Origin of the sequence: Sphingomonas sp. NY01 (genome assembly GCF_038809135.1) — a bacterium.
GTDB lineage: Bacteria > Pseudomonadota > Alphaproteobacteria > Sphingomonadales > Sphingomonadaceae > Sphingomonas > Sphingomonas carotinifaciens.
The window spans coordinates 1,791,914-1,903,886 of sequence record NZ_CP101722.1 but is presented as its reverse complement, the minus strand read 5'-3'; the positions used below and the strand labels follow the sequence as shown (position 1 = coordinate 1,903,886).

At 65.9% G+C, this 111,973-nt stretch carries 112 protein-coding genes and 1 tRNA gene (1 of these 113 only partly in view); 55 read left to right on the top strand and 58 right to left on the bottom strand.

Going from position 1 to position 111,973, the window contains the following annotated elements:
- Positions 1-104: 104 nt before the first annotated feature.
- From NPJ82_RS09325 to NPJ82_RS09300, 6 genes are all read right to left on the bottom strand, one after another.
- The gene (locus tag NPJ82_RS09325) at positions 105-548 is read right to left on the bottom strand and encodes a hypothetical protein (protein ID WP_342657146.1); all 444 of its coding nucleotides are present in this window, start codon (positions 546-548) and stop codon (positions 105-107) included.
- Positions 545-1,081 carry a glycosyl hydrolase 108 family protein gene (locus NPJ82_RS09320; RefSeq protein ID WP_342657145.1) on the bottom strand — a complete coding sequence of 179 codons (537 nt, stop codon included), beginning with the start codon at positions 1,079-1,081 and terminating at the stop codon, positions 545-547. Before NPJ82_RS09320 ends, NPJ82_RS09325 begins: the two co-directional genes overlap by 4 nt.
- An 830-nt stretch (positions 1,082-1,911) precedes the next feature.
- A complete protein-coding gene (locus tag NPJ82_RS09315; protein WP_342657144.1) occupies positions 1,912-2,304 on the bottom strand; it encodes a hypothetical protein in 393 nt (130 codons plus the stop codon).
- A gap of 17 nt (positions 2,305-2,321) precedes the next feature.
- Positions 2,322-2,858: a hypothetical protein gene (locus NPJ82_RS09310; RefSeq protein WP_342657143.1), complete on the bottom strand. Its 537-nt coding sequence runs from the start codon at positions 2,856-2,858 to the stop codon at positions 2,322-2,324.
- A 155-nt stretch (positions 2,859-3,013) separates the two neighbouring features.
- Complete coding sequence (locus tag NPJ82_RS09305; RefSeq protein WP_342657142.1) at positions 3,014-4,369, bottom strand: tail fiber domain-containing protein; 1,356 nt, start codon at positions 4,367-4,369, stop codon at positions 3,014-3,016.
- Positions 4,370-4,382: 13 nt separating this feature from the next.
- Positions 4,383-7,778 carry a hypothetical protein gene (locus NPJ82_RS09300; protein ID WP_342657141.1) on the bottom strand — a complete coding sequence of 1,132 codons (3,396 nt, stop codon included), beginning with the start codon at positions 7,776-7,778 and terminating at the stop codon, positions 4,383-4,385.
- Positions 7,779-8,491: 713 nt separating this feature from the next.
- On the opposite strand from NPJ82_RS09300, the gene NPJ82_RS09295 reads away from it, so the two are divergent.
- Positions 8,492-8,803 (top strand): hypothetical protein, encoded by a 312-nt coding sequence (locus NPJ82_RS09295; protein ID WP_342657140.1) that lies wholly within the window; start codon positions 8,492-8,494, stop codon positions 8,801-8,803.
- Between the two features lie 10 nt (positions 8,804-8,813).
- Here the strand turns inward: NPJ82_RS09295 and NPJ82_RS09290 are convergent, their stop codons facing one another.
- The 29 genes from NPJ82_RS09290 to NPJ82_RS09150 all read right to left on the bottom strand — a co-directional run bounded on the left by NPJ82_RS09290 (position 8,814) and on the right by NPJ82_RS09150 (position 27,382).
- Positions 8,814-9,086, bottom strand: coding sequence for a hypothetical protein (locus NPJ82_RS09290; RefSeq protein WP_342657139.1), 273 nt, complete (start codon positions 9,084-9,086; stop codon positions 8,814-8,816).
- A 136-nt stretch (positions 9,087-9,222) separates the two neighbouring features.
- Positions 9,223-9,780, bottom strand: coding sequence for a hypothetical protein (locus tag NPJ82_RS09285; protein WP_342657138.1), 558 nt, complete (start codon positions 9,778-9,780; stop codon positions 9,223-9,225).
- Positions 9,780-10,370 carry a hypothetical protein gene (locus NPJ82_RS09280; RefSeq protein ID WP_342657137.1) on the bottom strand — a complete coding sequence of 197 codons (591 nt, stop codon included), beginning with the start codon at positions 10,368-10,370 and terminating at the stop codon, positions 9,780-9,782. The genes NPJ82_RS09285 and NPJ82_RS09280 overlap by 1 nt, the downstream gene beginning before the upstream one ends.
- A complete protein-coding gene (locus NPJ82_RS09275; RefSeq protein WP_342657136.1) occupies positions 10,315-13,128 on the bottom strand; it encodes a tape measure protein in 2,814 nt (937 codons plus the stop codon). The genes NPJ82_RS09280 and NPJ82_RS09275 overlap by 56 nt, the downstream gene beginning before the upstream one ends.
- 3 nt (positions 13,129-13,131) lie before the next feature.
- On the bottom strand, positions 13,132-13,398 hold the full coding sequence (locus NPJ82_RS09270; RefSeq protein ID WP_342657135.1) for a hypothetical protein: 267 nt from the start codon (positions 13,396-13,398) through the stop codon (positions 13,132-13,134).
- 38 nt (positions 13,399-13,436) lie between these two features.
- The gene (locus NPJ82_RS09265) at positions 13,437-13,760 is read right to left on the bottom strand and encodes a hypothetical protein (RefSeq protein WP_342657134.1); all 324 of its coding nucleotides are present in this window, start codon (positions 13,758-13,760) and stop codon (positions 13,437-13,439) included.
- On the bottom strand, positions 13,760-14,215 hold the full coding sequence (locus NPJ82_RS09260) for a phage tail tube protein (protein ID WP_342657133.1): 456 nt from the start codon (positions 14,213-14,215) through the stop codon (positions 13,760-13,762). Before NPJ82_RS09260 ends, NPJ82_RS09265 begins: the two co-directional genes overlap by 1 nt.
- Before the next feature lie 12 nt (positions 14,216-14,227).
- Entirely contained in the window at positions 14,228-14,611 is a 384-nt protein-coding gene (locus tag NPJ82_RS09255; RefSeq protein WP_342657132.1) for a DUF3168 domain-containing protein, read from the bottom strand.
- 2 nt (positions 14,612-14,613) lie between these two features.
- The gene (locus NPJ82_RS09250; RefSeq protein WP_342657131.1) at positions 14,614-14,799 is read right to left on the bottom strand and encodes a hypothetical protein; all 186 of its coding nucleotides are present in this window, start codon (positions 14,797-14,799) and stop codon (positions 14,614-14,616) included.
- Positions 14,796-15,245 carry a hypothetical protein gene (locus tag NPJ82_RS09245; protein ID WP_342657130.1) on the bottom strand — a complete coding sequence of 150 codons (450 nt, stop codon included), beginning with the start codon at positions 15,243-15,245 and terminating at the stop codon, positions 14,796-14,798. Before NPJ82_RS09245 ends, NPJ82_RS09250 begins: the two co-directional genes overlap by 4 nt.
- Positions 15,242-15,580 (bottom strand): phage head closure protein, encoded by a 339-nt coding sequence (locus NPJ82_RS09240; protein ID WP_342657129.1) that lies wholly within the window; start codon positions 15,578-15,580, stop codon positions 15,242-15,244. The genes NPJ82_RS09245 and NPJ82_RS09240 overlap by 4 nt, the downstream gene beginning before the upstream one ends.
- Complete coding sequence (locus NPJ82_RS09235; RefSeq protein WP_342657128.1) at positions 15,577-16,110, bottom strand: head-tail connector protein; 534 nt, start codon at positions 16,108-16,110, stop codon at positions 15,577-15,579. Before NPJ82_RS09235 ends, NPJ82_RS09240 begins: the two co-directional genes overlap by 4 nt.
- Positions 16,111-16,149: 39 nt before the next feature.
- A complete protein-coding gene (locus tag NPJ82_RS09230) occupies positions 16,150-16,413 on the bottom strand; it encodes a hypothetical protein (RefSeq protein ID WP_342657127.1) in 264 nt (87 codons plus the stop codon).
- 81 nt (positions 16,414-16,494) lie between these two features.
- A complete protein-coding gene (locus tag NPJ82_RS09225) occupies positions 16,495-17,769 on the bottom strand; it encodes a phage major capsid protein (RefSeq protein WP_342657126.1) in 1,275 nt (424 codons plus the stop codon).
- A 10-nt stretch (positions 17,770-17,779) separates the two neighbouring features.
- A complete protein-coding gene (locus NPJ82_RS09220) occupies positions 17,780-18,652 on the bottom strand; it encodes a head maturation protease, ClpP-related (protein ID WP_342657125.1) in 873 nt (290 codons plus the stop codon).
- Positions 18,642-19,937, bottom strand: coding sequence for a phage portal protein (locus NPJ82_RS09215; RefSeq protein WP_342657124.1), 1,296 nt, complete (start codon positions 19,935-19,937; stop codon positions 18,642-18,644). The genes NPJ82_RS09220 and NPJ82_RS09215 overlap by 11 nt, the downstream gene beginning before the upstream one ends.
- Before the next feature lie 9 nt (positions 19,938-19,946).
- Positions 19,947-21,539, bottom strand: a complete 1,593-nt coding sequence (locus NPJ82_RS09210) for a terminase TerL endonuclease subunit (RefSeq protein ID WP_342657123.1) — start codon at positions 21,537-21,539, stop codon at positions 19,947-19,949.
- 106 nt (positions 21,540-21,645) lie between these two features.
- Complete coding sequence (locus tag NPJ82_RS09205; protein WP_342657122.1) at positions 21,646-22,206, bottom strand: hypothetical protein; 561 nt, start codon at positions 22,204-22,206, stop codon at positions 21,646-21,648.
- 119 nt (positions 22,207-22,325) lie between these two features.
- On the bottom strand, positions 22,326-22,535 hold the full coding sequence (locus NPJ82_RS09200) for an HNH endonuclease signature motif containing protein (protein ID WP_342657121.1): 210 nt from the start codon (positions 22,533-22,535) through the stop codon (positions 22,326-22,328).
- Between the two features lie 260 nt (positions 22,536-22,795).
- On the bottom strand, positions 22,796-23,413 hold the full coding sequence (locus tag NPJ82_RS09195; RefSeq protein WP_342657120.1) for a hypothetical protein: 618 nt from the start codon (positions 23,411-23,413) through the stop codon (positions 22,796-22,798).
- A 39-nt stretch (positions 23,414-23,452) separates the two neighbouring features.
- A complete protein-coding gene (locus NPJ82_RS09190; protein WP_342657119.1) occupies positions 23,453-23,629 on the bottom strand; it encodes a hypothetical protein in 177 nt (58 codons plus the stop codon).
- Between the two features lies 1 nt (position 23,630).
- The gene (locus tag NPJ82_RS09185; protein ID WP_342657118.1) at positions 23,631-24,167 is read right to left on the bottom strand and encodes a hypothetical protein; all 537 of its coding nucleotides are present in this window, start codon (positions 24,165-24,167) and stop codon (positions 23,631-23,633) included.
- 601 nt (positions 24,168-24,768) lie between these two features.
- A complete protein-coding gene (locus NPJ82_RS09180; RefSeq protein WP_342657117.1) occupies positions 24,769-25,347 on the bottom strand; it encodes a DUF559 domain-containing protein in 579 nt (192 codons plus the stop codon).
- Positions 25,347-25,550, bottom strand: a complete 204-nt coding sequence (locus NPJ82_RS09175) for a hypothetical protein (RefSeq protein WP_342657116.1) — start codon at positions 25,548-25,550, stop codon at positions 25,347-25,349. Before NPJ82_RS09175 ends, NPJ82_RS09180 begins: the two co-directional genes overlap by 1 nt.
- Positions 25,550-25,675 carry a hypothetical protein gene (locus NPJ82_RS09170; RefSeq protein WP_342657115.1) on the bottom strand — a complete coding sequence of 42 codons (126 nt, stop codon included), beginning with the start codon at positions 25,673-25,675 and terminating at the stop codon, positions 25,550-25,552. The genes NPJ82_RS09175 and NPJ82_RS09170 overlap by 1 nt, the downstream gene beginning before the upstream one ends.
- Positions 25,675-25,935 (bottom strand): DUF2312 domain-containing protein, encoded by a 261-nt coding sequence (locus NPJ82_RS09165; RefSeq protein WP_342657114.1) that lies wholly within the window; start codon positions 25,933-25,935, stop codon positions 25,675-25,677. The genes NPJ82_RS09170 and NPJ82_RS09165 overlap by 1 nt, the downstream gene beginning before the upstream one ends.
- A 2-nt stretch (positions 25,936-25,937) precedes the next feature.
- Positions 25,938-26,399 carry a hypothetical protein gene (locus tag NPJ82_RS09160; RefSeq protein WP_342657113.1) on the bottom strand — a complete coding sequence of 154 codons (462 nt, stop codon included), beginning with the start codon at positions 26,397-26,399 and terminating at the stop codon, positions 25,938-25,940.
- Positions 26,400-26,442: 43 nt separating this feature from the next.
- On the bottom strand, positions 26,443-26,919 hold the full coding sequence (locus tag NPJ82_RS09155; protein WP_342657112.1) for a hypothetical protein: 477 nt from the start codon (positions 26,917-26,919) through the stop codon (positions 26,443-26,445).
- A 250-nt stretch (positions 26,920-27,169) separates the two neighbouring features.
- Positions 27,170-27,382 carry a helix-turn-helix transcriptional regulator gene (locus NPJ82_RS09150; protein ID WP_342657111.1) on the bottom strand — a complete coding sequence of 71 codons (213 nt, stop codon included), beginning with the start codon at positions 27,380-27,382 and terminating at the stop codon, positions 27,170-27,172.
- A 70-nt stretch (positions 27,383-27,452) separates the two neighbouring features.
- On the opposite strand from NPJ82_RS09150, the gene NPJ82_RS09145 reads away from it, so the two are divergent.
- From NPJ82_RS09145 to NPJ82_RS09095, 11 genes are all read left to right on the top strand, one after another.
- Complete coding sequence (locus NPJ82_RS09145; RefSeq protein WP_342657110.1) at positions 27,453-28,214, top strand: LexA family transcriptional regulator; 762 nt, start codon at positions 27,453-27,455, stop codon at positions 28,212-28,214.
- Positions 28,215-28,755: 541 nt separating this feature from the next.
- Positions 28,756-29,526, top strand: coding sequence for a hypothetical protein (locus NPJ82_RS09140; protein ID WP_342657109.1), 771 nt, complete (start codon positions 28,756-28,758; stop codon positions 29,524-29,526).
- A gap of 109 nt (positions 29,527-29,635) precedes the next feature.
- A complete protein-coding gene (locus NPJ82_RS09135) occupies positions 29,636-29,938 on the top strand; it encodes an HIRAN domain-containing protein (protein WP_342657108.1) in 303 nt (100 codons plus the stop codon).
- A gap of 101 nt (positions 29,939-30,039) precedes the next feature.
- Positions 30,040-30,207 (top strand): hypothetical protein, encoded by a 168-nt coding sequence (locus NPJ82_RS09130; protein WP_342657107.1) that lies wholly within the window; start codon positions 30,040-30,042, stop codon positions 30,205-30,207.
- Positions 30,207-30,617: a hypothetical protein gene (locus NPJ82_RS09125; RefSeq protein WP_342657106.1), complete on the top strand. Its 411-nt coding sequence runs from the start codon at positions 30,207-30,209 to the stop codon at positions 30,615-30,617. The genes NPJ82_RS09130 and NPJ82_RS09125 overlap by 1 nt, the downstream gene beginning before the upstream one ends.
- Entirely contained in the window at positions 30,614-31,066 is a 453-nt protein-coding gene (locus tag NPJ82_RS09120; RefSeq protein ID WP_342657105.1) for a hypothetical protein, read from the top strand. The genes NPJ82_RS09125 and NPJ82_RS09120 overlap by 4 nt, the downstream gene beginning before the upstream one ends.
- Positions 31,056-31,454 (top strand): hypothetical protein, encoded by a 399-nt coding sequence (locus NPJ82_RS09115; protein ID WP_342657104.1) that lies wholly within the window; start codon positions 31,056-31,058, stop codon positions 31,452-31,454. The genes NPJ82_RS09120 and NPJ82_RS09115 overlap by 11 nt, the downstream gene beginning before the upstream one ends.
- A 13-nt stretch (positions 31,455-31,467) precedes the next feature.
- Entirely contained in the window at positions 31,468-31,689 is a 222-nt protein-coding gene (locus tag NPJ82_RS09110; RefSeq protein ID WP_342657103.1) for a hypothetical protein, read from the top strand.
- A complete protein-coding gene (locus NPJ82_RS09105; protein WP_342657102.1) occupies positions 31,686-33,401 on the top strand; it encodes a hypothetical protein in 1,716 nt (571 codons plus the stop codon). Before NPJ82_RS09110 ends, NPJ82_RS09105 begins: the two co-directional genes overlap by 4 nt.
- Positions 33,398-33,850, top strand: coding sequence for an XF1762 family protein (locus NPJ82_RS09100; protein ID WP_342657101.1), 453 nt, complete (start codon positions 33,398-33,400; stop codon positions 33,848-33,850). Before NPJ82_RS09105 ends, NPJ82_RS09100 begins: the two co-directional genes overlap by 4 nt.
- Complete coding sequence (locus NPJ82_RS09095; RefSeq protein ID WP_342657100.1) at positions 33,847-34,755, top strand: phosphoadenosine phosphosulfate reductase family protein; 909 nt, start codon at positions 33,847-33,849, stop codon at positions 34,753-34,755. The genes NPJ82_RS09100 and NPJ82_RS09095 overlap by 4 nt, the downstream gene beginning before the upstream one ends.
- Before the next feature lie 23 nt (positions 34,756-34,778).
- Here NPJ82_RS09095 and NPJ82_RS09090 read toward each other — a convergent pair whose 3' ends face one another.
- Positions 34,779-35,018, bottom strand: coding sequence for a hypothetical protein (locus NPJ82_RS09090; protein WP_342657099.1), 240 nt, complete (start codon positions 35,016-35,018; stop codon positions 34,779-34,781).
- A gap of 375 nt (positions 35,019-35,393) precedes the next feature.
- Between NPJ82_RS09090 and NPJ82_RS09085 the strand changes: the two genes are divergently transcribed.
- Complete coding sequence (locus NPJ82_RS09085; RefSeq protein ID WP_342657098.1) at positions 35,394-35,606, top strand: AlpA family phage regulatory protein; 213 nt, start codon at positions 35,394-35,396, stop codon at positions 35,604-35,606.
- Here NPJ82_RS09085 and NPJ82_RS09080 read toward each other — a convergent pair.
- The 4 genes from NPJ82_RS09080 to NPJ82_RS09065 all read right to left on the bottom strand — a co-directional run bounded on the left by NPJ82_RS09080 (position 35,594) and on the right by NPJ82_RS09065 (position 39,090).
- Complete coding sequence (locus NPJ82_RS09080; RefSeq protein ID WP_342657097.1) at positions 35,594-36,898, bottom strand: integrase arm-type DNA-binding domain-containing protein; 1,305 nt, start codon at positions 36,896-36,898, stop codon at positions 35,594-35,596. The two genes, NPJ82_RS09085 and NPJ82_RS09080, sit on opposite strands and share 13 nt — an antisense overlap.
- Positions 36,899-37,054: 156 nt before the next feature.
- A tRNA-Ile gene (locus tag NPJ82_RS09075) sits at positions 37,055-37,130 on the bottom strand.
- 140 nt (positions 37,131-37,270) lie between these two features.
- Positions 37,271-37,537, bottom strand: a complete 267-nt coding sequence (locus NPJ82_RS09070; RefSeq protein WP_112383313.1) for a hypothetical protein — start codon at positions 37,535-37,537, stop codon at positions 37,271-37,273.
- Positions 37,538-37,695: 158 nt separating this feature from the next.
- Positions 37,696-39,090, bottom strand: coding sequence for a M20/M25/M40 family metallo-hydrolase (locus tag NPJ82_RS09065; RefSeq protein ID WP_342657096.1), 1,395 nt, complete (start codon positions 39,088-39,090; stop codon positions 37,696-37,698).
- A gap of 109 nt (positions 39,091-39,199) precedes the next feature.
- Here NPJ82_RS09065 and ettA point away from each other — a divergent pair, with 109 nt between their 5' ends.
- Entirely contained in the window at positions 39,200-40,879 is a 1,680-nt protein-coding gene (gene ettA / locus NPJ82_RS09060; RefSeq protein ID WP_149682873.1) for an energy-dependent translational throttle protein EttA, read from the top strand.
- A gap of 40 nt (positions 40,880-40,919) precedes the next feature.
- On the opposite strand, the gene NPJ82_RS09055 is transcribed toward ettA, so the two are convergent.
- Positions 40,920-41,747 (bottom strand): ThuA domain-containing protein, encoded by an 828-nt coding sequence (locus NPJ82_RS09055; RefSeq protein ID WP_342657095.1) that lies wholly within the window; start codon positions 41,745-41,747, stop codon positions 40,920-40,922.
- Positions 41,748-41,970: 223 nt separating this feature from the next.
- Between NPJ82_RS09055 and NPJ82_RS09050 the strand changes: the two genes are divergently transcribed.
- From NPJ82_RS09050 to NPJ82_RS08995, 12 genes are all read left to right on the top strand, one after another.
- On the top strand, positions 41,971-43,179 hold the full coding sequence (locus tag NPJ82_RS09050; protein WP_342657094.1) for a histidine kinase dimerization/phosphoacceptor domain -containing protein: 1,209 nt from the start codon (positions 41,971-41,973) through the stop codon (positions 43,177-43,179).
- 165 nt (positions 43,180-43,344) lie between these two features.
- A complete protein-coding gene (locus tag NPJ82_RS09045) occupies positions 43,345-43,776 on the top strand; it encodes a curli assembly protein CsgF (RefSeq protein ID WP_235904092.1) in 432 nt (143 codons plus the stop codon).
- Positions 43,777-43,800: 24 nt separating this feature from the next.
- Entirely contained in the window at positions 43,801-44,757 is a 957-nt protein-coding gene (locus tag NPJ82_RS09040) for a CsgG/HfaB family protein (RefSeq protein WP_342657093.1), read from the top strand.
- A 23-nt stretch (positions 44,758-44,780) separates the two neighbouring features.
- The gene (locus tag NPJ82_RS09035; protein WP_342657092.1) at positions 44,781-46,502 is read left to right on the top strand and encodes a hypothetical protein; all 1,722 of its coding nucleotides are present in this window, start codon (positions 44,781-44,783) and stop codon (positions 46,500-46,502) included.
- Positions 46,503-46,516: 14 nt separating this feature from the next.
- On the top strand, positions 46,517-47,062 hold the full coding sequence (locus tag NPJ82_RS09030) for a hypothetical protein (RefSeq protein WP_342657091.1): 546 nt from the start codon (positions 46,517-46,519) through the stop codon (positions 47,060-47,062).
- A 13-nt stretch (positions 47,063-47,075) separates the two neighbouring features.
- Positions 47,076-47,525, top strand: coding sequence for a hypothetical protein (locus NPJ82_RS09025; RefSeq protein ID WP_342657090.1), 450 nt, complete (start codon positions 47,076-47,078; stop codon positions 47,523-47,525).
- Between the two features lie 63 nt (positions 47,526-47,588).
- Complete coding sequence (locus NPJ82_RS09020) at positions 47,589-47,744, top strand: DUF6771 family protein (RefSeq protein WP_162844010.1); 156 nt, start codon at positions 47,589-47,591, stop codon at positions 47,742-47,744.
- Positions 47,745-47,888: 144 nt separating this feature from the next.
- Positions 47,889-48,380, top strand: a complete 492-nt coding sequence (locus tag NPJ82_RS09015; protein WP_342657089.1) for a hypothetical protein — start codon at positions 47,889-47,891, stop codon at positions 48,378-48,380.
- Between the two features lie 3 nt (positions 48,381-48,383).
- The gene (locus tag NPJ82_RS09010) at positions 48,384-49,403 is read left to right on the top strand and encodes an SDR family NAD(P)-dependent oxidoreductase (RefSeq protein WP_342657088.1); all 1,020 of its coding nucleotides are present in this window, start codon (positions 48,384-48,386) and stop codon (positions 49,401-49,403) included.
- A 96-nt stretch (positions 49,404-49,499) separates the two neighbouring features.
- A complete protein-coding gene (locus NPJ82_RS09005; RefSeq protein WP_342657087.1) occupies positions 49,500-50,123 on the top strand; it encodes a hypothetical protein in 624 nt (207 codons plus the stop codon).
- Between the two features lie 164 nt (positions 50,124-50,287).
- Positions 50,288-50,599, top strand: coding sequence for a hypothetical protein (locus tag NPJ82_RS09000; RefSeq protein ID WP_149682879.1), 312 nt, complete (start codon positions 50,288-50,290; stop codon positions 50,597-50,599).
- Between the two features lie 93 nt (positions 50,600-50,692).
- On the top strand, positions 50,693-51,382 hold the full coding sequence (locus NPJ82_RS08995) for a hypothetical protein (protein ID WP_342657086.1): 690 nt from the start codon (positions 50,693-50,695) through the stop codon (positions 51,380-51,382).
- 352 nt (positions 51,383-51,734) lie between these two features.
- On the opposite strand, the gene NPJ82_RS08990 is transcribed toward NPJ82_RS08995, so the two are convergent.
- Positions 51,735-55,277 carry a hydantoinase B/oxoprolinase family protein gene (locus NPJ82_RS08990; protein ID WP_342657085.1) on the bottom strand — a complete coding sequence of 1,181 codons (3,543 nt, stop codon included), beginning with the start codon at positions 55,275-55,277 and terminating at the stop codon, positions 51,735-51,737.
- Between the two features lie 65 nt (positions 55,278-55,342).
- Here NPJ82_RS08990 and NPJ82_RS08985 point away from each other — a divergent pair, with 65 nt between their 5' ends.
- The 4 genes from NPJ82_RS08985 to NPJ82_RS08970 are packed head-to-tail and all read left to right on the top strand — an operon-like array spanning position 55,343 to position 60,202.
- A complete protein-coding gene (locus NPJ82_RS08985; protein ID WP_342657084.1) occupies positions 55,343-56,011 on the top strand; it encodes a DUF969 domain-containing protein in 669 nt (222 codons plus the stop codon).
- On the top strand, positions 56,008-56,964 hold the full coding sequence (locus NPJ82_RS08980; protein WP_342657083.1) for a DUF979 domain-containing protein: 957 nt from the start codon (positions 56,008-56,010) through the stop codon (positions 56,962-56,964). The genes NPJ82_RS08985 and NPJ82_RS08980 overlap by 4 nt, the downstream gene beginning before the upstream one ends.
- Positions 56,961-57,944, top strand: coding sequence for a DUF2891 domain-containing protein (locus tag NPJ82_RS08975; RefSeq protein ID WP_342657082.1), 984 nt, complete (start codon positions 56,961-56,963; stop codon positions 57,942-57,944). The genes NPJ82_RS08980 and NPJ82_RS08975 overlap by 4 nt, the downstream gene beginning before the upstream one ends.
- A 2-nt stretch (positions 57,945-57,946) precedes the next feature.
- Positions 57,947-60,202, top strand: a complete 2,256-nt coding sequence (locus tag NPJ82_RS08970) for a S9 family peptidase (protein ID WP_342657081.1) — start codon at positions 57,947-57,949, stop codon at positions 60,200-60,202.
- Here NPJ82_RS08970 and mntR read toward each other — a convergent pair.
- A complete protein-coding gene (mntR, locus tag NPJ82_RS08965; protein WP_218570834.1) occupies positions 60,166-60,660 on the bottom strand; it encodes a manganese-binding transcriptional regulator MntR in 495 nt (164 codons plus the stop codon). The genes NPJ82_RS08970 and mntR overlap by 37 nt on opposite strands.
- Positions 60,661-60,688: 28 nt before the next feature.
- Here mntR and NPJ82_RS08960 point away from each other — a divergent pair, with 28 nt between their 5' ends.
- Both NPJ82_RS08960 and NPJ82_RS08955 read left to right on the top strand, forming a co-directional pair.
- Positions 60,689-62,782, top strand: a complete 2,094-nt coding sequence (locus tag NPJ82_RS08960; protein WP_342657080.1) for a TonB-dependent receptor — start codon at positions 60,689-60,691, stop codon at positions 62,780-62,782.
- A gap of 7 nt (positions 62,783-62,789) precedes the next feature.
- Entirely contained in the window at positions 62,790-63,248 is a 459-nt protein-coding gene (locus NPJ82_RS08955) for a thioredoxin-like domain-containing protein (protein WP_342657079.1), read from the top strand.
- A gap of 3 nt (positions 63,249-63,251) precedes the next feature.
- Here the strand turns inward: NPJ82_RS08955 and NPJ82_RS08950 are convergent, their stop codons facing one another.
- A complete protein-coding gene (locus NPJ82_RS08950; protein WP_342657078.1) occupies positions 63,252-64,619 on the bottom strand; it encodes a chloride channel protein in 1,368 nt (455 codons plus the stop codon).
- Between the two features lie 131 nt (positions 64,620-64,750).
- Here NPJ82_RS08950 and NPJ82_RS08945 point away from each other — a divergent pair, with 131 nt between their 5' ends.
- Positions 64,751-66,025 (top strand): sorbosone dehydrogenase family protein, encoded by a 1,275-nt coding sequence (locus NPJ82_RS08945; RefSeq protein WP_342657077.1) that lies wholly within the window; start codon positions 64,751-64,753, stop codon positions 66,023-66,025.
- Positions 66,026-66,039: 14 nt separating this feature from the next.
- Positions 66,040-66,900, top strand: coding sequence for a hypothetical protein (locus tag NPJ82_RS08940; protein WP_342657076.1), 861 nt, complete (start codon positions 66,040-66,042; stop codon positions 66,898-66,900).
- On the opposite strand, the gene NPJ82_RS08935 is transcribed toward NPJ82_RS08940, so the two are convergent.
- Genes NPJ82_RS08935 through NPJ82_RS08910 form a run of 6 tightly spaced genes read right to left on the bottom strand, consistent with a single transcriptional unit; the run spans position 66,872 to position 73,757 of the window.
- Positions 66,872-67,786: a glycosyltransferase family 2 protein gene (locus NPJ82_RS08935; RefSeq protein WP_342657075.1), complete on the bottom strand. Its 915-nt coding sequence runs from the start codon at positions 67,784-67,786 to the stop codon at positions 66,872-66,874. The genes NPJ82_RS08940 and NPJ82_RS08935 overlap by 29 nt on opposite strands.
- On the bottom strand, positions 67,783-68,685 hold the full coding sequence (locus NPJ82_RS08930; protein ID WP_342657074.1) for a polysaccharide pyruvyl transferase family protein: 903 nt from the start codon (positions 68,683-68,685) through the stop codon (positions 67,783-67,785). Before NPJ82_RS08930 ends, NPJ82_RS08935 begins: the two co-directional genes overlap by 4 nt.
- Entirely contained in the window at positions 68,682-69,755 is a 1,074-nt protein-coding gene (locus NPJ82_RS08925; RefSeq protein ID WP_342657073.1) for a glycosyltransferase, read from the bottom strand. Before NPJ82_RS08925 ends, NPJ82_RS08930 begins: the two co-directional genes overlap by 4 nt.
- Positions 69,752-70,657: a galactosyltransferase-related protein gene (locus tag NPJ82_RS08920; protein WP_342657072.1), complete on the bottom strand. Its 906-nt coding sequence runs from the start codon at positions 70,655-70,657 to the stop codon at positions 69,752-69,754. The genes NPJ82_RS08925 and NPJ82_RS08920 overlap by 4 nt, the downstream gene beginning before the upstream one ends.
- Positions 70,654-71,805 carry a glycosyltransferase gene (locus NPJ82_RS08915; protein WP_342657071.1) on the bottom strand — a complete coding sequence of 384 codons (1,152 nt, stop codon included), beginning with the start codon at positions 71,803-71,805 and terminating at the stop codon, positions 70,654-70,656. Before NPJ82_RS08915 ends, NPJ82_RS08920 begins: the two co-directional genes overlap by 4 nt.
- Complete coding sequence (locus NPJ82_RS08910; protein WP_342657070.1) at positions 71,802-73,757, bottom strand: HAD-IIB family hydrolase; 1,956 nt, start codon at positions 73,755-73,757, stop codon at positions 71,802-71,804. Before NPJ82_RS08910 ends, NPJ82_RS08915 begins: the two co-directional genes overlap by 4 nt.
- Before the next feature lie 214 nt (positions 73,758-73,971).
- On the opposite strand from NPJ82_RS08910, the gene NPJ82_RS08905 reads away from it, so the two are divergent.
- Positions 73,972-74,772 (top strand): methyltransferase, encoded by an 801-nt coding sequence (locus tag NPJ82_RS08905; RefSeq protein ID WP_342657069.1) that lies wholly within the window; start codon positions 73,972-73,974, stop codon positions 74,770-74,772.
- Positions 74,773-74,818: 46 nt separating this feature from the next.
- Here NPJ82_RS08905 and NPJ82_RS08900 read toward each other — a convergent pair whose 3' ends face one another.
- Entirely contained in the window at positions 74,819-75,808 is a 990-nt protein-coding gene (locus NPJ82_RS08900; RefSeq protein ID WP_211368610.1) for an SDR family oxidoreductase, read from the bottom strand.
- Positions 75,809-75,912: 104 nt separating this feature from the next.
- A complete protein-coding gene (locus tag NPJ82_RS08895) occupies positions 75,913-76,848 on the bottom strand; it encodes a DUF1080 domain-containing protein (RefSeq protein ID WP_342657068.1) in 936 nt (311 codons plus the stop codon).
- Between the two features lie 114 nt (positions 76,849-76,962).
- On the opposite strand from NPJ82_RS08895, the gene NPJ82_RS08890 reads away from it, so the two are divergent.
- The 6 genes from NPJ82_RS08890 (at position 76,963) to NPJ82_RS08865 (ending at position 84,754) form a co-directional block, all read left to right on the top strand.
- Positions 76,963-77,970: an NAD(P)-dependent alcohol dehydrogenase gene (locus NPJ82_RS08890; RefSeq protein WP_342657067.1), complete on the top strand. Its 1,008-nt coding sequence runs from the start codon at positions 76,963-76,965 to the stop codon at positions 77,968-77,970.
- A 291-nt stretch (positions 77,971-78,261) separates the two neighbouring features.
- Positions 78,262-81,465 carry a TonB-dependent receptor gene (locus tag NPJ82_RS08885; RefSeq protein ID WP_342657066.1) on the top strand — a complete coding sequence of 1,068 codons (3,204 nt, stop codon included), beginning with the start codon at positions 78,262-78,264 and terminating at the stop codon, positions 81,463-81,465.
- A 73-nt stretch (positions 81,466-81,538) separates the two neighbouring features.
- Positions 81,539-82,264: a SapC family protein gene (locus NPJ82_RS08880; protein WP_342657065.1), complete on the top strand. Its 726-nt coding sequence runs from the start codon at positions 81,539-81,541 to the stop codon at positions 82,262-82,264.
- A complete protein-coding gene (locus NPJ82_RS08875) occupies positions 82,264-83,283 on the top strand; it encodes a cupin-like domain-containing protein (protein ID WP_342657064.1) in 1,020 nt (339 codons plus the stop codon). Before NPJ82_RS08880 ends, NPJ82_RS08875 begins: the two co-directional genes overlap by 1 nt.
- Positions 83,280-83,723: a tryptophan 7-halogenase gene (locus NPJ82_RS08870; protein WP_342657063.1), complete on the top strand. Its 444-nt coding sequence runs from the start codon at positions 83,280-83,282 to the stop codon at positions 83,721-83,723. The genes NPJ82_RS08875 and NPJ82_RS08870 overlap by 4 nt, the downstream gene beginning before the upstream one ends.
- Positions 83,669-84,754: a tryptophan halogenase family protein gene (locus NPJ82_RS08865; protein WP_342657062.1), complete on the top strand. Its 1,086-nt coding sequence runs from the start codon at positions 83,669-83,671 to the stop codon at positions 84,752-84,754. Before NPJ82_RS08870 ends, NPJ82_RS08865 begins: the two co-directional genes overlap by 55 nt.
- Here NPJ82_RS08865 and NPJ82_RS08860 read toward each other — a convergent pair.
- Positions 84,733-85,737 carry a LacI family DNA-binding transcriptional regulator gene (locus NPJ82_RS08860; RefSeq protein WP_342657061.1) on the bottom strand — a complete coding sequence of 335 codons (1,005 nt, stop codon included), beginning with the start codon at positions 85,735-85,737 and terminating at the stop codon, positions 84,733-84,735. The genes NPJ82_RS08865 and NPJ82_RS08860 overlap by 22 nt on opposite strands.
- A gap of 233 nt (positions 85,738-85,970) precedes the next feature.
- Here NPJ82_RS08860 and NPJ82_RS08855 point away from each other — a divergent pair, with 233 nt between their 5' ends.
- From NPJ82_RS08855 to NPJ82_RS08795, 13 genes are all read left to right on the top strand, one after another.
- Positions 85,971-87,233: an MFS transporter gene (locus tag NPJ82_RS08855; protein ID WP_342657060.1), complete on the top strand. Its 1,263-nt coding sequence runs from the start codon at positions 85,971-85,973 to the stop codon at positions 87,231-87,233.
- Positions 87,230-88,300 carry a sugar phosphate isomerase/epimerase gene (locus NPJ82_RS08850; RefSeq protein ID WP_342657059.1) on the top strand — a complete coding sequence of 357 codons (1,071 nt, stop codon included), beginning with the start codon at positions 87,230-87,232 and terminating at the stop codon, positions 88,298-88,300. The genes NPJ82_RS08855 and NPJ82_RS08850 overlap by 4 nt, the downstream gene beginning before the upstream one ends.
- Positions 88,297-89,445, top strand: a complete 1,149-nt coding sequence (locus NPJ82_RS08845; protein ID WP_342657058.1) for a Gfo/Idh/MocA family oxidoreductase — start codon at positions 88,297-88,299, stop codon at positions 89,443-89,445. Before NPJ82_RS08850 ends, NPJ82_RS08845 begins: the two co-directional genes overlap by 4 nt.
- Positions 89,442-89,822, top strand: a complete 381-nt coding sequence (locus NPJ82_RS08840; protein WP_112383275.1) for a c-type cytochrome — start codon at positions 89,442-89,444, stop codon at positions 89,820-89,822. The genes NPJ82_RS08845 and NPJ82_RS08840 overlap by 4 nt, the downstream gene beginning before the upstream one ends.
- Before the next feature lie 13 nt (positions 89,823-89,835).
- Entirely contained in the window at positions 89,836-90,756 is a 921-nt protein-coding gene (locus NPJ82_RS08835; protein ID WP_342657057.1) for a TIM barrel protein, read from the top strand.
- Positions 90,753-91,580, top strand: coding sequence for a DUF1080 domain-containing protein (locus NPJ82_RS08830; protein WP_342657056.1), 828 nt, complete (start codon positions 90,753-90,755; stop codon positions 91,578-91,580). The genes NPJ82_RS08835 and NPJ82_RS08830 overlap by 4 nt, the downstream gene beginning before the upstream one ends.
- Complete coding sequence (locus NPJ82_RS08825; protein WP_112383272.1) at positions 91,577-92,140, top strand: gluconate 2-dehydrogenase subunit 3 family protein; 564 nt, start codon at positions 91,577-91,579, stop codon at positions 92,138-92,140. The genes NPJ82_RS08830 and NPJ82_RS08825 overlap by 4 nt, the downstream gene beginning before the upstream one ends.
- Positions 92,137-92,973 (top strand): sugar phosphate isomerase/epimerase, encoded by an 837-nt coding sequence (locus NPJ82_RS08820; RefSeq protein ID WP_342657055.1) that lies wholly within the window; start codon positions 92,137-92,139, stop codon positions 92,971-92,973. The genes NPJ82_RS08825 and NPJ82_RS08820 overlap by 4 nt, the downstream gene beginning before the upstream one ends.
- Positions 92,974-92,998: 25 nt before the next feature.
- On the top strand, positions 92,999-94,672 hold the full coding sequence (locus NPJ82_RS08815; protein ID WP_112383270.1) for a GMC family oxidoreductase: 1,674 nt from the start codon (positions 92,999-93,001) through the stop codon (positions 94,670-94,672).
- Positions 94,673-94,778: 106 nt separating this feature from the next.
- Positions 94,779-95,357 (top strand): TerD family protein, encoded by a 579-nt coding sequence (locus NPJ82_RS08810; RefSeq protein ID WP_342657054.1) that lies wholly within the window; start codon positions 94,779-94,781, stop codon positions 95,355-95,357.
- 223 nt (positions 95,358-95,580) lie between these two features.
- The gene (locus tag NPJ82_RS08805) at positions 95,581-97,851 is read left to right on the top strand and encodes a glycoside hydrolase family 127 protein (RefSeq protein ID WP_342657053.1); all 2,271 of its coding nucleotides are present in this window, start codon (positions 95,581-95,583) and stop codon (positions 97,849-97,851) included.
- Positions 97,852-98,019: 168 nt separating this feature from the next.
- Positions 98,020-101,232 (top strand): glycoside hydrolase family 2 TIM barrel-domain containing protein, encoded by a 3,213-nt coding sequence (locus tag NPJ82_RS08800; protein ID WP_342657052.1) that lies wholly within the window; start codon positions 98,020-98,022, stop codon positions 101,230-101,232.
- 29 nt (positions 101,233-101,261) lie between these two features.
- Positions 101,262-102,608, top strand: coding sequence for a family 43 glycosylhydrolase (locus NPJ82_RS08795; protein WP_342657051.1), 1,347 nt, complete (start codon positions 101,262-101,264; stop codon positions 102,606-102,608).
- Positions 102,609-102,611: 3 nt separating this feature from the next.
- Here NPJ82_RS08795 and NPJ82_RS08790 read toward each other — a convergent pair whose 3' ends face one another.
- The gene (locus NPJ82_RS08790; RefSeq protein ID WP_342657050.1) at positions 102,612-103,211 is read right to left on the bottom strand and encodes a TetR/AcrR family transcriptional regulator; all 600 of its coding nucleotides are present in this window, start codon (positions 103,209-103,211) and stop codon (positions 102,612-102,614) included.
- A 97-nt stretch (positions 103,212-103,308) separates the two neighbouring features.
- Here NPJ82_RS08790 and NPJ82_RS08785 point away from each other — a divergent pair, with 97 nt between their 5' ends.
- On the top strand, positions 103,309-106,707 hold the full coding sequence (locus NPJ82_RS08785) for an acyl-[ACP]--phospholipid O-acyltransferase (protein WP_342657049.1): 3,399 nt from the start codon (positions 103,309-103,311) through the stop codon (positions 106,705-106,707).
- A 265-nt stretch (positions 106,708-106,972) separates the two neighbouring features.
- Here the strand turns inward: NPJ82_RS08785 and NPJ82_RS08780 are convergent, their stop codons facing one another.
- The 4 genes in view from NPJ82_RS08780 to NPJ82_RS08765 are tightly spaced (at most 28 nt apart) and all read right to left on the bottom strand, a layout consistent with a single transcriptional unit that may run on beyond the window.
- The gene (locus NPJ82_RS08780; protein WP_342657048.1) at positions 106,973-109,309 is read right to left on the bottom strand and encodes a glycoside hydrolase family 31 protein; all 2,337 of its coding nucleotides are present in this window, start codon (positions 109,307-109,309) and stop codon (positions 106,973-106,975) included.
- 28 nt (positions 109,310-109,337) lie between these two features.
- A complete protein-coding gene (locus NPJ82_RS08775) occupies positions 109,338-110,966 on the bottom strand; it encodes an alpha-L-fucosidase (RefSeq protein ID WP_112383263.1) in 1,629 nt (542 codons plus the stop codon).
- On the bottom strand, positions 110,963-111,760 hold the full coding sequence (locus tag NPJ82_RS08770) for an SGNH/GDSL hydrolase family protein (protein ID WP_342657047.1): 798 nt from the start codon (positions 111,758-111,760) through the stop codon (positions 110,963-110,965). The genes NPJ82_RS08775 and NPJ82_RS08770 overlap by 4 nt, the downstream gene beginning before the upstream one ends.
- Before the next feature lies 1 nt (position 111,761).
- Positions 111,762-111,973 carry the 3' portion of a GDSL-type esterase/lipase family protein gene (locus tag NPJ82_RS08765; RefSeq protein WP_342657046.1) on the bottom strand. The gene runs 589 nt beyond the window's last position, so only the last 212 of its 801 coding nucleotides appear in the window; its start codon lies off the right edge, out of view; it ends in the stop codon at positions 111,762-111,764.

Below are 111,973 nucleotides of genomic sequence, written 5' to 3'. Positions count from 1 at the left end.
GAGGCCAAGCTTCGATCAGCAGCCGGCGTCGCGCCTCGCATTCGGCAAGGGCGATATCCCCAAGCCGGATCGCGCGCTCGGCATCGGCGCTGGTCATGCTGCCGTCACCCTGGATCGTCAGCGTCGCCGGCCGGCAGGGCGTCAGCGCCGCGCGCGGAGGCTCCGGTATCTTCGGAATGGAGGGCCGCGCGATCTTCGGCGATCCCGCGCACGCGGTCAGGGCCAAGGCAGCGAGCCCGGCCAGCATCAGTCTGGGCATAGGTCCTCACGGTGTCGGTGGATCGGATGATGATGGGCTGCCGGCTGGCGAGGCGGTCGGCATAGGTGGCAGTCGCCTGGGTGATGCGGTCGGCGTGCTGGCGCTCGATGTCGGCCCGCTGCCGCTCCGCGCGCTCGATTTCCGCGGTCCATGCGGTGCGCTCGGCCTCCAGCGTGGCGGTGCGGTCCGCCAGCGTTTCGCGGGTGATTAGCAGGGCAGCGGCAAGGCCGATGATCGGGATCGCCCACCAAAAGCGGCGTAGGAGGGCGAGCGCGCCGGCCGCGGTCATGCCTGCCCCAAGCGGTGCGCCAGCCAGCCGAACAGGAACACCCGCTGCGTGGCGCGCGCCTCCACGATCGAGACGTACCGCTCCCCCTGGAGCGCATCAAGAACGTTCACCAATGCATGCTCGCCGGCTACGCCGCGCGCGCGCTTGAAGTCCTCCAGCGCCGCGATCGTCGCCGGACCGACCGCACCGTCCTGCACGAGTGCTGTGCCGAGCAGCGCATTGAGGGCACGCTGCAGGAAGGCGCCGGCCACCTTCGTGCCCATGTTGATGCCGGTGTCGAACATCTCGGCCGCGACCGTCGGGTATAGAGCCGCCACGGCGTCGAGGCGCGGCGCAAGCCAGTAGATGCGGCGGTAGATGTCCGCGGCCGTGGCGCGGGGCAGGACGCGCATGTCGCCCGCATATCCGTTCGCCCGGGCGACTGTCTGCGTGATGCCCCACCGGGTGGGACCGCCGCGGTCGGCTGCGTGGTTCACGTAATCGCCCTCGCGCGCGATCACCTCATCGACCAACTGCGTGACCGATTTAGCCATCCTTCTTCCTTTCCGTTTGGTGATGCAGCAGCTATTCCCCGCGGACACCGCACGCGGTCTTCCCTTGGCTTGGGACGTGGGCAGTGGGGGCGGCTGTTCGTGGGAAGCGGAGAGCCGCCCCATCGTTGATGGCAACGTATGTGAGCGACTGCGATCGGGAGGCGGTACACGCCGCGTGCAGCGCTTCCTCCTTCTTGATCGAAATTAACCTGAGTGGGGGATCGCGCAGGCGCGCAGGGCTACAGACGCACCAGCGTTGCGGGTCCCTTCAAACCTGGCTGGCGTTAGGGGCGGCCTATGTTCCCCATGGCGCCGCCCCGCACTCGTGCGGTTTGCTGCTTGGTTCGGTATCGCACCAAGTCCAGGGATTTCCGAGATTTATCAGACACTAGGCAGCGGGACGTGCATACCCGCTGCTGCCGCCAAGGTGTTCCTTCAAGGCCTGGCGGCGTTGCTGGGGCGGCGCCGTTGCTTATTTAGCGGCGCCGCCTCCGCTGTTTTCATATGATGGCGAGGGAACGTGCCGGATTGATTTACGTTAGTGGATGCGAAGCGATACCCCTTGCTTCTCGACCCTTTCAAACTAGGGCCCGGTGCCATCGTGCGGCGGGCCCTATTTTTGAGCCGGAACCGCCCAGCATGGGCGATATTGACGCGATCGAGCCCGCTTATTTAGCGCTCCGCAACATTTGGCACCTGCAAGGGGGATTTCCGCTGCATGCGGCGGTCACTACTTGTCATTGCGGGCGGCTCGGCCGCTGCTGCTGTGCGCTCTCAAAATCGATACAGTAGCGGGGCGGCTTTCTCCCTTTCTGCCGCCCCCACCTGCATTAGAGCTTGTCGATCTCGCGCAGGGTCGCGGTCATTTCGGGCGGCACGGCCGGCTTGCCGGGCAGTGCCGCGTCAAGCGCGTCGATCGCGCTCTGCCCGCGCCGTTTGAAAAAGCTGATGATGCCCGCGCCGACCGCACCCGCGGTCCCGCCAGTGCCGAGCGCGGCGAACAGGTCGACCTGGTGCTCTGCAATCCAGACAGCCGTGACCAGCATGGCAATGCCGGTGATGATCATGTCCAAAAGCCAGCGCTTCGGCCCGGGTGCGTCGAGGGTGATGAACAGCCGCACCATCAGACACGCGAGCAGCCCGACGATCATGGAGCCAGCCGGAAAGTGGTAGCCGAGAAATGACCAGACGACAGGAACGGTGACGCCGGGCGCTGCGGACATGGCCTGTTCCTTCATCATCAGCGCAGGCCCACCGCAGCAGCTGCCATCAGCAGGCTGACGATCAGGATCGAGACGGGCCGGCGTAGCTGCGGCCAGCGGCTCCACAGGTCGACCGGCAAAGGCACCTTACGTAGCTGAAATTCCACCATCGGCTCCGCCAGGATATGCATCGTCATCCACAGGAATCCGAAGCCGACCGAGATGGGGTCGAGCCAGCGCTTCGCCGTGGCAACGCGCTCGATCGTTGCGGCATCGCCGGATGACCACGACCACAGGCTGACCGCTTCAGCACCACCCCGTGTGGCGACAGCACAGCCGGCCAGCAGGATAATCATGCGATAGATGGACACCGGATCGGTCGGGTGGTCCATCGACCGCGCCGCCCAGATCCTGCGCGCCTGCTTGCCCGCCATCATGATGCCCAGGCACATGGCCGCGGTCATGACGAAGAGATTCCAGGCGAGCAGCCCCGGATTGTCGGCGAGGGAGGGCGGCGCGAGCGCAGCCGTCTGCATTGCTTCGCCGATGTAGTTGCTGGTGGCGGTCGCAGTCATGCGTCACCCTTTCATTGCCGAATTGTCATGAAGCGGTCAGGCGCCTGACAAGGCTGCCTGGATAGAAGGGCCGCGTTCGCTGGCTACGCCGTCCCCCGGCTACAGCGACACTCCCCTCGGCCGGCGCCTTCTCCCGTGGCGCCGGCCATTCCCCCTCAGCCGTGCTGGGCCGTCAAGGCTGCGACAGCCGCTTCCAAGTCGCTGATGCGTCGACGCTGCCACGCCGCCTCGATCGCCTGACATTCGTCATAGCGCAGGCCCCAGCGGTCGCCGGCCTTGCGGGCAGGCTGGGCGTGGGTGACGATCTCGCCTTCTTCGTCGCGCACTTCCTTCACGGCAGGCGTCGCCTCCCATTCGTCGTGGCAGAGCAGGCCGATCTCGCGGGCGTCGAGGCCGCGGGCGGCGAATGCCTCCTGTACCTGTTGGGCAATCAGCCCCAGGTGCCAGCGCGCTTCCTCGCCCTTGGCCTTCACCGCATCGCGGAAGCGGAATCGCTGCCACTGCACGTCGCCCCAGGCATCCAGCCACTCGGCTGGAATGTCGCCGATGTCCTTCTTTTCGCGGGCGTCCGACGTGTTGATGGAGCCGGTGCCGGAGTAGATCACCGACCAGCGGAAGCTGCCCGTTCCGAACTGCTGCGCATTGTCGATGCCCGGTCGGACCGCACCGTCAGTGGCGAACAGGAGGCGAAGGGCACCGCCCGTGACATCGAAGATGTTCAGAGTGCCAACGCCTGATCCGCCGACGTTCTGACCGATGTTCCATTGCCGATCAGGGGTAGCGATTGCGACTTGTGTATCGGTCGCCCCCGCGTTCGAACTCTCAACCCGCAGAGTTGTATTGCCGCTACGGATATGCATCCGGGCTGATGGTGTAATCGTCCCGAAGCCGACATTACCATTTGGCAGGACGCTTACCATCTCACTGCCAAATTGGTTTTCGATCACGCGCCAGCGGTTGGCGCCGTCTGGCACGCCGCTCGACCAGTTCGCGACATTCGTGGAATGCGTCAGATCCGACACGGTCGAACCGCTGACGGCCATCCGCGGGCCAGTCACGAACGCGCCGTTTCCGTCGATTGTCAGTCGGTCGATACCGCCCGCCACAAGCGCCGCGACATTCGCCCCGACCCGACGCCAGCCTGTATCCTGATCGCTGCCGAAGCGGATGCCGGGTGCTGCTGGCGCGCCGTCTGGGAAAAGGCCCTGACCGGCGCTATCGCGCACCGCCGCGAAAGTGTTCAGCAGTTCCGCCGCACCACGCGCCAGATCCCGCGCGAAGCTCTGCGTTGGTAAGACGGCATATCCCTGACCGCCCGCACCGGCGCCCTGATAGGGCATGCCGAGCACGATCTGCGTAGCGGAGACCACCTGGGTGATCTCGTAAGTCCGACCGTCGGGGCCAAGGAATGCCTCGCCTACCGAGGCGTTCGAGACAAAGTCAGTGCCGGCGCCAGTGACGGTGGCAGAGCCATTCGTCACCGACACCGTGCCGGCGCGGTACCAAGCCATAGGGATGCTCCTGTTATTCTTGCGAGATGATGGAGAGGGATTGTGTGACGCTGTCCGCGCCTTGCGCGGTGCCGGTGAAGCTGGCCTGCTGGCGGGCAGTCAGACGCAGCCGGTAGAGGTAGCCGTCCAGCATGGTCCGCGTGTCGGTCCAGGTGATGCTGCCCGACATTGATTCTTCCAGAAAGCCGGGGTCTTCGCCGGTTGCCGGCGCCACGGTCACCACCGGGTTGCCCGTCTGGATCGTCCCGACCTGTGACCAGATGCCGGGGCCAGATTGATATTCGAGCACCAGTGTTGCCGATGGGGCGCCGGACGCCGACCCGCCGCCTCCCGGCGCGATCTGCCGATTGCGTCGGAAGGTATAGGAGGCGACCACCGCCTTGGATTTCCCGTTGCTGGTGAAGGGGCCCAGCGTGAAGGACGCGTCAGCGGCGATCAGCGTCGACGTGCCGCTGTTGACGTAAGGGCCGGCCTTGATGGCAGCAGCGGTGTAGATCAGGCCATCGGTGCCCTTCCACTCTAGGCCGTTGGCGCGGCTGCACGCATCGATCGCCATCGTGGGGCCGTACCAGGACAGCAGATCGCGGTTCTGGCCGAACCCGATGCCCTTCACCTCCATGAACTGGCCGTTGTTCCAGATGATCAGGCCGGTCCCCATGCGAAGGTCGACGTTGATCGCATTGAAGGTGCCGCGGCCCGTGTCGGAGCCGATGATTTCGAAGCCGGTCAAATTGCCATTGGCGTCGATCGTCAGCGCATAGCGCCCCTCGATCTTGCCGAGCCTGTTGACGACCGCGTCGAAGGCCTGCTCGAGCCCGACATCACCGATGCCGGCGATTTCCGCCCGGACCTGCTCGACCAACTTGGCGGTCGCTGCATTCTCATTGGCAGCCGTTTCCCGGACGCGACCGATCGTTGCGAATGCCGCGGGAAGACCGGTGACCGGATCGTTGACCGTCGAACTCAGGGTCTCGATCGACTCCGCGTTGGCCTTGTGCCGATCAGCACTCAGCTTTTCCTCCACCGCCAGCCGTGCGCGGGTGGCGACGAGGCCCGTATCCTTATCTGTCCATGCCGCCTCTGAAGCGCGAACGCGCTCTACCAGCGACTGGATGTTATTGGTCAGCACGCTCTGCACTTCAACAATCGCAGCTTCGGCCTGATTCATCCGCGCCAGCAAAGACTGGCGCGCCGTGGCCGACGCCACCTCGTTGGCGACCAGCGTGGTCGACAGTTCGGTCTGTATCTGGACGATCTGCGCCTGCCGCACCCGACTGGCATCGTCGCCGGCTATGATGGCGCGCAGCAACGCTTCGTCCGCGGTATCCGCGCGGCCGACGACCTGACGGATCGTTGTTCCGTTACGCGCGAGGCCGCCCTTCGCGTCGATCACGGCTTCGCTGACCTCCCCGATCGCGCCGGCCTGCTTGTCGGTGGTCACCGCCAGCGTGCGGATATCACGTGCGGCCACTCCAAGCGCATCCACGATCGCGGTAGTCTCGCGGACCGTCATCGCCCGGACCGCATCGACCTCTGCGACCAGCTCCAGGCGCTCCTTGGCCAGGGTTAGTTCGCCATCCTTGATGCGGGTGTAGATGTCCTGACGGATTTCCGCGGCTTGCACGATCTGCCGGCGATTGGCGCCGTCGCTCGCGAGCAATCCGCGGAGCGCGGCGGTCGCGGCATCGTCAGCCACTAGCCGCGCCTGCCGGATATTGAGCGAGAAGCCGGTCCGGTCGCCCTCCGTATCGAGCTTCTGTTCGATGCTCTGGACCGTCTCGCCCAAGGCATCGAACGTGGTCCGATCGACCTTTTGCGTGATCGCGCCGGTCAGCGTGTCGATCGACTGTTCTGCCGTGGTCACCCGCTTGGTCGTCGCGGTAAGGTCTACGGCGTTCGCCTTACTGGTGATGGTGCCCAGCAGGCCGTCCGCCACGACCTCGACCGACGCCAACCGCCTGATGATAGGCTCAAGCTGGGCGGCCTGCTCCGGGTTCAGCACCGCCAGCGCGATTTGATTGTTGACCCAATCGCTGTCGGCCTTCAGCGCGACCGTACCACGCACGCTGTCGAGCCCGACTTCGACGCGCGAGGTGCGCTCGGCAACCTGGTCGACGGCGTAGATCCGCACGACGCCCGTCGCGGGGGCGACCACGATCCCGGCATCGCGCAGCACGTCGCGGGTACGCGAGGATTCCGCCAGCAGCCGCAGCATCGCCTCGTCCAGCTTGCCAGCATCGCGCTCGGCCTGACGCTGGATCGCCGCCATATCAACCTGGACGCCATCGAGCAGCGCCAACGCATCGTCATGCTCGACCTTCGCCATCTCCAGCGCTGAAACGTCGCTTGCGATCGGCTCGATACGCTTCAGCGTGGCAATCGCTTCCTTTACCGTGCCGTCAGGACCGAAGGGGCTGTCGGGGTCGGCAGAATTGGTGGCGTTGTCGTCGGGGCGCGTGCCGTCCGGATCGCGCACCTGGCTCCAATCGATCAGGTTGGTGGACGACAGGGTAGCGTCGATATCCTCGGTCGAGCGCAGGCCGGGGGTGGGCGGTGCTTCGCCGGTCGCGGCGAGCGCGAACGCGTGCTTCTCCAGCGTCTCCCCGCGCAGGACGAGCGACACGCCCATCGTCTCGGGATTGAGCGACCGGCGCAGCACGACCGCAGGTTGGGCGACGAGCCCCGCCTCGGGAATGTCCACGATCAGCAGATCGCCCGGCCCGTACCGGCGCAGGCGCGGCTTGCAGGGAAGTTCGATCTCGCCCAGTTCGCGCCGGTCCATCAGTTCATAGGCGCATAACTGGCGCGCTTGCGTGGCGTCCTGCACCAAGTCGATCTGGCGCTCTTCGCTCTTTTCCTCGCCGTCCTCGGCCAGATAGCTGGTGATCTGGATTGCGTTGGCAGGAACATATTCCCAGCGGTGCGCCTCGGACCGGTATTTCGGCGTCAGCGTGTTGAGCCGCTGCTCCCATCCCTGCATTGCGCCCACGACGACATCGCCATCGTCCGCCAGATCGTTCGCGGTGATCGTGTCGAGCGCGATGCGCGGTGCCTGCACCTTCACGCCCAGGCGTCCGCAGCGCCACGCCGGCTCGGCTCCGCCAGCGGCGAGGATGCGCTTCAAATTGTCCCACCTGTTACCAGGCTCGAAGATGCGCCCGCCTACGTGCCAGCCGTTCGCGTCGCAGACGTTCGCGAGGTGGACGAAATCCTCCACGATCAGCCCGTCGATCGGGATGCCGGCGCCGAACACCTTGCGGTACCGCCCCCCAGTCGGCTCGTCCCGTTCCCAGGTACCCAGCGCATTGCGCAGCGCCAGCAGGCCCGGGGAGGTGGTATATTCCCACGTCGCGCGCGCCGCGTCGAAAGCTGCCGTGTCGCTTGGATCGGCCCAGCGGTGCGAGCCCATGCCCCCGGATAGGTGCTGTCCTTGCGCGGATCATAGGCCTTTACGCCGCGCCACACGGACCCGACCTGGGGGAAGCCGCCCGAGAACACCTTGCCATCCTTGTCGAACAGCGCATTCCACGCGATCGCGGCCTTGCCTGACAGGCGTGCATTCGCCCCCCAGCCCGGCGCGCCGCCATATCGGAGGGGAAGGGCGCTCGCCTCGCGCTGCGCGCCAAGCTGCGACGATCGCCACAGGAAGCCGCCGAAATAGCCTTGCGCCGCGGTGCCGCTGAAGGTGATCGGCGCGAAGTCGCTGAGGCACTGCTCCAGCGCCTCGACCGGTCCGCCGACCGAGACCACGTCGACCGCGAGTAAATAGGGGTTTTGGACGTCCTTGTACTTCGCGCCGTACCCAGTGAGGTGCACCCGAGCGCCAGGCGAATAGGTGCGGCCCAGCAACTCGCAAGCATCTTGGCTGGTGCCAATGGTGGTTTGCGTGACCGAGCCCTGAGCGGGTGGTTTTTTCGCGAGGATCTGCGCACCCGTGTTCGCGACCACCGACGTGATGGCAGCGACGCTGGTGACAGTCTTCAGGACGGCCGCAGCCGCAGCGCCGCCGACGCCAAATGTGGAAGCGGTCAATGCGAGAACGCCGACGACGCCCGCGACAACACCTACCGCTTTCGCGACCTTCGCCATAGGATGAGCGACTCCAGTTAGGAGAGTGAAAGAGTGATCGCGATTCTGTTGGCCGCCGCCGCGCTTGGATCGAATGGCCCAATCTCGAAGTTCGACGGCAAGGCACCGGAGGCGGACTATCTATCCCGCGCCTCGCTGGGCGATATCGAACGTTGCCTAATCGATATGGATGGTCACCCGGCGCCGAACGTCTATCGGCAAGCTGATCGCCCGGGTCGGGTGACCTTCATCTGGGTGGTCGACGCACGAGCCCGCGATCGCCTTGATCTGGAGCAGCGACCAGATGGCGTGCATGTCAGATCCTGGATTGGGTCGCGGCAAGCTAAGGCCTGCGCGCCTGCGTGAACAATAAGGCCTATACCCTCCACGCCGCTTTGAACGGCTGCGGCCCGACGGGTTGTATAACCTGCAACCCGTCGTATCCCTCGGCATAGCCAAACACCTTCCCGCCAACCGCAATGACGATGGCATCGAAGGGGCCGTCGCCATCCATCAGCGCGAGGTCGCCGATCAGCATCGAGGCAGGAGCGATCCGGGGCAGAAGGCTGTCGAGCAGCGCTTCGATATCGTCGAAACCTGCCGCCAACAGCGCGCTCCGTGCAGACAATGCCGAACGCAGGTCGGGCATCTTCGGGGGACGGTGCCCCATTGCCCGCATTTGGGCGCGAGCGAGGTGGAGGCATGTGCGCCGACCAGTCCAGGAAAAGGGGCGACCTTGGAATCTGGATACGACCGATTGCGTGCGCAGCCGGCGCTGTTCGAGGTCAAGCACTGGCAGTCCCTCTGGGTCGCGACGCGGTACCCCACGCCACGTCGGTGGTCAGGCCGGTCGCGTTGTCGAGGCCAGCCTCGCCAGGGTGCAAGGCCCGGTGATAAGCTGAGGACAAGGCGTTCCCGTCGTTGTTGAGCATCAGCCGCTGCCCGCGAGTGACGCAGCCGATTTCCAGAATGCGCGTGCCGCGCCCGATCCGCAGGCGGGTGCTGTCCACCTGCCAATCGGCCATCAGGTCGGGCTCGCCGATCACGGTTCCCGTAATCTCGTGGATTTCGGCGACCCACAGCCGCAGCCGCGCGCCTTGATAGCCAGGCGTGCTGAGCAGTGCAGCGGCAGCCGTGCTGGGCGGGGCCATCTGGAGCACGCCAGCCGGGGCTTCGTCGCCAGTGCCTTCCGTCAGCGCCTGAAAGCCGACGATGATGCCGAAATCCTCGTCATCGGCGCGATAGGTATCACCGTTCCAACTGACGAAGCCGCCGTCGCAGATGCAGATTGGCCGCACCGGCAATTCCAGCTTCATCAGCCCGGTAAGCAGCACGCGCTCCATCAGCGCGCTTCCTCAATCGTGAACTCGATCGACGTCAGGTGCTCAAGAGACAGGCTCCACGCTCGTTCGCTGCCCTCGACCAAACCCTCGATCATCGGCCTTTCTAGGAACACCGGCGTGCTGTTGAGGAACGGCTCGCGCAGCATTTCGGACAAAGGGATGATGACCCGGCCGTTTGCGGGCACCGTAACATCCGCCGCCACGTTGTGGAGGAAGTGCTGGCCGGCGAAGCTGGGCACCGACAGCCAGTAACCCTCGCGGATCACCAGCCCAGGCGTCAGTCCCCGCACGGCGAGGTTCAGGCCTGATTGTCCCACACCATCCACCACCGGCGCACCAGCCGGGGGCTGGGGTTCGGCCAAGCGGAACGGCAGGCGCAGCCCCTCGCGTTGCGCGCGAATCAGGCGGGACACGATCACGCGCCCGCGCTCGGGCGAAAGGGGTGGGAAGCTGGTCGACCAGCGGTAATGCGAGCCCGGCCGGTTGACTTTGAGGGCAGCCGTATTGATCGGCGACCGCATCACGCCGCCAGCATCAATGAAGGCAGGCGTGGATGCGTTGGGCACCGCCCAGTCGGGAAGCTCGATCATCAACGGCTTCCCAACTGCTGCCGGCCGCGCAGAGCCCCGGTCCGGTTGCTCGCCGCAACTGTCTCGACCGACACGTCACCGGAAATGCCGGCCACCCGCGGTTCGAACATCTGCCCTTCACCGACCACCAGCTGCACGACAGCCTTTTGCCGCTCGAAGCCGAGCGCGTCGTTTGCAATGATCCTGCCGGTATGCGGCGCAGTGAACACCTCCGGCCCGAGTTCGCCGACGAGGTAGTTTCGGCCCCCAATGACGGGGCCCCCTTCGCCCGTGCGCCGGATAGGTCAGGGATACCCGACGCACCCATAGCGGAGCCCGCCGAACCCGCTCCGCCTACGCCGAATGCCGCAGTCACGGCCGAACTGGCGCCAGATCCTCCGCTCATGAACTTGCCGAGGATGTTCATCAGGCCCTTTCGCAACGCCATGCGAGCGAAGTCGGCGATCATCCCGTTGACCACGCTGGTGACGGTGTCGCCCAAGGATTTGAAATCGGTGGTGGCCGTGGCGATCCCGTCAATCAGCCCATCTAGCCCCTTCACCGACAGATCCTCCATGGCCTCGTCCATCTCGGCTCGCGTCTTCGGGATCGTATCAAGGTACCGGGCAAGCGGGCTCTGGTTCTCGCGCTCCACCTGGGCGCGGCCGAGAGCCTGAAGCTGGTCGAGCGTCGCCAATCGGGCCTGCGCGATCGCCTTCTCCTGCGCGGTCGCAGTCTGGCTGGCGAGAACCGCCTCTTGGATGGCGCGCTGCTGCTGGAACTGGAGGTCGAGGATCTTCAATTCCAGCGCGGCGCGGTCCTTCGTCGTGCGCACCAGCGATGCCTGGGCGGAAAGGATGTCGATCTGGTTGTCGTTCGCGGCCGTGATCCGCTCCAGATCCTGCCGCTGCTGATCCTGCTGCGCGCGGCGCTGGGCGGCTTCTTCCTCCAGCGCGGCCGTGCTTTTCACGAGCGACGACAGGCGCGCCTTCTGGGCTTCGGTGAGGTCCTCGTCCGTCTCGATCGCCCGGAGCCGCGCTGCCGTCTCATTGTCGCGAAGCTGCTTCTCGATCGCCAGCCGGTCACGGGCCTCAACCGTCAGGTCTGCGCGAGCCCGCAACTCGCCGTCTCGCTCCGACGCCTCGGCTGCCTCGTACCGGCGCAGGTCGCGCTTGGCCTTCTCGGCTGCCTGCTTGGCCTCGCGCTCGCGCTTCTTCTGTTCGGCATCGGCGCTGCGCCCGCCACCACCGCCGCCCGCCGCGGCGCGGGCGGCCTCGACGCTGACGCCCTGCTGAAGGTTGGCGACGATCTTCTTCCGCTTGTCGATCTGCGACTGGATGGTCTTCAGCTCGCTGCCGGATGCCCGCGCTTTCAGCTTCTCCAGATCGGCAATTTGTTCCTGGTACTTCGCGACATCGGGATCGACCTTCGGCTTCCGAACGGCTGGGGCTACGCGCTCCCTGCGGCGAATGCCGGCTTCATTGACGGAGCCGTCCGCGTTCCGCGGGATGATCCAGCCCTCTGCCTCTTTCCGACGGACTGACTGGTCGAGCCGCAGTTGCGCCGCCGACCTCCGCTGTCCACGCGCAAAGGTGCCCGCGGTGTCGGATCGGGCGAGGATCGGCGACATGGCTACATCAGAGCCCGGCCCCGCTCCGGCGCGGCGCTGCGCGCGATTGAGCGCACCCTTCAAGCTGTTCTCAACACGCCGTCCGATGTTCTCTGCATCGACATACAGATTTTTCAGGTCATCGAATGCCTGAAGGATGTTGAGAATGCTCGTGCGGGTATAGTCGGCTTCCTGCCGAACGCCGGCGAAAGCCCCTTGGGCACCAGACAGCAGCGGGCTGAAAACGTCCGACAGACCTTCGAAGGTCGACCGGATATGGATGCCTTCCGCAGAAGCGGCTTCCGCCAGGTTGGCGAACCCATCCGCGCCGCGGCCGATGAAATTCGCCAGCGCCGTTGAGAATTGGCCGCCGTCATCGAACGCGCCGAAGGTTGCCAGCGCGGCGTTATGCACCAGCGTCATCGCCTCGCCGAAGGTGACGGGAAGCTGCTGAAATTCATTGTCGATTTTGGCTGTGATGGCACGATCGTTGAGCGCGTTGAAAAGCATCTCGCCGGTCAGCTTGCCGGATTCGGCCATCTGCTTCAGTTCTTGGCGCGTCACCCCCAGAGCGTCGGTAAACACCTTCGCGAGTCGCGGCGACGCTTCAAGGATTTGCCCGAGCTCTTCCCACTGGACCGTGGCAGAAGAGAGTGCCTGGCTCATCTGCAAGGTGGCAGACTGCACCTGTTGCGTGCCAGCGCCGCCGATCTTCAGCGCCTTCGTGAAGGTTTCCGTTGCTTGCGCGGCCTCGACCTGTGACCGCTCAAGTTCCTGCGATGTGCGGGTGAAGCTGCCATATAGGTTGGTCGTTTCGGCAAGGCCACTGCGGGTATCGACGGCGATCCGCGCCACGTCCTGCTGAGCCATGGCGAAGCTGCCGGACGCAGCGGTCGCCAGCTTCAGCTGCGCGGTCATCGACTTTGCTTCGTCGGCAATTGCGATCAGCCCGGCCGCGCCACCGGCGCCGGTCAGCAGGGCGAGGGGGCCCGACAGGCTCGACAGCACGCCGCCCAGCGCCCGGCCACTGTTGCCGAGCGCATTGAAGCTGCGACCGATGCGATTGGCGAGCCCATTCGCCGCGTTCTGGGCGCGCAATGCGCCGGCGCGGAATTCGGCGCTATCAAGACCCAAGGCTACCCGGAGGGCGCCAATCACGGCTGATGCCATATGCTACCCTCCCGTCTTGGCTGCGAACACGCGCAGCGCGGCGCCGATTTGCTTGCCGGTCATCGGCAGGCGGGGCTTCTTCTTGTCGGTGAGAATGCTCTTGAGCAGGCGGTCATGCTGCTTCGGGTCCGCCTGGGCGAACAGGCCAGCCCAACGGCCTGCGACCACCGCGTCGTCCCGTTCCCGCTTCAGCCGGGCAAGGTCACCCTTGAGGATCGCCCGCACTACACGCGGCGTGCTGCGCCAGAAGCTGTCCGGATCGTGCTCCAATGAGCACCATTCGGACAGCGCATCCAGCCAGCCGCCGCCTACCGAGGGTTTCCCTCGCCACCTTCCTCCGCGACCGGGAAGGCTGCGGCGAATGCGTCCAGTGCCAAGTCCGTCGCCTTACGCACGCCGATCTCATCGATCAGGTCGCCGACCTGGGCCATGGTCGCCTGCTGGTCGTCGCCGCCAGCCCAGAACAGGGCGCGAAGCGTGCGGACGCCGACACCCATTTCCAGTTCGGTCGCGATCTCCAGCGTGCGTTTGCCCAGATGCTCTTCCGCGAGGCACAAGGCGTTGGTGCTGAAGCGAAGGGTGCGGGTGCGCCCTCCCGCCTCAAACGTGACGGCACCGCTCGGCGTCGCCATTATGCGAGCACCGTCGGGTTCGGCGTGGCGTCCGCTTGGATCACCGCACCGGCGACACGGATGGTCACCGTCGCGACCATCTTGTCGTCCATGGGCGCAGTGCGCTCATAGCCGCGGACGAAGCCCGGAAAAGTATACATTTGGGCATCGTCATCCGCCGGGGTGGCGATGCGCATGGTGCGGACCTTGCCGTCACCCTTGGCCGTCTGGATCAACTCGTCGGTCGCCGATCCGGGGATCCAGTTCAGTTCGAGCGTGATTTCCCCGGCATCGTTCAGGCCGGGGATGAACTCGCGGGTCCGGTTCGCGCTCTCGTAGTGCGTGACCTCGACCTCGGCGACCTGCTCGTTCGGGAAGCCGACGCTCGTCACCTCGGCCAGCTTGGTGAGCGCCGCGGCGCCCGCCGTGGCCGCCATGAAGAAGCGGGTACCGAACCCGATCATTGCATCAGACATGGGATGGCCCTCCTATGCGGCCGGTTGGTGCCAGACCATGAGGTCGAGGCTGGTGATAAAGGTGGTGCCGCCCGATGCCGGCTTGTCGGATCGGGTGCGTAAGCTGTCGACAAAGGCGCGCGAGAAGCGGACGCCTGACACGGTGCCGGGCTGCTCGGCCGTCTGGATCACCGCCTCGGCAATCTCGTCCGCTTCGCCGCGGCTGGCTGCCATGCAATCGATCTGAACGCGGGTCTTGCGCAGGGCCTGCCGGCCGTCATGCGTGCTCGGGCGGGGATCGCTGACGACGAGCAGGACCACGGCTGGCAACGTGCTGCCCTGTGGCCGCTCGTCACGATAGACAGCGCCTTTCGCCACGCCGTCCGCCTTCAGCCGATCGCGGAGCGCGGCCGACATGCTCATTCGCTGGCGAGCCGCACCTTGCGGCCGTCCACGCGGAACGTAATCATCACGCGGATTTCCTCGTCGACTTCCTGCTCCAGCGTGCAGGCGACCTGCATCGGCAGATATTCGCCGGCATCGTCAAGCGCGACGAGGCCCTTGCCGCCTGGAATGGCGGGGGAGTCGACCACCTTGATAATCATCGTCCACCACCTCGTGCTGCGCGCCGCGCCGCTCGGGCTGCGGTGCGTGTGATTTCCGGCCCGAGTTCGCGCTTCACGATCTCTAGGGCCTCGTGTTTCGTCTCATCCCAGGCGGGGCGCACGAACGGCTGTGCGCGGCCGTTCTCCCAGCCGAATTCCTCCGGGATGGCCGCAGGATCGTTCGGCCCAGCGTACACCTCGACAAAGGCGCGATCGTCGCGGCGCCGGTTCATCTGCGCCTGGCGACGGGTCAGCTTCGTGCCGACGCCGCCTGATTCTTCCAGATTGCCGGTGAGGTGTGGCGCCTTCTGTCGCCATGCCTTGTCGAACGGCTTGAGCGCCTTGACCGCCACGCGCCGCAGCACGCCCTTGGCGGTCGCCTCCTTCAGCCGGCCGAGCGCGCGGTCCAGATCCCGCAGGCCTTCGACATGCACGCGGATGGTCATGCTTCAGCCCTCCCGATAGCGGCGATCTGGAGGCCTTCACGGCGCCCGATCTCGACCACGCTCTTGATGTCGAACTGACGGCCGGAGCCGACGGGATATTCGACGCGGTCGCGCGGGTTGAGGTCGGCAACGAGAGGGGACCACGCGATTTCGATTACGGTTGGCGCGTTCGCGGCGTTCTCCGCGCTGGCCAGCCGTTCCGTACCTGGAGCCGGACGAACGGCCGCCCAAACCTGTCGCAGCGGCGCGAACCCTTCGACGGGGTCGCCGTACTTATCCTCGACGATCCCAGGTCGCAGGAGGGTCACCCGACGGTTCAGCTTGCCCTTCTTCATAGGGACCGGACCTTGAGGCGATCGCAGAGGCGACGCGCGGTAGCTTCCGCCTTCGCCAGAATCTCACCGCCTTCGCGGTCCGCATCGTATGCGCCGATAAGGACGAGCATGGCACGGCGCAGGTTTCCCGGCACCGCTTCGCCGGCCTCGTATCCGGCGCGGATGGTAACGGAAAACACCTGATCATTGCGCCGAAACGGCCACAGGAGGCCGGTCGCGGGCAGCACGCGCGCCGGTCGACGCGATACATCAAGGCGAACCCCAGTAACCGAGACAGGCAAGCCGTCCCCACCATCATAAGCGACGATGGGCGCCGCGGCAGCGGCCACCGGCCAGGCTTTCAGCACCGCAGGCTTGACGCCGCTAAAGGTTTCGGTGACCTCGCGCGCCTCCAGCACAATGCCGGTATATTGCTCCACCCAAGACGCGGCATCGGCAATGAAATCGCCGAGCTCTACGTCTTGGGTCGAATCGTCGAGGTCGATCTTCAACTGGCGCTTGGCATCCTCCAGCGAGACGGGAATGGCCATTGGTCACCTCGATCGCTGGAGGATGTCAGGGGTGGGCAATCAGCCCTTCTTGGCGGCCGCTTCTGCTTCCGCATGGGCTTCGCCCTCGGTCTTCATGCCGAGATTGATCGCGACCTGATCGGCACCCGAGATGGTCGGATCGTTGAAGTCGATGCGGTTCTGCTCGGTCGTGGTTCCGGCGCGCGGGTCATTGTCAACGGCCGGGTGGGTCATGTCGACATCGGGGACGATCTGCTGCGGCGCGCCCGAGGTATCAATTTCGGTGGCCGGGGCGACGGCCGCCTTGGTGGTGTTCTTGTCCATGGGAGTCTCCTGGGTTCACCGAAACCGCGGCGCACCGCAGCTTCGAGGAACCGGGCTGGCGTAAAGCCAGCCCGGCGGAGTTTAGGACGACGTGCCGACCTTCAGCGCGCGCATGGGCTCGGGGTTGTGGACGCCGCCACCCACCCGCTTCGTGGTGTAGAAGTGCACAAAGGGCTTGTTGGTGAAGGGATCGCGCAGAACGCGGATGCCCACACGGTCGACGACCAGATAGGTCGCCTCCATGTCGCCGTAGAGCGCGGCGATGTTACCCGCTGCGACCAGCGGGAAGTCGGGGTGTTCGACGATCGGCGCGCCTGCCAGGGTCTGGGGCTGACCCGAAGCATAGCTCGGCTGCCACAGGTAATTGCCCTGGCCGTCCTTCAGCTTGCGCGCCGAACCCATGACCAGCCGGTTCATGTGGAACTTCGCGTTGGCGGCAAACTGCGTCGGCAGATCATACATCAGGTCGAGGATGCCATCGCCGGTCAGCGCAGCGGCCGCGCCGCTGTTCCTGGTCTTGATCGCGCCATAGGGGTGGCGGGCAGCATTGGCTGCCCCCTCGACATAGGTCAGCACGCCGTGCGGCTTGTTGACGCCATCGCCCGAGGTGAAGCCGATGCCCTCCTGGCGAGCAAATTCGGTGTCGACCTCGCTACCCAGCCACGCCTCCAGGTCCACGGCCGCATCGTCCAGCAGCTGCTGGGTGATCGCCGGATTGGCGTAGAGTTCGCCGGGCGTGAAATCGAGCACGCCAATCTGCGGCGTCGAGGTAGCAGGACGGCTTGCGGTCTCGCCGACCCAGCCGGACCCGACGTTACGATCGCCGAAATACTTCTTGAAGCCGGCAACGCTGATCGTGATCACGCGACTTTCGGCGCGCATCGGGCTGATCAGCTTCAGCTTCTCGCCGATGGTGCGATCCCACTCGATCGGCGCGAGATAGCCGCCGTCGGCGTCGGTCCCCTTGTTCATCGCCGCTTGGATGTCGGCCGGGGCTTTGTCCCCCTTCCGCATGTGCGCCTTGAAAGCGGCGGTGTATTCGGGGTCGGCCTGGATGTCGCCGATTACGCCGCCGTTGCCGAGCTTGGCGGCCGCCTGGATCTTCGCCTGCTCGTCGACCGCAGTTTGCAGTTCGGTGAGCGCCGCGTTGATCTTCTCCAGCTTCTCGGTCGTGATCACGTCCGTTTTGCCGGCCTTAATCTCGTCCAGCTGCGCCGTGTGCGTTGCCTTGAACGCCTCGAACGCGGTGCCGAGTTCTTCGATCGATGCGATCTTCTTGGGCTGGGCCTCGGCGCGCACGGCGATGAGGCCCCGGCCCGCTGCGGCAACGCCGCGCAGGGTGGTCATCTTGGTCATGTCTGTTCCTTCAGACGGTGAGGGCAGTCAGGAGCGCGGAGAAATCCGGCTCCGGTTCATCGCCAGCGCGGAGCGTAGCAGGGGCGGGTTCGGCAGCGCTGCGCATGCCTTCCCCAATCGCGCGAAACAGATCACGGCGCGCGCTGCGCGGCATGTTCTGCTTGGCGAGAAAGCGGTCAAGCGACGCCTTATCGCTCGGGAACTCGGTCGAGGCGTAGACCGGCATCTCGGCCTCGCGCTCCATCAGTTCGTCCGCGAGGCCGGCGTCGATCGCCTCCTGCCCGCGGAAATATACGTCCTTGCCTGCGATCATGGCAGCGAACTCTTCCGCCGGACGACCAGAGCGCGCGGCGTAGGTCGCGACCATGCTGTCGTCGATGTGCTGGAGGGTGGTCACCGCCTCCGCCATCTCCGACTTGGTGCCGATGAAGATGCCCGACGCTTCGTGGATCATAATCTCGGCGTTGTGCGCGATCGAAATCGTGTCGCCGGCCATTGCGATCACCGATGCCGCCGATGCGGCGATGCCGAGGATCTGGACATTGACGGCTTTCGGATGCCGCCGGAACAGGTTGTAGATCGCGACGCCTTGGAAGTAATTACCCCCAGGCGAGTTGATCTCCACATCGACATCCCGATCGCCGATCGAACGGAGCGCTGCGGCAATCCGCTTGTCACTGACCCCACCGCCTTCGCCGTCATCGCCGATATAGTCGAAGATCGAGATGGTCGGATTGCTGCCGTTGGCGGCTGCGCGCACCTCAAAGTGCCGAAAGTCCGCCGCAAGCGCAGTCGTTTCGAATTTCCATTGGCTGCCGTTCCCGACGCCGCTGATCTCTGGCGGGCGCGCCGCGCGCACCGCGAGCAAGGGGCTACGCCGCATTCTGGTCTTCCTCCTGCATGACGGCCGCCGCGCTGGTGCCGGGGCGGGGTAGCTCGTCGCCGCCTGGCAGCGGATTACGGTCCATGAAGTCGCGGGCCTCGTTCGGCGTGAGGTAGGAGGCGTTCGGGCCCATTGCGGCCTTCAGGAACTCCGCCTGATCCTTCAGCGAGCCGCGGAGCAATGCGCCCTCATTGAACTTGGCGTAATAGGTCTGCTGCTCGACCGGGGTCAGCAGCCACTGCCATATGGCCTCTTCCCAGATCACGAACCAAGGCATCAGGCAGTAGGTGACGAAGAACAGGCCAAGCTGCTCAATTCCGCTGCCCCAGCTCGTCTCATCGAACATGAGAAGCGGGCGCGGAACGCCAGTGAACCGGGCGACCTCTTCAGCCTCCCGCTTCATGACCTCGACGAGCTGCGCATCGCGGGCATTGGTGCCGAACGGGTTGGCCTTCAGACCCTGCTCCAAGATCATCCAGTCGTGGTCGGCGCCGGATCCTGCATAGTCGTCGCGCAGGCTGACCTTCAGGTTCTCAATCGCTTCTGAGCCGAGCTCGTCGTCGGTCTGGAGGGCGCCCGCGGCCATTGAGCCTTTGGTGAGCAGCCGGGCGGCTGCCTGCTGAGCCTTAACCGCAAGCCCCAGCGTGTCCGCCGCGACGTCGAGAACGGAAATGCCGTTGATGCCATCGAGCGTCAGCGGGGTACCGAAGTGAAAGACATCGTCCGTCGTCAACGTCACCCGACCGCCGCTCGGCCGGTCATAATCGAAGACCAGGTCGAACGTGTCTGTCAGCCGAGGCTTCACACGACGGCGGGGCAGGGGTACCAGCTGGCGGATTGCACCGCGAGACTTGATCTTCAGCGCATAGGCATTGCCGTCGAATAGGGCGCACAGCTGCATGTAGCTTTTGAACCGGCTGGCGGTCTGGAAATCGTTGGGCTTGCGGTGCAGCACATTGAACAGCGGGTGGTCTGTCGCCTTCTCGCTGTTCCGGCCATCGCGTCGCCGCAGATGGATCGGCAGCATGCCCATCGATCCGCACTGGAGCGCGGTCGCTCGGAAAAACGTGCTGTTCCGGAGCGCCAAGCGCTCATTTACCGCAATCCCGGTCACGCCAACGCGGCCGCCATCGCCGCGCATCATCTCCAGCAGGGCGGGATCGCTCAGGCTATGGGTTTCATAGGCCACGATCGGCCCAGATAGCGCCGGGCCGGCGGTGACGCGCGGCGCCTGCGATCGGCGATAGCCTGAAGCGCGCCGGTAATCGTCGGGTGATAACGCCATGCACCCTCCTTAAATCCGGCGAATGCCGCGCGTCTGATAGACCGATCGGCCTTTGGCTTCCGGGTTGCGGGTCATCAGCATAACCGCGTTGAAAGCCGCGATCAGCGGATCGATCTTCGCCTTGCCCGCGACCTGCTTTGTGATGAGCACCGCATTACCGCGCGGCTCGGCCTTGGCGTTGCCGACGCACCAAGACATCAACTCTTGGCCGCCGTGAACCAGCGTGCCGTCTTTCAGCTTGCGCTCCATGCCCCAGACTGCCGCCGAGAGACGGAAGCCTTGGCTGACCGCCAGCATCTGATCGGCGGTGAATCCACGCCCGGCCAGTTCGTCGACCAGAGCCGTGACCCCCTGGGGATCCAGCCCGATCGCCGCCTGCTCGGGGAATAGCCCCGCCTTCTTCACTTGCTCCAAGAGGTCGGCGACCTCGATCAGATCCTGTGTCGGCTCGCGGCACTTGATCAGAGAACCTTGCGCAGAGAAGTCGTTCAGCCGGGAGGCGATATCCTTCCGGCGGTCGAACACATCCTGCTGCGCCCAGGCGCGGCACCATAGGAGCCATTGCTTCGTTTCGCGGTGCCGCCCGATCAGGGCGAGACCGAGAAGGTCATCGAGACCCCCACCGTCACCGCCGGCGACCGCTACCTCCGAGATGTCGAGCATCTGATCGAGCGAGCCATCCCATAGGGCGGGATCAGCATGGGCGCCCGACCAGTAGATGCCGCCGATCCAGGCATCGTGGCGCAGGCCCACGCCGATCTCGACGTTCAGATGCTTCGCGTAGAAGACCTGCTTCGTGCCGTCCTCGGCATTGGCAACCTTGCGGAACTCGCTTTCCAGCCACTTCTGGCTGACCGACCGGCCCAAATTGGGGTTGGTGATATAGAAATTGGCAGGGTCGAGATGCTCGTCCGCCGCCATCATCTCTTCCGGAAACTCGTAGAGCACCGGCAGAAATTCCGGATCGTCAACCAGGCCGTCCCGCACGTCGCGGGCGTACGCTAGCTTCTCCTTGAACACGCCTGCGGGCGGCTCATCAGATTGGGTCGTCAGGTAGAGGGTGTACCCCTCCGGCCGCGACACCTGTCCGCCCGTCGCCTCGCGGAACATCGCGTCGGCCGTTGCCTTCTTCCCGAACAACCAAAGCTCATCGACCAGCACCCGACTGGCCTTCTTGCCCGATACCGTGGCAGCGTCTGCTGCGACGACCTTCAGGGTCGCCTTCGTGCGCCGGTTGGTGATCAGTCGCACATGCTCCTGGATATGGAGCAGGGCGTCCAATTCCTCGTCGGCGCGGATCATGTCGCAGGCAGGCTTGAAGCTGTTGCCGGCGACCTCAATCGTCGGCGCCAAGATCAGGTTCTCGTCGCTTTCACGCCACCCGCAGATCAGTTCCGTGAGCATGATGCCCGCGGCGATCGTCGACTTGGTGTTCTTCTTCGATACCAGCAGTAGACCCTCGCGGATCATCTGCTGGCCGGCCTCCGGGTCATAGGCCCCGAAGATGGCGGCGGCGAAGTCGAGCAGCCACTCATCAGCGGATTCGCCGATGGTCGGGCGGCCCGGCAGGTCGACAATCTGAAGCGACGTGAACACCGCCATCTTCGCCTCAGCAGAGGCAGGGAAGAGCGGCGAAAACGGGATCAGCGATCGGCGGTCCCGGATACGGCGCTTCCAATCTGGGCACGCCGTTGACCAGGTCACCACCTCAGGTGACCGCCTTCAACTTCGGCGGGCCCAGACCGGCAAACCGGCTGCCACCACCGATGGCATTCGCCTTTTCCTGCTGCGCGGCCTTCTTGCCCTGGGGTGCCGAGGCCTCGTTCAAGGTCTTCAGTGCCAAGGCCAAGGTCTGCATCGTCTTCGCCCGAACCGGCAGGCTGACCGCCTTCATCATCGCGTCGCGGCGGGCATCGTCTTCATCCCCGTCGGTCGCGTCGACGATCATATCCTCCAGTTCGCCGCGGCGACTGGTGATGGTGTCCAACTCGTCGAGCATCCGGCCGACGATGCCGCGGCCATCATCCGCGATCTCGCCCGGCTCGCGACGCTTGTCAGGGTCGATGGCGGGGGGAGGGGGCGGCGATCGGTCCGGTTCGCGCCGGTTCGCGGTGCGAACCGCCCGAACCCACCCCTCGGCTTTTGCCCGCTTGCGAATAGCGGTGTCGGAAATCTCGTGCCGATCAGCAATCTCGCGGATCGAATCTTCGTTGGCCAAGTATTCGAGCTCGATGCGAGCCCAATCGATAGATGATTTGCGGCTCGCCATCGGCGGGCACCTCCGGCCCAAGTTCGCACCCCGGATCACCCACCAGGATTTTTTCTCTGCGTGAGAGACCCACCGGTCTGCGAGCACGCGGGTTGCCAGAGTTTTGACCGGGGGTGCGGTCAGCCCGCCCGCCCGGCCCGCTCGGCCCTCTGCTTCGCTCCGTCGTGGTGCGGCTTGCAGAGGGTCCAAAGGTTGCCCTCGTCCCAGAACAGGCGCTCGTCGCCACGGTGCGGCCGGCGGTGATCGGCGACCAACAGCGAGGTGTTGCCCTCGACGTGTCCGCAGCCCGGCCACTGGCAGGTGAACCCGTCGCGCATGAAGATCTTCATACGCAGCGAGCGCCAGCGGCTTGTGTTGTAAAGCTTCCGCCATGGCGAATAGGTCGCACGCTCTGCGCTGGCGGAACGCTGAGGCGCAGGCAGATGCCCTAACCCTGTTGCCAAGCGGGCCAATGGGCCGGGCAATGCCTTTAGCTTGCCCATCACCCACCCCGCATAAGGAAAGAGCCGCGACCCTCGCGGGCGCGGCTCCGATCTAATCCATACGCACAACGTGCACGCTGATTACCTGCCAAAAATGTAATGGAACGTCAAGCGATCAAATCGAGACCATTTAGCGCACGCTCCATCTGCTGATAGGCTGAGGGATAGGCTCGCGTCTTGGTGTGGTGAGCGAGCACAATAGCATCCAGCCAAGCGGGACCGGCATCCGGATTGGGATCGATGACAAGCTGGTCGAACGCGGCGCGCACATCGCGCCCGCTGCCGTTGATCAGGTCGAGCGCACGATGCAGGCTGGCCTCACGGCGCTGGTCGCGATCAGGGTCGGCAGGCGGCGCCGGCTGCTGGGGCTGGAAGCGGGCGAGGCTATCAGGTGTCGAGAAGCCATAGGCGGCCCAGTATGCGGCAGCGACGCGTCGGCCGGCGTTCAATCGATCCTGCGCCTGCGATCCCGTGCCGAGCAGCCCAGCGCAGAAGGCGCGGCCCAGCGCGTCGCAGGTGTCCGTCTCGATGACCGTGCCGCGATCTTGGCGGGCCTTGGCATCCACCGCGCCGACCAGCGCAACAGGCTGGCCGAATAGCTGGCGCCGGCGCATCACGCCTTCGCACGGCATCACGCCCACCGGCGTGCGATCCCGCTTCCTGCCGGACGCCGAGCGGCTTCCCTTCGGCTGCCCCTTGCTCAACTTGCCCTTACTGCGCCCCATATCCGCTCGCCTTACTCACCTGAGAACATACTGAATTGATCACCCACCGACGGGCAGTTGCCACGTCACGATGTCGAAATCGTAGGATGGTGGGTAAGCGGGATCGCCCAGCGTCCACCGGTAGGACTTGGGCGTGATGCCCCGCACGACCGTGCCGTTGCGAAAGCGTATGTCGACCTTGTCGAACGGCGGCGGGGTGCCGGTGTTGTCGGGCACGTCATGCGAACCGCTTCGCTATCGCGGCGACCTCTGCGCGCTCGTCGTCCGTCAGCGGCGCCGGCTCGGGCCGCCAGTTGCGGTCATGCGTCGCGATCAGCGCGCGAATCTTCGACAGTTCCCACTGCCGGCGGGCAAGCGGGGCGCACTTCGCGCGAATCTCGGCTGCGGCAGGAAAGAACTTGCTCTCGCGCAGCAGGGCCGCGCAGGCCATTGCCAGCACGTCGCCCGGCACGTCGCTCAGTGCATCAGCATACAATTCCAGCCGGGCCTCAGCCTCGGCATCGCTGACCTTGGCGGCAGGATAGGCCAGCGCCAGCTTGCCGATCGCGCGCCGGCAACCTTCGCGTGAGGCAGGCTCCAGCGCGGCCTCGTATGCCGGGATGAGCGCGGCCAGTTGCTGGCGCTCGTCAGGAGAGCAGACGTCCCTGAACGTCTCGGCCGTGGCGACCAGCTTCTCGAGCTTCGGCGTTGCGGACAGCCCGCACCATGGGGTTTTGCGGTTCGGATCGGTCGTAGCGACGAGGGCGGTTTGCATTGAAGCGCTTCCAGTTCTTGACCCAGGTTCTCCAGGACGCTTGCCAGTCGAGGCTGGTCGTGCCCTGCGTGGTGTGCCGGTCGATGAAGTGCTCGACCTGTTCTTCCAGTTCGCCAGGAGGCCAGTCGGCCATGGCTTTTCCGGTCAGCGACGTCGGAGCGGCGACCGGCCAGAAGTCCGTTGGGACTGCGGTGGCCCGCTTCGCTCGCGGGCCCGACGAAGGCGTAGCCTTCGGAGGTATGGTGGTTCTTGGCTGTTTGGGTGCACCTCCTGCGGGGGTTGCCGCATCTCCTGCGGGGCGCATCTCATGCGGGGGTGCATCATCTGCGGGGGTGCAAGTAGTGCGGGGGTGAACGGTATAGAGAACCCCGTGACCGCGCCGCTCCACGCGGGTAATATGCCCGCCGCCGCCCAGGGCTTTTACAGCGTTTTGCACAGCGCGCTCTGACAGCTTTGTCCTGCTCACAAGCGCGGCGATGCTAGGCCAGCATTGGGCGTGATTGTTCGCCATGATGGCGAGGACCATCAGCACGCTTTGTTCAGGCGCGCTGATGCCCTCGACCGCCACGGCGGCACGACAAAGGTCGAAGCCGGTCAGCATCTAGTCGGCAATCCCGAGTAGGATCTGAAGGGTTTGGTGGGCAACGTCAGCGGCGTCGCGATAGATTTCTGAGCCCGTAAAACGGAGAACGCGGTAGCCACGTCCAACCAAGAACCGGTCTCGCGCCTTGTCGCGCTGAGCCTGCTCTTTGGTTTTCTCGTGAAAGTCGTGTCCGTCGCACTCCACGATCAGAGGCGGCAGATTGCGACCTGGATCATAGTCGAACAGGAAATCGATACGGTAGGGTCCCACCGCGATCTGCTGCCACATGTACACGCCGGGGATCGGTGGAGCATGGCAATGCTCGCTCTTCCCGCTGGCCGGGAATAGCATCTCTACATGCGTATCGTACTCTGCGGCCACGCGCGGATCGAGCATCGCCGTGGCGAACAGATGTTCAATCGGGCTCTCACACCGTTCCTCTGCCAGCCGGAAGCTGTGCTCCAGATCATCAATCACATGCTGACGTGCGCCAGCCATAATCGCGTCGATTTTCGCGCGTGTTCCATCTTTACGCATGAGCGTGACCTCCGTTCTGCTGTTGGTGCGGCCAGAACGATTGGCGCGACGGGCGGACATCAGAACAGCACCTGCTGCTGGGCGATCTCTCGCCGCAGTTCGTTGAGCATGGGGCGGGCGTGATCAAAGCGCTTCTTCTCCGATCGGGGCTCGGTGGGCCGCTGCTCCCGCCGCGCCGCCAGCCGTGCGTCGAGGTCGGCGCGCAGCGGGGCGAGCGGGTCACGCGCAGGGCGGGCGGCACGGAAGAACAGCGGCCAGCGCATCAGAAGACTGCCCGCACGACCGCGCGGATCAGCCGCACTGCTAGGATCAGCCAGCCGCAAGCCGCCGCGAAGCCGAACGTCGCGCCGAATGCGGTGTAGAAACCGCGTTCGATCATCGCGCCCATCAGATCATGCCCAGCGACTGAAGGTAGACCTCCAGGATGGCCTCGGCCTCCTGGTATTCCTCCCGCTTCATCTTCCGGATCGCCATGATCTTCTTGATGGCCTTCGGGTCGTATCCGCGGGCCTTCGCCTCGCCGAACACGTCCTTGATGTCGTCCTGGATGCCCTTCTTCTCTTCCTCCAAGCGCTCGGCGCGCTCGATCAGGAGGCGAAGCTCGTCGGCGGCCACCTGGCCGCCTGCGTCGATGTCGTGATCTGCCATTGTCATGCTCCGTGGTTGAGGGTGTCGCCGATGCCCGGCCGCACCAGCACGCTGGGGGCGCCGATCGCGTCGGCGATGCGCTGGGCGTTTTCGAAGGTGTGATAGTGCTGGCCGGCGCGCAGCTGCGCGCTCAGCAGGCGGCGGCTGCCATCTTCAGCCTGGGAGTAGCGGACGCGCTCTTCGCGCTGATCGACCAGCTTGTCGGTTGCGGCAGGCAGTGCTGCAGGCCCTTTCAAGTGCTGGCGCCAAAGCGGCTTGCCGTTCTTCGCCATGCTTCGGCGAATGCTGTCGACCTGGAACTGCGACACGACAGGTCCACTCGCACCGAGGTTCAACAGCGCAACGGTCGCCGCGACGGAGCGTACAGCCAGCGACTGCTGCACCATGTGCTTTGCAGCGTCAGTCAACGGGCGCGAACGTCCTGCCGCGTCGACGCTTGCCGACACGCTTCTATTGCTCTGCATTGTCGTCACTCCTGGGGCAGCGCCGGGGCTGCCCGGTTGGTCCTCAAGATGTCGGCATGTCGCCGTCGATGATGGCCCGCAGGTGAGCCTTGAAGCCCACCAGTCGGTCGGTCAGGTCGACCAGTTGAGGGAGCAGCGAGAGCGCTTCCTGCCGGTCGATCACGTTGTCCGCTGCCGCCTCGATAAGCTGGCCCACCAGCGACGCCTTCGCCGCAGCAAGCGGCAGCGCGTCTAGGGCGGTCGCCTGGCTCGCCGTGGCAGTCAGGCGGAAATTCAGGTCCGCGAAGATGCAGTTCGCCACGGCCGCGCCGTCCGACTGCGTGATGTGGCGCAATTCGTGCACCAGCATCTGGTTCTTTGGGTCCTCGTCATCGAGGCGATTGCGGACACTGCCCTCGCAGCAGTCCATCGCGTCGCCCAGGTCAGCGTTCGACCAGCCGTTGCGACGCTTGGCCTCGCCAAGCGCATCCGCAGTCACCCGCTTCGAAGAGGATTTCGTGATCAGCTTGCGGTTCGTCATGACCTTGCGGCCTCCGTCGTGCGACCTGCACAATCATGAACAGGGACACCCTCCACACCGCGCCACGTGCCGTCCGCCTCGCAGTCGCCCGCGCGCTGATCGACAATGTCACCGGCGGCAGCGGGGAGTTCGCCGCCGCCGGTGGAGGTGCGGCCGCCCAGGGGGGCGAGGGCAGCCGGGGGAGAGGGGCAGATACCGGCATAGACCGGATCGGAATGGGCGCAGCCGGTGCTGCGGCAGGCGGCGCAGGTCATGCTGCCACCTGTTGCGACGCACGGACCCATGCCTGCATCGGCACCTGTCCGCCCGTCTCCCTCTCAATCGCTGCGGCGACTTCGATGGTGGGGCGGACCGAGCCGTTGCGGAGACGATTGACCAACGAGCGATCTTTGCCGATGGCCGACGCCATCGCGGCGTCCGTGATCCGCTCTTGCTGCATGTAGTCGGCTAGGGGCGTGCTCATGCAGCTAGAATGTGAATATTCTGCACATTCGTCAAGGGGTAACTGTGCAGATTACTCTCACGACGCCTACGTGCGCCTGCCGCACAAGAGCAGCGTGGATAAGGAATGGTTCAAAACCCGAAAGCGCGAGGTCAAGGCAAGCGATGAGAAACTCGCCGCCGCCATCGGCCGTGATCGCACGACGGTAACGAAGGTCATCAACGGGGACGTCCGCTTTGACCTCACGTTCGCCGATGGTTTCGCGCGTGTCCTGCAGGTTTCAACGTCGGAAATCCTTAGGCGTGTAGGGCTCGATATTCCGGAGCAGGCGCCAGCAGACGCATCCCCCAATGCTGACACGCCTCCGGCTTTCAACCCTAGCGCCAGCCGAACGCACGTTGTGGCTGATCTACCCGCAATCCGAGATGCGTCCGCCGGTGACGGCGCCATCGCGGTCCGCCGCGTCGACCTCAGCTATGCGATGGGCGATGGCACGACGCTTGAAGATTATCCCGAGGAAGAGGCCGTCCTCTTTGATCCCGGCTTCCTGCGCCGCATCTCACGAGCACCTGCCCATTGCCTGTTCGTCGCTCAGGGGGAGGGGGACAGCATGTTCCCGACGCTGATCAATGATGACGAGGTGGTGATCGACACAACCCAGAAGGTCCTCAACATGCAGGACCGCATCTGGGCCTGTGCGTACCGCGGCGCTGGCATGATCAAGCGTCTTCGTATTGTGGGCGAGGGCCAGGTGGAAATCCGGTCCGATAACAAAACGGTAGGGGATCAGGTCGTAGATGCTGATGACTTAGTAATAGTTGGACGCGTGATTTGGGTAGGACGTCGCGTATGATGGTGATTGGTTAAGGCGCGATGCCATCGCCATATCTGTCCCTCGTTGAGTCCTGGAAGACGCTACCTGCGGGCGTCAATTGGGGCAGGCCGGAGAACGGCACGGGGTATATGTCGTTTCTCGTTCCTCTAGATCTCGGTGGCGTTACGATCGCCGCCTTCGCACTCCGTGGGGGATGCTACGTAGATGCGCCCGACCGGGCCGTCACATTCCAGCTTGAGGTCGGCAGCGCGTCGGCGCGAACTCGCATCCCACTGATGAGAATAGACTGGCGGCCGATAGCCGCAACCCACCGCAACCCTGCAAAGTGCGGTCCACCCCATGCCAGAGCGGTGATCGTAGGGTCGCATGTTCATCCATTCGATCTCAATTGGATTGAGGATATGGAACGCATGCGCAGTGGCAATCTGCCAATGGCAGCCGGCTTGTGTCCCGATCCAGTAGATTTCCGAGCGTTATGTTCATTCGCACGGACATGCCTCCGGATTGATGGTATGGACGAGATTCAAGAGCCAGAGTGGACGAACGGACTGCTTGTGTGATGACCAGCGCTTCGCAAATCCAAAGTCGGAATTTGGCTACGGCGGTTGACGAGGCATTGCGCACGCTCGTCCATAGTCACCAGTGGGGCGGAGATATTTTTGTTTCGCTTCCGGTGTTTTACCCCAGTGGAACGGCGGCGACGGTAAGGATCTCGTCCAATGGTGGGCGCGTAACCGTTACAGATGGGGGATATGCTTATCGCGAGATCGAGCAAATTGGTGCTGAGGCATACTTCCGCAAGAGTGCTCTCGCGGTTGCTGAGGAAGTGGGAGCGACGGTAAGTAAGCGGACGCTTGTCATATACACCGATTTTGGCGGCCTAGCTGGCGCTATATCGGACATGGCTTCTGGTTCTGTCCGTATTGCTCATAAGGTTTCCGCCCGCGTGGGAGCGAAAGGCGAAGCCGAAATTGCCGATTACCTTCTTAAACGGCTTTCCGAAGTTTTTGGCGTATCCCAAGTGCAGTCTCGCGCTACCCTCGTCGGACCATCAACACGCGAATGGCGGATAGATGCGCTAGTCAAGACGCAAGGAAGCACAGCTATTTTCCAAGCTGTTACGAGCCATCATGCATCGGTTTATTCTACTTCGGCGATGTTCCACGATTTGGCGCTTCTCGAAACGGCACCAGCGACTATTGCGGTCGTTCGTTCCAAGGCTGAAATGGGCTCTTATCTCGGAATTCTCGCGCAGGCAGGATCGGTGCTTGAGGAAGGCCAGTCGGATGGCGCATATCGGTCAGCTATTGAGCTAAGCGCTTTGATGTGAGTAAATGAAGGCTCTATCATTAGCGATAGTAGGTATCAATTTTCCGAATAAGCGAGGCCCAGCCCGCCGCTTTGAACTGGCATTATGCGCATCGGGCGAACCTATTGAGTTGAGGCTCGAGCCGAATAACCCAGCCGACAAAAATGCCGTTGCTGTTTATAGTTGTCGTGGCGTCCAGCTTGGCTACATCACTGCCGAGCGCGCGCCGTGGATCGGCGCCCAGATCCGCGCCGGCCGCGAATGCCTCGCCATCTTCCAGGGAATGACCGAGCGGGCTGGGTGGCTGCGCCTAGCGTTCGATGGTGCGCAGCCGACCTTGCCGATCCCGCAAACTGCGGTCGACGGTGATTACTGCGGGGCCGATCCGGATTCGGGGTTCTACCCTGATCCAGTCTACGACGAAGAAATGTGAATATACTGCACATCAAAGCTTGACGCTCATGTGAGTATAACGCACATTGTCCTCACCGCTGATCGCCGCCTGATGCGCGCGAAGCGGGTGAGGAGATCACCATGGCTTGGTCAGAAGCCATCCCGGCAGCAGGCGCAGGGATTCAACAGCTTGAGGTGCTGCAGCGTCGGGTAACCGAGGCGCAGTTTCAGCGCGTGTTTCAGTCGCTGGACCCCTTTGCCCAGGCTGACATGCTGTTCGCGATCGCGTCCGACGAGGCGCGGGCCTGATGCGCCGCACGTCGCTCCCCCGTTCCGCTTTCCAGACGCGCAAGCCGCCCCGCGCGGGTCGCCCGGTGTGGAAGTGCGCCGAGGAATTCAAGCGCTGGCTCCGCAAGCTGCCGTGTGCCTGCCAAGGTCATAACGCCTGCTGTGGCGGACCTATTCAGGCCGCGCACGTCGATCATGCAGGGAAGGGCACCCGCGACGCCAAGGCGATGAGCAGCAAGGTCGCTGACCGGTACTGCGTGCCGCTGTCGATGGGCTGCCACCAGCATCAGACGGACGTCATCGGCTGGTCGGAATTCGAGATGACGCTGCCGGGCGGGAGCGCCGAGGCACTTGCTGACGAATACTGGAAAGCGTGGCCGGGCCGTGCAGCCTGGGAGCGGGATCTGGCCGACCGCGAGTTCGCCGCATGACCGCGCCTGCGCCCATCATCGACCCCGATCTGGAGGACGCAATTCAGGTGCTTGCACCGATGGAGCGCCGTATCCGCCAGATCGAGGACATCCTCGCCGATCCGGACCACATCAAAAACTATCCGAATTTCGCGCGGATGCTGCGGGAGCGCGCGGATCTGCGCGAGTCGATCAAGATTCGCGCCGACAAGCTGAACCTAGATGCGCGCGCGCTCGCCCTGATCGTGCGTGAGGCGGAGAAGGTGCGGTCGAAGCAGCGCGGCCGGCAGCATGTGCCGCTCAGCAAGCTGCTGACGATCGTGGCGACCGCTGCTGAATATGCGCGGATCGAGCGCGCGGAACTGCACGCCGAGATGCTGGCTGCGCAGGAGCGCGCCGCGGTTTCGACGCATCGGTCCATCGGCCTCGCCAAGGCTGTCGAGTATCTGGAGGCGAGCCGTGCCGGTTGACCTCTACAGCCGCTATCGGCGCCGCGTCCTGGGCCAGCATCCCGACCTCATGCGCTGGACGCCCAGCAAGCCGCTGCCGTGGAAATACGGCTTCTGGAATGAGGGGCATCGCTTCACGCAGCAGCAGGAAGCCGGCCTGATCAAGCGCGGGCGCGATCCGGTCACCGCTGAGGCGATGACCGTGCGCCGCGAGGCCGACCCGTACGAGGAAATCCACGCGCAGGAAAACAGGTGGCTGCCGGTCTATGAATTCCTCTGCCCGATCATCGGGAAGGGGAAGGCCGGCACGATCCGCGTCCTCGCCCCCAACGGCACCGCCTGTGACGTCCACCCGAACGGCTGGCGCACCCAGCCGAAGGCCCGCCCTTACAAATTCTCTTGGATCTGAAGGAGACCGCACGATGGTTGCTATCCGCAAGACCGTACCGCTCGCCCCGCGCCACACCATGGCAGGGCAGGACTGGACCGCTCCCCGTCACGCATCGACCTGGGCGTGCTCGCACGCTGGCGAGCATCCGATCAAGGACATCGCGTGCGCATCGATCGACCTCAAAACGTGGGCCGCTTGCGCGCTCGTGGGGCTGATCTTTTGGACTGCCGTATTTGCGTGGGTGTTCGCGTGATCCCGGTGGGCACACTACCGTATCGGCAGGGCAGGGGGCGTGGTGTCCGCCTCTCGCGATCGAAGTTTGGCGAGCGCGGCGATCGCATCGGCTTCGTACGTCTCACCCGTCGAGATCCGGATAAGGACACTTTCGTCAGCGTAGAACGCGCCTACCGCATCAACGAGCTGCCCCAGCGTCCCGGTCAGGTTCGGAACCTCGCGCCGGCGCTCATCACCCGTGCCCACGATGACACAGAGTACCGCGGGCTCACCCCAGGATTTATATGCCATCGCCTTGATCCGATCGTCTGCTTGGTAGCGGGCGAGGGGACGCGGCCGGTGTCAACGCGGGTGGAAAACCTGCCCTGCAGCGACGGCGCGACCGAACACGATTCCCATTGGGACCGACGCCAAAACCCAGAGAACAACGACTTCCGCGACGATGCCCATAACCCCTCCGTGTTATTATCTGGCACGATCGATATCGTAATAAATGATGCCGCGCTAAACACTTCTAGCGATCAACATGATCGAGTGCGGCTGAGTGCTGTGCGCACCGAAGCAACCCGACAGCAAAGCGGTTCGCCCGGTCGCGATCAGGTGTGCGGCTATGCGCTCTTGTCAGTCGATCGGGCTGCCTGCCCGAAGATCCATCAGCGTGAGGCTGTATGCCAGTGCCAAGATGACCGGCAGGGGTACGAGCACGCTTGCGAGCATGATGAGCATCGTTTGCATGCCGCCCAAGTCCCTGAATTGTGTGTGGATCGCGTTAACGCATCCCGCGCGCTGCCCCGCGCCCGCAATATCGACAGGATCGCAGCATCAACCGGTGGCATGATCCAATTCAGCTTCCAGACGCTGCACGGTCAGTGCCAGCTCGGAATTGAACGCGTCTCGATCCGTCGAAAAATGCGCACGGCGATGGCAATTCGGGCAGATGCCTGCGACATATCGGATGTCGTCCGGGCCTCCGTCACTCAATCGCCGGATGTGATGAGCTTCCAAATAGGGGCGGCCGCTCGCTGTGGTGAATGGGGCTGGTTGACCGCAGCCTTCACAGGCGCCGTTTGCTCTTTGCAGCACGTAATCCCGCACATCACGGCTGCGCTCAAAGACAGTTCGGGGGGCCTGATCGATCTTCGTGCGTGGGGGTGCGCCCGCGGCCAGTGCGCGCAGCCGCAGGTCGGCAAACACCGTCTCTGGTTCTGGCTCACTGGTCAGGTCATTTGCTTCAAGATCCGATTCTCGAAGCGGGGTCAGCCGGAAGACTATCGCTTCGCGGTCGACACCCTCGATGTCGGGCTGCATTTCCGTTTCCCAGCCCGCGCACATGAATATGCCGTCAAAGCGGACAGCGCCGCCTTTCCTCTGCTGCGTGAAGACGAGCAGATCTTTGCCGTTCTGCGCATGGTCGCGGATAGCGCGATTACCAGAACGCATTTCCATCGGCCCACGCTGGCCTTGCCCCGTGTAACGCAGGCTGCCGTCGGGTTCGTGCTGGTCTCGGTATCCGACAATGCCAGCGCCGTGTCCTGTGAAGATAAAGATGCCGGGAAAGGCGGCGGGGGTAGAGATGCCTCCTTGCTGCTGACCGCCGTAGCGCGCGTGGATCTCTTGCCGACGGTGGTAGGTCTGATGGATTACGAAGGGCCAGTGCATCGACGCACCCTGCACCGCGAAGCGCAGGCGCGGAAGCCGGAACCTTACGCAGAACCCAGGTTGGCCGCATGACCCGCGCCCTAATCATCGCACCAGTCCGTTTCACAGATGCCGCCGCCTTCGTGCGGGAGCATCACCGCCACCACACGCCGCCTGTCGGCCACATCTTCAGCCTGGGGGCGATGGCAGCCGGCGATCTCGTCGGCGTGGTGATCGTCGGCCGTCCTGTATCCCGCCATCGCGATGACGGCGAGACGCTGGAAGTGACGCGGCTTTGCACGACCGGGCACCGCAACGCCTGTTCATTTCTCTATGGCGCAGCTGCACGCGCCGCCTTCGCGCTCGGGTACCGCCGGATCGGCACGTACATCCTAAAGCGTGAGCCGGGTGTGTCGCTGGCTGCCGCCGGGTGGAAGCTGATCGCAGAGACGCCCGGCCGGTCCTGGTCGGTCCCCTCGCGGCCCCGTGCTGACAAGCATCCCATCGAGCCGAAGCTTCTTTTTGAACGGTCCGCAGCATGATGCAGCCTGAAATGTTCGACGCGTCGACCGACCTCGAAAGCATGAAGCTCGGCCCCTCCCTAGCGCGTGCGATGCGGCTGTCCGCCGAGCGAATTGATCGCGTCATCAAGGAAGTGCAGCCCACGCATATCGTCGCCACCGTCTCGGGCGGCCGCGACAGTGCCGCCGAAGTCGAACTGGCGCGAGAGCTGGGCGTGAAGATCGACCTTATTCTCCATTGCCGCACCGGTACCGGCATCCGTCAGACGACGGAGCATGTAGTCGATCACTACGGCAATTTGGGGCCCGACTTCGTCATGGCAGATGCCGGCGACGCCTATGAGGAATACGTGATGCGGAAGGGCTTCTTCGGCATCGGCCGCACCGCTCACAATTTTTCCTACCGGGTGCTCAAAGCAACGCCGATGCGGAAGGCGATTTCGCGCGCGATCCGGCACGGCAAGCGCGGCGTGCGGGTGCTGCTACTCAACGGAGCCAGGGCTTCTGAAAGCGAGAACCGGCAGATTAATTTGCCAGAGACGCGTCGCGACAAGGCCTGCCCCGGTAATATCTGGGTGAATATCATCCACGATTGGACGGCGGGTGATCGCGACCAGTATCTTCGCCTGCGTGGGACGCCGATCAATCCCGTGGCGATCCAGCTTTGTCGGTCGGGCGAATGCATGTGCGGCACGATGCAATCGGCGCAGTCTCGTGGCGAGGCCGCCGCAATCTATCCGGAATGGGGTGCCTGGCTGGTAGATCTGGAGCGCCGTGCCCGCGCCAAGCATGGGTGGGGCTGGGGCGAACCGATGCCGGCCCCGGTCGACCCACGCCAGATCGACATGTTTCAGCCCATGTGCGCCGGGTGTGCCCGCGACGACATGACCGCCGCCGACCGCATCAGCCTGGGCGCCGCAGCATGAGCCGCGCGCTGATACTCGCCGCCTCAACGTTTAGGGGCAGGCACGTCTCGTTGCAGTCGGACGATCTCGCGCGTCCCGTATTCCCGGCCGCTCTCCATGACAATCGTCACGGTAGCGCCCCGATAAAGCTTGCCTACCGAGATGACCAATTCCTTGAGCGTCCCCAACAGGTTGGGTGCTTGCAAGAAGGTGCCGTCCTTTTGCGTCGCGAGGACATACAACGTGGCCTGCTCGTCCCATCGGTCATCAGAAATGGTGAACACTCCCTAACCCTTGTTAGAGGAATTCAGCATGGTGGGAAAATTTGGTCAAGAAATTCATGGGCTTCTCGGCGGACGCGTCGTCCGCTGGTTGCGGGCGTCCTCGCCGCTCAGGAAGGCCGGCCGAACCTGCGCCTTGTCGATGAAGGGGAGAGCCGCACCGATGCGTGACGCAGACACCCTGCCGCCGATCTTGCTCCATTGCCCCGACTGCGATCGGGAGATGATGGCGCAGCGGGCGGACACCGACCCGCCGATCGCTGCCGTGGCGCGCATCCAGTGCGATAGATGCGACGACGGGGACACCCATTCACCTGAATTTTATGACGCCGCCGGGTCATGGGTCGACCCGGTCGCCCACCTCCAGGAGACATGCGCATGAACGCGCTCGCCCAGATCGACCGCCGCGCCGATAGCATCTTGCGGATCAGCGATGTGCGGCGTCGCACCGGCCTATCGACCGCGACGATTTACCGTCGCGAGGCTGCCCGCACCTTTCCGCGCAAGCAGCATCTCGGGCCCAAGATGGTCGGATGGTATCAGAGCGATGTCGATGCCTGGGTTGCTGACCCGGTCGGCTATCGCTCGTGACCCTTCACCAACTCCCAAGGCGATTGCAGCCCCTCGGTGATCATGGCGGCCCACGCCTCGCCGAGGGCACGCCGCCGCGCTGAATACCGCGCGCGATTATAGGCGAACTCACTCGCGGACATGCCGCGTGGCAGGTGGGCCAGCATCAGGTCGATCAGCATCCGGTCGCCGTCGCGGCCGTGATCGATCGTCCACTCGTTCATGATCGTGGAGAATGCGGAGCGCCAGCCGTGCGGTACATGCCGGCTGCGATAGGCGCCGGATGCCATCCGCTTATAGAGCGTGCTGAACGCGCTATCGCTCATCGGCACCCGCGTCGACTTCTGGCTGGGGAACAGCAGATTGAGGCGCCCGGTCAGCACTCGCAGCGCGCGCAGTACTTCGACTGCCGCCGGCGCCAGCGGCACGTCATGGTCGAATGCCTCGTCACCCTTCTCGTCCACGCCCAGCTTCATGCGCTCCGCGGAGATGCGCCAGACAGCCGCGGGGGCAGGGGCCTGCACGTCGCCCCAGTCGATTCCCTCGAATTCCGACCAGCATGCGGTCCGCAGGACGCCCACGCGGACCGCGGTCAGCGCCAGCAACCGCGATCCCAGCTTGGTCATCGGATTGGAGGTGGAGCCGTCGACTGTTCGCTGGAGGTCCAGCAGGGCAGGGACGCTGGTCAGCGCCGGCTGCTTCGATCCGCGCGGCGTCGGGCGCAGCGCGTCGATTAGATCGGCCGTAGGGTTCGTCGTTACCAGATGCTCACCCTTGGCGAACACGTAGATAGCGGAGATGTAGCCGAGCACACGCTTGGCGGTCTCAATCGCTCCGCGCTTCTCGACTTGGCGCAGCACGCGCAGAATCAGGGGGCCGTCGATATCGGCGATCGGGAGCCGGCCCATTTCAGGAAAGACGTCACGCTTGAGCGCGTTCATGACGACGCCGCCATGCCGTGGTGACCAGCGGGCCTTTTCGCTCTCGTGCCATTTCTCAGCCGCAGCCCGGAACGTGGCGCCCGCTGCCGCGATCGCAGCGTGCCGGGCGCGCTCTGCCTCAAGCATCGGATCTTTGCCGTCGCGGAGCAGCCGCCGCGCCTGTTCGCGCCGGTCGCGCGCGTCCGCCAGTGATACGTCGGGAAAGAGCCCGAAGGTCATCAGCCGCTCTTTTCCGCCGTGTCGGTACTTCAAACGCCACGACTTTGCGCCCTTCCTGGTGACGAGCAGGTACAGGCCCTTCTCGTCTGCCAGCTTGTAGTCGCGGTCTGATTCTGGCTTGGCGTTCTTCACCTGGGCAGCGGTCAGCGGCACGATACCCCCACTATCCTTGACGATATCCCCACGCATACCCCCGGATCAGCCGCTAAGTGCAGATTACGGATGAGAACGTGTGAGAAACATCGCGCGTCTTCAGAGGCCCCCTACTAGGGGAGGGTGAGAACAAATGGAAGACATGCGATGTGGGGGTGGTGGGCCCGGCAGGACTCGAACCCGCAACCTAGCCGTTATGAGCGGCCAGCTCTAACCATTGAGCTACAGGCCCCCGCCGCGTCCGTAGCGCGGGGCAGGGCAATCCCGCAACCGGGGAAACGGTGCCCGCACATGAAAAAAGGCGCCCCGAATGTCGGAGCGCCTTTTTCCGTAACAGCAGAATCGCGTCGGGCCGATCGGCCCGATGCGGCATTACTGCATGTTGTCGGCCTTCGCCTCAGCCGCGTCACGGACGTTGTCCGCGGTCGCGTTCATGTTGTCTGCGGCGTTCTCCAGAACGGCAGCTTCCGAAGCGTTGGCGGTGTTGTCAGCCAGCGCGTCGATGTTGTCGGCCTGCATTTCCATGTTGTCGGCCAGCATGTCTGCGTTGTTCTCAACAGCAGCAGCTTCCGGCGACTTGTTGCAGGCGGCCACGGACATCAGGCCGGCGGCAGCGAGAACAAAGGCGATCTTCTTCATTCGAATGCTCCCAAGCATAAGCAATCATCGCGGCCGACCCGATTGCCGTCGCGAAGCGGCTCAAATACCGCACGCTTCCCCCCGGTCAATCCGCAAAATTCACCTCTCAGCAAGGTTCGCGACGAACCGAGGGTGCCACATCGGATCATTGCAACTGGTTAACGCGGCGATTTGACACTGCCGATTTCTTCCGGCGCGTTGGCCACCACGGCCAGCATCGCGGTCCAGGCGGCGACGTTCTGGCGCAGCGCCTGGGGATCGATCCGGTCAATGGTGTCGTCGGGCGTATGGTGGGTGTCGAAATATTGCTGGCCCGACTGGTTGAGGTCGATGCCCGCCACGCCCAGCCGCAGCGTCGGCCCAATATCGGTGCCGTCACCGGCCACACCGGGGCCGCGCACGATGCCGAGCGGGGCAAGGGCGGTCTGCAACCGATCGCCGACGGCGCGGGCGCTGTCCGGCAGGTTCACCTCGAACCGCCAGATGCGATCGGCGCCGAAATCGCTTTCCGATGCCGTGGCATGGCGATCCTGCGCATGGGCCTTGGCATATTCGGCGCCGCCGAAGCCGCCGACCTCCTCGGCCCCGAACCAGACGACGCGGATGGTGCGGCGCGGCCGGCCGGCATCCATGACCCGCTTGGCAGCGGCGGTGGTGATCGCGATGCCGCTGGCGTCGTCGATCGCCCCGGTGCCGAGGTCCCAGCTGTCGAGATGGCCGCCGACGAGGACGATGCCGGCGTTCGGATCGGTGCCGGGCACCTCGGCGATGACGTTGCCCGACTCGCGCACGCCGGTGCGCCGCGGCGTCAGGACCAGCTTCATGCGCACCGGCTTACCGCGCGCGGCGATGCGTTCCAGCTGCTCGGCATCGGGCACCGACAGGGCGGCGGCGGGGATCGGCTTCACCCCGTCGGGAAAGGTGGTGGTGCCGGTGTGCGGGAAGCGGTGATGATCGGTGCCGATCGAGCGGATGACGATTGCCACCGCACCCTTCTGCGCTGCGACCGCAGGGCCGACGAAGCGCGCCGGGCCGAAGGCCCCGTAGCTTGATCCGTCCTGCGTCGGCTGCATCGCGTTGCCGACATAGGCGATGCGCCCGGCAAGGCTGCCGGCGGGTGCGGCGAGCAGATCGTTATAGGTCGGGAAGACGACGACCTCTGCCGTGATCCCGCCCGCCGGGGTCGCGCCCGAATTGCCGAGCGCGGCCAGCGTCAGCTTCTGGGGAAAGGGGGCGAGGATCTCGGCGGTCTCGGCCCCACGTTCCCATACCGGCATCGGGTACGGCTCGATATGCACGTTCTGGAAGCCCATCGCCTTCAGCTTGGCGACCGACCAGGTCCGTGCGCGCGCCTCCGCCTCGGTGCCGGCCATGCGCTGCCCGACCTCGGTCGTCAGCCCCTCGACAATGTCCCACGCGCTGTTGTCGGCCAGCGCCGCATCGCGCAGTGCCGCCACGGCGGGATCGACCGGGGGCGGCGCAACCTGTTGCGCGAGAAGGGGAGAGGCGAGGGCGGAGGCGGCAAGGGCCGCGGCGATGAAGCGCGTCGTCATGGCAGCAAGGGTTACGTAGTCGCAGCCGGTTTGCCAACGGGGCGCCCACTCATTACATGGCGATCCGATTTCCCGATACCCATTCCCAAGCACGGAGCACGCGCGCCAGATGGCCGTCCAGTACACCTACGTCATGAAGGGTCTGACCAAGACCTTCCCGGGCGCGAACAAGCCCGTTCTCAACAACATCCACCTGCAGTTCATTCCCGGTGCCAAGATCGCGATCATCGGCCCGAACGGCGCCGGCAAGTCGACGCTGATGAAGGTGATGGCGGGGATGGACCCGGACTTCACCGGAGAGGCCTGGGCGGCGGAAGGGGTCCGCGTCGGCTATCTGGCGCAGGAGCCGCAGCTCGACCCGTCCAAGGACGTGATGGGCAACGTCAAGGACGGCGTGCGCCCGGTGGCGGACCTGATCGACCGGTTCAATGCGATTTCGGCCGAAATGGGCGATCCGCAGGACGACACCGATTTCGATGCGCTGATGGAGGAGATGGGCGAGCTTCAGGCCAAGATCGACGCGATCGATGGCTGGTCGCTCGACAGCCAGCTCGAACAGGCGATGGAGGCCTTGCGCTGCCCGCCGGGCGATGCGGAAGTGACGCGGCTGTCGGGTGGCGAGAAGCGCCGCGTGGCGCTGTGCAAGCTGCTGCTGGAGAAGCCGGACATCCTGCTGCTCGACGAGCCGACCAACCATCTGGACGCCGAAAGCGTGTCGTGGCTGGAGAATTATCTCAAGGAATATACCGGCAACGTCATTCTGGTGACGCACGACCGCTACTTCCTCGACAATGTCGTGAACTGGGTGCTCGAACTCGATCGCGGCCGTTACTACACCTACGAATCCAACTATTCGGGCTATCTGGAGAAGAAGGCCAAGCGGCTGGAGCAGGAGGAGCGCGACGAGGCCGGTCGTCAGCGCGCGATCGCCGACGAGCTGGCCTGGATGCGCCAGACCCCCAAGGCGCGCCAGACGAAGTCCAAGGCGCGTATCCGCGCGTTCGACGAGCTGATGGAGAAGCAGGAGAACCGCGTCGCCGGCAAGGCGCAGATCCTGATCCAGTTGCCCGAGCGCCTGGGCGGCAAGGTGATCGAGGCCAAGGGGCTGACCAAGTCCTATGGCGACAAGCTGTTGTTCGAAAATCTCGACTTCATGCTGCCGCCGGGCGGCATCGTCGGCGTCATCGGCCCGAACGGCGCGGGCAAGTCGACGCTGTTCAAGCTGATCACCGGCCAGGAACAGCCCGATGGCGGCACGATCGAGATCGGCTCGACGGTGAAGCTCGGCTATGTCGACCAGAGCCGCGACCATCTCGATCCCGACAAGAATGTCTGGCAGGAAATCTCCGACGAACTGGAGGTCTTCCGCTTCGGCAAGCAGGAACTGGGCACGCGCGCCTATGTCGGCGCGTTCAACTTCCGCGGCCCCGACCAGCAGAAGAAGGTCGGCCAGTTGTCGGGCGGTGAGCGCAACCGCGTGCACATGGCCAAGATGCTGAAGGAGGGCGGCAACGTCCTACTGCTCGACGAGCCGACCAACGACCTCGACGTGGAAACGCTGCGCGCGCTGGAAGAGGCGCTGGAGACCTTTGCGGGCTGCGCGGTGGTCATCAGCCACGACCGCTTCTTCCTCGATCGCCTGTGCACACACATCCTGGCGTTTGAGGGCGACAGCCATGTCGAGTGGTTCGAGGGCAACTATGAGTCGTACGAGGAAGACAAGCGCCGCCGCCTGGGCGACGCCGCCGATCGCCCGACGCGTCTGGCCTACAAGAAGCTGACGCGCTGAGGTAAGGGGAAACGGGCGGTCGTTCCCGCCCGTTTCCGGTTCAGGCAGGGCAGCGCATCCTGGCGGCCGGCGCGCTCCAGCGGATCGCGTTGCCGATCAGGCGGCGATAATTGACATCGTCATACGCCTCGGGCGTGTGGCCGAGCGCCGAATAGACGATGCGGCCGCGGCCGAGCATGCGCGTCCAGACGATTGGGTGGTCCGCGCCCATGGCCAGCTTGTCGGACGGGCGATAGCTGGTCTCGTCCAGCATCGCGAGTACCGTGGTGCCGGCCGCCCGGGCCGGGCTGGCAAAGGAATACCATTCGTCGCGCGGGTTCCAGGGCAGCGTGACGCCGGCCATTACCGGATGGTCCGGGCGCTCGATGCGGATCGCGGCGGGCTGGATATGATCCTCGCCACCCGGATGGCCGATGAACTTCGCGCCGATCATCTCGCGCTGGTAGAGCGGCCAGCCTTCGCTGCTGTTGTCGCCGGCCGCGTGCAGCGCGACCACGCCGCCGCCGGCCTTCACCCAGTCGGCAAAGGCCTGGCGCTGGACGGGGGTGAACAGGTCGCCGGTGCTGCTGTTGAGGATGATGACCGAGAAGCGCGAAAGATCGCGCGGATTGAAGACGGCGGCGTTCTCGGTGGAGAAGCTGGGCGCGCAGCCCTGCGCGAGGTCGGCGATCACCGCATTCGAATGGGGCAGATGCTCGATATGGCGCCAGCTGTTGGTCTTGGAGAAGATCAATATGCCACCGCGCTTCACCGCTGCGGGGATCGGTGGCGCGACACTGTCCATGACCGGCGCCGGGCGGTGCGGATCGGTGGGCGTTTGCCCCATCAGCAGGGCGAGCGGCGCCAGCGCGAGGAGGCGGCGCATCATGGATGCGTGTTTCCGGGTATCCGGGCCGCGATCCGCCTGTGCATGACATCCATCTCCTTATGCTGGTTTTTCAGCATGATGGATGGTGTCACGGCCCGCGTCCAGCGTGCAGATGCGCACCCTCGCGTCCCCGCGGCGCATATCGCCCAAATCACAACGGTTTAAATTCCACCAGCCGATGCCTATTCTCCTGCAACAGCAAAAGGGGAGCAAGACTGCACGCATGGCCGTGATCGAGCAATCGCCCGGCGGGGATACCGCCACGGGCACCGGAGAACTGCATTACCGCCTGCGCCAACAGTCCGTGCTTGCCGATTTCGGGATCGAGGCGCTGCGTGCGCGCGACCTGGAGCCGATGCTGCAACGCGCCACCGAGCTATGTGCGCAAGGCATGCGCTCGAAATATTGCAAGTTCCTGGAATATCGCCCCGACCGGGAAACGCTGTTGGTGCGCACCGGCGTGGGGTGGGCGCCGGGTGTCGTCGGATCGACCGAGATGCGCACCGATCTGGGATCGCCCGCCGGCTTCGCGCTCCAGACCGGGCAGGGCGTCATCTCCAACCACCTGGAGAATGAGGAACGGTTTCGCACGCCCGAGTTCATGGCGGCGCACAATATCCGCCGCGCGATCAACGTGCTGGTCGAGGCATCCGGCCGCCGCTTCGGCGTGCTGGAGGTGGACAGCCCCGACGAGGGCAATTTCGAGGAAGCCGACCTGGCCTTCATGCAGGGCTTCGCCAACCTGATCGGGGTTGCGATCGAACGGCAGGAGGCGGAGCGCCGACTGGCCGAGGCGGTGGAACATCAGCAATTGCTGACGCGGGAGGCCAGCCACCGGGTGAAGAACAGCCTGTCGCTGGTGTCTGCGATGCTGAACCTCCAGATGCACGAGGACGAGGATCCCCGCGTCGCGCGCCTGCTGGGCGATGCGCAGGCGCGGATCACCGCCATCGCGCAGGCGCACGACCGGCTGTGGCGCGGCGAGAAGGTGGGCATCGTCGCGCTCGACGATCTGGCGTGCGGCATCCTGGAGCAGCTGTCCGAACAGTCGCCGGCGCACGGTATCTCCTGCGACATCGAGCATCTGGAAATCAGTGCCGATACCGCGATTCCGATCGGCCTGATGCTCACCGAACTCGTCACCAACGCGATCAAATATGCCTATGGCGAGGACGGCGGCCCGATCGCGGTGCGGCTGGCGGCGCGGGATGCACGCATCGTGATGACGGTGACGGACGAGGGTGCAGGATTGCCGGACGGCTTCGACGTCAAGGCGGCATCGCGCAAGAGCCTGGGGATGCGGATGATCGTCAGCCTGGCGCGCCAGTTGCGCGGCCGGGTGACGATCGAGAATTGCGCGCGCGGCGCCTGTGCCACGCTCGACATGCCCGATCCGCGCTGTGCCGATCAGATGACCGATCCGGCCGCCTGAGGGCGGCCACGCCTCGTGGTAGCCGGCGATCCCTCAATGGGTAATCCCCTGTTTGAAAGGGGTAAATCCGGTATCTTCGATCACTAACCCCCATACCCAGTGTCTGTTCGGGTGCCGAAGCCTTAGCGATGGATTGTAAATTCCATGAACTGAGGTGGGGGGAGCATGGGGGCGAAAGCGTCCTTGTCGGCGATGTGTCTGCTGTGGGCGGCGGCAGCGGCGGCGCCGTCCTCCGCGCAGGATCTGGTGTACCAGCCGGTCAATCCCAGCTTTGGCGGCAATCCCTTCAACTCGGATCATCTGCTCGGGCTGGCCACGGCGCAGAACAAATATACCGATCCGGCCGCCGCTCGCGCCAATGCGACACAGGCCAATAACTTCGCGCAACAATTGCAGTCCCGGCTGTTGTCGGCCCTTTCGTCGCAGGTGGTCGAGGCCATCTTCGGCGAGAACCCGCAGGAGCAGGGGACGATCAAGTTCGGCGGACAGACCGTGGAGTTCTTCCGCAGCCTGGACGAGGTGACGCTGACGATCACGGATGACGCGACCGGCGGGATCACCACGATCGTCATCCCGACCTTTATCACGGCAAACTGACCGATGCGGCCCCGGACCCTGCTCATGATGGCGCCGCTTCTCGGTGGCTGCACGATGCTGAACACGGCGGACCGTTCGCTGCCCTCGACCGCGCAGCAGGCGATCATCCCCGCCAAGACGACCACGCAGCGGCTGTTGAACGATATCGCGCCGCCGCCGCGGCCGATCGCGATCGCGGTGTATGGCTTCACCGACCAGACCGGACAGTTCAAGCCGAGCGAGGTCGGGCAGACGCTGTCGCGTGCGGTCAGCCAGGGTGGCGGATCGATCCTCGTCAAGGCGCTGCACGATGCCGGCAACCGGCGGTGGTTCACGGTGGTCGAGCGCGAGCAACTGAAGAACCTGCTCAGCGAGCGGCAGATCATCCGGGAGATGCGCGAACGCTATCTGGGCGAAAGCGCGATCAATGCCGATGCGCTGCCGTCGCTGCTGTTCGCCGGCGTCCTGCTGGAAGGGGGCGTCATCGGCTATGACAGCAACACGGTGACGGGGGGCGCGGGTGCGGCCTTTCTGGGCCTGGGTGCCCGCACCGAATATCGGCAGGACACGGTGACGGTGTACCTGCGGGCGGTATCGGTACGCACCGGCGAGGTGCTGGCCAGCGTCTCCTCGTCAAAGACCATCGCGTCGCGGGCGATCAGCGCGAGCACCTTCAAATTCGTCGCCTTCAAGGAATTGCTGGAGGCGGAACTGGGCATCACCAGCAACGAGCCGGACCAGCTCGCCCTGCAACAGGCGATCGAAAAGGCGGTGTTCGGCCTGATCATGGAAGGCATCGACCTGAAGCTGTGGGCCTTCGCCTCACCGGACGCAGGTGCCGAGCAGCTCGATCGCTATCACCGCGAACGCGACGGCGGCTACTCGCCGCAACAGGTGCAGGCCGCCATCGACGGCGCCGCGCGGCTGCCGCCGTTGCAGGTGCATCGCAGGGCATCGCTAGACCCCATCCCGCCTCCACCCGCCGTTCGCAGCACGCTTTGACCGTTCCTTAAGGGAGACCGCGCATGAAGACCCTGATGATCGCATCGACATCTGCGCTTGCATTGTTGGCGGTGCCGGCCTTGGCACAATCCAGCGCGACCATCGACCAGACGGGCGCGGGAAGCTCGGGCAGCGTGGCGATGGTCGACCAGACCGCGACCGCCGCGGCGGCCGATGTGACGATCATTCAGGTCGGTCGCGGCCATCAGGCCACCGTCACGCAGAAAAGCGATGGCCCAACCGCGGGCGATCGTGGCGATACCGCCTATATCCAGCAGGGGTCCTTCGGTGCCCGCGCGACGATCGATCAGCATACGGCGGCAGGCGCCGCGGGTTCCCATGCCAGCATCATGCAGGGAACTTCCCAGGCCACGACCGCGCAATATGGCGGTGGTCACGACAGCGTCATCGATCACGGCTTTGGTCCAGCGACAGCCGATGTCATGCAGACCGGCGGCGGCTTGGTCGGGAACGTGTCGCGGATCGTTCAATTCGGCCGATCGGTAAGTGCCATCGTGGCGCAGGACGGGCAGAACAACTATAGCGAGGTCACGCAGACCGGCGACACCCAGGTCGCGGTGGTGGACCAGGGCGGCCAGTATAACCAGTCCTCGATCAACCAGAGCGGCAGCGGCAATTCGGCCTTCGTCACCCAGTCGATCACCAACGTCGCCGTCGTCGACCAGCAGGGTAAGGACGGCATCGCCTATATCGACCAGAATGGCGGTGGCGGTTCGGTAAGGCTGCTCCAGACGGCGGCGTCGGATGGCGCGGTGGCCGATGTGGGGCAGTCGGTCGCGGGCGGCTCGGTCGATCTGGAGCAACGGGGCGCGGGAACGGTAACGGTCCGGCAAAGCGGCCTGTCGGTCGGCCTATCCGTGCTGCAGCAGGAGGCCAGCAGCGCCACGGTGGTGCAGGGGGGCCGCATCAGCCGTCTGGCGATCCAGCAGTTCGACGGATCGGCAGGCGCCCGGGCCGATGTCGATCAGGGCACGCGCAACGGCGAAATACTGGTGCAGCAAAAGACCGCCGCGCAAGCGGACGTCCTTCAGACCGGCACCAGCGGCTATGTCTTCGTGAACCAGGGCAGGGGCGCGGAGGGATCGTCGGCCGGCGTGGTACAGCAGGGCGACATTAATTCGCTGGTGCTGCACCAGCGCGCCTGGCCCGAGGGCGCTGCAACCGGTCCGGCAGGCTCGGTCGCCACCATCCAGCAGATCGGCGACGGCAACAGCGCGCTCGCCTTTCAACATGGCACCGGGGCGCAATATGCCACCTTGGAGCAGACGGGCACCGCCAATCGTCTGAGCACCTGGCAGGGTGGCCGGGGAAACCAGCAGGTCACGCTGCGTCAGGGCGGCAGCGACAATTTCGCGCAGACGGCGCAGGGGGGAAGGCCTGCGGACGGCGCAACGCCGCTGGATCCTGTCGCGATCGAGGATGCGGCGTCGCAAAACCTGGTCATCGCGCTGGAGCAGCCGGGGAACGGCAACACCGCCGTCCTGACCCAGATCGGACGCGACAACCTGATCGATGGGCGCCAGTCCGGGAACGGCAATGCGGCGGTGGTGACGCAGTTCGGCAACGTCCTGTCGGTCGAGTTTGATCAGTCGGGTAACAACAACCGGATCGACGTGACGCAGGACAGCATGTTCAACAAGGCCAGCATCTACCAGCTCACCGACGACAATGTCGCGAACATCACGCAGAACGGATTCAGCAACACGGCCGTCGTTCGTCAGTAACGGGAGGTACGGTGATGACAGGACCGGCATCGCTTCTGTTGCTGATCATCGGGCAGGTGGCCACCCCCGCGCCGCCATCGGCGCAGCAAAGCGTGCAGATCGATCAGGTGGGCGACGCCGCTGTTACGGCGACCCACCGAGGCGGATCGCGTGGGGCCGTGCGCATCGAGCAGGACGGTGAGCGCAATATGGCGGACGTTACCCAGATGATGGCGCCACCGGGTTATCGGCCCGACGACACCGCCGAAGCGTCGGTTGCGATCTACCAAAGGGGTAGCGGGAACGCCGCATCGGTCCGTCAGTTCGGTATGCAGGGCCTGATGAACGAGGCGATCCTGTCGCAGGACGGGTCGGGCAACATCATGCGACTGGAGCAGTCCGGTGCCGGCAACCGGGCGGAACTGGAGCAGACGGGCGATGGAAACGCCATGGACGCGCGACAGATCGGTGACGGCAATGTCCTGCGCTGGACGCAGACAGGCAGTGGCCTGCCCGATCTCGGCATCACCCAGACCGGCGGCCAGACCATGGCGATCAGCCAGACCGGGCCGGGACGCTAGCATCGCCGCACTGTTGACGATCTTCCTGGTTGCCGGCACAGCACCGGCGGCTGCGCGCCAGCAAGCCGACGCAAGGGCAGCGACACCGGCACAAAAGACGGGGGTGGAACAGATCCGTCCCGCCAGAGCCGGACGCGCCGCGACGACCACCGATATACCGCAGGTTTCGCAAGCCCGGTCGATGGCGCAAAAGGGCATTCCCGCTGCCGCCCCGATCGGTGGACGCGATCGGTGCGATCCCTCCGTCCACACTCCGACGCCTCGGGATATGCTCTGCCGCCCGGACGTGCAGGTATCCCGGCACCCCGCCGAACCCTCCTCGCCGAACACGCGTCGGGTCTCTTCGCTGGTGGAAACCCTTGCCGACGAGACGGGGCGTTCCTCCGGAAATATCGACGACACGGCGGGCGCCATCGCCATTCTGGGCTTTCCGAACGGGGGCGACCCGCCTGCCCGGCGCTGACGCGCGGCGTCGAACGTCGTCGCAGGGGCTTGTCACCGCCACCGCAATCGTCGAAGTCGAGCTATGACCGATCCCATGCTCCACGCCATCACCGCCGTCGTGCGCCGCGCGCCCGAATGGGTGCGGCACGACCTGATGGCCAAGGACGCCGGTACCCGGGAACGTGCCGAGGACGCACTCGCCGCGATGATCGCCGCCGCGTTGCAGGCACAGCCATAGGTTCGCGCCCGGGGGCTTCGTGGCGCGTGGCCCCTTCGATGCGAAAAAGCCCGGCAGGGCTGAACCGCAGCGGCACCCGTTCGTTCTGCTGAAAGAAAATACAATGAAATCATTGGGTTGATTAAAGCACGTTAGGAACGGCGCATGGCACCGACGTTGAAGCCGTTGCACGAGCAGGCGATCGTCATAACCGGCGCCAGCAGCGGCAGCGGCAGCGGCATCGGCCTGGTCACGGCGCGGATGGCGGCCGTGCTGGGCCTTGTTGCGTCGCGGCTGACGGACCGGCTGATGTCGGTCTGGTCCTTCACCTCGCAGCAATCGCGGACCCGCCACGCGAGTGGCGATCATCACCGCGCCTTGTTCGAGGCGGGTTATGGCGGGGAGGAGCGGGTCACGCACGAACCGCATCTGCTCCGCCGGCGCAGCTATTATGTGAAAGCGACGAAGCGACCGGGGCTTGCCGCCGCCACGCTCCTGATCGGTGGCGGGCTTGCCCTTGCACTGGTCCGCCGCAAGCCGCCGACGCGCCCGGAACCGACGCCGCAACTGAGAGAGGTCGAGGAGGTGACGATCATCGCCGCCCTGCCGGACGACGGGCCACACGAACGGCCGCACGCCGACTTCACGGTAGCCTGAGCGATGCGCTCGCTCGGGCTGCTGGCGGCGCTCTCCCTTGCCACAAGTGCACTGGCCGGATGCGCGACCTCGACGCATCTCGGCCGCTCCGAACAGGCGCGCGTGGCAGGACGGACCTATGTTGTCACCGGCGCGTCGAGCGGCCTGGGTCAGGGGGTGGCGCTCAGGCTGGGTGCGCTGCGGGGCAATGTCGTGCTCGCGGCCCGTCGCACCGATCTGCTGGAGGAGGTGGCCACCCAGGTGCGAGAGGCCGGCGGGCAGGCCTTGGTGGTGACGACGGACGTCGCGGATGCCGATCAGGTGGAAGCGCTGGCCGATGCCGCCATAAGCCGCTTCGGCCGGATCGACGTGTGGATGAATATCGCCGGCGTCGGGGCCAATGGCCGTTTCTGGGATGTCCCGGTGGCGGATTATTCGCGCATCGTCGACGTCAATCTGAAGGGCGTGATCTATAGCAGCCACGCCGCGCTTCGCCGCTTTCTGCGCCAAGGTAGCGGAACGCTCGTCAACATGGGTTCGGTGGAGAGCGAGGTGCCGCTCGCCTATCACACGACCTATGCGGCGACCAAGGCCGGGGTGCTCAGCCTGGGCCGATCGCTGAACGAAGAGATACGCCATGCCGGGCACCGGCGCACGATCAAGGTGGCAACGGTGATGCCATGGGCGGTGGATACGCCCTTCTTCCACCACACCGCGAATTACAGCGGCCGCGCCGATCGCATGGTGCTGATGGACGGGCCGGAAAAGGTCGTGCAGGCACTCGTCTGGGTCTCGCTTCACCCCCGCGAGGAATTGCCGGTGGGATGGAAGGCGCAAATGGCATCCACCGCCCATCATCTGTTGCCCGACCTGACCGAGACGATCGCCGCCAATGTGCACCGCGCGCAACTCGAAAAGGGTACGCCAACCCAAGCTACGGCGGGATCGGTTCACCAGCCCATGGCGGAGGGCAGGGGAACGGATGGCGGTGTCAGAGCACGGATGAAGGCCGAAGATGCCGCCGAACCCGCCAATATCCGTTAGCGGCAGCCTTCGCGGATAATGCGCCAGCCGGGCCGCATCGCGACGATGGTCAAGCGCCATATGGCCGGCTAGGATTGCGGCGGAGAAAAGAAGTTCATGCTACCGTCGCAATACCCCTGCGGGCGTGCCCGCGCCTTCATCCGCACCGTTATGCCATCCGCGTGCTTCGCCCTGACCTGCCTGATCGCTAGTCCGGCAAGCGCGATCGACTATGCCGCCCGTGATGTCGGGGACTGGACGGTTGCGGCCAGCAAGGATGGTCAGGGTTGTTTCCTGACGCGTACCTATGACCGCGCCGGCGACACGACCCTGTTGCTCGGCCTGGACGCGGACGGCGCCAACCACCTGTCGGTGCTGAACGCGAACTGGTCGATCAAGCCGAAGGACCGGCTGAAGCTGGATTTCCGGCTGTCGAACGGCGGCTATGCTAAGCATGCCGCCATCGGACTGCGATCGGATGGCAAGCAAGGTTTCGTCACCAGCTTCGAGGCCAAGTTCCCGGCCTATTTCGCCAGGTCGAACGAATTGCATATCGCGCGCGGTGACGTGCCGGTCGAGCGTTTGAATCTTGCCGGCAGCGGCGCGGCGGTCGCCGAATTGCGCCGCTGCGTCGCGGCCCAGCGGCTCGAAGCAAAAGCGGTCAAGGCCCGCAAGCCGCGCGGCGATGATATTCCGGAGGACCCCTTTGCCCCGTCTGCGCCACACCGGTCAAAGAAATAGCTGCATCATCGCCCAGGCAGTTTGCGACGGATCGCCCCGCTGCTGCGCCTTGTGGTTACGCATATTCCACTCGGCACGCGCCGTGCACGGTCGAACAGAAACCGGATTGTGGAACCCTTCCGGCTCAGCTTGATTGTTGCAGTTAGTTAACGAGTGGAAGATGTATGTCTGCTTTTGCGTCAAAATCCCTGTTGGCCGTGGTGACATTGGCCGGTGCCGTCGGCCTCAGCGGCTGCGCCACGAAATCCTATGTCCGCGAACAGATCGCGCCGGTCAGCCAGCGCGTCGACACGCTGGAAGCGCGACTGCAGGAAACCGATGGCACCGCCAAGGCGGCGCTTGCGGAAGCGCAGGCTGCATCCGGCCAGGCGCAGAACAACGCGCAGCGGCTTGACCAGCTCAACGGTCGCGTCGACGGCGTTGATCAGCGTCTGACGGCGCAGGAGCAGCGCCCGGCCAGGCGTCCGCGCCATTGATCGTGCCGATCGGCACGTCATAAAGATTGTTACTGTTACGGATCGGCCGACCCTTGCGGGACGGCCGATCTTTTTTCCGGATATGTCCAACCGATGATCCATGTTCTGCGGGCGCTGACTGGGCTCGCGCTGATCCTTCCGGTCGTGGCGGAGGCGCGCACCACGCGGGTGAAGGCACCCCAACCGGTTTCCGCGGTCAGCGGTGATGCGGAAACACCCATCACCCCGTCGCCGGCCGCCGACCGCGTCGCGCAGTGGGTCGCCACCACGAAGGACAACCGGGCGCTGCCCTGGGCCGTGGTGGACAAGGAAAACGCCGCGCTGTTCCTGTTCGATGGAAAGGGCAAACCGCTCGGTGCGGTCCCGGTGCTGATCGGGATCGCCACCGGGGACACGGCCAGCCCCGGCGTCGGCAACAAGAAGCTCGCCGATCTGGGACCAGCGGAGAAGACCACGCCCGCCGGGCGCTTCCTTGCCAAGTTTGGAATGCCAGTGGCCGGCGAGCGGGTGCTCTGGGTGGATTATGCGACCTCTGTCGCGATCCACCCGATCCCCAAGGACGCGGCGGCGCGGGAAAAGCGGCGGGAGCGCATGTTGTCGCCGACGCCGGAGGACAACCGGATCACCTTTGGATGCATCAACGTGCCCAAGGCCTTTTACGGCCGCGTGCTGCGTCCGTTGTTCCGCGGCAAGGGCGGCTATGTCTATGTGCTGCCCGACAGCACACCGATCGAAGCGGTGTTTCCGCGCCTGCGGGTGCAAGCGGTCGTGAACGGCGGCTAGTTCGGGGTGGCGCCCGAGTGATCCATGCTGCCGTTGAATTTTAATAGCTGTCGAGGAGCGACAAAGCCGCCGATCCAGCTACACCCTGCCGCGTGTATTTCTCTTGATACAAGCTCCCGATACGCTTCTCGAAAGCCAGGCGATCCCTGGGGTGGGATGACACCAGATTGATCCCCCCCGTTCGTCTCGAGTAGTTGTCGAGTAGCGGCAAAGCCGCGTATCGAGACGACGTATCGAGAGACACGTCGCCGCGTGCGGCGCAGGCTCGGTCGGCCCGAAGGCCTGATGCACTCGCCGATCTCATCCAACTCACGACACCGGCACAGGCGATATGCCGGCATCCACTCGGAAGCTATCCCGCTACCCCATATCCCCCGCCACCGGGCGTCTCGATCACGATCCGGTCTCCTGGCGACAGTTCAATCTGGTCGGTCCCCTTCAGGATCTGCACGCTGCCATCGGCACGTTCGACACGCTGCGCACCCGCCATGCCGTCACCGCCGCCGGCAAGGCCGAACGGGGCGACCGTGCGACGTGAAGCGACCAGGGTGACGGTCAGCGGCTCCAGCGCGGTGATCGCCCGAACGGCGCCATCCCCGCCGACATGGTCTCCAGCGCCGCCTGAGCCGCGCCGGATGGCGAAGCGATCGAGGCGGACGGGATAGCGCATCTCCAATATCTCGGGATCGGTGATGCGCGTATTGGTCATGTGCGTGTGGACCGCCGAGGCGCCGTCGAAACCCAGTCCTGCGCCGGCCCCGCCGCAGATCGTCTCATAATATTGATGGGTGTCGTTGCCGAACAGGAAGTTGTTCATCGTCCCTTGTGCCGAGGCGCAGGCATCGAGCGCGCCGAGCAGCGCATTGCACACCGCCTGGCTGACCTCGGTATTCCCTGCCACCACCGCACTGCCCGGTGGTGGCGACAGGAACGATCCATCGGGGATGACGATCGTGAGAGGCGCCAGGCAGCCTTCGTTCAGCGGCAGGTCCTCGCCCACCAGGCAGCGGAATGCGTAGAGTACGACCGCACGGGTGACGGCGGGCGGCGCGTTGAAATTGCCCTGGCTGGCGGGTCCTGTGCCGGTGAAGTCGATTGTCGCCGCGCGGCGCTGATGGTTGATCGTTACCCGAACCTTCAGCGGCGTACCGTCGTCCATCTCGTAATCGAACATGCCGTCCGACAGGCGGGACAGCACCCGGCGGATGCTTTCCTCCGCGTTCGCCATGACATGGCCCATATAGGCGCGGACCACCGGCCAGCCGCGCGCGGCGACCAGCGCGTTCAGTTCCGCAATGCCCGTCGCGTTGGCGGCGAGTTGCGCCTTGATGTCGGCGACGTTGGTATCCGGGCTGCGTGCTGGATAGCGGGCGTCGGCCAGCAGCTGGCGAAAGGCGTCCTCGCGCAGAACGCCGCCATCGACCAGCAGGAAGTCGCTGATCACCACGCCTTCCTCGTCCAGCGTCCGGGAATTGGGCGGGGTCGACCCCGGCGTCAGCCCGCCGATATCGGCGTGATGACCACGATTGGCGACGAAGAAGCGGAGTTCGGTGCCGCCGGCGTCGAACACCGGAGCGATCACCGTCACGTCGGGCAGGTGGGTGCCGCCGTTGAACGGATCGTTCAGCGCGACCACGTCACCGGGCTTCAACGTCGCACCGCGGCTGGCGATCACCGCCCGGACGCTTTCGCCCATCGCGCCGAGATGGACGGGCACATGCGGCGCATTGGCGATCAGCCTGCCGGCCGCATCGAACAGCGCGCACGAGAAGTCCAGCCGCTCCTTCATGTTCACGCTGCTTGCGGTGTTGCGCAATATGACGCCCATCCGCTCGGCGATGCCCATGAACTGCGTGGCGAACAGTTCCAGCTGCACCGGATCGGCGACCGTCGGATCGGGCTCGGCCCGCGCAGGTGCGCCGGTATGGGCCAGCAACAGCTCGCCGCCCGCGCCCACCTCCAGCGTCCAGCCCGGCTCGACCATGGTCGTCGCGATGGCTTCGCGGATCAGTGCCGGGCCGACGATCGTGTCGCCGGGGCGCAGGACTTCGCGGGCATGGACGGGCGTCGCATGCTCTGCGCCGCCGGTCCACACGGCCACCGTCGCGATCGGCGCCGGCAAGCCGCCCTCGCGCGGCGGGAGCGGCGGCGGGGTAACCGGATTGCCCGGCAGGATCGCCTCCACCACCAGGCTTTCGATCACGATGGCGCGATCGGGGCTGTTGAAGCCGAAGCGGGCGCGGTGCGCCTCCTCGAAACTGCCCCGCATCGCGGCCGTCTCGTCCAGGGGTACGCCCAGCGCGGTGTCGGTCCCCGCATAGCGCAGGTTGACGGTGACGACGCGCCGCGCCTCCCCGCCAAGTTCCGCCGCCGCCCCGTCCCCCAATGTGGCGGCCAGCACGTCCAGCGCCTCGCCCAGCGGACGCTCCACCGATCGCTGCCGGATCGCAACCCGGTCCGCCAGCCCCATACCATAGGCCGACAGCACGCCCGCCAACGGATGGATCAACACCCGCCGCATCCCCAGCACCTCGGCGACGCGACACGCATGCTGCCCGCCCGCACCGCCGAAGCATTGCAACGCGAAGTCGGTGACATCCTCACCGCGTTCCAGCGCGACGCGCTTGATCGCGGCGGCCATGTGCGCGACGGCGACCTCCAGAAAGCCCTCTGCGACTGTCCGCGGATCGTCCCCGCCGCCCATCTCGGCAAAGCCACGCCGTGTCGCCTCGACGTCGAGCGGCTGGTCACCGTCCGGGCCGAAAACCGCCGGGAAGTGCTCCGGCTGGATCTTGCCAACCAAGACGTTGGCGTCGGTCACGGTCAACGGCCCGCCGCGCCGATAACAGGCGGGGCCGGGATTGGCGCCTGCGCTGTCCGGGCCGACGCGGAAGCGTGCGCCGTCGAAATGCAGGATCGATCCCCCGCCGGCTGCAACCGTCTCGATCGCCATCATCGGCACGCGCATCTCGACCCCGGCGACCTCGGCATCCAGCACGCGCTCGAACTTGCCCGCATACAGCGCGACATCGGTGGAGGTGCCCCCCATGTCGAAGCCGATGACCCGGTCGAACCCGGCCGCCTCCGCGGTCCTTGCCGCCGCCACTACCCCGCCTGCCGGACCGGACAGTATCGCGTCCTTCCCCTCGAACACCCGCGCATCCGCCAACCCGCCACTCGACTGCATGAAATGCAACCCCACTCCACCCAGTGCGTCGGCGACCCGGTCGACATAGCGCCGCAGGACGGGGGACAGGTAGGCGTCGACGGTGGTGGTTCGGCCGCGGGCGACGAGGCCGATGAGGGGGCTGACGGCGTGGCTGGCGGAAACCTGTGCGAAGCCCGCGGCACGGGCCAGTTCCGCGACCCTTGCCTCAACCCCCGGATGCGCCCACGCATGAGCCAGGGCGATCGCCGCCGATTCATAACCCTCGACGCGCTTGGCGGCGAGCAACGTCGCCACCTCCGCTTCGTCGAGCGAGGAGACGCTTTCCCCGTCGCGGTCGATGCGTCCGCCGATCTCGATCACGCCGTCGTACAGCGGTGCAGCGACATGGATCGCGAGATCGAACAGGCGCGGCCTCGTCTGGTTTCCAATCGCCAGCAGGTCCGCAAAACCGCGGTCCACGACCAGCAACGTGCGTGCGCCCTTGCGCTCCAGCAGTGCGTTGGTGGCGACCGTCGTACCCATCTTCACTTCTGCGATACGGGCGGGCGGCAAAGGCTCGTCGTCGGCTAATTTCAGCACCTGCCGAATGCCCGCGACGGCCGCATCGGCGTAGCGTTCCGGGTTTTCACTCAGCAACTTGGCCGTGGTCAGCGAACCGTCCGGTGCCCGTGCGACGATATCCGTGAACGTGCCACCGCGATCGATCCAGAAAGCCCAGCGTGTCATGATCGTTGCTGCCTCATGGGCCAACGTATACGAAAGGGTGAGAGGGGCGTGAAGGGGGCTGGGATTTGCTGGTACTGTCGGGGATCGCCATCATCGTCATCGGCTTCCTTGTCGGGGTCAATCCGCTGTTGGTGGTGACGGTGGCGGCGTTGGCGAGTGCGGCGGCGGCGGGGCATGGGCCGGTGGAGGTCGTGGCACTGATCGGCAAGGCGTTCGTGGAGGGTCGGTTCCTGGCGGTGGTGTGGCTGGCGCTGCCGATGGTCGGGCTGCTGGAGCGGGCAGGGTTGCGGGAGCGGGCGCGGGGAATCGTGCAGGGGTTGAGGCGGGCGACGACCGGGCGGGTGTTGCTGGGCTATCTGGTGCTGCGCCAGATCACTGCTGCGCTGGGGCTGACCTCGCTTGGCGGGCATGTGCCGATGGTGCGGCCGATCGTCGCGCCGATGGCGGAAGGCGCCGAGGCGCGTGACGAGCATACCCCCCTGGACCGTGACACACGGGACCATATTCGCGCGCATGCCGCCGCCGTGGACAATATCGGTCTGTTCTTCGGCGAGGACGTGTTCATCGCAATCGGATCGATCCTGCTGATCCGTGCGATCCTGGAGCAGGAAGGCATCGTCGTCGCGCCGCTGAGCGTCGCCGTCTGGGCGATCCCGACGGCCATCGCGGCCTTCGGGATCCACGGCACGCGATTGATGCTGCTGGATCGTCGCCTGAAGGCGCGGCGGGCGTGATCGGACTGGATGCAGTAGGGATTGCCGCGGCGACGTTGCCGGGGGCAGTGGCGGTTCATCATGCGTTCGACCGGTCGGAGGCGACGCGGTGGCGCAATGCTGGGTTCTGGGCGATCTTTGCGACGTTGCTGGGGGCGGGGCCGTGGCTGCCGGACCTGTTGAACGGCTGTCTGGTGCTGGTGATGGTCGGTCTGGCGACCTGGGGATTGCGACCCGCGCCGGTTGCAAGCAGCGATGACGCGGCACGAACGGCCAGCGCGGGGCGGATCGGCAACCGGCTGTTCGTGCCGGCACTGGCGTTGCCCGTCCTGACGCTGGCCGGCACCTTGCTGATCCCCGACGGCCGGATTGCCGGCATGTCCCTGATCGATCCCAAGCAGGTGACGCTGGTCGCGATGGTGGCCGGGGCGTTCGTCGCGCTGCTGCTGGCGATGCGCCTGACCCGGCCGCCGCGATCCGCACCGGTGGGAGAGGCACGGCGGCTGGTGGATGCGATCGGCTGGGCGATGGTGCTGCCGCAGATGCTGGCCGCCCTTGGCGGCGTGTTCGCGATGGCGGGCGTCGGCAAGGTGGTGGCCGACGGCGTGGTGAACGTCGTCGCACTCGACACGCCGCTGGCGGCAACGATCGCCTACTGCATCGGCATGGCGCTGTTCACGATCGTAATGGGCAACGCCTTTGCCGCGTTCCCGATCATGACCGCGGGCATCGGCCTGCCGATCGTCATCCGGCAATTCGGCGGTGACCCGGCCGTGGTCGCGGCGCTGGGCATGCTGTCCGGCTTTTGCGGAACGCTGATGACGCCGATGGCGGCCAATTTCAACATCGTGCCCGCCGTCGTGCTGGAGTTGCGCGACCGGTTCGGCGTGATCCGCGTGCAATGGCCGACCGCCATCCTGTTGCTGGCGTTCAACATCGCGGTGCTGGCCCTGTGCGCTTTCCCGAAAGGATGACGATGTACCCCGATCTAGCCGCCCATTTCGCGCGTATCGCGCTGGGCCATGTCACGCGAGATTATCCGCACAAGGCCGATCACGTCATGACCGGCGACGCGGACGCCTATATCCCGCGGGTCGTGCATCCAATCTTCTTCGGCAGCTTCGACTGGCACAGTTGCGTCCACGGCTATTGGCTACTCGCGCGTGTCCGCCGCCTGTTTCCGGATGGAGCGGAGGCCGGGGCGATTGACGCGTTGTTTGCGGATGCGTTCACGCCGGACAAGGTGGAGGCGGAGCGCGCCTATCTCGACCGCCCTGCATCGCGCGGGTTCGAGCGCCCCTATGGCTGGGCCTGGCTGCTGATGCTGGCGAGCGAGTTGCGGGTCGCGGGCAGCGTGCATGCCGATACTTTGCAGCCGCTCGCGGATGCCTTCGTCGCGCGCTTTCGTGCGCATCTGCCGATGCTGACCTATCCGGTGCGTGTCGGTACGCACGCCAACACCGCCTTCGCACTGGTGCTGGCCGATCGATATGCGCGGGTTGCCGACGACTGCGCGCTGCGCGGCCAGTTGACCAGCCGTGCGCGGGAGTGGTTCGCCGCGGACCGCGCGGCGCAGGCGTGGGAGCCGAGCGGCGAAGACTTCCTGTCGCCCGTACTGATGGAGGCGCTGGCGATGCAGCGCCTGTTGCCTCCGGATGAGTTTGCGCCGTGGTTCAGCGCGTTCCTGCCCGATCTGGCGCGCGGCGAACCGGCGCCGCTGTTGACGCCGGCAAGGGTCAGCGATCGCAGCGATGGCAAGATCGCCCATCTCGACGGACTGAACCTCAGCCGCGCCTGGGCGATGCGCGCACTGGCAAAGGCAACGGGCAGCGACGTGCTGGAGGATGCGGCCGAGCGCCACCTTGCCGCCGCGATCGGCGAGGTCGCAGGCGACTATATGGGCGAACACTGGCTGGCGAGCTTTGCCTTGCTGGCGCTGACGGGGGTGGATTGATCATGCGGGGATATGCGTTTCTGGCGACGGCAGTGCTGGGTCTTTCCTGTGCCGCGGTGCAGGCACAGACGGCGCCCGCCACTGCGCCGCTGACCGTGGAGCGGATCTTTGGCGGGCAGGGGGTTCCGTTCGAGCATGTCGATGGCGGTGAATGGACGCCCGACGGGACCGGCTTCATTGCGATCGAGGGGGCAAAGGATGCCGCGGGGGGCACCGATCTGGTCCGCTACGATGCGCGGACCAATGCCCGTGCGGTGATCGTGCCGGCGAGTGCGCTGGTCGACACGGCAACCGGAAAGCCGATTGCTATCGAAAGCTATGCCTTCTCGCCCGACCGACGCAAGCTGCTGATCCTGACGAATGGACAGCCATTTCGCCGGACCCGCGCGAAGGGCGATTACTGGCTGTTCGACATGGACAGTCGTTCGCTACGCCGGATCGGCGGCGATGCGCCCGCCGCCAGCCTGATGTACGCCGAGTTTTCGCCAGACGGATCGCGCATCGCCTATGTACGCGACAACAACCTGTACGTCGAAGGGGTGAGCGGCGGCGAGCCGCGCCGACTGACCCAGGATGGCGACGCGCTGATCGTCAACGGTCTTGGCGATTGGGTGTATGAGGAGGAATTCTACCTGCGCAAGGCGTGGCGGTGGAGCCCGGATTCGCGGCGTATCGCCTTTTGGCGGTTCGACACCTCCAGCGTCGGCACATTTTCGATGATCACCAACACGGTGGGGCAATATTCGCGGGTGATCCCGCTGCAATATCCCAAGGTCGGCACCGCCAATTCCGCAGTGAAGGTCGGCACCGTCGACGTCGCCAGCGGGGCCACCACCTGGGTCAAGCTGGAGGGTGATCCGCGGCAATTTTACGTACCGCAGATGAGTTGGGCGCCGGACTCCCGCGCGGTCTTCCTGCAACAGGCGAACCGCTTGCAGAACGACTTTGCGGTCATGCTGGCCGATGCCGACACCGGTACGACGACGCGGCTGTTCGACGAACGCGATGCCGCTTGGGTGGAGGCCAATCCCGATCCGACCTGGACGGATAGCGGCCGCGGTTTCACCTGGATGAGCGAGCGTGACGGCTGGCGACACCTGTATGTCGCGTCGCGCGACGGCAAGACGATGCAGCTGCGCACGCCGGGACAGTTCGACGTGATCGACGTGCTGCTGGTCGATGCGAAGAACAATCGGGTGTGGTTCACCGCCGCGCCAGGCGATCCCACCCGCCGCTATCTATACCGCGCAACGCTGTCCGGACGCGTGCGGGTGGAGCGGGTGACGCCGGCGGGACAGCCCGGCACGCATGATTACGACATCGCGCCGGGCGGGCGCTATGCCCGGCATGTCTTTTCCACCTTCGACACCGCACCGGTGACCGAGATGATCGACCTGGCGACGCATCGCCCGGTTCGCGTACTCGCCCGCAATGCCGCCGCCAATGCGGTGGTGCAGGGGCAGGGGCTGGGCAAGACCGAGTTCCTGCGGCTGGACATTGGCGGCGGCACCATGCTGGATGCATGGCTGATCAAGCCCAGGAACTTCGATCCGGCCAAGCGTTATCCGATCCTGTTCCAGGTTTACGGCGAACCATGGGGACAGACCGTCGCCGACAAGTTCGGTGGCAACACCGCGCTGTGGCACCGGATGCTCGCCGAGCGCGGCTATCTGGTCGCAAGCATCGATCCGCGCGGCACCGCATCGCCCCGGGGCCGGGCATGGCGCAAGAGCATCTATCGGCAGGTCGGCATCCTCGCCTCCGCCGATCTGGCGGCCGGCGTCACCCGGATGCTGGCCGATCGGTCCTATATCGACCCGGCCCGTGTCGGCATCTGGGGATGGAGCGGCGGCGGATCGATGACGCTGAACGCGTTGTTCCGCTATCCGGACCTTTACAAGACCGGGATCGCGGTGGCCGCGGTCGCCGACCAGATGCTGTACGACACCATCTATCAGGAACGCTATATGGGTCTGCCGACGGGGAACGCCGACGGCTATCGTAACGGGTCGCCGATCAATTTCGCGGACAGGTTGAAGGGCAATCTGCTCATCATCCACGGCACCGGCGACGACAATGTGCATTACCAGAATCTGGAGCAACTGGCGGACCGGCTGATCGCGGCCAACAAGCCGTTCCAGATGATGGCCTATCCGGATCGCTCGCACGGCATTTACGAGAAGCCGGGGACGAGCGTGCACCTGTATTCGCTGATGACCCGCTATCTGGAGGAAAGGTTGCCGCCGGGCGGACGCTGATCGGCCAGCTGGGCGGTCAGCGCCTTCAGCCGGGCAAGCGTGGTTTCGCTGACATGATGCTCGATCCCCTCGGAATCGAGCGCGGCGGTGGCGGGGTCGACGCCGATGGCGAGCAGGAAGTCCTGCACGATCCGGTGCCGCTCGCGCGCGACGCGGGCAAGTTCTTCGCCGGCGGGCGTCAGGAACAGCGATCGATAGGGCCGGTTCTGGACCAGTCCCTCGCGGCTCAATCGCTGCACGACTTTTGATGCGGTGGCCAGGGTGACGCCGGTATGCTCGGCCAGATCGGTCAGGCGCGCCTCGCCGAACCGCGCGATCAGGTCGCCGATCAGCTCGACATAATCCTCCGCCATTTCCGTCTGATGCGCCTCGCGCACCTTACGAAAGGCGGCGGCGCGAGTGTCTGGGTTCTGGCTTTCGGTCATCACGGCGTCCGGGTGCATTGCGGCTTGTCGCATGGGAAGCGCCGCACTACAAATATTAGCCATGGCTAAATCAATGTGCCGGGTCATCATCCTGCTTGCCGCGTCGACGTGCCCGGCGGCGGTGCAGGCGCAGGCCGGGGCGCCATCCGGCGATATCGTGGTGACGGGAACGCGCACGCCGCGCACGGTGCGCGAGGCGCCGGTCAGGACCGACATCATCGGTGAGACCATCCTGGCCGCCACCGCGCCGCGCAGCCTGGCCGATGCGCTGGACTGGCTGCCGGGCGCGCGGTCGGAGAGTAATTGCCAGAATTGCAACACGACCGAGATCCAGTTGCTGGGGCTGCCGGGGGCGTACAACCAGATCCTGCTCGACGGGTTGCCCTTGGTCAGCGGCGTCGCCGCCGTGTACGGGGTGGAGCAACTGCCCGCGGTGCTGATCGACCGGATCGAGGTGGTGAAGGGCGGCGGCTCCGCGCTGTACGGGCCGGGCGCGGTGGCGGGTGTGGTCAACGTCCTGCCGGTCAAACCGCTGCGCTCCGGGATACGCGGCACGCTGGATCATAGTCGGCTGGCGGGGGAGAGTGAGGTAACGGGCTCCGCGATGGGGACGCTGGCGCTGGGCGGCGGCGGGGCGGTCAGCGTGTATGGGCAGGCCGCGCGTCAGCCGGGGGTGGACCTGAACCGCGACGGCTATACCGAACTGGCGCGGTTGCGGCAGTGGAGCGGGGGCGTGCGGGGCAACGTGGCGGTCGGCGTAGCGACGCGGGTAGCGGTCGATTACCAGTATAGCGACGAGCGGCGGCGGGGCGGCAATCTGCTGAACCGTGCACCGCACCTCGCCAATATCGCGGAGGCGGTGGACAGCCGCGTGCACCGCGCCAGCCTGAGCGTCGAGCAAAGGCTTGCGGAGGCGACTTCGCTGACGGGCGTATATGCGCTGTCGCATGTCACGCGCGGCAGCTTCTATGGCGGGCTGGGCGATGTGGCGGTCGATCCCGCCGCACCCGGCTATGATGCAACGGCATTTGCTGCGGCCGAGGCGGTCAGTCGCCGCCAATATGGCGCGACGCGCGACACGCTGCACTTCGGCGAGCTGCGCCTTGCCGCCACCCGCGGGGCACATGACGTGCAACTGGGCGTTCAATATCGCGGCGAGCGCGTGGACGATCGCAATCTCGACGCGGACGGGCGCTTTCTGGGCACGCTGAGCAAGGGAAGTTTTTCGACCCTGGGGGCATTTGCGCAGGACGAATGGTCGCTGTCGGGCGCGATCCGGTTGCTGCTCGGGGCGCGGATCGATCGCAGTTCAGTGCTGGACGACGTGATCGCCTCGCCGCGGATCGGGCTGTGGTGGTCGCCGTCGCCACCATTGGTGGTGCGGGCAAACTGGTCGACCGGATACCGCGCGCCGGAGATCTTCAGCGAGGATGTACATGTCGCGGTGTTGGGCGCGGCGCCGGTGCGGGTGCGCAATGTGGGGGGGTTGGAGGCGGAGCGGGCGGACAGTCTGGCGCTGGGGTTCGACTGGCGGCCGGGGTGGGGGAGCGGGGCGCTGACGCTGGACGGGCAATTCTATCGCACCACCATCCGCAACACCTTCTTTCTGGGCGAAATTCGCGAGGACGCAGGCGGCCTGTTCCAGTTGCGGGACAATGCGGGAGGCAGCACGGTGACGGGGGTCGAGCTGAACGCCAGCGTGCGGGTGGACGCGCGGTTGCGGCTGACGGTGGGCGCGGCGTGGATCGATGCACGGTATGATGACGCGCAACTGGTGTTCGAGGGAGAGGGGCGGCAGCTCTTCACCCGGCGTTACCTGAAAAGTCCGCGCTGGAACGCGATCGGGCAGGCGGTGTGGACGGTCTCGCCACGGCTCGATGGATTTCTGGGCGTGCGCTATGTCGGGCCGATGGATGTGCTGAACAATCGGTTGGGTGCGATCCGGCGCAGTTCCGCCTTTCTGGTCGCCGACCTGAGCGCGACGCGCCACCTGCAGGTCGGTCAGGACCGCGAGATCGACGTGACGCTGGGGTTGCGCAACGTCACCGATGCTCGGCAGCGCGACCTGGAAACGGGTGCGACGCGCGACAGCGACTATGTTTATGGCCCGCGCAGCCCGCGCACCCTGTTCGTGCAGGCCCGTGCGCATTTCTAGGCGGACGATGCTGGCGGGCCTGCTGGCGATACCCGGCGGCGTGACGGCCGCCGCGCCGCCGCGGCTGGAGCGGCTGGACCGGGGGCGCCTGATACCCGCCGGGCTGGCACCGGCGACCCGGCGGCTGCTGGTCTATTGCGGGGCGAGCTGGTGCGGGCCGTGCCGGGCGTTCCTCCCCACCTTGAAAGCCGCCCATCGCCGCCTGACCGAAAGCGGATCGGACGCCGAGATCGTCTATGCCGGCGACGATGCCGAGCCCCGCGCGCACCGGGATTACGTCATGCGCGAGCGGATGCCCTGGCTGCTCGTGCGCCACGACGATCCGGCGCGCAGACGCCTGCGGGGGCTGGGCGGTACGGCGTTGCCGGGCCTGTTGCTGCTCGATCGGGACGGTGGCGTGCTGGGATCGAGTTGGCGTGGCGACGGGGTGAGCGTGCCGGCCGCTTTTCTGGATGCCGTGCGCTGAGGTTCAGGGCGCCGAGGTTGAGGGCGCTGGGGTTGAGGGCGCTGAGGTTGAGGGCACTGGGGTTGCGAAGGTGCGCGACAGGCCGTGGTAGAGCTTTTCGCGGCACACCCACTGGCTAGCGGCATCGGCGATGAAGGCGGTGGCGAACATCGGGAGCATCAGCCCGCGGCTGGCGGTCGTTTCCGACAGGATGATAACCGCGGTGAGGGGCGCGCGCACGACACCGGCGAAATAGGCGACCATGCCGAGGATAACGACCGCGCTGGCCGGCTCGTTCGGGAAAAGGTCGCGCAGGAGATTGCCGACCCCGGCCCCCGTCGCCAGCGATGGCGCGAAGATGCCACCCGGCAGCCCCGCGATAGCGGTCACCGCGGTGGCAAGGAATTTGGCCGGGCCGAACCACAAGGGCGCATCCACCCCGACGATCATCGCGCGCGCCGGGAAATAGCCGGTGCCCCAGGTAAGCCCGGTCGACACGCCAAGGATCGCGACGATCGCCCCGCACAGGCCGGCGAAGCGCACCGGGTAGGCCCGCGACCAGCGGGTTATCCGGTTCCGGCCCAGTGCCATGGCGAGCAGCAGGCGTGAGAACACACCGCCGGCCACGCCGCCGACGATGCCCGCCACCGGCACGACCAGCAAGGCCGACATCAAGGGCATGTGCGCACCGATCGCGCCGAAATAGACATAATCGCCCTGCACCGACTGCGCGACCATGCCAGCGATGACGATCGCGGCGAGCACCAGCAGCGTCACCCGCTGTTCATAGGCGGAGGCCAGTTCCTCGATCGCGAACAGCAATCCGGCGAGCGGCGTGTTGAACGCGGCGGCCACCCCGGCGGCGCCACCCGCGATGAGGACGCCGCCACGCAAGGGCACCCGCACCAGCCGATGCGTCAACCCCATGATGGCCGCGGCCAGTTGCACGGTCGGCCCCTCGCGCCCGACCGATGCGCCGCTGAACACGGCGCCGATCGTCAACGCCGCCTTGGCAGCGACGGTGCGGACGGAGATCAGCGTCGCGGTGGCGCCGTTCGGGTCCGCCTGTGCGGCAATGACCTGTGGAATGCCGGACCCGCGTGCGAGCGGCGCATAGCGGCGGGTCACCCAGACCAGCGCCATGAAGGCCAATGGCGTCGTCGCCAGCGGCAGCCAGCGCCAGCGATGCGCGTATCCGGAAAACATCTCGCTCGCCCAGTCGGCGGCGAGCGCGAAAAGCGTGGCGACGATGCCGATCAGGATCGCCCCGGCGAGGATGGCGGCCCGCGTGCGAAACTGCACGGAGCGCGGACCACGGGCGCGCAGCAAGGCCCGGTAACGTGACGGCGTCCAGCGTGTCGCGCGTATCCAGCGGTCGATCGGTCCGGTCATGGCGTCTTCTAAACCGGGATCGACCCGGCGTCATCCCGGCATGGCCGTATGCGCGCAATCGGACGATCCCGGTGCGCAAGGGATATAAGGCCGTCTCGGACGGTTTTGTGTCGATACAACCGGGAGCCGTCATGACCAGAAACACCATCGCCCGCTGCATCCTCGCCACGACGCTGATCGCCGGCACCGCCCATGCCCAGCAGGCGCAGCGCGTGATCGGCCTGAAGGATCAGCCGGAACCCTATGCGACGGAGTCGGTGGTCAATCATCCACGCACGATCGGCTGGCCGGACGGACGCAAGCCGGTTGCCCCGCGTGGGTTCGAGGTGGTGAAATTCGCGGGCGGACTGGATTATCCGCGCCAGGCGCTGCTGCTGCCCAATGGCGACGTTCTGGTAGCCGAGGCCCGCACCAAGCCGAAGCTGGACGCCGATCCGGAAGTGCAACGCGGTCAGGCGCTGTCGAAGACGACCGGCTTCAGCGCCAATCGCATCACCCTGTTGCGCGATGCGAACCGCGACGGTGTGGCGGAGGAACGCTTCGTGTTGCGCGAAGGGCTGAACCAGCCGTTCGGCATGCAATATGCCAATGGACGGCTCTATGTCGCCAATACGGACGGCGTGATCAGCTTTCCCTATCAGCCGGGGCAGACGCGGATCACCGCCGCGCCGCGCACGATCGTGTCGCTGCCGGCGGGCGGGTATAACAATCACTGGACGCGCAACCTGTTGCTCAGCCCGGATGCGCGCACGCTCTACGTCTCGGTCGGATCAGCCTCCAATGTTGGCGAATATGGCATGGACGAGGAGAAGCGCCGCGCCGCCATCCTGGCGATCGACCTGGCGACGGGGCGCGAGCGACTTTATGCTTCGGGCCTGCGCAATCCCGTCGGCATGGCGTGGGCGCCGGCATCCTCGACGCTGTGGACCGCGGTGAACGAGCGGGACGAGATCGGCGACGACATCGCCCCGGATTATCTGGTCGGCGTTCGTGAGGGTGGCTTCTATGGCTGGCCCTACAGCTATTACGGAAAGCAGGACCCGCGCCACGCCAATGAGCGGCGCGATTTGCTGGCGACGACGCTGATGCCCGATGTCGCGGTCGGGCCGCATAGCGCCGCACTCGGCCTCGCCTTTTCAAAGGGGGCGGGGTCGCCAATGGCCTTCGTCGCGCGGCATGGATCGTGGAACCGGTCCAGCTTCAGCGGCTATGACGTGCTGACCGTGCCGTTTGCCGCGGGACGCCCGGCCGGTGAGCCGCAACCGTTCCTGACCGGCTTCGTCGCCGACGCGAAAAAGGGTGACGTCTATGGCCGGCCTGTGAGCATCCAGACGCGCGACGACGGCGCGGTGTTCGTCGTCGACGATGCCGGCGACACGGTATGGCTGGTTCGCCGGACCGCGTGACCCCAGCCTGGAGGGTGACGATCCCGGTAGCGGCGGCGTGTCTGGCCGCCGCACCGGCGGCGGCGCAGACGATCCCGTTCGTGGATACCGAGGATGCGACGCTGTCCGAAATCGATGTTCGGGAAGGCACCGTGCATCCCGTCATCTCGTTCGACGTGCGCAATGGCGATTATGCCCGCGGAGCGTATGACGACGACGACGCCGGGTTGGACCGGGTGCCGGTGCATCTGTCGATCGGTGGCGCGCTGGCCTTCCGGCGGGGGCAGGGCGGTGCGGGCGATCTGTTTCTGGTCGGGCAAAGCTCCAACGGCTTCCATGCGCCGCGGGCGGATGAACGGGCGTCGCCGCGCGCATGGTATGAGAGCAATTCGATCGTCAGCCTGGCTTGGCGTCCCGCCGCGGGGCTGACAGCTGCGCTCGCCTATGCGATCAAGGCCAGTCCTAACGGCATCGCATCGACCACGCATGAGGCGAGTGCGACCTTTCTCTACACCGGCGACGATGCGATCGGCTGGCTGAAGCCGCGTTTCGCGGTGACGCGGCGAACGCGCGGGCAGGGCGGCTTCTACACGATCGGCGGGATCGCGCCGTCCTTTGCGCTGACGGCGCGGGAGGATGGGCCGACGCTGGCCGTGCCTGTCATGGGCGGCGTCGGCTGGCACGGCTTCTATGCCGCCGACAGTGGCGACCGCGCCTATGCCAGCGGCGGCCTGTCGCTGGCGCAGCCGGTGCGGATCGGCGGGACCAAGGCGACGGTACAGGCCGAGATACTGGCACTGGTCCGCGACGATCGCCTGCGCCGGCTGGATGCGCCGGCGGGCACCACCGCGACCCTGGTGCCCCATGCTACGTTGTCGCTGGCCCTGGCCTGGTGACGCCTGACCGGCGCCAATAGGCGTAGAGGCCGCGCGCCTTGTGGAACAGTCGGAAGCCGTAGAAGCGGCGGATGCCGGCATGCGTCCTTACCGGATCGCGCAGGTCGCGGCGCAGGTCGCCGACGTCGCGCATGATCGCACGCAGCACCCGGCCATCGCGGAACAGATGCTTGGCATAGAGCGCCCCGTCGCCGAAGCTGTAGCCGGTCAGCAATTGCCGTTCCTCGCGCGTGTCGCGGCGGCCGTGATGATGATCGACCGTCATGCGCGGATCGTAGCGCAGGGGAATGCCCAGCCCCGTGGCGCGGAACAGGAAATCGGTATCCTCCGCCGCGACGAAGGGCGCACCGGCGCCGAAACGTTCGTCGAACGGTCCGACCAGCGCCAGCACGTCCGCGCCGAACGCCAGATTGGCGCCCATGACGAAACCGCCGGGAAAGCCGCGGGGGTCGGCGACCATCGGGTGATCCTCCAGCTTCACCGTGACCATCAGGTCGCGTGGATCGCCGAGCAGGATGCGCCCGCCGATCACCGCCGGACCGGTTGCTTCATCGAAGGCACGGACAAGCGCGGGGAGATAGTCGGCGTGCAGGACGCAATCGTCGTCGGTCATTGCGATGATCCGCCCCCGCACCACGGCCAGGCCGGCATTGCGCGCGGCGGCGAGGCCGGGGCGATCCTCCCGGACCAGCCGGACGGGGAAGGCTTGTGCTGCGCGCCAGCTGGCCAGCACGTCGGGTGTATCGTCGCTCGATCCATTGTCGACCAGGATCACCTCGACGGCCGTATCGGGTGCCTGCGCGACCGCATGGGCGACCGAGGCCAGCGTCGTGCCGAGCGAGGTGCTGCGGTTGCGGGTGCAGATCAGCAGTGAGATTTCGATCATGCCAGTTGCGCGGCCGCGCGCTCCGCCTCCGCCATGGTCGTGGCGCGGATCGCCGGCACCCGTTCCGACCCCGCCCATGCCGCCAGATAGGCGGCGATCTTGCCATAGTCGTTGTCGAGCACGACGTGGGGAATGCCGAGCAGGTCGGCCAGAATATGGCCGTGCAGCCGATCGGTCACGATGACGCGCCCACGCGACAGCAGGCGCAGACCGCGGTCGACGCGTGCCTTGGCCTGCGACGTAAAGGCGCGGGGCAGGTCGGGATCGTCCTCCAGCCAATCGACCATGGTGTTGCCGGCGGACGGTATCGTGGCATGATCGCGCCGCTCGTCGTCGGTGCGCAGCAGCATCAGGACGTCGCAATCTGCGGGTGCGCGCGGCTGGCGCCCCAGCGCGAAGGCGGAATCGGGGGCGAGATGCGTGGGGCAGGACAGGCGCGCGTTTGCGAAATCGAGGCTTGGCCGGTCGCGGACGTAGAGCGTGAAATCGGGATGTTCGGTGGCGAGGCTGGCAAAGTCCGCCACGCCGTCGGGGTTCCGGAAGTGGATGGACTGCGGCAACTGCACCACCGCGCGGTCATGGACCGTCGCCAGGATATGCTCGCGGAACTGCTGATGGTGCGGCCAGATATCGCCGAGATTGCCACCGCCATGAAGGAACAGCGTCCCCGTCGGACAGGCGCGGCGAAAAGCCTCAACATCGAAATCATGCCATGTGGAGACATAGGCGGGCTCGCGCCCGGTTACCCTGCGCAGCATCGCGACTTCGCCGAGCCAGATCGCGCTGTCGCCGACATTGGCGTGGTCCGGAAAATCGACCAGGGCATAGGGGTCGCCGGGCCCGACATGGGTGCGATACAGCTGGTCGAGGGCAGGCTGGATAGAGTTGGCCGTCGTCATGCGGCGAGCGGCGTCCGCGCGGTGGCCACGTCGCGGTACAAGGCCTCGCAGCGGTCCAGCCAGAGGTCGTGGGTGAAGGATCGCTCCACGCGCTTGCGGGGCACGTCACGGCGCAGGGCCATGGCCGTGAGGATCGCGTCCGCCAGTCCGGGAACGTCGCCGGCGGTGGCGAAGCATCCGGCCTCACCGACGATTTCGCGCGCGGCGCCCATGTCGAATGCGGCAACGGGCAGGCCGCATGCCATCGCCTCGACCGCTACCAGCCCGAAAGGCTCGTCCCAGCAGGGCGTGAAGACGAAGACGGAGGCTTGGCCGATCGCGGCGGCGAGGCTCGCGCCGCCCAGATGCCCGCCATAGCGGATGTCGCCGCCGAGCAGCGGCTCTACCTCGGCATGCCAGTAGTCGGGGTCCTCGACCGGGCCGAACAGGGTGAGCGGCACGCCCGCGATCCGCGCTGCCTGCGCGGCCAGATGCGGGCCCTTGTTCGGGGTGATCCGCCCGCACCACGCGGCGCTGCCGTCGCCTTGGGGCACGAACGGCCACAGGGCGGGGTCGATGCCATTGTGCAGCACGGATGCCTCGGGCGGCGCCCCCTCCGGCCACCATGCGGTGCGTTGCCGGGCGGAGGTCACGGTCAACCGGTGGGTCGGCACTGCGCTCGCCCGGACGAACCAATGCAGCGCGTCATAGGGCGGAACGTGGAGCGAGGTCACGGTCGGCACCGTGGCCGTGCGCCGCGGCTCGATCGGGAAGCGGTGCAGGCTGTTATTGTGCACGACGTCGAACCCGCCGGCCGCGATCCGGTCGCATGCTGCGTCATAGCCGCCGTCAAGATGTGCGATCAGCGGCGCAGAGCCGCGATGCTCCGCCCAGGGGAAGGTCGCCTCGTAATGGGTCGGCAGGACGGGATCGATGGTGAAGCGGGGATCGCTGTCGCCGGACGCGAACAGCACGACATCATGGCCGCGCGCCTGAAGCCCCGCCGCCAGATGCCAGCAATGCGACTCCATGCCCCCGGCGAAGGGTTGCGCGATGCGCTGGCGGACATGGCCGAGGACCGCGATCCTCATGCTGCGACGCGCGCTTCCAGCAGGCGGATGACGGTGGCGGTGTTGGCATAGGGCTGATGGCTCTGCTGCCCGGTCAAGGTCAGATCCTCGGCATCGGGGCGGCGCAGGATGCGGATCGGCCGGCCCGGCGCATGGTCGATCAGGCCCATCAGGCCAAAGGCATGCAGCCAGTGACCCATGGTGCGATAGCCCCATTTCTCCTCGAAGAGCTGCGCATTGCGTACCACGCTGTCCAGATGGTGGACGGGCGGCATGTGATGCGGATGATATTGATGATACGCCAGCGCGCCCTTGACCCAGGCGATCGGCACACCCGCCTGATCCAGCGTCTTGCCGAAATCGGTATCCTCGCCGCCATAGCCGGCATAGCGTTCATCGAACCCGCCGACGCCCAGGAAGGTGTCGCGCCGCATCGCGAAGTTGAGCGACCAGAAGCAGCGATAATCCTCGCACCGCTCAATCCCGCGGGGCGGGGGACCGCGGCGGTCGGAATGCTTCACCGCGACCTCGGCAAAACGGTCGAAGGACCAGTCACCGGCCGTGGCACCGCCCGGCAGATACATGACCTCGCCCATCAACAGCCCGTCATAGTCGGCCAGGAACCCGGCATAGTCCGCGACCAGCGTCGGCGTTGGGATGCAGTCCATGTCCAGAAAGACGATCATCTCGCCAATGGCGGCGCGCGCCGCAGCGTTGCGCGCTTGGGCCAGGGGCAGCGCGTCGCCGACGATCTGCATCTGCCGAATGGGAAAGGGCGCTTCGGGCAGCACATAGAGCGCATCCTGCATCACCGCGACGATCAGTTCGGCGGGCTGCTGCGTCTGCCGGGACAGGCCATGGACGAGGTTGACGAGGTGGTCGGGGCGGCCCTTGGCCAAGGTGACAACGGAGATCTGGGTCATGCGGATGGTTGCTCGTTCGGCATGGGGTGGGAAGGGGCGGGGGTGGAACAGGGCGTCCACAGCCGGTCGGCAAGCGCCTCCAGCCAGTGGGCGGTCGCCTCGGCAGGTGCATCGTCGATCATGCTGCGTTGCCGGTGGGGGTCATGGGCAGCCAGCGTGTCGGCCAGCGCCTGGCTCCACCCGCTGGCCGAGGATGGCAGATGGGGGCGGACGGTGGCGACACCAGCGCGGGCGAGCGCGTCGGCCTTGCAATGCTGTTCGTCGAAATAGCGCCATTCGGGTACCGCCAGCCAGGGGCGGCCGGCGGCCAAAATCTGCTGACAGGTGGTGTTGCCCGTCGAGGCGATGACGATGTCCGCCGCGGCGATATGATCCGCCGCATCATCCACCCAGCCGCGATGTTCGATATTGGCAGGTTCGGTCGCATGCCAGTCGCGCTGCACCGGGCCGATGGTGATCCAGCGCGCGTTGGGGCGGGTGCGTGCGCCGACACCGAGCGGCGCCTGCGCGAAACCACCGCCGCCGCCGCCCGCAACCACGAGGATCATTTCCTCTCCCGGTGCGATGCCGACGCGCTGGCGAGCCACTTCGCGCTCGGATACGCGGGTGTCCACGCCAAGGCCGCCGGCAAAGCAGGTACGGGCGCGCATTCCGGCATCCCAGTCGCTCTGCGCAAGATCGGCATGAAAGGGCGCGAGCAGTCCGGCAGCACCGTCATAGGCCGCGCGGTGACCGGGATCGCCACGTTCGCCATGCTGGAGGATCTTGACGTGCGGCACCGAACAGATGCGGGCCAGTTGCGCGATTTCGGCAGACACGTCGCAGATCATGAGCGCGGGGTCGGCATGGTCGAACCATGCGGTGATCGTCGCCATCGCGCGGCGTATACCGGGCCAGCCCAGGGGCGCGCAGTGCAGCGTATCGGGCGTCGGCACCCAGTCCATCGTTCCCGCTTCCGCACCCGTTGCCTCGAAGAGCGAGGGAATGCGGATGCGTTCAACATGCTCCGGCAGCGACGGGAAGATATCGTCGCGTGCGCAGAAGATGGTGAGGGGGCGTCCGGGCGGCAGGGCGCGGGCGATAGCGGCGCAGCGTTCGGCGTGGCCGCGGCCCTGATGGTGGACGAAATAGCCGAAGGGGCGGGTCATGCCGCCACCTGCAGCGGTGCGGACGCCAGTCCATGCAGCGCCAGCCCCTCCAATACCCCGGCGGCATGAGGTGCCGCGGTCCGGTACAATCCCGGTCTCGGTTCCAGATGGTCGAGATCGGTGTCGGCATTGGCAACGACGATGGCGTGGCCGCACGCCGCCAGCATATCAGCATCGTTCCCGCTGTCGCCCGCGGCGAGACACGCCGACAGGGGCAGTCCCATACGGCCGGCATAGGCGGCAATGGCAGCGGCCTTGCCGCCGGCGGGTGCCAGCACATCGATCAGGTGGCCATGCGAAAAGATGACGCGCGCGGCCACTCCCGCATCGGCCAGCGCATGGCGGATGGTGGCGACCGTGGCCTCGTCGCCAAAGAAGCTGATCTTGTACCGGGTCTGCACCGCATGCGGTTGCGCGGTCAGCGAAAGCGGCGCCAGCGCCTTCACCGCTGCATCGCGGTCCCAGTCCCGGTCCAGCAGTGCGGCGTAATCAGGGCATGCGCGCCAGTTCCCATCGTCATCCCGCCGCATGATCCGCGTGCCGACATCGACGATATAGGCATCCGGCTGAGGCAGGTTCCATGCGCCAAGTACGGTGCGCGCATCATGGAACGAGCGCCCGGTCGCCACGATGAACGGGATGTCGCGTACGCCTGCCCAGTCGGCAAAGGCGCGCGCGCTTTCCACACAGCCGGTCAACGTGTTGTCGATATCGGAGGCCAGCAGCCGCGGCTGCCCCGCCATGCGATAGACGGCGATCGACGAAGCCGCATAACGATCCCAGCTATAGCGATCGACCCGCGCCAGTGCCGACGCGGCGAGCGTGGCGTGGCGATCCGCATCGCCGATGAGCGTATGACAGGCATCCGCGATCGCCGCATCGTCGCGCGGATCGACCAGCAGACCGTGGCCGAGCGCGGCGACGATCTCCACCGGTCCGCCGTTGCAGGTTGCGACCACGGGGACACCCGCCGCAGCGGCCTCGATCACGGTCAAGCCGAACGGTTCATGCAGCGCGGGATTGACGAACACGCCGCCCCGGCCCGCGCGTGCGTAAAGTGCAGCGACATCGGCCGAGCCGTGTCGTGCGGGCAGCGCGACTTTCCCGTGAAGTACTGGATCCGCCGCCAGCGCCGCCAGCTCGTCCAGCACGGCGCGTTCCTCACCCGTCGCATGGTCATGCTGACCGGCGAGGATCACGAGGTTGGCAGCGGATCGCAGCGCTGGATCGGCGACATAGGCGCGCAGCAATGCCGCAAGGTTCTTCTTGCGGACAGGCCTGGCGATCGCGAGCAGGATGGGCAGATCGGGATCGTCGAACCACGTGCCCAGATGATCGGCGAGTGTCTCCTCGCCGCTGGTGGCAGCACGGTGTGGCACGCCCGGCGACAGGCAATGCACCCGCGCCGCCGCCGTGATGCCGTACCCACCGACCTGCCGATCCGCTTCGTCCCGTGTCGATACGATGATGGCATCGGCATGAATGATCGCGTTCCGCTCCGCCGCGATACGTGCTTCCAGGGCATCGCCGGCAAAACCCTGCCTGCGCTTGTCGATGCCCAGCGCATGCGGGGTATAGACGAAGGGAATGCCAAAGCGCTTCTGGGCAGCGCGGGCGACGTCGGCGGCGTCGGCGAAATGCGCGTGGATTACGTCGGGTAGGCGGGGAAGTCCGGCCAGATACCGGCAGAATGCCTCTGTAAACGCCGCAAGGTCGCTCGCCAGATCCTCCTTTTCGAGATAGCGGCGATCGTCGGTGGCGATCCGCTCGATCGTGAGCTTGGGCCCAAGCCGTTCCGATCGCTGGGCATGCACGGTGCCGAGTTCGGCATCATCGAACAGGCGGGTGACGATGCTGACCGCATTTACGCATTGCCGCTGTGCCTGTGCAACGGCAGCGTCCAGAACATAGGCGATATGGCCACCGGTATCAGCGGTGATGCCGAACGTCACAGGCGGCGCTTTCAAACAGCCGCCGAGTGCGAGATGAATGATGTGCAGCGCAGCCCCCATTTTATTGCTGGCATGTAACGTTGCTAACCCAGATTGGCTCCAAGCGGTTGAATCGGCATGGCGGCCGCAACCGTACCTACCCCGTGCCGAGGTTGTTTCAGCCTCCATGGCGAGGCATGATCGCCCTAAGTCAGCCGTTCAGGAGAGGCCCGCCATGTCCCGTCCCATCGTTGCATTCGCTTGTGTCGCCGCGCTGGGGAGCGCGGGAATTGCGGCGCAATCCGTCCGGCCCGGCAAGGACATTGCCGCCGCCGTTGCCGCCTCTACCCGTAGCGAAGCAGACCGGGCGCGCGATCGTTATCGCCATCCTGCCGAGACGCTGGCTTTCTTCGGTGTGAAACCGACGCAGACGGTGGTCGAATTCATCCCCGGTGGCGGCTGGTATACCGCTATCCTGGCGCCGATGGTGAAGGGGCGCGGGCACTATGTTGCGCTGGTGCCGACATCGCAGGCGGAGCGCACCGGCGCTGCGCTCGCCGCCAAGGCGGACGCCTATGGCAAGACGGTGGTCCGGACGGTCGATTTCGCGACCGGTGTATCCACCGTGCCGGCGGGCAGCGCAGACGTGGTCCTGACCTTTCGGAACGTCCACAACCTGTTGATGCAGGATGATCCGGCGGTGGCCGCGCGGACGTTCAAGGCGTTTTACGATGCGTTGAAGCCGGGGGGCGTGCTGGGGGTGGTCGACCACCGGTTGCCCGAGGAGATGGATGCGGCGCGGGAGAAGTTGAGCGGGTATATCAAGCGCTCGACGGTGGTGCGTCTGGCGCAGGAGGCGGGCTTCCGTCTGGCCGGGGAGTCGAAGGTCAACGCCAATCCCAGGGACACGCACGATCACCCGCAGGGCGTGTGGACGCTGCCGCCCTCCTATCGCCTGAAGGATGTCGACCGCGCCAAATATACCGCGATCGGCGAGAGCGACCGCTTCACGCTGAAGTTCGTGAAGCCGCAATAAGGCATTGCCCGGAAACGGTTTCGATCGCGTTTCCGGGCGATCCCTATCAGGCGGGCTGACCGTTACCGCCGGACGACCCGAAAATCTGTCCGGTGGAATAACTGAGACTAGGATCGGCCGCGGCGACATACAGCGCCGCGATCTCGGCGGGCTGTCCCGCCCGGCCGAGCGGTGTCGTCTCGCCGAAGCTGCGCAGCTTGTCTGGCGTTGCGCCGCCACTCACCTGTAGCGGTGTCCAGAACGGTCCCGGCGCCACGGCGTTTACCCGGATACCCCGGCTGGCGAGTTGCTTGGCCATGCTCTTGGTGAAGTTCAGCACTGCGGCGCGGGTCAGAGCGTAGTCGACGATGTCGGGGGACGGGTCGCCGGCCTGTTCGGACGAGGTGTTGACGATGACCGCGCCCGCACCCATCCGCTCCACGGCCGCCTTGGTCAGCCAGAAGGGTGCGTAGACGTTCGTCTTCATCGTATCGTCGAAATCCTGGGCGGAAATGTCTGCGATACCGGGCCGGGTCTGTTGCCGTGCCGCGTTGTTGACCAGGATGTCCAGCCCACCGAGTTGTTCGGCCGCCTGTTGGATCAGGCGCCGGCAAAAGCGTTCGTCGCGCAAATCGCCGGGGATTGCGACTGCCTTGCGCCCTTCCGCACGGATGAGCGCGATCACCTCGCGCGCGTCGGGCTCCTCGGCGGGCAGATAGTTGATCGCGACATCGGCGCCTTCGCGGGCATAGGCGATCGCCGCGGCCCGGCCGATGCCACTGTCGCCGCCGGTGATCAGGGCCCGCTTCCCCGCCAGCTTGCCCGATCCCTTGTAGCTCGTCTCGCCATGATCGGGGCGCGGCGTCATCCTCGATGCCAGGCCCGGCCAGGGTTGACGTTGAACGGGGTAGGGCGGCTTCGGATAGGCGCCCGCGGCGGGCGTGGTCGCAGCGGAGGCTTTGCCGCCCTGTGCGGCGGCCCCCGCCTGCGTCGCGGCGACGGCGCCAGCGGCCACCGCCGCGCCTGTCACGAAGGTGCGACGTGTTGTGTCGGTCATGATCGTAGCTCCCGGATATACCGGTCCAAAAAGCATCGGCGGATCGGTTCCGTTCCGCCCGCCACCGCTCCGAACGCCAAGGTTCGGGAGCGGTGGTTTTGCCGTCATTTCACCATGATGCGGGGCAATGTACGGATTGGCTCCACGGTGATGGCGCGGAAGAAGGTTTCGGCACCTTCCGACTGCAACTGGATATGCCCGTGCGTCAGCGGCTGGCGGGTGCCATCCGGCGCGACCGTCGCGAGATCGCGGGCTTCGGCCACGGGCACGCCATTGACGACATGGATCGCCCGGTCGCCGACTACATAGAGGTCGAGCGTGTTCCATTCACCGATCGGGCGCTCGGCATCGCTGGCCGCCTCGACATTCCAGGTGCCGGTGCCGTTCACCATGTCGACCGTGCGCCCGGTGGTGCGGAAGCGCAGGTGCGGCGCGATCAGCGAGGGGTCGAGCGCCACCGTCGTGCGGGCGCGCACCTTGCCGCCGACCATCACGATCATGCCGGTCGACCCCTTCATGATCTCGAATTCCACCGACGGCCGCCACGTTCCGAACACCTCGCCCGGCTGGCCGTGCGTGTGGTACAACAAACCGTTGTTCGGCGGCTCCTTTTCGCGGGGTGCCCAGGTCTTGGCGCCCCATTTATATTGTAGGCGCAGGTGATAATCGCGCAGGTCCGCGGTGTTCACCAGACTGCCCCAGGTCTGCCCCTTGATCCAGATCGCGGGCGCACCGTCCACCTGCCTGACGGCAAAGTCGCCGGACGTATCGCGGCTGGTGCCGACCGGCTTCGCATTCGGATCGCCACGATAGGTCAGGGCCGGGTCGGCATAGCCGAGCCAAGGTTGCCAACCGGTCAGGCTGCGTCCGTCGAATAGCGCGGTGGCCTTGCCCGTCGCCTTTGGCAGATCAGCCAGCACCAGACGTTGCCGGGCGGCGGGCGGATCGCCTGCAATGGCGCGCGCCTGTTCAAGCGAGCTTTGCGCCCAAGCCGCGGCCGGCAGCAGGAGCGCTGCAAATATCGTTCGTTTTTTCAGCATGATGATCCCCGAATCCTCGTCGGCGAACGTGACCGGAACGGCGGGCGAATGCAAACGCGACGATCGGGCGTTCTCGGGCGTTCGAAGCCCCGCGACAGTGACAAGGACCATGACATGAAGGCAATGGCTTTACGTGCCCCGATCGGCCTCGACCGACTGGCGATGGAGGACCGGCGCGATCCCGGCGAGCCGGGACCGGGCGAGATCCGGGTCGCCCTGCACGGCAGTTCGCTCAACTTCCACGATCTCGGCGTCGCGACCGGGCGGATGCCGGCCGCGGACGGGCGCATCCCCCTGGCCGATGGCGCCGGCACCGTCGAGGCCGTCGGACCCGGCGTCGGCGAGTTCGCGGTGGGCGACATGGTCGTATCCTGCTTCTTTCCCGATTGGCAGGATGGGCCGCCCACCGTGGGTGACTTTTCGCGCACGCCCGGCGACGGCATCGACGGCTTCGCCCAGGAGTTCGTGGTGCTGCCCGCAACGGCCTTCACCCATGCGCCCAAAGGCTTCGACGCGGTAGAGGCGGCGACGATCACCACCGCGGGCCTGACGGCATGGCGCGCGCTGGTCGTCGATGGCGGGATCAAGGCCGGTGACACGGTCCTGCTGCTGGGCACCGGGGGTGTTTCCATCTGGGCCTTGCAACTCGCCCGCTTGATGGGGGCCACGGTGGCGATCACCTCCTCATCGGGCGAGAAGCTGGAACGGGCGCGGGATATGGGGGCGGCGTTCACGCTAAACTATCGCGAGCAGCAGGATTGGGGCCGCGTGGTGCGCGACTGGACCGGGGGGCGGGGCGTCGATCATGTGGTGGAGGTCGGCGGACCGGGGACGCTGGCCCAGTCGATCGAGGCGGTGCGGGTCGGCGGGCATATCTCGCTGATCGGCGTGTTGACGGGTGCGGGCGGGGAGGTGCCGACCGCCGCCCTGATGGCGCGGCAGGCGCGGCTGCAAGGACTGATCGTCGGGAGCAGGCGTGAGCAGCAGGATTTTGTTCGCGCATTGGACGCCGCGGAGATCCGCCCGATCATCGACCGCCGCTTTGCGCTGGACGCTCTGGCCGACGCATTCCGCTACGAAATGGGTGGCGCGCATTTCGGCAAGATCGGCGTCGAATGGTGATGCGGTGGCGGGGCCTGCCTTGGCGGGCCCCGCCACCGTTCATCATGCAGGGTTTCTGCCGAACTCTTTGCGAACGCTGTGGCGATCATTTGACGGAGTAATATACCAAAGTATTGCCATGGATTGCCTTTTCAAAGACTTTTGCCCGCGAAGTAAAAATGTAGAAATAACCGAATCTTATCTCTTGCGGGGCGCCACGCGTCAGGGATATGGTAGCGATCACAAAGCCGGCATCTGACCGGTGGGAGGAATGGGCCCAACAAGGACGGCCCGCTATTAGGAGGGGCAAATATGAAGGCCAGTGGTCTCACGTCGACGCTCGCGCGGTCGGTATCCCTGGTGGCGGTCGCCACCTGTCTCACATTGACGACCACCGCGTTTGCGCAAACGCAAACCGGGGCGGAGGCGACGAACGCGCAGCCGACGACCCCGCCGGGCACGACAGCCGATCCGGCTGCGGCGGCGGGCCAGCTGACCACGCCGCAAACGGCGCCGGCGTCGGAAAGCGCCGCCACGGACGGCACCGGCGACGAGATCGTGGTGACCGGTATCCGCGCCAGCCTGGAGCGGTCGATCGCGATCAAGCGCAACTCCACCGGTATCGTGGACGCGATCTCGGCCGAGGATATCGGCAAGTTCCCCGACACCAACCTGGCCGAATCGCTTCAGCGCATCACCGGCGTGTCGATCAACCGGACGAACGGCGAAGGTGCACTGGTGACGGTGCGCGGGTTCGGGCCGAGCTACAATCTGGTGACGCTCAACGGGCGCCAGCTGGCGACCGCGAACGTATCCGTGGTCGGCGGCGACCAGAATGCCGATACGGCGCAGGGCTCCAGCCGTTCCTTCGACTTTTCCAACCTGGCGTCGGAGGGCGTGCGGACGCTGGAGGTATACAAGACGGGGCGGGCCGCGATCCCGACCGGCGGCATCGGCGCGACGATCAACGTCGTCACCCGGCGTCCCCTGGACGGCAAGGGCGGCCTGACCGGCAGCGTCGGCGCCAAGGCGCTGTACGATACCAGCACGGACGGTTGCCTGGATTGCGGATCGAAGGTGACGCCCGAATTGTCCGGAGTGCTGAACTGGGCCGATCCGACGGACCGTTTCGGCGTTTCGCTGTTCGGCAGCTACCAGAAGCGTAACTTCACCTCGATCAGCGCGACCTCCAACGACTGGAACATCATTCCCTACAGCACTTTCCTGTCGGGCGGGTTCGTGCGGTCGGACGGCAGCACGGTCATCACCGGCGCGCCGACCGATCCCAACCAGCTGGTCGGCGTTCCCAACGACAGCCGCTACCATTATGCCGAGGGCAGCCGCGAGCGCATCAACGGGCAGGCGGTGCTGCAATTCAAGCCGATCGAAACGGTAACCCTGACCGCCGATGCGCTGTTTGCGCAGAACCGGCAGGAGGAAATCCGGTCTGACCTGTCGAACTGGTTCAGCCGCCCGTTCGACGAGGTGCGCTTCGACGGCAATCCGACGGTCGCCACCGCGACCTATCTCCACGAGACGATCAACGGCGCGAAGGACGAAGGCTTCGAAGCGCAGAACCGTGCGCAGAAAAGCCGTGTTCAGGATTACGGCCTGAACATGCGCTGGGACATCGCCGACAACTTCTCCCTCAACATCGACGGACATTACAGCAAGGCGTCGAGCAACCCCAACAATCCCAACGGCGCCAGCTCGACACTGGTCGGCATGGGCGCGAACGTCGTCACCGCCCATTCGGTGGATTATAGCGGTGACATCCCCAAGCAGAACATCACCCTCAACGGGCCGTTGACGGTGGCACAGGTAGGGTCGCAGATCGGCCGCACCTTCGCTTCTTCGCAGGAACAGCGGGTGAAGGAGATCCGCGCAGATTTCGGCTGGGACCTGGGCGGCGGCAGCCGTGTCGACTTCGGCGGAAACTTCCGCAACACGGTGATGGATCAGACGCGCGTCGCCACCCAGCAGACGCTGGGCGATTGGGGTATCACCAACCCCGGCGACGTCGAACGGCTGGCGCCCGGCGCGCTGCAAAGCTTCTGCCTGATCTGCAAGTTCCGGAAGTTCGATCCCGGCAACGATCCTGAGTCGCAGATCGCCTTCCGCGGCAACGCAGCCGGCATCTACTCCATCCTGTCGCCTTATTATGCCGGTCTGGGCGCCGCCAACGCCGTCGGTATCACCACCAACGAAGACAATCGCGTCCGGGAAAAGATCTGGTCCGCCTATGCGCAGGTGACCTGGAAGGGCGAGATCGCCAACGCACCGGCGACGCTGGTCGGCGGTTTGCGGTACGAGAAGACCAAATCGCGCTCCATCTCTCTGGTGGCGGTGCCGGCGGGCATCAACTGGGTGTCCGACAACGACTTCACCGTCGTCATCTCGAACCAGAGCAGCTACCTGCGCGATCGGGGCAGCTACGACAATTTCCTGCCGTCGATCGATTTCCAGGTTGAGCTGCAGCAGAACCTGATCGGACGCGTATCGTACAGCAAGACGATCGCCCGCCCGGAATATGGCAATCTGTTCACCTCCACCAGCGTGAACGGCCCGCCGCGCCCGATCGCCAATGGCGGCATCGCGACCGCATCGACCGGCAACGCGCAACTGGTGCCGCTGGAATCGGACAATTTCGATGCGTCGATCGAATGGTACTACAAGCCCGACAGCTATGTCTCGCTCGGGTTGTTCGACAAGCGTGTCCGCAACTTCATCGGCAACGGACAATTCACCTCCGACCTGTTCGGGCTGCGCGATCCCAGCTCGGGCGCGGCCGGCACGCGGTCGGGCCAGGCCCGCGCGGCGCTCCAGGCATTGGGTGCCGACCAGAGCGACGTGAACCTGTTCGCGCTGACCGCCCTGCTCGACCAGACCGGGTCGATCGCGGCGGCCACCACGCAGTTCCAGGCGAACTACAACACCACCACCCGCTCGCTGAACGACGATTTCGTCAAGCAGATCAACAGCGCGCGCGACGTGATCGCCAACGGTACCGACGTGCTGTACCAGTTCCAGGTGACGCAGCCGGTCAACAACCGGGATGCCGAGATCTACGGCCTGGAGGTTGCCGGACAGCATTTCTTTGGATCGACCGGGTTCGGTGTCGGGGCGGCCTATACGCTGGTGCGCGGCGATGTTGGGTTCAACATCGGCGCCAGCCCGTCAGAGGATCAGTTCGCGCTGCTCGGCCTGTCGGATACGTTCAACGCCACGCTGATCTACGACAAATATGGGCTGTCGGCGCGCGTCGCCTATAACTGGCGTGACAAGTTCCTGTCGGGGATCAACCGCCAGGGTTCACGCAATCCGGAGTTCACCAAGCCGTTCGGTCAGCTGGACGTCAACATCAGCTACGACATCACGCCCAATTTCGCGGTGTCGTTCGAGGGCATCAACCTGACGGAACAGAAACTGCGCACCTATGCCCGCGACGAAAGCCAGCTCTGGTTCGGGCAGGAGTTGCGTCGCCGCTTCCTGCTGGGTGGCCGCTTCCGCTTCTGATCGGGGATTGTCGCCGATGGCGCTCGCCCGCATGATAGGCGGGCGAGCGCCCAATGGCTTATAAGGTTTGTTCGTGACGAACATCGTGCTTCTCAACAATGTCGATCATCACGATCTGACGGTGATCACCGGCCCGGGCGCTGCTTACGGCGATGCGGTAAACCAGACGCTGATCTTCCCGACCGAATGGGAGGAGGCACAGCGCGATTATCCGATCCTGTTCCGGCGGTCCGAAGATGGCCGGCTTCATTCGGTTGCGCTGCTGGGGCTAGACCGGGATGAAAACCTGTTTCTGGATGATGGCGTGTGGCAGGCGCGCTATATTCCGGCGTTGCACCAACGCGGGCCTTTCTCCATCGGCGTACCGCGCGACGGGGAGGGCGGCACGGGCGAGCCGATGATCCATGTCGATCTCGATCACGTGCGGGTCGGCCGAGGTGGAGAGGGCAGCCCGGTTTTCCTGCCGCAAGGGGGCAACAGTCCCTATCTGGAAGCGGTCGCGGACGTTCTCAGGCGTATCCATGCGGGATCGCAGGTCAATGATGCGTTGTTCGCTGCACTGGACGCCGAGGGGGTGATCGAGGCGGTGTCGATCGAGATCGTGCTCGATGACAGCAGGCGGTACGTGCTGGACGATTTTCATGCGATCGGTGCCGAGCCGTTGGCCCGGCTGACGGGTGATGCGCTGGAGCGGCTGCATGCGCAGGGGTATCTGCAACCTGCGATCTGGGCGCTGTCTTCGCTCGGCAACGTGCCGCATCTGATCGATCGCAAGAACCGGCGGCTCGCTGGCGCCTGATGGACCTGGCGGCGCTTCCCCCCGTCCGCGTGATCGACGGCCTGCGACATGATGCCGTGGATTTTTCCGCCCTGATCAACGACGGCGCGCCGGTGGTGCTGAAGGGGGCCGCCGCCGATCTGCCGCTGGTCGCCATAGGTCGGGACGGTGTGGATGCGGCGATGGCGTATCTCGCGCGCTTCGATGCGGGGCGGCCGGTGGTAGGTTTCGTCGGCGAGCCGGCGATCGAAGGTCGCTTTTTCTACAACGACACGCTGACGGCGATGAACTTTGCCGCCGGGCGTGCGCCGCTGGCGGATTATCTGGCCCGCATCCGCGACGGCGAGGATGCGGTGTATCTGGGTTCGACCGATCTGGACATCTACTTCCCCGGCTTGCGGGCCGAGAACCCCGTTGTGCCGGACGGCGTCCTGCCGGGTGGAACGAGGCCGTTGGCGAGCATCTGGATCGGCAACCATACGGTGGCCGCGACCCATTGGGACATGTCGAACAACATCGCGTGTCCGCTTGTCGGGCGCCGCCGGTTCCTGCTCTTCCCGCCCGATCAGATCGCCAACCTCTACCCCGGACCGCTGGACCCTACGCCCGGCGGACAGGTGGTGAGCATGGTCGATCCGCGGGCCCCCGATCTGGATCGCTATCCGCGGTACCGTGCGGCACTGGAGCGCGCGGTGGTGGCCGAACTCGAACCGGGCGATGTGCTCGTCTATCCGGCACTGTGGTGGCATCAGGTGGAGGCGCTGGACGGCTTCAACGTGATGATCAACCATTGGTGGAACGACACGCCCGCCTTTGTCGATACGCCGATGACCACGTTGCTGCACGGACTGCTCAGCCTTCGCAGCCGCCCCGACAACGAGAAGCAGAGCTGGCGCGCACTGTTCGACTATTATCTGTTCGGCCCGGCAGGGCAGGGGGCGGAGCATTTGCCGGGGCATGCGCGGGGGGCGCTCGGGGAGATGGATGAAGGGGCGGCGCGCAGGTTGCGGGCACAGGTGATGCAGAGGCTGAACCGATGAGCGAGCGGCGGCGGGTGGTGATCGCGGGCGGGGGAACGTCCGGCTGGCTGACGGCCGCGGCACTGGGGCAGCAGCTGGGATCGGTGCTGGATATCACCTTGATCGAATCCGACGAGATCGGGACGATCGGCGTCGGGGAATCCACCATCCCGACAGCACGGGCGTTCCACCGGCTGATCGGCATCGACGAGCAGCGGTTCATGGCGGAGACCGGCGCGAGCTTCAAGCTGGGGATCGCGTTCGAGGATTGGGGCCGAGTCGGGGATCGGTATTTTCATGCGTTCGGGGAGACGGGGCGGGGGACGTGGATGGGGGCGTTCCACCAGTTCTGGCTGCAGGCGCGGGAGCAGGGGTTCGGGGGGATCTGGGAGCGTATTGCCTGGAGTTGCAGGCAGCGGAGGCCGGGCGGTTCGGGGCAGGCGGGCAAGGCCCCGAGCTGAGCTACGCCTATCATCTGGATGCAGGGCTGTATGCCAGGCATTTGCGGGGGGTGGCCGAGGGGGCGGGCGTCCGACGGGTCGAGGGACTGATCGAGCGGGTCGAGCGGGACGGCGATATCCAGGCCCTCGTGCTGCGGTCGGGCGAGCGGATCGAGGGCGATCTGTTTATCGATTGCACCGGATTCCGCGCGCTGCTGATCGGGCAGGCGATGGGCGCGGCGTTCGTCGACTGGAGCGAGTGGCTGCCCACGGACTCGGCGGTGGTGACGCAGACGCGGGCGGTGGGGCCGGCGGTGCCCTATACGCGCGCGATCGCGCATGGGGGGGGGTGGCGGTGGCAGATCCCGTTGCAGCACCGGGTAGGGAACGGCCTGGTGTATGACCGGGCGTATCTGTCGGATGACGAGGCGCGGGCGCGGCTATTGTCCGCGGTAGAGGGCGAGGTCCTGATCGAGCCGCGTACCATCCGCTTCAAGGCGGGGCGGCGGACGCAGGCTTGGCGGGGCAATTGCATCGCCATCGGACTGGCCGGCGGGTTCGTCGAGCCGCTGGAATCCACCGCCATCCATCTGGTGATGATCGCGGTCACCCGCCTGTTGCAGATGTTCCCGTTCGACGGCGACTGCACCGCGCTGGCCAAGCGCTTCAACGATCAGGCGGCGGCCGACCTGGAGCGCATCCGCGACTTCATCGTGCTGCATTACGTGCTGACCGAACGGGACGACACCGCCTTCTGGCGGCGCGCCAGGACGATGGCGATACCGGACACGCTGCGCGAGCGGATCGCGCTGTTTCGCGACAATGCGATGGCGTATCAGGAGGGCGAGGAGTTGTTCCGCATCGATTCCTGGGTGCAGGTGATGATCGGGCAGGGGGTGGTGCCGCGGCACTATCACCGCATGGGGGCGATCATGGGGGAGGCGCGGTTGCGGCAGGTGCTGGACGACATGCGCGCGCAGGTGGCGCGGCAGGTGGCGACGCTGCCGGCGCACCAGGCGTTTCTGGAGCGTTACTGCCCCTTTCCGCGGTAAGCGGCGGTGCTGCCGCGGACCAGAAGTTCGTGCGGCAGGGTGACCTGCTGTATCCCCGTTTCGTCCCGGCGCAGCGTTTCCATGAGCAATTCCACCGCCTTGCGGCCGATCTGTGCCTTTGGCTGAGCGATGGTGGTCAGCGCGGGCTGATAGAAGCGGGCGAGCGGCAGATCGTCGAATCCGGCGACGGACACATCATCGGGGCAGGACAGGCCGGCGGCGGCAACCGCGCTGATCGCGCCGAACGCCATCTCGTCGCTGAAGCAGAAGATCGCGCTGACGCCGCGCGCCAACAGCGCCTGCGTCTGTTCGAAGCCGGATTGCGCCGAATAGTCGCCGACATGGACGTGCACGCGATCCGCAATGCCATGACGCGCGGCGGTCAGCAGGGCCGCGGACTGGCGGTGATGGGTGAGCGGACTGATCGGCGGGCCGGTGACAAGGCCGATGTCACGGTGCCCGAGCGCGATCAGATGCTCCATCATGTCGGTGGCGGCGGCTTCATTGTCGATATACACGCCCGACACGCCGAGTTCCGGGCTGTATTCGCAGCCGTTGACGATCGGCGCGCCATCCCGCGAGACGACGACGCGCAGGCTTTCGGGCAGGCGGTGGCCGAGAAAGATCATGCCGTCCACCTCGCGCCGCGACAGCATCGCAGCATATTGATCCTCCACCTCCGGATCGTGCCGCGTGTCGCCGAGAACGACGGCGTAACCGGCATCGCGGGCCGCCTCCTCCGCGCCGCGAATGACGCTGGCGAAGAAGGGGTTCGAGATATCGGGCACGGTCAGCAGGATCTTGGCCGCGCGCAGGGTGCGCAGCGTGCGGGCCGCGACGTTGGGCGCATAGCCAAGCTCGCGCACGACGGCGAGCACGCGGTCCCGTGTCGGCTCGGCCACGCGGTCCGGCTGGCTGAGCACGCGCGAGACGGTGGCGGTGGACACGCGCGCCATGGCTGCGACTTCGATGATCGTCGGCATGACGCGTTCCATGGGCCCATTCCGGTGGCAATGTCGACCGTTAAGACGCTGTTTGCAAAGGAGGCTGTGACGGTGCCGCAGCGCCGGGACCGCCGCGCCTGCCCGAGCCGCATGATTTTCGACTTTTCGAAAGGGTTCCGCCCTTTGAGCGAATGTAAACCTTTACATGGGTTCATGATCTGCTTAGCCTCATGATTAGCAAGCAGGAAAACTGCGTGAGGAGAGGTTGGGGCATGGCCGTTGCCGAAGGGTCGATAGACGTCACCGCGAACCCCGCGGACGGATGGTTGACGGGGCGCCTGAGCGCGCTGATGTTCATGCAGTTCTTCGTCTGGGGCGCGTGGAACGTGACGCTGGGCCTGGCGATGCAGACGGTGGGCGTCGGCCACCTGATCGCCAATGCGTTTTCGGTAGGGCCGATCGCATCGATCGTGGGATCGTTCCTGCTGGGCATGGCCGCGGCCCGCTATGTCGCGCCGCGCATGCTGATGGTGATCCTGCATCTGGTGGGCGGCGCCATCCTGTTCGTGCTGCCCGGATTGGTCACGCCGGAGAGCGGCACGACCTTTGTCTGGCTGCTGCTGGGCTACATGATCCTCTATATGCCGACCGTCGGGCTGGCGAACACGATCGCGCTGAAGAGCTTTGGCGAGCGGACGGACAATTTCCCGTTCGTGCGCGCGTTCGGCACGCTGGGCTGGATCACGGCCGGGCTGATCATCGGCTGGGCCGGGCTGTCGGCCAGCCCGGAAATCTTCCGGGTCGCCGCCGTCGTGTCGGTGGCGCTGGGCCTTTACAGCTTCACCCTGCCCAACGTCGCGTCCGACACGCCGCGCGACGAGGGCGTCGTCCGGCAGGTGCTGTGCGTCGAGGCGTTCAGCCTGATGAAGCAGCGCTCGTTCCTGATCTTCGTGACCTGCGCCACGCTGATCTCGATCCCGCTGGCGATGTATTACGCCTATGCCTCAGCCTATGTCGGGGCGGCGGGGATCGAGAATGTCGGGGGCACGCTGGCGATCGGGCAGATGTCCGAACTGCTGTTCATGTTTTCCATGCCGTGGCTGTATCGCCGGTTCGGCGTGAAGCCGCTGCTGCTGGTCGGCATGGCCGCCTGGGCGCTGCGCTACGCATTGTTCGCGATCGGGGACGGCGGGAACTCGCTCTGGGCGATCTATGTCGGCGTCGCGCTGCACGGCGTATGTTATGATTTCTTCTTTGTCGCGGGTGCGATCTACACGGGCACGATCGCGACCCCCAAGGGCGTGAACGCGCAGGCGCAGGGCATGCTGACGCTGTTCACCTATGGGCTGGGCATGCTGCTAGGGTCGCAGATCGGCGGGTTGCTGTATGCGCAACTGCCAGCGACCCCGAGCATCGCCGACTGGCACCAGATGTGGTGGTATCCCGCCATCGCGGCGGCGGCGATCGCGATCCTGTTCCAGTTGACCTTCCGCGACGACCAAAAGGCACTTGGCAAGATGGAGGCCGCACGATGAAGGATATGAAGGGGCCGGGAATCTTCCTTGCGCAGTTCATGGGGCAGGACGCGCCGTTCGACACGCTGGAGAACATGGCGGAGTGGGCGGCGGGCCTGGGCTATGTCGGCGTGCAGATCCCGTGCAATGCGCAATTGATCGACCTGAAGACCGCGGCCGAAAGCCGGGATTATTGCGACGACCTGCGGGCCAAGCTGGACCGCCACGGCATCGCGGTGACCGAGCTGTCGACGCATCTGCAAGGCCAGCTGGTCGCCGTCCACCCCGCCTATGACACGCTGTTCGACGGGTTCGCGCCGCCCGAGGTGCACGGCAAGCCCGCCGAGCGGCAGGCCTGGGCGGTGGAGCAGGTGAAGATGGCGGCGCGGGCGAGCGCCAACCTGGGGCTGAGCGCGCATGCGACCTTCCCCGGTGCACTGGCCTGGCCCTATGTCTATCCCTGGCCACAGCGGCCCGCAGGGCTGGTGGAGGAGGCGTTCGCCGAACTGGCGCGGCGCTGGGTGCCGATCCTGGACGTATTCGAGGACGCGGGCGTCGATTGCGCGTTCGAGGTGCATGCCGGCGAGGATGTGCATGACGGCGCATCGTGGGAACGCTTCCTGGCGGCGGTGAACGAGCATCCGCGGGCGCGGCTGTTGTTCGATCCGTCGCATTTCGTGCTGCAGCAGCTCGATTATCTCGACTTCATCGACCGGTATCACGACCGGATTTCCTGTTTCCACGTCAAGGATGCCGAGTTCAACCCGACCGGGCGATCGGGCGTCTATGGCGGGTATCAGGACTGGGTGGACCGGGCCGGGCGGTTCCGCTCGCTGGGCGACGGGCAGGTAGACTTTTCCGGCATATTCAGCAGGATGGCGCAATATGGCTATGCGGGCTGGGCGGTGCTGGAATGGGAATGCGCGTTGAAGCGTGCCGAGGACGGCGCGCGTGAGGGGGCGCCGTTCATCCGCGACCACATCATCCGCGTGACCGATCATCCGTTCGACGATTTCGCCAAGAGCGGCGTGGATCGGGCCGCGATCCGATCGATCCTGGGCCTGTCGACCGATGGTGGCGCCGCATGAGCGGGCGCCGACTTCGGCTGGGCATGGCCGGCGGCGGCGAGGGCGCGTTCATCGGGGCGGTGCACCGGATGGCGGCAGCACTGGACGGCGACTGGCAGTTGGTGGCGGGTGCGTTCAGCAGCGACGAAGCGCGCAACGCGCGGAGCGGCGCGGCACTGGGGCTGGACGCGACGCGCGTCTATCCCTCGCTCGACCTGTTGCTCGCACGCGAGGCGGCGTTGCCCGAGGAGGAGCGGATCGATGCACTGGCGATCGTGACGCCAAACCATCTGCATGCGCCGATGGCGATCGCGGCGCTGGAGGCGGGCTTTCACGTCTTTTGCGAAAAGCCGATGGCGATCAGCGGCGACGAGGCGCGGGCGATCGCCGCGGCGGCGCGCAAGAGCGGACGGCAGTTCGCGCTGGCCTTCACCTATAGCGGGTATCCGCTGATCGAGGAGGCGCGCGTCCGGGTGGCGCGTGGCGATCTGGGCGCGATCCGGCTGGTGCAGGTGGAATATCTGCAAGGATGGCTGAGCCAGCCGATCGATACCGGCGGCAACAAGCAGGCCGAGTGGCGCACCGATCCGGCGCGCGCCGGAATGGGCGGGTGCCTGGGCGATATCGGGACGCATGCCTTTCATCTGGCGGAACATGTGTCGGGGCTGGCGGCGGCGTCGGTGTCGGCGGATGTCGCGATCCATGTCGCGGGGCGACGGCTGGACGACGATGTCAGCGCCTTGCTGCGCTTTCCGGGCGGCGCGCGCGGCGTGCTGAAGGCGAGCCAGGTGGCGGCGGGCGAGGAGAATGGCCTGCGCCTGCGCATCCACGGCGAGCATGGCGGGCTGGAATGGGCGCAGATGGAGCCCAATACGCTGGTGCTGCGCTGGCTGGACCGGCCGGCCGAGACGTTGCGCGCCGGCGGGCCGGGATTGCAGCCGGAGGTGGCGGCGCAATTCCGTACACCTTCGGGTCATCCGGAAGGCTATATCGAGGCTTTTGCCAATCTTTACCGTGCCTTTGCCGGGTCGATCCGCGGCGAGGGCAAGACCGCGCATCCGGGCGTGGCTGATGGATTGCGCACGATGGACTTTATCGAGGCGGTCCTCGCCAATGCGGGGGGCGACCGAAAATGGACCGATATCGGTCCGGGAGAGAATGCATGAAGTTGCTCATCGGCCTGGCCGTGATGGGAGCCGCGTCGGCGGCGTTGGTGTTCGGATCCGAGGCGACGCAGGCGCAGGGTGCCGCGCCCGCCGCATTTGCCGCGTGCAAGGCGTGCCATACGGTCAACAAGGGCGGTCGCAACGGGATCGGCCCGAACCTGCACGGCGTGGTCGGGCGGCCGGCGGCGTCGGTTGCGGGCTTCAACTATTCGCCGGCGATGAAGGCGTCGAAGCTGCGTTGGGACGATGCGACGCTGGACGCTTATCTGGCCGGGCCGATGAAGAAGGTGCCCGGCACCAAGATGCCGATCGCGACACCCGATCCGGCCAAGCGCGCGGCGATCATCGCTTATCTGAAGGCGGAAGGGGCCAAATGATGCAGGTGGGGGCATGACGCTGTCGCGTCGGACTGTTCTGGCGGCGGGGGCCGCTTCGTCGCTGGTGGCGGGGATGGCGGGGGCGCAGCGTCGCCCGTCGAACGCGGCACGCTTCGCCCTGGGCTATGCGCCGCATGAGGGGAGCTTTGCCAGTCGCGGCGGGCTGATCGAACAGATCGCCTATGCCGCGGACCAGGGCTTCACCGCATGGGAGGATAACGAGGCGCGCAGCCGCCCCGTCGCCCAGCAGGAGGCGATGGCCAGGGCGCTGGCGTCGCGCGGCATGACGATGGGCGTGTTCGTCGCCAGCATGCCCAAATGGGCGCAGTCCCGGCCGCTGCTGGGCGGCAATGACGAGGCGGAACGCGAGGGCTTCCTGGCCGACATCCGCAGCTCGATCGAGGTCGCCAAGCGGCTGAACGCCAACCGGATGACGGTGGTGACGGGGTTTCTGGACAACAAGCTGCCGCTCGACATCCAGACCGCGCGGGTGATCGACGTGATGCGGAAAGCCGGCGACATCGTCGCGCCGCATGGGCTCGCGATGGTCATGGAACCGCTGAACACGCGGACCAACCATCCGGGCGTCTATATGCAGACCATCGCGCAAGGCTATGCGGTGGCACGCGGGGCGAACAGTCCGGGCGTGAAGATCCTGGCCGATCTTTACCATGAGCAGATCCAGTCCGGGAACCTGATCCCGACGCTGGCGGCGTGCTGGCCGGAGATCGGCTATATCCAGTTCGGCGACAATCCGGGCCGCAACGAGCCGGGCACGGGCGAGATCAACTATGCCAATATCGTCCGCTGGCTGAAGGACAAACGCTATGCCGGGGTGATCGGCATGGAACATGGCAATGCGACAAAGGGTCGCGCGGGCGAGGAGCGGCTGATCGCCGCCTATCGCGCGATCGACGGGGGAGAGCGAGCATGACGGGAATGCGGAAGGTTGCCCCCGCCCTGATGCTGGTGCTGGGCACAGGCCCGGCGCTGGCGCAGGAGAAGCCGGGGTTCAAGGATACGCCGGTGCTGCCGGGCGGGCAGTGGCGGGTGCATGATGCCGACCGTCCGGCGCCTGCCGTGGTGACGCCGGCGGCGGCTCCGGGCGGCGCGCCATCGGACGCGGTGGTGCTGTTCGACGGGCGGTCGACCGATGCCTGGCGCGGCGAGCGGGCGATGTGGCCGGTGGAGAACGGCGCGCTGGTCGTGCCGTCGCGCGCCAGAAGCGGCGGCGAAAACAATCTGGTGTCCAAACAGAGCTTCGGCGACGTGCAGATGCATCTGGAGTTCCGCTCGCCCAATCCTCCGACCAAGACGTCGCAGGACCGGGGCAATAGCGGCATCTGGTTCATGCAGCGCTACGAGGTGCAGATCCTGGATGGCTACAACAACCCGACCTATGCCGACGGCACGGTGGGTGCCGTCTATGGCTGGAAGCCGCCGCTGGTGAACGCGTCGCGCAAGCCCGGCGAATGGCAAAGCTACGACATCGTGTTCGAACGGCCGCGCTTCGCGGCGGATGGTTCGCTGGTGCGGCCCGCCTATGTCACCGCGTTCCTGAACGGCGTGCTGGTGCAGAACCATCAGGCGATGCTGGGCACGACCGCATGGCGGCAGGTGTCTGCGTACACGGCGCATGCCGATGCCGCGCCGATACAGTTGCAGGATCACGACTCGCCGGTCGCCTATCGCAACATCTGGGTTCGCCCACTGACCGAGGCGGCGATCGCACAGGATCTGGGAGGTAAGGGCCAGTGATCGACCGTAGAACCGCATTGGCGGGCGTCGCCGCGATGTTCGGCAGCGCCCTGTTCGCACCGATCGCGCGCGCCGCCGGGCTGGCGCAACCGGTGCCGCCGATCAACCAGGGGCCGCCGAGCGTGGCGGTCTTTACCGCGCCGCAGCGCGCGCTGATGACCGCGCTGAGCGAGCGGGTGCTGCCGACGACGGACACGCCGGGCGCGATCGCCGCGGGCGTGCCGGCATTCATCGAGAAGATGCTGGCGGACTGGGCCGAACCGGGCGACCGGGCGCCGATCGTCGCCGGGCTGGATGCGATCGAGGCGCGCAGCCAGCGCGACTATCGCACGTCCGCCGCCAAGGCGACGCCGGCGCAACAGGATGCGCTGCTGACGCTGGCGATGAACGACCAGATGCCGGGCGGCAAGACCTTCTTCGAGGCGTTCCGGCAGCTTGTCATCACCGGATACTATACGTCGGAGATCGGCATGACGCAGGAGCGCGAATATCTGCCTGTGCCGGGCGAATATAACGGCGCCTTTCCCTATTCCCAGGTCAACAAGGTCTATAGCTCATGACCATCAATCGTCGTCATCTGCTGGCCGGCGCAGGGTCGCTGGCCGCCATCGGCCTCGTCGGTGCACCGGCCTTTGCCGCAAAGCTGGGGCCGATCGGGCTGCAACTCTACACGGTGCGCGAGCTGTTCCAGAAGGACCCGGTCAAGACGCTGGAGACGGTGGCGGGCATCGGTTACCGCGAGGTCGAGTTCGGCGGCGGCGGTTATGACAGCATGGATCATGCCATGCTGCGCCGGACCATGGACCGGCTGAAGCTGACCGCGCCGTCGGTGCATATCGGTTATGACGCACTGCTCGGCAATTTCGCGAAGTCGGTGGCGATGGCCAAGACGCTGGGCGCGGGCACGGTGATATTGCCCTATATGACCAACGAGCATCGCACCGAGGCGGGATGGCAGGCGGCGCTGCCCAACATCAACCGGTTCGCCAATGATTTGAGGGCGGCAGGGCTGAACTTCGCCTATCACAATCACGACTTCGAATTCACGGTCAAGCCGGGCGGGGTCAGCCTGTACGAGCGGTTGCTCCGCGAGACCGACCCGGCGCTGGTGAAGGTGGAACTGGACCTCTACTGGGTGGCGCATGCGGGCGAAGACGTCGCGGCGTGGATCGAGCGGCTGGCGGATCGCCTGTACGCCTATCACGTCAAGGACATGCGCCCGGACCGCAGCATGACCGCGGTGGGCGCGGGCGTGACCGATTTCGCGGCGCTGTTCCGGCTGAAGGGCAGCGCCGGGGTGCGGCATTTCTACGTCGAAAACGACGAGGCGCCGGCACCCTACATCCCCGACATCACCAAGAGTTTCCAGACGCTGCGCGCACTGCGCGTCTGACCTTCGTTTTCTGGAGAGGACAATCATGGCATCGACCAACAGGTTCGACGCAGTCGTCATCGGTTCGGGCGTGAGCGGCGGGTTTGCCGCCAAGGAATTGACCGAAAAGGGCCTTCGCGTCCTGATGCTCGACCGTGGCCGGATGGTGGAGCATGGCGAGGGCTACACCTATGACGGCAAGCCGGCCTATGAGGTGCCGGCGCGCAACATCATGCCCAAGCCGCTGATCGAAAGTAACTATTTCATCGCCAAGCACGGCTATGTCGCGCCCAGCAACCAGGCCTTCTACAATGACGACAAGGCCAACCCCTATGCGTATGGCGAGGGCAGCCCCTTTTATTGGATCCGCCCGGCGGCGGTCGGCGGCAAGTCGCTGATCTGGGGCCGGTGGAGCTTTCGCTGGGCGCCGGAGGATTTCGACGCGAACAAGCGCGACGGCATCGATGGCGAATGGCCGATCGGGTATGACGATGTCGCGCCCTGGTATTCCTATGTCGAGAAATATATCGGCGTGTCGGGATCGCGCGAGAACCTGCCCTATCTGCCGGACAGCGAATTCCAGCCGCCGATGCCGATGAACGTCGCCGAGACGTGGCTGAAGGGACGGCTGGAGTCGAAGTTCCCGGGCCGCAAGCTGATCAACACGCGCCTGTCCAACATGACGGAGGACAAGCCCGATCAGAACCGCACCAAGTGCCAGTATCGCAACCAGTGCAGCAATGGTTGCTCGTTCGGCGCCTATTTCTCGACACAGGCGGTGACGCTGCCGGCCGCGCGCGCGACGGGCAAGCTGACGCTGAAGTCCGATGCCGTGGTGACCAATCTGGAATATGACAAGGCGCGCAAGCGGGTGACGGGCGTCCGCTATGTCGATGCCAATACCGGACAGGCGGAGGTCGTGTCGGCCGACCTGGTATTCCTGTGCGCATCGGCGATCGCATCGACCCAGATCCTGATGAACTCGCGCGATGCCCGCACCGGGCGCAGCCATTTCGACAGCAATGGCACGCTGGGCGCCTATGTGATGGACCATATCTTCCGCGTCGGCGTCGGCGGCGACATTCCGGGGATGGAGGAGTTCATCGAATATGGCCGCCGGCCGGGTGGCGTCTATGTGCCGCGGTTCCGCAACATCGGTGGCGACGAGGGGGTCGGGTTCCGCCGCGGCTATGGGTATCAGGGCAGCGCGCGGCGTGAAGTGTCGGAGCCGGTCGGCTTCGGCGCGTCGATGAAACATGGCATGCGCCGTTATGGCCCGTGGAAGTTCGGCATGGGCGCGTTTGGCGAATGCCTGCCCTATGCGGACAACCGCGTGTCGCTGCACGCGAACAAGGTGGACCGCTTCGGCGTGCCGCTGATGCGCTTCGACGTGCGCTTCCGCGACAATGAGTTGAAGATGATGGCGGACGCCCGGACGCAGGGCGAGGCGATGCTGCGCGAGGCGGGCCTGACCAACGTGCATAGCTGGGAAAGCGAGCATGTGCCGGGTGACGCGATCCACGAGATGGGCGGCGCGCGCATGGGACGCGACCCGCGCAAGTCCGTGCTGAATGGATGGAGCCAGGCGCATGATGCCAGCAACCTGTATGTCACGGACGGCGCGCAGATGGCATCGATCGCCTGCGTCAACCCGTCGCTGACCTTCATGGCCCTGACCGCGCGCGCCGCGGATCATGCGGTAAAGGCGCTGCGCGCATAAACGACGGCATGGGAAGCATCGCCCGCGCTGGGGAACCGGAATGCGTGCGCCGCGCGTTCGGTGATGGGCGATCTTCCCATGACCTGCCGATGATGGAGAAACACCGATGTCCGTAAGCCTGTCCAAGGGTGGCAATGTCAGCTTGTCGAAGGAGGAACCCGGCCTTTCGCGCATTCTGATCGGACTGGGCTGGGACACGCGTACCACCGATGGTACCGACTTCGATCTGGATGCCAGCGCCTTCCTTCTGGGAACGGGCGACCGGGTGCGCGGCGATGCCGATTTCATTTTCTACAATAATCTGCGTTCCGCGGACGGCTCGGTCGAGCATACCGGTGACAATCGCACCGGCGAGGGCGACGGCGACGATGAGGCGTTGAAGGTCGACCTGGCGACCGTTCCATCCGACGTGCAGAAGATCGCGGTATCGGTGACGATCCATGAAGGCGAGCAGCGCCGGCAGAGCTTCGGCATGGTCTCCAACGCGTTCATCCGAGTCGTCAACGATGTCACCGGGCGCGAGATCGCGCGTTACGACCTGTCGGAGGATGCATCGACGGAAACGGCGATGATTTTCGGTGAAGTTTATCGTCACAATGGCGAGTGGAAGTTTCGCGCGGTAGGTCAAGGATATAGGGGCGGCCTTGCGCCAATGGCGCGGAACTTTGGCGTGAACGTCGGTTAGGCGAACCCCTTCTTTGCGGCGGGGATCGCCAACTCCGCCTTGCAATACTCTGACATTTCCTTACCCTTTCCTTCAAGGCCGGTGCCCGTCCATGTAAGTCGGACGCACGATGCGGGCACCCGGCCATGGAGAGGTTTTGGCGATGTTGCTTTCCCGTCGTTCCCTGTTGGCCAGCGCAAGCGTCGTGGCGTTGGCGCCGGCGGCTTGGGCGGAGTTACCCGTCATGCGCAGCCGCCGGGTCGAGCCGGTGCTGGCGCGTTATGTGCGGTTGAAGCCGTCGCCCTTTGCCGACGCGTTCGAGGCGAACCGCCGCTATCTGCTGGCCCTCGATCCCGAGCGGTTGCTGCACAATTTCTACCAATCGGCCGGCCTGCCGGCACCCAAGCCGGTCTATGGCGGCTGGGAGGCGATGGGCATCGCCGGCCACTCGCTGGGCCATTGGTTGACCGCATGCGCGCTGGTGGTGGGGAATACGGGCGATCGTGAGGTGGCGGCGCGGCTGGATCATGCGCTGGCCGAAATGGCGCGTATCCAGGCCGCGCACGGCGACGGCTATTGCGGCGGCACCACGGTGGAGCGCGACGGCAAGACGGTCGACGGCAAGGTCGTGTTCGAGGAGGTACGGCGCGGCGATATCCGCACCGGGGGGTTTGACCTGAACGGCGGATGGGTGCCGCTCTATACGTGGCACAAGGTCCATGCCGGGCTGATCGACGCACATGTGCTGGCGCGCAATCCGCGGGCGATGCCGATCATGCTGGGATTGGCCGGCTATCTGGCCGGCGTGCTGGAGCCGCTCGACGACGCGCAGATGCAGCGGGTGCTGCACGCCGAGCATGGCGGGCTGAACGAGACTTATGCGGAAACCTATGCCCTGACCGGCGATCCGCGCTGGCTGCGCATGGCCGAGAAGATCCGGCACAAGGCGGTACTCGATCCCCTCGCCGCGCGGCAGGACAGGCTGGCGGGCCTGCATGCCAATACGCAGATACCGAAGGTGATCGGCCTGGCACGGCTGCACGAGGTGACGGGCAACCCGGCGCATATGGTCGCCCCGCGCTTCTTTCACGAACGGGTGACGCAGCATCACAGCTACATCATCGGCGGCAATTCCGAGCGCGAGCATTTCGGCCAACCCGATCAACTGGCCGGTCGCATCACCGAGGCGACATGCGAGGCGTGCAACAGCTACAACATGATGAAGCTGACCCGGCATCTGTATAGCTGGCAGCCCGATGCGCGCTGGTTCGATTTCTACGAGCAGGTGCAGCTCAACCACATCATGGCGCATCAGCGGCCGGATACCGGTCAGTTCGTGTATTTCATGCCGCTCGCCGCGGGCGCGCGCCGGGTATTCTCCAGTCCCGAAGACAGCTTCTGGTGCTGCGTCGGATCGGGAATGGAAAGCCATGCCAAGCATGCGGACTCGATCTGGTGGAGCGACGCCAGGACGCTGTACGTGAACCTGTTCATCCCGTCCGAACTGGACTGGCCGGAGCGGGGGCTGGCGGTGTCGATGGATACGGCGATGCCGCTGGAGGGCCGTGCGACGCTGACCGTGAAGCGGGCGCCACGCGCGGCGCAGGCGCTCGCCATACGGTTGCCGGGTTGGGCGAAGGCGCCGGTGCTGACGGTGAACGACGTGGCGGCCCGCCCGGTGCTGCGGGATGGCTATGCGGTGCTGGAGCGGCGTTGGCGGGCCGGGGACGTGGTGAAGGTGACGCTGCCGATGGCGGTGGCGTCGCACCCGACGCCGGGGGATGCCTCGATGGTGGCGTTTACCTACGGGCCGCTGGTGCTGGCGGCGGACATGGGGCCGGCGGACGCGCAGTTCGAGGGCGTGGGGCCGGCGCTGGTCACCGCATCGGCCGCGACGGGTGCCCTGGTGCCGGCGGGTGGTGCAGGGCAGTTCCGGGCGGTGGGGGCGCTGGACGAGGCGCTGACCTTCAAACCGTTCTTCTCGCAATATGACCGGCGCGCGGCGGTGTATTTCCCGACCTTCACCCCCGCCGGATGGGCGGGTGCCAAGGCGGGATATGTGCAGGCGCAGGAGGAGGCGCGCACGCTTGCCCGGCGCACGTCGGACATCATCCATCTGGGCGAGATGCAGCCCGAACGCGACCACCAGTTCCGGTCGGAGCATAGCGAGGTGGTGAACTGGAGCGGGCGTTCCGCACGGCGTCTGCGCCCGGGCGAGTCGATGCGGATGGTGCTGGCGCGGCGTCCCGGCGCGGCGGTGCTGCGCGTACTGGTCGCGCGGGGGGATGCCGATCGGAAGATCGGCATCAGTGTGGATGGGCAGCCGCTGGGCGCCGGCCAGCAGGTCGAAGGTGGGGGGGGGCATTTCGCCGCGATCGATTATCCCGTGCCCGGTAACGGCACCAAGCCGCAGGCCGAGGTGATGGTCACCGCGTTGCAGGATGATGCCGTGCTGTACGAGATGCGTATGATGACTGCGTCCAGCCCGGCGCGCGACCCGGCGGTGCAGAGCTGATGAGGGTGGGGCAAGCTTCGTTGGCCAAGCGCTGATCTGCGCGTGTATTCGGGCCAAGTGACCGGCTAATTCAACATCTTGGCCCTATCAATCGGTTGAGCAAACTTGTAGGATGTATTTTGTCAGGCAAGTCGTCTAGATAGCGGCTGTTCGATAAAGGGGGGGGCAATGCGGATCTTCAGGCTGGCGGCAGGTGCCGCGTCGGTGCTTGCGATGGCGAGCGTCGTGCAGGCGCAGGATGGCCCGCAAGTGCAGCCGGTGCAGGTCGACCCATCCCGCCCCGACTGGGAAAACCCGGCGGTCTTCGCGCGCAACAAACTGCCCGCCAGTGCGACCGGCTTTCCGTTCGAGACACGCCGGCAGGCACTGGCCGGCGTCGAGGCGGATTCGCGACGGTATCTGTCGCTGGACGGCGAGTGGAAGTTCGCCTTCTCACCCGGCGCGGACCGGTTGCCCGACGGATTCGAGCGACCCGATTACGACGTGTCGGCGTGGAAGAGCATCAAGGTGCCCGCCGACTGGCAGGCGCAGGGCTATGACCAGGCGCGGTACAACAACATCGCCTACCCCTTCCCGGCGAACCGCCCGCTGATCCCGCACGAGACCAATCCGGTGGGGTCGTATCGGCGCGACATCACCTTGCCCGCCGACTGGGCGGGGCAGGACGTGGTGTTGCAGATCGGCGCGGCGGGCTCGGCATACTATGTCTGGGTCAACGGGCAGAAGGTCGGATACTCCGAGGACTCCAAGCTGCCCAGCGCGTTCGACGTGACCCGTTTCGTGAAGCCGGGGCGGAACACGGTGGCGATACAGGTGTATCGCTGGTCGGATGGCAGCTATCTGGAGGATCAGGATTTCTGGCGCGTGTCGGGAATCGAGCGGTCGGTCTACCTGATGGCGGTGCCGCGCACGCGGATCGCGGACACGTTCGTGCGTGCCGGGCTGGACGATGCCAATCGCGACGGCCGGTTGTCGGTCGACGTCGCAGTGACGGGCGCGGAGGCGGCGACGGCGCGGATCGTGCTGCTCGACGGTGATCGGCAGGTGCTGACCGCGAACCAGGTGGTGCCCAAGGGCCAGGCACGGCGGGTGACGCTGTCCGGCCAGGTGCCGCAGGTGCGCGCATGGACTGCGGAGACGCCCGAGCTTTACACGCTGGTGACCGAATTGCTGGATAATCGCGGCACGGTGGTCCAGTCGACGGCGCGACGCATCGGTTTTCGCACCGTCGCAATCAAGGACGGGTTGGTCAGCATCAACGGACGGCCGATCACCATTCGCGGCGTGAACCGGCACGAGCATGATCCCGAGACGTTCCACGTCATCAGCCGGGAGTCGATGGAACGCGATGTGCGCGTGATGAAGCGCAACAACATCAACGCGATCCGCACCTCGCACTATCCCAACGATCCCTATCTCTACGAGCTGGCCGATCGATACGGCCTGTACGTCATGGACGAGGCCAATATCGAGAGCCACGCCTATATGGATTATGCGAACCGCGTGCCGCGGCAACGCGCCAAATATCAACTCGGCTTCGACCCGGCATGGCGCGAGGCGCATGTCAGCCGCGTCACCAACATGGTGGAGCGCGACAAGAACCACCCTTCCGTCATCTTCTGGTCGCTCGGCAACGAGGCGGGCATCGGGCCGAATTTCGAAGCCGCCGCCGCTGCTGCCAAGACGCGCGATCCGGGGCGGTTGATCAGCTATCTGGGATGGGGAACATGGGGCGGGATCAGCGACCACCGGCCCAACTGGTACGCCGACATCTATGCGCCGATGTACGATCCGGCGGTCAAGATGGACGATTACGCCCGCAACTGGAATTTCAAGCAGCCGATGATCCAGTGCGAATATCTGCACGTCATGGGCAATTCAGGCGGCAACATCAAGGAGTATTGGGACACGATCTATGCCCATCCCGAGAAGTTGCAGGGCGGCTTCGTCTGGGACTGGGTGGACCAGTCCATGTACCGCTACACCAAGGATGGGCGCCGCTATTGGGGTGATGGTGGGGAATACGGCCCCAATCCGGGTGGCGACATCGAATTCGGTGACGGCCTGCTGCAATCCGATCGGACGCCGAACCCGCATCTGTATGAACTGCGCAAGGTCTATTCGCCGGTTCAGTTCGATGGCTTCGATCCCGCAAGCGGCCGGGTGACGGTGCGCAACCGCCATGATTTCCGCGATCTGTCTGGCTTTGCTATGGAATGGGAGGTGCTGGAGAACGGCGTTGCCGTTGCCTCGGGCAAGCTGCCTCCCTTGTCGACGGCGGCGCGGGGGGCGGAGACGATCACGCTGCCGCTGGCCGGCGTCGCGCGCAAGGCCGGTGCGGAATATTTCGCCACGATCCGGGTACGAGCCCGCGACGGCGCGGTCCCCCTGGTGCCGGGCGGCACGGAGATCGGGTTCGAGCAATTCGCCCTGGCCACGCCGCCCGCCGCTGTTGCGCCGACGGCCGCGGGCAATGTGGCCGTGACGCAGTCCGCGGATACGGTGACGATGCGGGCGGCAGGGGCTTCGTTGGAGATCGACCGATCGACCGGGCTGATCCGTCGCTACACCAAGGATGGACGGGAATTGACCACCGGGGGCGCACCACATTTCTGGCGCGCGGTGACCGACAATGATCTGGGCGTCGGCAGTGCGGGCGAAATGGCTCCGTGGAAGGCGATGAGCGAGACGCGGCGCGTCCGTTCGGTCCGGGTCGCGGGCGATGCGGTGATCGTGACGTTCGATCTGGGCGATGGTGCTGCGACGTTCGAGACGCGCTACACGATGGCCGGCGATGGATCGGTGGCGGTCGATGGTGCGCTGACCCCGGTGAAGGACGGCTTGCCGCCGCCGTTCCGGGTCGGATTGGCATTTGCGTTGCCGACCGATGTCACCACGGTGGAATGGTATGGGCGCGGCCCGCATGAAAGCTATGTCGACCGTAAGACCTCGGCCCCGATCGGCCTGTGGCGCGGGGCGATCGCCGCGCAGAACCACGACTATATCCGGCCGCAGGAGACGGGGAACAAGGTGGATGTCCGCTGGATGGAATTGTCCGGCGCAGGGCGGGGCGTGCGCGTCGAAGGCGATCGGCCGTTGATGATGAACGCGCTCGCCTTTCCCTATGCCGATCTGGATCGCAAGGAGCCGGGCAGCTGGAAATCGACCGATATCGTCCCGCACGGGCAGGTCACGTTGCTGGTCGATTCCGCACAATGGGGCGTGGGTGGCGATACACAGTGGAGCGACTTCGGCCTGCCACTGCCGGAATATCGCACGCGCGCCGAGCCGACGCGGGTCAGCTTCCGCCTCACTCCATTTGCCGGAGACGGAACGACACCCGCAAAAGCTCGTCCGGCGCAGGCAACGGGGGTGGAATGATGGGCCGGCCTTTTCTTTCGCGTTTCGCAATGCCGGCTGCCCTGCTGCTGACCGGTGGCGCAATGGCCGGGGCGGCGGATGTGCCGGTGTCGCGCTGGAACATGGCGGGCGCGGGCAATCCGCTGCTTCCCGGCTATTTTGCCGACCCGTCGATCGTCCGGGACAAGGGACGTTGGTATATCTTTGCCACCATCGATCCCTGGGGTGACGATCGGCTGGGGCTGTGGTCTTCCGACAATGGCCGCGACTGGACATTCACCACGCCGAACTGGCCGACCAAGGAGGCGGCAACCGGCCCGACGTCGGGCGATGCCAAGGTCTGGGCGCCCTCGGTGGTGAAGGCGCCGAATGGGCGGTGGTACATGTATGTCTCGGTCGGCAGCGAGGTTTGGGTCGGCACCGCCGACGCGCCCGCCGGACCGTGGCGCGACGCCAATGGCGGACGGTCATTGATCGCGAGGGATTTCGCGCCGGAATATCACATGATCGATGCGGAGGCATTCGTCGACGACGACGGACGTGCCTACCTGTATTGGGGATCGGGCCTGAACTGGACGAACGGCCATTGCTTCGTCGTCCGGCTGAAGCCGGATATGGTGACGTTCGATGGGCCGCCGCGCGATGTGACGCCGGCCAATTATTTCGAAGCGCCGTTCATGGTGAAGGCGGGGCGCCATTACCTGCTGACCTATAGCGACGGCAACACGACCAAGGACACGTACAAGGTCCGCTACGCGGTCGGTACGTCACCGCTCGGCCCGTTTCGCGAGGGCGCGACGAGCCCGATCCTGGAGACCGATCGGGCAAGGGATGTGATCAGCCCCGGCCATCACAGCGTGTTCCGATCCGAGGGGCGGTCGTACATCCTGTATCACCGACAGTCTTTGCCGTTTCCCAAGGGGGGCGACACGGTGTTGCGGCAGGTGGCGGTCGACCCGCTGACGCTCGAGGCGGATGGCGTGATCGCCAAGGTGGTGCCTTCGCATGGCAGCGCGGTGGCGGGGTCTGCGCCGAAACGCTCGGTGGGGCTGCGTTGGCGGGCGTCGGGCAGCGCATCGCCCGAAAACGCTGCGGATGATAACTATGCCACGTTGTGGCAGCCGGTCGCGGGCCAGCCGGTGATGCTGGTCGCGGATCTGGGACGGGCGCAGGCTGTAAAGGGCAGCCGGATACGGCCGGAATATGCGAACCGGCCTTATCGTTTCGGAATCGAGGCATCGCAGGATGGGCGGCGCTGGCGCATGGTCGCACCCGTGGCCGAGCGGCAGGGCTCCCCGATCGAGGTGCCGCACGCGACGACGGCGCGGTATTTGCGGGTGGTGGCGCCGGTGGGTGATGCGGCGATGTGGGAGTGGTCGATCGATCCGCGGGAGTAGGCGCTAGCGGCGGGCGTGTCCGGCGAGGGCTTCGCGGACCCGGGCAAGGGCGGCGATCTCCGGGGCGGCTTCGCCCATGAGGGCCCAGGCGCCGGTGATGGCGAAGGCGCAGTGGCCGTGGACGGTGGCGATGAGGGAGCGGGCAAGGGCGGCGACAGGGGCGTCGGGGGAGGTGTCGAGGGCGTGCGCGACCTCGGCAATGACGATCTCGGTCAGCACGCCCCGAGCCTGTTGATCCTGTTCGGAAAGTGACGCCTCGGCAGGCAGGCGGTGATCGTAGATCGCGGTCCACAAATTGGGGTGCGCACGCGCAAAGCCGAAATAGCCGTTCACCAGCGTGGCGATGCGATCGCTGTCACCCCCGGCGTCGAGCCGTTCGCGCAGATATGCCGCCCATAGCGCAAAGCTGCGCGAGTTGATCGCGGCGATCAGCCGGTCCGAGGTGCCGAAGACATTGTGGATCGTGCCGATTGAATAGCCGATCCGCCGAGCCACCTCACGCGCCGAGAAGCCGGCGAGGCCGACCTCCGCCACTAGTGCTGCCCCGGCGTCCAGGATCAACGCTTCCAGTTCGTCGCGGCTGTGGTCCGATCGTCTGCCCATGTGGCCGCACTACCATGAAATTGAGCGCTGCGCAATTTAGCTATTGAGCGGTGTTCAATTTGTGGTAGGTCCAAGCGTCCCGGAGGAGTCGTCATCCATGTCCGCACCTGACCTGTCGCTGCTTGGCAAGCGCCGTTTCGCGCCGCTGTTCGTCGTCCAGTTCCTGGGCGCCTTCAACGACAATCTGCTGAAGTTCGCGCTGCTGTTCCTGGCCAATTTCGGGCTGTACGCGGCAGCACCGGAAAAGGCGGAGCTGCTGGCGACGATCGCGACCGGCCTGTTCATCCTGCCCTATTTCCTGTTGTCCGCGCTGGCCGGGCAGCTTGCCGACAAATACGACAAGGCGGTGCTGGTCCGTGCGGTCAAGGCGGCGGAAATCGGCATCATGATGCTGGCACTGGGCGGGTTCTGGCTCCAGTCGATCCCGGTGCTGCTCGCCTGCCTGTTCCTGATGGGCGTGCATTCGACGCTGTTCGGGCCGGTCAAATATTCGATCCTGCCGCAGCATCTGCGCCAGCATGAGGTGATGGGCGGTACCGGCCTGATCGAGGCGGGTACGTTTCTGGCGATCCTGGCCGGGCAGTTGCTGGGCGGAGTGATCCCGGCCTGGGAAGCGGGGCTGGTGGCGACGGGCGTGGCGGTGCTGGGCTTCGTGGCGAGCCTGGCGGTACCCTCCGCGCCCGCCGCCGCGCCCGACCTGCGCATCGAGCGCAACATCTTGAAGGGGACATGGAAGATCCTGACCGTCGCCAGGGCGGGCCGGGGCGTGTGGCTGGCGATCCTGGGGATAAGCTGGTTCTTTTCGGTGGGCGCGATCCTGTTGTCCGAGTTCGCGCCGCTGGTCAGCGGAACGCTGCACGCCGGGCCGGGCGTGGTGACGCTGTTCCTGCTGGTCTTCTCCGTATCGGTCGCGGCGGGATCGCTGATGGTCAACCGGCTGCTGGGGGGCGAGGTGTCGGCGCGCTACGTGCCGGGGGCGGCGCTGGGCATGGCGGTGTTCCTGATCGACCTGTGGATCGCGACGCGCGGTTTCGTGCCGGTCACTAGCCGCGCCGATGTCGCCGCGTTCCTTGCCACCGGTGGTAGCTGGCATATCCTGATCGCGCTGACCGGCATCGCCTTTGCCGGGGGCATGTTCATCGTGCCGCTCTACGCCATCCTGCAGGTGTACAGCGCAGCCGCCGAACGCTCGCGGATCATCGCGGCGAACAATATCGTCAACGCGTTCGTTACCGTGGCGATGGTGGCGGTGGTCACCGCCTTGCTGGCAAACGGGACCAGCGTGCCGGGGGTGGTCGGGGCGATGGGCTTCGCCACCCTCGCCATCGCGCTGATCTCGTGCTGGCTGCTGCCCGAGACGGTGTTCAAGGCGCTGATCCGCGCGCTGCTGGTGCTGGTGTACCGGGTCGAGGTGCACGGGGCGGAGCATATGCCCAAGCCCGGCGAGCGGGCGATCCTGGTGGTCAACCATGTGTCGTTCCTCGACGGGTTGTTGCTGGCGGCGTTCCTGCCGGGCAAGCCGACCTTTGCGGTGGCGACGCGGATCGCGCGGGCGTGGTGGGTGCGGCCGTTCCTGGGCATGTTCGACGCCTTTCCGGTCGACCCGACGAACCCGATGGCGGCCAAGGCGATGGTCAAGGCGGTGCGCGAGGAGCGGACGCTGGTGATCTTTCCCGAGGGGCGGATCACGGTGACCGGCGCGTTGATGAAGGTATTCGACGGTCCCGGCATGATCGCTGACAAGGCGGATGCGCCGATCGTGCCGGTGCGCATCGACGGGGCGCAATATTCCCCGTTCTCGCGCCTGCGCGGCAAGGTGCGGCTGCGGATGTTCCCGAAGATCGACCTGACCATCCTGCCGCCGCGCCGCTTCGTGGTGGAGGGTGACACCGCCCGGCAGCGCCGCGCGGCGGCGGGCGCCAAGCTGTACGACGTGATGAGCGAGATGATCTTTGCCACGTCGAACACGGACCGGACGCTGTACCAGGCGCTGATCGACGCCAAGGATATCCACGGCGCGCGTGCCGCGGCGGTGGAGGACGTGAAGCGCGAGCCGATGCGTTACGGCCGGTTGCTGACCGGCAGCATCGCGCTGGGCCGCGCGTTCGCGCCGTTCACCACGCGGGGCGAGGCGGTGGGCGTGCTGTTGCCCAATGTGAATGCGGTGGTGGCGACGTTCTTCGCCTTGCAGGGCATCGGCCGGGTGCCGGCCGTGCTGAACTACACGGCCGGGCTGACCAACCTGAAGGCGGCGTGCACCGCGGCGGAGATACGCAGCATCATCACCGCGCGCGCCTTCGTCACGCAGGCGAAGCTGGGCGAGGTGGTCGCCGGACTGGAATCGGCGGGGCTGCGCGTCCATTATCTGGAGGATATCGGTGCCGGCATCGGTACGCTGGCCAAGCTGCACGCGCTGATCGCGACACGCTTTGCGGGGCGGCTGCACCGTCGGCATGGGGTGTCGCCGGAGGCGCCGGCGGTGATCCTGTTCACCAGCGGGTCCGAAGGACTGCCCAAGGGCGTGGTGCTGACCCACCGCAACCTCCTGTCCAACTGCCTGCAGCTATCGGCGCGGATCGATTTCAACTCGGCGGATGTGGTGCTGAACGCGCTGCCGGTGTTCCACAGCTTCGGGCTGACCGGCGGCACGCTGCTGCCGATCCTGTCGGGGGTGAAGACGTTGCTGTATCCCAGCCCGCTGCATTATCGGATTGTGCCGGCGCTGGCCTATGACGCGAATGCGACGATCCTGTTCGGCACCGACACGTTCCTGTCGGGCTATGCCCGGATGGCGCATGGCTATGACTTCTATTCGCTGCGCTACATCTTCGCCGGGGCAGAGCGGGTGCGCGACGAGACGCGTGCGACCTATGCGCACAAGTTCGGCCTGCGGATCATGGAAGGCTATGGCGCGACCGAGGCGTCGCCGGTGATCGCGGTGAATACGCCGATGCATTTCCAGGCGGGCAGCGTTGGCCGGTTGCTGCCTGGCATGGAGGCGCGGCTGGATGCGGTGCCGGGGATCGCGGACGGCGGGCGGCTGTCGATCCGCGGGCCCAACATCATGGCCGGCTATCTGAAGGCGGATGCGCCCGGCGTGCTGCAACCGCCAGAAGATGGCTGGCATGACAGCGGCGACATCGTAACGATCGACCGCGCCGGCTTCGTCGCGATCCGCGGGCGGGCCAAGCGCTTCGCCAAGATCGGCGGCGAAATGGTCTCGCTGCCCGCGGTGGAGGGATATGCCGCCAAGGTCTGGCCGCAGGGCGATCATGCGGTGGTGACGCGGCCGGATGCGCGCAAGGGCGAGCAACTGGTGCTGTTCACCACGCAGCACGATGCGGCGGCGGCGGCATTCCAGGCATGGGGGCGCGCCAATGGCGTGACCGAGCTGGCGATCCCGCGCGATATCCGCGTGGTCGCGGCGCTGCCGGTGCTGGGCACGGGGAAGCTGGATTATGTGACGATGGGGGAAATGGCCGCGGGCGGGCAGTGATTGCTGGTGTGGGGATACCAGCCTTGACCGGAATATCCGTTCTTATCGAGAGATACGGCGTCGCGGGTGGCACTGTCTCGATACGAGCCCTCGATACGCTCCTGCGGAGCTACTCGATCTCTACTCGACACGAACGGGGAAGGGAGGGGATGATCCCCATCTTTGAAACCTGCTCCAAAGTCCGTTCGGTTTGAGCGAAGTCGAAGACCACGCGCTGGTGGCTGCGCTTCGACTTCGCTCAGCACGAACGGGGTTGGGTGAACGCCTATGATGCCGGGCGGATCACCTGGACCAGCGTTGCCGCGTTCTGGTCGGTGGGCAGCTTGCCCGAGGCGGTGAGGCGGCCCGCGGCGTCGTCCCAGCGCAGCGTGGCAGAGCGGCCGCCACCAGCCTTCTTGTAGGCGTTGGTGGTGCCGTCATCGTCGTACAGCGTGAAGCTGACATCGCGGCCTGGATAGACGCGGATCGCCTCCAGCGGCTGCTTGGTCGCGGTGCTGGGCACCTGCACGCCCATCGGCACGATTGAGCCGGCACGGACGAACAGGGGCACCTGATCGATGGGCGCGGCGACCTCGATCGTCTGGCCGCCGGTGTAGCGGCGGTTGGTCCAGTAATCATACCAGTCGGCGCCGGCGGGCAGATAGACCGGCCGCTTCGTCACGCCCTGATCGGTGACAGGGGCGACGAGGAAGGCGGGGCCGAACATATACTGGTCGCCGATCGTCGCGACCTTGGGATCGTTCGGGAAGTCCATGAACAGTGCGCGCATGAACGGGGCGCCCGTCTGATAGGTCTGGTGGCCCATCGCATAGAGATAGGGCATCAGCGAATAGCGCAGCCGCAGGAAGTTGGCGAGAACGGGCTCGGCCGCCTTGCCATAGTCCCAGATCGAGGCGGCGGGACGCTGGCCGTGGATGCGCAGGGTGGGCGTGAAGACGCTGTAGCCGAACCAGCGGACCATCAGCTCGGGATAGTCGGCATAGTCGGGCGCCATCGCGGTCGCGCCGGCGGGATCGACCAGCAGCGGGCGTTCGGCCTTGGGGCCGTTCGGCCACTGCCAGCCGCCGATGTCGCTGCCCCAATAGGCCATGCCGGTCGCGGTAAAGCCAAGGCCGGCAGGCACCTGGCGCTTCAGCGCTTCCCAGGTCGACTTGATGTCCGACGACCAGAACAGCGCGCCGTTGCGCTGCACGCCCAGATAGGCGGCGCGCGCAAGGATCAGGTTGCGCAGGTTCGGGCGATCCCTTGCCGACCCCTCGGCCACCGGCGTGGTGTGGGTGAGCGGATAGATGTTGTGATAGCGATCGCCCGAGCCGATCGAATAGAAATGGCCGTCCGGCACCAGATCCGGCTCGGTCTCGTCCAGCCAGAACCAGTCGAAGCCCTGCGAGGCGAGGTTGTCGCGGATGCGCTCCCAGAACCACTGGCCGGTTTCCGGATTGGTGGTGTCGAGCAGCGCGCCGGCGCGGTCGGAACGGAACGGCAGGCCGTCGACCACGCTGCCATCCTTGTCGTGAAGGAACCAGCCCTTGGCCGCCAGCGTGTTGTAGTAGCGCGATTCCCGCTCGAAACGCGGCCAGACGCTGAGGATCGAGCGCATGCCCATCGCGTTCAGGCGATCGTTCATGCCCTTGGGATCCGGGAAATAGGTGCGGTCGATGTCGAGCTGGCCCATGCGGGTCCAGTGGAACCAGTCCAGCACCATGACGTCGAGCGGCAGGTTGCGCTGGCGATAGCCGTCGGCGACGGCCATCAGCTCGGCCTGGCTTTCATAGCGCGCCTTGGACTGGATCAGACCGAACGCGGCCTTGGGCGGCAGCGGGGTGGCGCCGGTCAGCCTGGCATAGCCGGCATAAAGCTGGTCGGTGGTGTCGCCGGTGATGACGAAGAAGGAGATGCGCTCGCCCACCTCCGACTGCCACTGGGTGGCGTTGTGGAGGCCGGGCATCACCTTCAGCGCGGACGGGTTGTCCCAGACGATGCCATAGCCCTTGTTGGTGACCATGAAGGGGACGCAGACGGTTTCACCGGCGGGCGCGTCGTAATTGTGGCGGCAGTCGATGGTGCGGCCCTTCAGGTCGAGCACGCCTTCCTGGTTCTGGCCGAGGCCGTAATAATGTTCGCCGGGCTGCACCGCGAAGCTGGCGCCGACCCGGAACGTCTGCTCGCCATTCACCGTATGGGGGGACATTTCCCAGCCGGTCATCTCGGTGATCGGGCGGCCGTCGGGGCGGGTGACGGTGATGGCGACGGGCGGGAGCGAGGGCGCGAAGTAGCGCTGCATCTGGGTGGGGGCGGCGGGCCAGGGCTGCGCCTTGACGGTGAGGGTCATGGCGGAGGAGGCGAAGATGTCGCCGGACTGGTCGGTGCGGTGGGCCCAGCCGGTGGCGTCGGCAGGGGCGTTGGGACCGGGTCCGGGGGCGGCGTCGGCGAGGGTGCGGTCGAGCGCGATCGTCACCCGGACGATGTTGGGGGCGTAGGGCTCGATCGCGACCTGTGCGCCGTTACGGTCGACGGTGGAGAGGGGCGCGGCGAGGGCGGGGGTGGCGGCCAGCGCGGCGAGCGCGGTGCCGGTGGCGAGAAGGTATCGGAAAAGGGACATCGGTGGAATTTCCTGATGGGTGATGGGTTCAGACGAGGCCGCGGCCGTCGATACGGATGGCGGGTACGAAGGCGGGGGCCTGGGCGCGGGGCCAGTCGAGATGAAGGCCGGCGGCGTCGCGGCGGTGACGCACCGGGCCGCCGCCGAGCAGGGTCACACGCTCGATCGCCCCCTCGCGCGCAGTGCCCAGCGACTTGATCGTGATCGGACCCGTCGGCGGCGCAAGGAACAGGGCGTAGAGAGCGCCCTTGTTGGTGGTGAAGCGGATGTCCTGCGGCGTGAACGGCTTGGCCGCGCCCTCGTTCTGCATGCCGGTGGCGAGTTGCGTCGGCCCCTCGCCATAGATGCGCCAGGGGCGCGAGCCGAAGATCGCTTGCCCATGCACCGCGATCCAGCCGGCCATGCCGTCCAGGATCTTTTCCTCCTCCGCATCGATCGAGCCATCGCCGGGCTGCGGAATGGAGAGCAGCAGGTTGCCGTTCTTGGACACCACGTCCGCCAGGCGCTGCATCACCTGTTCAGCGGTCTTGTACGACCGGTCGTTGAGGCGCGCGACATTGTAGAACCAGTCGCCGATGCAGGTATCGGTCTGCCACGGCTCGTCCCACAGCCGGTCGGCAAAGCCGCGCTCGACATCCTGGACCAGACCGAAGCGCTGGTGCGGCTGAAGCTGCTTGGCGGTCAGCACGACATCGATCTTGCCGTGCCATTCGATCGAGCGGTTGTAATAGTCCGCCGCGGACTCCAACCCGACGGGACCGAAGGGCAGGCCGTAATCGTCGAAATAGCAGAGATCGGGCTTGTACTTCTCGATCAGGTCGGTCTGGCGGAGCAGCCAGCGGGTGACATAGGCGGGATCGTCCTTCGGCCCGGTTTCGATCCACTGGCCGTTATTCGCATCGTGCCATTTGTTCATCGCCTCGATGCTGTCGATGCCGTCGGGCAGCACGGCATGACCGCCGGTATAGAGTTCCTGCGGGTCGAGGCCCTCCCACCACTGGCCACGGCCGTCGCCCTTGCGCAGGCGGAACGCGTCATAGCGTTCGCCCTTTTTGGGACCGACGGGATCATAGCCATAGGCGGTCTGGTACCAGTGCCAGGCATGCGCGGCGTGATTGGACACGCCGAAGCGCAGGCCCGCCTTGCGCGCCGCCTTCTCCCAGATGCCGACCACGTCCCGCTTGGGGCCGACGCGCGTCGAGTTCCAGGCGTGATAGCGGCTGTCGTAACAGTCGAGATTGTCGTGATGGCAGGCAAGCGCGACGAAATATTTGGCCCCGGCACGCACATAGCGCTGGATCAGCGCATCCGGGTCCCAGCGCTCCCCCTTCCAGCGATGCTGCAGATCCTTCATCCCCGTGACCGACGGGTGGCCATAGGTCTTCAGGTGATGCTCGTACATCGGGTGGCCCTGCATATACATGAAGCGGCCATACCAGTCGCCCTGCTCCGGCACCGACTGCGGCCCCCAATGCGACCAGAGGCCGAGCTTGGCGTCGCGGAACCAGTCCGGATAGCGATAATTCTGGACGAGCGAGGGCCAGGTCGCCTGTACCGGCCCCCTGGCGGTGCCCATCGGGCTGGCGGCGCGGGCGGCGGTCGCGAGCCCCAGGGCGGCGGAGCCGGCGAGAAAGCCGCGGCGGTGGAGATCGATCACTTGGAGGCTCCCAGGGTCTTGGTGATGGCAGCCAGCGCCAGCGGGCGCATGACCGCATAGCCCGCCGGCGTCGGGTGGACGCCATCGGTCGCGAGGCCGGGCTTCATCGCGCCGTCGGGCGTGGCGAGCGCGGTGTGGTAATCGACATAGGTGTGGCTGTTGGCACGGGCATAATCCCGCAGCCAGCGGTTCATCGCCGCGATCTGCGGCACCGGCCGCTTGTCCTTTGCCCAGGGAAAGGCGGCGGCGGGCGGGATCGAGGCCAGGATGACCTTGATGCCGTTGGCGCGGGCGAGCTGCGCCATGCTGGCGATGTTGCCCTGCACCGTCTCCATCGTCGCGGCCCCCGTGTTGCCGGCGATGTCGTTGGTGCCGGCCATGATATGGACGGCGGCGGGGCGCAGGGCGAGGACGTCCTGGCGGAAGCGGACCAGCATCTGCGGCGTGGTCTGCCCGCTGATCCCGCGATCGACGCGGCCATCCTCGAACATCGAGGGATCGGCGTTGATCCAGTTGTCCGTGATGGAATCGCCCATGAAGACGACGCGCGGCCGGGTCTTCAGCGCGGCATTGGCGGCGGCGTAGCGACAGAGCTGGCCGAAATCGCGGGTGAGCATGTGGAGGTTCCACATCTGCCATCCATCCCCTTGGGGGTGCGGATGAACGGGGCAGGGATCGGCGACGATGCCGACGGGATCGCCGGCATGCGGATCGCCGGGCACGTTGGTCTGCGCCGATAGGGCGGCGCTGGACAGCAGGGCCAGGCCGGCCCCGATTAAGCGGGTGCGTCGCATCCTATCGTCTCCTGTGATGGGCAAGGCCCAGCGCCTGTTCGATCGCGGCCTCGGCGATGGGTGCCATGCGCGCATAGGCATTGTCGAGCGGGTGAACGCCGTCCCGGGTATAGGGGCGCGCCATCAGGCCCGCACGGTCGACGAGCGCGGTGTGGTAGTCGGCATAGGCATAGCCGCGGCGGGCGCAAAAGGCGCGCAGCCAGCGGTTCAGCG

Excerpts from the sequence above, each read along its gene's own strand:
- NPJ82_RS09325 (WP_342657146.1), bottom strand. The coding sequence starts at position 548 with ATGACCGCGGCCGGCGCGCTCGCCCTCCTACGCCGCTTTTGGTGGGCG.
- NPJ82_RS09320 (WP_342657145.1), bottom strand. The coding sequence starts at position 1,081 with ATGGCTAAATCGGTCACGCAGTTGGTCGATGAGGTGATCGCGCGCGAG.
- NPJ82_RS09315 (WP_342657144.1), bottom strand. The coding sequence starts at position 2,304 with ATGTCCGCAGCGCCCGGCGTCACCGTTCCTGTCGTCTGGTCATTTCTC.
- NPJ82_RS09310 (WP_342657143.1), bottom strand. The coding sequence starts at position 2,858 with ATGACTGCGACCGCCACCAGCAACTACATCGGCGAAGCAATGCAGACG.
- NPJ82_RS09305 (WP_342657142.1), bottom strand. The coding sequence starts at position 4,369 with ATGGCTTGGTACCGCGCCGGCACGGTGTCGGTGACGAATGGCTCTGCC.
- NPJ82_RS09300 (WP_342657141.1), bottom strand. The coding sequence starts at position 7,778 with ATGGGCTCGCACCGCTGGGCCGATCCAAGCGACACGGCAGCTTTCGAC.
- NPJ82_RS09290 (WP_342657139.1), bottom strand. The coding sequence starts at position 9,086 with ATGCCCGACCTGCGTTCGGCATTGTCTGCACGGAGCGCGCTGTTGGCG.
- NPJ82_RS09285 (WP_342657138.1), bottom strand. The coding sequence starts at position 9,780 with ATGGAGCGCGTGCTGCTTACCGGGCTGATGAAGCTGGAATTGCCGGTG.
- NPJ82_RS09280 (WP_342657137.1), bottom strand. The coding sequence starts at position 10,370 with ATGATCGAGCTTCCCGACTGGGCGGTGCCCAACGCATCCACGCCTGCC.
- NPJ82_RS09275 (WP_342657136.1), bottom strand. The coding sequence starts at position 13,128 with ATGGCATCAGCCGTGATTGGCGCCCTCCGGGTAGCCTTGGGTCTTGAT.
- NPJ82_RS09265 (WP_342657134.1), bottom strand. The coding sequence starts at position 13,760 with ATGGCGACGCCGAGCGGTGCCGTCACGTTTGAGGCGGGAGGGCGCACC.
- NPJ82_RS09260 (WP_342657133.1), bottom strand. The coding sequence starts at position 14,215 with ATGTCTGATGCAATGATCGGGTTCGGTACCCGCTTCTTCATGGCGGCC.
- NPJ82_RS09255 (WP_342657132.1), bottom strand. The coding sequence starts at position 14,611 with ATGTCGGCCGCGCTCCGCGATCGGCTGAAGGCGGACGGCGTGGCGAAA.
- NPJ82_RS09250 (WP_342657131.1), bottom strand. The coding sequence starts at position 14,799 with ATGATTATCAAGGTGGTCGACTCCCCCGCCATTCCAGGCGGCAAGGGC.
- NPJ82_RS09245 (WP_342657130.1), bottom strand. The coding sequence starts at position 15,245 with ATGACCATCCGCGTGCATGTCGAAGGCCTGCGGGATCTGGACCGCGCG.
- NPJ82_RS09240 (WP_342657129.1), bottom strand. The coding sequence starts at position 15,580 with ATGAAGAAGGGCAAGCTGAACCGTCGGGTGACCCTCCTGCGACCTGGG.
- NPJ82_RS09235 (WP_342657128.1), bottom strand. The coding sequence starts at position 16,110 with ATGGCCATTCCCGTCTCGCTGGAGGATGCCAAGCGCCAGTTGAAGATC.
- NPJ82_RS09230 (WP_342657127.1), bottom strand. The coding sequence starts at position 16,413 with ATGGACAAGAACACCACCAAGGCGGCCGTCGCCCCGGCCACCGAAATT.
- NPJ82_RS09225 (WP_342657126.1), bottom strand. The coding sequence starts at position 17,769 with ATGACCAAGATGACCACCCTGCGCGGCGTTGCCGCAGCGGGCCGGGGC.
- NPJ82_RS09220 (WP_342657125.1), bottom strand. The coding sequence starts at position 18,652 with ATGCGGCGTAGCCCCTTGCTCGCGGTGCGCGCGGCGCGCCCGCCAGAG.
- NPJ82_RS09215 (WP_342657124.1), bottom strand. The coding sequence starts at position 19,937 with ATGGCGTTATCACCCGACGATTACCGGCGCGCTTCAGGCTATCGCCGA.
- NPJ82_RS09210 (WP_342657123.1), bottom strand. The coding sequence starts at position 21,539 with ATGGCGGTGTTCACGTCGCTTCAGATTGTCGACCTGCCGGGCCGCCCG.
- NPJ82_RS09205 (WP_342657122.1), bottom strand. The coding sequence starts at position 22,206 with ATGGCGAGCCGCAAATCATCTATCGATTGGGCTCGCATCGAGCTCGAA.
- NPJ82_RS09200 (WP_342657121.1), bottom strand. The coding sequence starts at position 22,535 with ATGAAGATCTTCATGCGCGACGGGTTCACCTGCCAGTGGCCGGGCTGC.
- NPJ82_RS09195 (WP_342657120.1), bottom strand. The coding sequence starts at position 23,413 with ATGGGGCGCAGTAAGGGCAAGTTGAGCAAGGGGCAGCCGAAGGGAAGC.
- NPJ82_RS09185 (WP_342657118.1), bottom strand. The coding sequence starts at position 24,167 with ATGCAAACCGCCCTCGTCGCTACGACCGATCCGAACCGCAAAACCCCA.
- NPJ82_RS09180 (WP_342657117.1), bottom strand. The coding sequence starts at position 25,347 with ATGTCCGCCCGTCGCGCCAATCGTTCTGGCCGCACCAACAGCAGAACG.
- NPJ82_RS09175 (WP_342657116.1), bottom strand. The coding sequence starts at position 25,550 with ATGCGCTGGCCGCTGTTCTTCCGTGCCGCCCGCCCTGCGCGTGACCCG.
- NPJ82_RS09170 (WP_342657115.1), bottom strand. The coding sequence starts at position 25,675 with ATGGGCGCGATGATCGAACGCGGTTTCTACACCGCATTCGGCGCGACG.
- NPJ82_RS09165 (WP_342657114.1), bottom strand. The coding sequence starts at position 25,935 with ATGGCAGATCACGACATCGACGCAGGCGGCCAGGTGGCCGCCGACGAG.
- NPJ82_RS09160 (WP_342657113.1), bottom strand. The coding sequence starts at position 26,399 with ATGCAGAGCAATAGAAGCGTGTCGGCAAGCGTCGACGCGGCAGGACGT.
- NPJ82_RS09155 (WP_342657112.1), bottom strand. The coding sequence starts at position 26,919 with ATGACGAACCGCAAGCTGATCACGAAATCCTCTTCGAAGCGGGTGACT.
- NPJ82_RS09150 (WP_342657111.1), bottom strand. The coding sequence starts at position 27,382 with ATGAGCACGCCCCTAGCCGACTACATGCAGCAAGAGCGGATCACGGAC.
- NPJ82_RS09140 (WP_342657109.1), top strand. The coding sequence starts at position 28,756 with ATGACCAGCGCTTCGCAAATCCAAAGTCGGAATTTGGCTACGGCGGTT.
- NPJ82_RS09130 (WP_342657107.1), top strand. The coding sequence starts at position 30,040 with ATGGCTTGGTCAGAAGCCATCCCGGCAGCAGGCGCAGGGATTCAACAG.
- NPJ82_RS09125 (WP_342657106.1), top strand. The coding sequence starts at position 30,207 with ATGCGCCGCACGTCGCTCCCCCGTTCCGCTTTCCAGACGCGCAAGCCG.
- NPJ82_RS09120 (WP_342657105.1), top strand. The coding sequence starts at position 30,614 with ATGACCGCGCCTGCGCCCATCATCGACCCCGATCTGGAGGACGCAATT.
- NPJ82_RS09110 (WP_342657103.1), top strand. The coding sequence starts at position 31,468 with ATGGTTGCTATCCGCAAGACCGTACCGCTCGCCCCGCGCCACACCATG.
- NPJ82_RS09100 (WP_342657101.1), top strand. The coding sequence starts at position 33,398 with ATGACCCGCGCCCTAATCATCGCACCAGTCCGTTTCACAGATGCCGCC.
- NPJ82_RS09095 (WP_342657100.1), top strand. The coding sequence starts at position 33,847 with ATGATGCAGCCTGAAATGTTCGACGCGTCGACCGACCTCGAAAGCATG.
- NPJ82_RS09085 (WP_342657098.1), top strand. The coding sequence starts at position 35,394 with ATGAACGCGCTCGCCCAGATCGACCGCCGCGCCGATAGCATCTTGCGG.
- NPJ82_RS09070 (WP_112383313.1), bottom strand. The coding sequence starts at position 37,537 with ATGAAGAAGATCGCCTTTGTTCTCGCTGCCGCCGGCCTGATGTCCGTG.
- NPJ82_RS09065 (WP_342657096.1), bottom strand. The coding sequence starts at position 39,090 with ATGACGACGCGCTTCATCGCCGCGGCCCTTGCCGCCTCCGCCCTCGCC.
- ettA (WP_149682873.1), top strand. The coding sequence starts at position 39,200 with ATGGCCGTCCAGTACACCTACGTCATGAAGGGTCTGACCAAGACCTTC.
- NPJ82_RS09055 (WP_342657095.1), bottom strand. The coding sequence starts at position 41,747 with ATGATGCGCCGCCTCCTCGCGCTGGCGCCGCTCGCCCTGCTGATGGGG.
- NPJ82_RS09050 (WP_342657094.1), top strand. The coding sequence starts at position 41,971 with ATGGCCGTGATCGAGCAATCGCCCGGCGGGGATACCGCCACGGGCACC.
- NPJ82_RS09045 (WP_235904092.1), top strand. The coding sequence starts at position 43,345 with ATGGGGGCGAAAGCGTCCTTGTCGGCGATGTGTCTGCTGTGGGCGGCG.
- NPJ82_RS09040 (WP_342657093.1), top strand. The coding sequence starts at position 43,801 with ATGATGGCGCCGCTTCTCGGTGGCTGCACGATGCTGAACACGGCGGAC.
- NPJ82_RS09035 (WP_342657092.1), top strand. The coding sequence starts at position 44,781 with ATGAAGACCCTGATGATCGCATCGACATCTGCGCTTGCATTGTTGGCG.
- NPJ82_RS09030 (WP_342657091.1), top strand. The coding sequence starts at position 46,517 with ATGACAGGACCGGCATCGCTTCTGTTGCTGATCATCGGGCAGGTGGCC.
- NPJ82_RS09020 (WP_162844010.1), top strand. The coding sequence starts at position 47,589 with ATGACCGATCCCATGCTCCACGCCATCACCGCCGTCGTGCGCCGCGCG.
- NPJ82_RS09015 (WP_342657089.1), top strand. The coding sequence starts at position 47,889 with ATGGCACCGACGTTGAAGCCGTTGCACGAGCAGGCGATCGTCATAACC.
- NPJ82_RS09010 (WP_342657088.1), top strand. The coding sequence starts at position 48,384 with ATGCGCTCGCTCGGGCTGCTGGCGGCGCTCTCCCTTGCCACAAGTGCA.
- NPJ82_RS09005 (WP_342657087.1), top strand. The coding sequence starts at position 49,500 with ATGCTACCGTCGCAATACCCCTGCGGGCGTGCCCGCGCCTTCATCCGC.
- NPJ82_RS09000 (WP_149682879.1), top strand. The coding sequence starts at position 50,288 with ATGTCTGCTTTTGCGTCAAAATCCCTGTTGGCCGTGGTGACATTGGCC.
- NPJ82_RS08995 (WP_342657086.1), top strand. The coding sequence starts at position 50,693 with ATGATCCATGTTCTGCGGGCGCTGACTGGGCTCGCGCTGATCCTTCCG.
- NPJ82_RS08990 (WP_342657085.1), bottom strand. The coding sequence starts at position 55,277 with ATGACACGCTGGGCTTTCTGGATCGATCGCGGTGGCACGTTCACGGAT.
- NPJ82_RS08975 (WP_342657082.1), top strand. The coding sequence starts at position 56,961 with ATGACGATGTACCCCGATCTAGCCGCCCATTTCGCGCGTATCGCGCTG.
- NPJ82_RS08970 (WP_342657081.1), top strand. The coding sequence starts at position 57,947 with ATGCGGGGATATGCGTTTCTGGCGACGGCAGTGCTGGGTCTTTCCTGT.
- mntR (WP_218570834.1), bottom strand. The coding sequence starts at position 60,660 with ATGCGACAAGCCGCAATGCACCCGGACGCCGTGATGACCGAAAGCCAG.
- NPJ82_RS08960 (WP_342657080.1), top strand. The coding sequence starts at position 60,689 with ATGGCTAAATCAATGTGCCGGGTCATCATCCTGCTTGCCGCGTCGACG.
- NPJ82_RS08955 (WP_342657079.1), top strand. The coding sequence starts at position 62,790 with ATGCTGGCGGGCCTGCTGGCGATACCCGGCGGCGTGACGGCCGCCGCG.
- NPJ82_RS08950 (WP_342657078.1), bottom strand. The coding sequence starts at position 64,619 with ATGACCGGACCGATCGACCGCTGGATACGCGCGACACGCTGGACGCCG.
- NPJ82_RS08945 (WP_342657077.1), top strand. The coding sequence starts at position 64,751 with ATGACCAGAAACACCATCGCCCGCTGCATCCTCGCCACGACGCTGATC.
- NPJ82_RS08935 (WP_342657075.1), bottom strand. The coding sequence starts at position 67,786 with ATGATCGAAATCTCACTGCTGATCTGCACCCGCAACCGCAGCACCTCG.
- NPJ82_RS08930 (WP_342657074.1), bottom strand. The coding sequence starts at position 68,685 with ATGACGACGGCCAACTCTATCCAGCCTGCCCTCGACCAGCTGTATCGC.
- NPJ82_RS08925 (WP_342657073.1), bottom strand. The coding sequence starts at position 69,755 with ATGAGGATCGCGGTCCTCGGCCATGTCCGCCAGCGCATCGCGCAACCC.
- NPJ82_RS08920 (WP_342657072.1), bottom strand. The coding sequence starts at position 70,657 with ATGACCCAGATCTCCGTTGTCACCTTGGCCAAGGGCCGCCCCGACCAC.
- NPJ82_RS08915 (WP_342657071.1), bottom strand. The coding sequence starts at position 71,805 with ATGACCCGCCCCTTCGGCTATTTCGTCCACCATCAGGGCCGCGGCCAC.
- NPJ82_RS08905 (WP_342657069.1), top strand. The coding sequence starts at position 73,972 with ATGTCCCGTCCCATCGTTGCATTCGCTTGTGTCGCCGCGCTGGGGAGC.
- NPJ82_RS08900 (WP_211368610.1), bottom strand. The coding sequence starts at position 75,808 with ATGACCGACACAACACGTCGCACCTTCGTGACAGGCGCGGCGGTGGCC.
- NPJ82_RS08895 (WP_342657068.1), bottom strand. The coding sequence starts at position 76,848 with ATGCTGAAAAAACGAACGATATTTGCAGCGCTCCTGCTGCCGGCCGCG.
- NPJ82_RS08890 (WP_342657067.1), top strand. The coding sequence starts at position 76,963 with ATGAAGGCAATGGCTTTACGTGCCCCGATCGGCCTCGACCGACTGGCG.
- NPJ82_RS08885 (WP_342657066.1), top strand. The coding sequence starts at position 78,262 with ATGAAGGCCAGTGGTCTCACGTCGACGCTCGCGCGGTCGGTATCCCTG.
- NPJ82_RS08875 (WP_342657064.1), top strand. The coding sequence starts at position 82,264 with ATGGACCTGGCGGCGCTTCCCCCCGTCCGCGTGATCGACGGCCTGCGA.
- NPJ82_RS08870 (WP_342657063.1), top strand. The coding sequence starts at position 83,280 with ATGAGCGAGCGGCGGCGGGTGGTGATCGCGGGCGGGGGAACGTCCGGC.
- NPJ82_RS08860 (WP_342657061.1), bottom strand. The coding sequence starts at position 85,737 with ATGCCGACGATCATCGAAGTCGCAGCCATGGCGCGCGTGTCCACCGCC.
- NPJ82_RS08855 (WP_342657060.1), top strand. The coding sequence starts at position 85,971 with ATGGCCGTTGCCGAAGGGTCGATAGACGTCACCGCGAACCCCGCGGAC.
- NPJ82_RS08850 (WP_342657059.1), top strand. The coding sequence starts at position 87,230 with ATGAAGGATATGAAGGGGCCGGGAATCTTCCTTGCGCAGTTCATGGGG.
- NPJ82_RS08845 (WP_342657058.1), top strand. The coding sequence starts at position 88,297 with ATGAGCGGGCGCCGACTTCGGCTGGGCATGGCCGGCGGCGGCGAGGGC.
- NPJ82_RS08840 (WP_112383275.1), top strand. The coding sequence starts at position 89,442 with ATGAAGTTGCTCATCGGCCTGGCCGTGATGGGAGCCGCGTCGGCGGCG.
- NPJ82_RS08835 (WP_342657057.1), top strand. The coding sequence starts at position 89,836 with ATGACGCTGTCGCGTCGGACTGTTCTGGCGGCGGGGGCCGCTTCGTCG.
- NPJ82_RS08830 (WP_342657056.1), top strand. The coding sequence starts at position 90,753 with ATGACGGGAATGCGGAAGGTTGCCCCCGCCCTGATGCTGGTGCTGGGC.
- NPJ82_RS08820 (WP_342657055.1), top strand. The coding sequence starts at position 92,137 with ATGACCATCAATCGTCGTCATCTGCTGGCCGGCGCAGGGTCGCTGGCC.
- NPJ82_RS08815 (WP_112383270.1), top strand. The coding sequence starts at position 92,999 with ATGGCATCGACCAACAGGTTCGACGCAGTCGTCATCGGTTCGGGCGTG.
- NPJ82_RS08810 (WP_342657054.1), top strand. The coding sequence starts at position 94,779 with ATGTCCGTAAGCCTGTCCAAGGGTGGCAATGTCAGCTTGTCGAAGGAG.
- NPJ82_RS08805 (WP_342657053.1), top strand. The coding sequence starts at position 95,581 with ATGCGCAGCCGCCGGGTCGAGCCGGTGCTGGCGCGTTATGTGCGGTTG.
- NPJ82_RS08800 (WP_342657052.1), top strand. The coding sequence starts at position 98,020 with ATGCGGATCTTCAGGCTGGCGGCAGGTGCCGCGTCGGTGCTTGCGATG.
- NPJ82_RS08795 (WP_342657051.1), top strand. The coding sequence starts at position 101,262 with ATGCCGGCTGCCCTGCTGCTGACCGGTGGCGCAATGGCCGGGGCGGCG.
- NPJ82_RS08790 (WP_342657050.1), bottom strand. The coding sequence starts at position 103,211 with ATGGGCAGACGATCGGACCACAGCCGCGACGAACTGGAAGCGTTGATC.
- NPJ82_RS08785 (WP_342657049.1), top strand. The coding sequence starts at position 103,309 with ATGTCCGCACCTGACCTGTCGCTGCTTGGCAAGCGCCGTTTCGCGCCG.
- NPJ82_RS08780 (WP_342657048.1), bottom strand. The coding sequence starts at position 109,309 with ATGTCCCTTTTCCGATACCTTCTCGCCACCGGCACCGCGCTCGCCGCG.
- NPJ82_RS08770 (WP_342657047.1), bottom strand. The coding sequence starts at position 111,760 with ATGCGACGCACCCGCTTAATCGGGGCCGGCCTGGCCCTGCTGTCCAGC.